This window comes from Methylosinus sp. LW3 (genome assembly GCF_000527115.1).
Taxonomy (GTDB): Bacteria; Pseudomonadota; Alphaproteobacteria; order Rhizobiales; family Beijerinckiaceae; genus Methylosinus.
The window spans coordinates 882,501-995,770 of sequence record NZ_AZUO01000001.1; the positions used below are offsets into that span (position 1 = coordinate 882,501).

At 65.8% G+C, this 113,270-nt stretch carries 95 protein-coding genes, 2 tRNA genes and 2 rRNA genes (2 of these 99 cut by a window edge); 39 read left to right on the plus strand and 60 right to left on the minus strand.

Annotation, left to right across the window (positions count from 1 at the left end; all coding sequences use genetic code 11):
* The 3 genes from METLW3_RS0104335 to METLW3_RS0104345 form a co-directional block, all read left to right on the plus strand.
* Positions 1-2,551 (plus strand): 23S ribosomal RNA (locus tag METLW3_RS0104335) (it extends 303 nt beyond the left edge of the window).
* Between the two features lie 84 nt (positions 2,552-2,635).
* Positions 2,636-2,750, plus strand: a 5S ribosomal RNA gene (rrf, locus tag METLW3_RS0104340).
* 140 nt (positions 2,751-2,890) lie between these two features.
* Positions 2,891-2,967: transfer RNA gene (locus tag METLW3_RS0104345), tRNA-Met, on the plus strand.
* 520 nt (positions 2,968-3,487) lie between these two features.
* On the opposite strand, the gene METLW3_RS0104350 is transcribed toward METLW3_RS0104345, so the two are convergent.
* The 7 genes from METLW3_RS0104350 to sppA form a co-directional block, all read right to left on the minus strand.
* The gene (locus METLW3_RS0104350; protein ID WP_198022743.1) at positions 3,488-4,936 is read right to left on the minus strand and encodes a DUF1501 domain-containing protein; all 1,449 of its coding nucleotides are present in this window, start codon (positions 4,934-4,936) and stop codon (positions 3,488-3,490) included.
* Positions 4,937-4,974: 38 nt separating this feature from the next.
* On the minus strand, positions 4,975-7,290 hold the full coding sequence (locus METLW3_RS0104355) for a DUF1549 and DUF1553 domain-containing protein (RefSeq protein WP_024878760.1): 2,316 nt from the start codon (positions 7,288-7,290) through the stop codon (positions 4,975-4,977).
* 285 nt (positions 7,291-7,575) lie between these two features.
* On the minus strand, positions 7,576-7,767 hold the full coding sequence (locus tag METLW3_RS28080; RefSeq protein WP_157096023.1) for a hypothetical protein: 192 nt from the start codon (positions 7,765-7,767) through the stop codon (positions 7,576-7,578).
* A 98-nt stretch (positions 7,768-7,865) separates the two neighbouring features.
* Positions 7,866-7,941: transfer RNA gene (locus METLW3_RS0104365), tRNA-Thr, on the minus strand.
* A gap of 83 nt (positions 7,942-8,024) precedes the next feature.
* A complete protein-coding gene (locus tag METLW3_RS0104370; RefSeq protein ID WP_024878761.1) occupies positions 8,025-8,375 on the minus strand; it encodes a LapA family protein in 351 nt (116 codons plus the stop codon).
* A gap of 36 nt (positions 8,376-8,411) precedes the next feature.
* Positions 8,412-8,699 carry an integration host factor subunit beta gene (gene ihfB / locus METLW3_RS0104375; RefSeq protein ID WP_018264144.1) on the minus strand — a complete coding sequence of 96 codons (288 nt, stop codon included), beginning with the start codon at positions 8,697-8,699 and terminating at the stop codon, positions 8,412-8,414.
* Positions 8,700-8,742: 43 nt separating this feature from the next.
* The gene (gene sppA / locus METLW3_RS0104380; protein WP_024878762.1) at positions 8,743-9,717 is read right to left on the minus strand and encodes a signal peptide peptidase SppA; all 975 of its coding nucleotides are present in this window, start codon (positions 9,715-9,717) and stop codon (positions 8,743-8,745) included.
* Between the two features lie 176 nt (positions 9,718-9,893).
* Here sppA and METLW3_RS0104390 point away from each other — a divergent pair, with 176 nt between their 5' ends.
* Positions 9,894-10,481: a hypothetical protein gene (locus METLW3_RS0104390; protein WP_024878763.1), complete on the plus strand. Its 588-nt coding sequence runs from the start codon at positions 9,894-9,896 to the stop codon at positions 10,479-10,481.
* 165 nt (positions 10,482-10,646) lie between these two features.
* On the opposite strand, the gene METLW3_RS0104395 is transcribed toward METLW3_RS0104390, so the two are convergent.
* Complete coding sequence (locus METLW3_RS0104395; protein ID WP_024878764.1) at positions 10,647-11,489, minus strand: folate-binding protein YgfZ; 843 nt, start codon at positions 11,487-11,489, stop codon at positions 10,647-10,649.
* Positions 11,490-11,655: 166 nt separating this feature from the next.
* On the opposite strand from METLW3_RS0104395, the gene METLW3_RS0104400 reads away from it, so the two are divergent.
* From METLW3_RS0104400 to METLW3_RS0104410, 3 genes are read left to right on the plus strand one after another with little or no spacing between them, the layout of a single operon-like run.
* On the plus strand, positions 11,656-12,981 hold the full coding sequence (locus METLW3_RS0104400) for a dihydroorotase (RefSeq protein WP_024878765.1): 1,326 nt from the start codon (positions 11,656-11,658) through the stop codon (positions 12,979-12,981).
* Between the two features lie 38 nt (positions 12,982-13,019).
* The gene (locus tag METLW3_RS0104405) at positions 13,020-13,262 is read left to right on the plus strand and encodes a hypothetical protein (RefSeq protein WP_024878766.1); all 243 of its coding nucleotides are present in this window, start codon (positions 13,020-13,022) and stop codon (positions 13,260-13,262) included.
* Positions 13,263-13,290: 28 nt separating this feature from the next.
* Positions 13,291-13,923 (plus strand): FMN-binding negative transcriptional regulator, encoded by a 633-nt coding sequence (locus METLW3_RS0104410; protein ID WP_024878767.1) that lies wholly within the window; start codon positions 13,291-13,293, stop codon positions 13,921-13,923.
* A 4-nt stretch (positions 13,924-13,927) separates the two neighbouring features.
* Here the strand turns inward: METLW3_RS0104410 and METLW3_RS0104415 are convergent, their stop codons facing one another.
* Entirely contained in the window at positions 13,928-15,103 is a 1,176-nt protein-coding gene (locus tag METLW3_RS0104415; protein ID WP_024878768.1) for a lytic murein transglycosylase, read from the minus strand.
* Between the two features lie 166 nt (positions 15,104-15,269).
* On the opposite strand from METLW3_RS0104415, the gene METLW3_RS0104420 reads away from it, so the two are divergent.
* Positions 15,270-15,743 (plus strand): hypothetical protein, encoded by a 474-nt coding sequence (locus METLW3_RS0104420; RefSeq protein ID WP_024878769.1) that lies wholly within the window; start codon positions 15,270-15,272, stop codon positions 15,741-15,743.
* Positions 15,744-15,961: 218 nt separating this feature from the next.
* Here the strand turns inward: METLW3_RS0104420 and dxs are convergent, their stop codons facing one another.
* On the minus strand, positions 15,962-17,893 hold the full coding sequence (gene dxs / locus METLW3_RS0104425) for a 1-deoxy-D-xylulose-5-phosphate synthase (RefSeq protein ID WP_024878770.1): 1,932 nt from the start codon (positions 17,891-17,893) through the stop codon (positions 15,962-15,964).
* A 328-nt stretch (positions 17,894-18,221) separates the two neighbouring features.
* Between dxs and METLW3_RS0104430 the strand changes: the two genes are divergently transcribed.
* Positions 18,222-19,484, plus strand: a complete 1,263-nt coding sequence (locus METLW3_RS0104430) for a GNAT family N-acetyltransferase (RefSeq protein WP_024878771.1) — start codon at positions 18,222-18,224, stop codon at positions 19,482-19,484.
* 18 nt (positions 19,485-19,502) lie between these two features.
* Here the strand turns inward: METLW3_RS0104430 and METLW3_RS0104435 are convergent, their stop codons facing one another.
* Together METLW3_RS0104435 and METLW3_RS0104440 are read right to left on the minus strand one after the other, a co-directional pair.
* Entirely contained in the window at positions 19,503-20,621 is a 1,119-nt protein-coding gene (locus METLW3_RS0104435; protein WP_024878772.1) for a M48 family metallopeptidase, read from the minus strand.
* 1 nt (position 20,622) lies between these two features.
* Positions 20,623-21,891: a DUF898 family protein gene (locus METLW3_RS0104440; protein WP_024878773.1), complete on the minus strand. Its 1,269-nt coding sequence runs from the start codon at positions 21,889-21,891 to the stop codon at positions 20,623-20,625.
* Positions 21,892-22,041: 150 nt separating this feature from the next.
* Here METLW3_RS0104440 and METLW3_RS0104445 point away from each other — a divergent pair, with 150 nt between their 5' ends.
* The gene (locus METLW3_RS0104445; protein WP_024878774.1) at positions 22,042-22,734 is read left to right on the plus strand and encodes an SDR family oxidoreductase; all 693 of its coding nucleotides are present in this window, start codon (positions 22,042-22,044) and stop codon (positions 22,732-22,734) included.
* A gap of 3 nt (positions 22,735-22,737) precedes the next feature.
* Here the strand turns inward: METLW3_RS0104445 and METLW3_RS0104450 are convergent, their stop codons facing one another.
* Complete coding sequence (locus METLW3_RS0104450) at positions 22,738-24,006, minus strand: alpha/beta hydrolase (protein ID WP_024878775.1); 1,269 nt, start codon at positions 24,004-24,006, stop codon at positions 22,738-22,740.
* A 186-nt stretch (positions 24,007-24,192) separates the two neighbouring features.
* Between METLW3_RS0104450 and METLW3_RS26710 the strand changes: the two genes are divergently transcribed.
* Entirely contained in the window at positions 24,193-26,514 is a 2,322-nt protein-coding gene (locus METLW3_RS26710; protein ID WP_024878776.1) for a transporter substrate-binding protein, read from the plus strand.
* Positions 26,515-26,629: 115 nt separating this feature from the next.
* Here the strand turns inward: METLW3_RS26710 and METLW3_RS0104460 are convergent, their stop codons facing one another.
* Complete coding sequence (locus tag METLW3_RS0104460) at positions 26,630-27,022, minus strand: HU family DNA-binding protein (protein ID WP_024878777.1); 393 nt, start codon at positions 27,020-27,022, stop codon at positions 26,630-26,632.
* A 132-nt stretch (positions 27,023-27,154) separates the two neighbouring features.
* Positions 27,155-27,694 carry a formaldehyde-activating enzyme gene (fae, locus tag METLW3_RS0104465; protein ID WP_024878778.1) on the minus strand — a complete coding sequence of 180 codons (540 nt, stop codon included), beginning with the start codon at positions 27,692-27,694 and terminating at the stop codon, positions 27,155-27,157.
* 146 nt (positions 27,695-27,840) lie between these two features.
* Here fae and METLW3_RS0104470 point away from each other — a divergent pair, with 146 nt between their 5' ends.
* From METLW3_RS0104470 to METLW3_RS0104485, 3 genes are all read left to right on the plus strand, one after another.
* Positions 27,841-29,229, plus strand: coding sequence for a sorbosone dehydrogenase family protein (locus METLW3_RS0104470; protein WP_024878779.1), 1,389 nt, complete (start codon positions 27,841-27,843; stop codon positions 29,227-29,229).
* Positions 29,230-29,715: 486 nt separating this feature from the next.
* Positions 29,716-31,809 (plus strand): carbon starvation CstA family protein, encoded by a 2,094-nt coding sequence (locus tag METLW3_RS0104480; protein ID WP_024878780.1) that lies wholly within the window; start codon positions 29,716-29,718, stop codon positions 31,807-31,809.
* Positions 31,775-32,002, plus strand: coding sequence for a YbdD/YjiX family protein (locus tag METLW3_RS0104485; protein WP_036308644.1), 228 nt, complete (start codon positions 31,775-31,777; stop codon positions 32,000-32,002). Before METLW3_RS0104480 ends, METLW3_RS0104485 begins: the two co-directional genes overlap by 35 nt.
* A gap of 36 nt (positions 32,003-32,038) precedes the next feature.
* On the opposite strand, the gene METLW3_RS0104490 is transcribed toward METLW3_RS0104485, so the two are convergent.
* Positions 32,039-32,329, minus strand: coding sequence for a hypothetical protein (locus METLW3_RS0104490; protein WP_024878782.1), 291 nt, complete (start codon positions 32,327-32,329; stop codon positions 32,039-32,041).
* 218 nt (positions 32,330-32,547) lie between these two features.
* Here METLW3_RS0104490 and METLW3_RS0104495 point away from each other — a divergent pair, with 218 nt between their 5' ends.
* Complete coding sequence (locus METLW3_RS0104495) at positions 32,548-33,390, plus strand: uracil-DNA glycosylase (protein ID WP_024878783.1); 843 nt, start codon at positions 32,548-32,550, stop codon at positions 33,388-33,390.
* On the opposite strand, the gene ispG is transcribed toward METLW3_RS0104495, so the two are convergent.
* From ispG to METLW3_RS27360, 6 genes are all read right to left on the minus strand, one after another.
* Complete coding sequence (gene ispG, locus METLW3_RS0104500; RefSeq protein ID WP_024878784.1) at positions 33,391-34,686, minus strand: flavodoxin-dependent (E)-4-hydroxy-3-methylbut-2-enyl-diphosphate synthase; 1,296 nt, start codon at positions 34,684-34,686, stop codon at positions 33,391-33,393.
* 190 nt (positions 34,687-34,876) lie between these two features.
* On the minus strand, positions 34,877-35,806 hold the full coding sequence (locus tag METLW3_RS0104505) for an SDR family oxidoreductase (protein ID WP_024878785.1): 930 nt from the start codon (positions 35,804-35,806) through the stop codon (positions 34,877-34,879).
* Positions 35,803-36,543, minus strand: a complete 741-nt coding sequence (locus METLW3_RS0104510) for an N-acetylmuramoyl-L-alanine amidase (RefSeq protein WP_024878786.1) — start codon at positions 36,541-36,543, stop codon at positions 35,803-35,805. Before METLW3_RS0104510 ends, METLW3_RS0104505 begins: the two co-directional genes overlap by 4 nt.
* A 54-nt stretch (positions 36,544-36,597) precedes the next feature.
* The gene (locus tag METLW3_RS0104515; protein WP_024878787.1) at positions 36,598-39,126 is read right to left on the minus strand and encodes a cation-translocating P-type ATPase; all 2,529 of its coding nucleotides are present in this window, start codon (positions 39,124-39,126) and stop codon (positions 36,598-36,600) included.
* A 123-nt stretch (positions 39,127-39,249) separates the two neighbouring features.
* Positions 39,250-40,632 (minus strand): M20/M25/M40 family metallo-hydrolase, encoded by a 1,383-nt coding sequence (locus METLW3_RS0104520; RefSeq protein WP_024878788.1) that lies wholly within the window; start codon positions 40,630-40,632, stop codon positions 39,250-39,252.
* A 265-nt stretch (positions 40,633-40,897) separates the two neighbouring features.
* Positions 40,898-41,542 carry a DUF2268 domain-containing putative Zn-dependent protease gene (locus METLW3_RS27360; RefSeq protein ID WP_084484782.1) on the minus strand — a complete coding sequence of 215 codons (645 nt, stop codon included), beginning with the start codon at positions 41,540-41,542 and terminating at the stop codon, positions 40,898-40,900.
* Positions 41,543-41,940: 398 nt separating this feature from the next.
* Between METLW3_RS27360 and METLW3_RS0104530 the strand changes: the two genes are divergently transcribed.
* The 5 genes from METLW3_RS0104530 (at position 41,941) to METLW3_RS0104555 (ending at position 46,178) form a co-directional block, all read left to right on the plus strand.
* The gene (locus tag METLW3_RS0104530) at positions 41,941-42,537 is read left to right on the plus strand and encodes a LemA family protein (protein WP_024878790.1); all 597 of its coding nucleotides are present in this window, start codon (positions 41,941-41,943) and stop codon (positions 42,535-42,537) included.
* A 79-nt stretch (positions 42,538-42,616) separates the two neighbouring features.
* On the plus strand, positions 42,617-43,408 hold the full coding sequence (locus tag METLW3_RS0104535) for a TPM domain-containing protein (RefSeq protein ID WP_036309264.1): 792 nt from the start codon (positions 42,617-42,619) through the stop codon (positions 43,406-43,408).
* A complete protein-coding gene (locus tag METLW3_RS0104540) occupies positions 43,408-44,013 on the plus strand; it encodes a TPM domain-containing protein (RefSeq protein ID WP_024878792.1) in 606 nt (201 codons plus the stop codon). The genes METLW3_RS0104535 and METLW3_RS0104540 overlap by 1 nt, the downstream gene beginning before the upstream one ends.
* A gap of 78 nt (positions 44,014-44,091) precedes the next feature.
* Positions 44,092-44,409: a hypothetical protein gene (locus METLW3_RS29005; protein ID WP_157516516.1), complete on the plus strand. Its 318-nt coding sequence runs from the start codon at positions 44,092-44,094 to the stop codon at positions 44,407-44,409.
* 203 nt (positions 44,410-44,612) lie between these two features.
* Positions 44,613-46,178: a L,D-transpeptidase family protein gene (locus METLW3_RS0104555; protein ID WP_245267227.1), complete on the plus strand. Its 1,566-nt coding sequence runs from the start codon at positions 44,613-44,615 to the stop codon at positions 46,176-46,178.
* A gap of 174 nt (positions 46,179-46,352) precedes the next feature.
* Here the strand turns inward: METLW3_RS0104555 and METLW3_RS0104560 are convergent, their stop codons facing one another.
* Genes METLW3_RS0104560 through METLW3_RS0104570 form a run of 3 tightly spaced genes read right to left on the minus strand, consistent with a single transcriptional unit; the run spans position 46,353 to position 51,955 of the window.
* Positions 46,353-47,681, minus strand: a complete 1,329-nt coding sequence (locus tag METLW3_RS0104560; protein WP_024878794.1) for a TolC family protein — start codon at positions 47,679-47,681, stop codon at positions 46,353-46,355.
* Positions 47,678-50,818 carry a CusA/CzcA family heavy metal efflux RND transporter gene (locus tag METLW3_RS0104565; protein WP_024878795.1) on the minus strand — a complete coding sequence of 1,047 codons (3,141 nt, stop codon included), beginning with the start codon at positions 50,816-50,818 and terminating at the stop codon, positions 47,678-47,680. Before METLW3_RS0104565 ends, METLW3_RS0104560 begins: the two co-directional genes overlap by 4 nt.
* A gap of 12 nt (positions 50,819-50,830) precedes the next feature.
* Complete coding sequence (locus METLW3_RS0104570) at positions 50,831-51,955, minus strand: efflux RND transporter periplasmic adaptor subunit (protein WP_024878796.1); 1,125 nt, start codon at positions 51,953-51,955, stop codon at positions 50,831-50,833.
* A 132-nt stretch (positions 51,956-52,087) separates the two neighbouring features.
* Here METLW3_RS0104570 and METLW3_RS0104580 point away from each other — a divergent pair, with 132 nt between their 5' ends.
* Complete coding sequence (locus METLW3_RS0104580) at positions 52,088-52,750, plus strand: response regulator transcription factor (RefSeq protein ID WP_024878797.1); 663 nt, start codon at positions 52,088-52,090, stop codon at positions 52,748-52,750.
* A complete protein-coding gene (locus tag METLW3_RS0104585) occupies positions 52,747-54,099 on the plus strand; it encodes an ATP-binding protein (RefSeq protein WP_024878798.1) in 1,353 nt (450 codons plus the stop codon). Before METLW3_RS0104580 ends, METLW3_RS0104585 begins: the two co-directional genes overlap by 4 nt.
* Before the next feature lie 7 nt (positions 54,100-54,106).
* On the opposite strand, the gene METLW3_RS0104590 is transcribed toward METLW3_RS0104585, so the two are convergent.
* The 8 genes from METLW3_RS0104590 to METLW3_RS28090 all read right to left on the minus strand — a co-directional run bounded on the left by METLW3_RS0104590 (position 54,107) and on the right by METLW3_RS28090 (position 60,184).
* Positions 54,107-55,363, minus strand: a complete 1,257-nt coding sequence (locus METLW3_RS0104590; protein WP_024878799.1) for an Hsp70 family protein — start codon at positions 55,361-55,363, stop codon at positions 54,107-54,109.
* Between the two features lie 529 nt (positions 55,364-55,892).
* Positions 55,893-56,270 (minus strand): 6-carboxytetrahydropterin synthase, encoded by a 378-nt coding sequence (locus METLW3_RS0104600; protein ID WP_024878801.1) that lies wholly within the window; start codon positions 56,268-56,270, stop codon positions 55,893-55,895.
* On the minus strand, positions 56,267-56,899 hold the full coding sequence (gene queE, locus METLW3_RS0104605) for a 7-carboxy-7-deazaguanine synthase (protein ID WP_024878802.1): 633 nt from the start codon (positions 56,897-56,899) through the stop codon (positions 56,267-56,269). The genes METLW3_RS0104600 and queE overlap by 4 nt, the downstream gene beginning before the upstream one ends.
* An 86-nt stretch (positions 56,900-56,985) precedes the next feature.
* On the minus strand, positions 56,986-57,180 hold the full coding sequence (locus METLW3_RS0104610) for a hypothetical protein (RefSeq protein WP_024878803.1): 195 nt from the start codon (positions 57,178-57,180) through the stop codon (positions 56,986-56,988).
* 60 nt (positions 57,181-57,240) lie between these two features.
* Positions 57,241-57,606 (minus strand): cytochrome c, encoded by a 366-nt coding sequence (locus tag METLW3_RS0104615; protein WP_024878804.1) that lies wholly within the window; start codon positions 57,604-57,606, stop codon positions 57,241-57,243.
* A 141-nt stretch (positions 57,607-57,747) separates the two neighbouring features.
* Positions 57,748-59,226: a HAMP domain-containing sensor histidine kinase gene (locus METLW3_RS0104620; RefSeq protein WP_024878805.1), complete on the minus strand. Its 1,479-nt coding sequence runs from the start codon at positions 59,224-59,226 to the stop codon at positions 57,748-57,750.
* Positions 59,223-59,966 carry a response regulator gene (locus METLW3_RS0104625; protein WP_051465375.1) on the minus strand — a complete coding sequence of 248 codons (744 nt, stop codon included), beginning with the start codon at positions 59,964-59,966 and terminating at the stop codon, positions 59,223-59,225. The genes METLW3_RS0104620 and METLW3_RS0104625 overlap by 4 nt, the downstream gene beginning before the upstream one ends.
* A 38-nt stretch (positions 59,967-60,004) precedes the next feature.
* On the minus strand, positions 60,005-60,184 hold the full coding sequence (locus tag METLW3_RS28090; RefSeq protein WP_024878807.1) for a hypothetical protein: 180 nt from the start codon (positions 60,182-60,184) through the stop codon (positions 60,005-60,007).
* Positions 60,185-60,221: 37 nt separating this feature from the next.
* Between METLW3_RS28090 and METLW3_RS0104635 the strand changes: the two genes are divergently transcribed.
* Together METLW3_RS0104635 and METLW3_RS0104640 are read left to right on the plus strand one after the other, a co-directional pair.
* Positions 60,222-61,598: a glycosyltransferase family 1 protein gene (locus METLW3_RS0104635; protein WP_024878808.1), complete on the plus strand. Its 1,377-nt coding sequence runs from the start codon at positions 60,222-60,224 to the stop codon at positions 61,596-61,598.
* Positions 61,599-61,717: 119 nt separating this feature from the next.
* Positions 61,718-62,980 carry an MFS transporter gene (locus METLW3_RS0104640; protein WP_084484876.1) on the plus strand — a complete coding sequence of 421 codons (1,263 nt, stop codon included), beginning with the start codon at positions 61,718-61,720 and terminating at the stop codon, positions 62,978-62,980.
* Positions 62,981-63,058: 78 nt separating this feature from the next.
* Here the strand turns inward: METLW3_RS0104640 and METLW3_RS0104645 are convergent, their stop codons facing one another.
* From METLW3_RS0104645 to METLW3_RS0104660, 4 genes are all read right to left on the minus strand, one after another.
* Positions 63,059-63,985, minus strand: coding sequence for a DUF6492 family protein (locus METLW3_RS0104645; protein ID WP_024878810.1), 927 nt, complete (start codon positions 63,983-63,985; stop codon positions 63,059-63,061).
* A 94-nt stretch (positions 63,986-64,079) separates the two neighbouring features.
* Positions 64,080-65,369 carry an O-antigen ligase gene (locus tag METLW3_RS0104650; RefSeq protein ID WP_026597826.1) on the minus strand — a complete coding sequence of 430 codons (1,290 nt, stop codon included), beginning with the start codon at positions 65,367-65,369 and terminating at the stop codon, positions 64,080-64,082.
* Entirely contained in the window at positions 65,366-66,334 is a 969-nt protein-coding gene (locus METLW3_RS25120) for a glycosyltransferase family 2 protein (protein WP_051465376.1), read from the minus strand. Before METLW3_RS25120 ends, METLW3_RS0104650 begins: the two co-directional genes overlap by 4 nt.
* A complete protein-coding gene (locus METLW3_RS0104660; RefSeq protein WP_024878812.1) occupies positions 66,331-68,130 on the minus strand; it encodes a hypothetical protein in 1,800 nt (599 codons plus the stop codon). The genes METLW3_RS25120 and METLW3_RS0104660 overlap by 4 nt, the downstream gene beginning before the upstream one ends.
* A gap of 270 nt (positions 68,131-68,400) precedes the next feature.
* Here METLW3_RS0104660 and METLW3_RS0104665 point away from each other — a divergent pair, with 270 nt between their 5' ends.
* Positions 68,401-69,846, plus strand: a complete 1,446-nt coding sequence (locus tag METLW3_RS0104665; protein WP_024878813.1) for a polysaccharide biosynthesis C-terminal domain-containing protein — start codon at positions 68,401-68,403, stop codon at positions 69,844-69,846.
* A 3-nt stretch (positions 69,847-69,849) separates the two neighbouring features.
* On the opposite strand, the gene METLW3_RS28095 is transcribed toward METLW3_RS0104665, so the two are convergent.
* Both METLW3_RS28095 and METLW3_RS0104675 read right to left on the minus strand, forming a co-directional pair.
* A complete protein-coding gene (locus METLW3_RS28095; protein ID WP_157516517.1) occupies positions 69,850-70,191 on the minus strand; it encodes a hypothetical protein in 342 nt (113 codons plus the stop codon).
* A 192-nt stretch (positions 70,192-70,383) separates the two neighbouring features.
* On the minus strand, positions 70,384-72,567 hold the full coding sequence (locus tag METLW3_RS0104675; RefSeq protein WP_024878815.1) for a TonB-dependent receptor: 2,184 nt from the start codon (positions 72,565-72,567) through the stop codon (positions 70,384-70,386).
* Between the two features lie 202 nt (positions 72,568-72,769).
* Here METLW3_RS0104675 and ykgO point away from each other — a divergent pair, with 202 nt between their 5' ends.
* Positions 72,770-72,895, plus strand: coding sequence for a type B 50S ribosomal protein L36 (ykgO, locus tag METLW3_RS0104680; RefSeq protein WP_024878816.1), 126 nt, complete (start codon positions 72,770-72,772; stop codon positions 72,893-72,895).
* Positions 72,896-72,959: 64 nt separating this feature from the next.
* Here ykgO and METLW3_RS0104685 read toward each other — a convergent pair whose 3' ends face one another.
* Positions 72,960-73,892, minus strand: a complete 933-nt coding sequence (locus METLW3_RS0104685) for a histone deacetylase family protein (protein WP_024878817.1) — start codon at positions 73,890-73,892, stop codon at positions 72,960-72,962.
* A gap of 241 nt (positions 73,893-74,133) precedes the next feature.
* Here METLW3_RS0104685 and METLW3_RS0104690 point away from each other — a divergent pair, with 241 nt between their 5' ends.
* Positions 74,134-74,748: a L,D-transpeptidase gene (locus tag METLW3_RS0104690; protein ID WP_024878818.1), complete on the plus strand. Its 615-nt coding sequence runs from the start codon at positions 74,134-74,136 to the stop codon at positions 74,746-74,748.
* A 47-nt stretch (positions 74,749-74,795) separates the two neighbouring features.
* Here the strand turns inward: METLW3_RS0104690 and ribB are convergent, their stop codons facing one another.
* The 13 genes from ribB to METLW3_RS26715 form a co-directional block, all read right to left on the minus strand.
* A complete protein-coding gene (gene ribB / locus METLW3_RS0104695; protein ID WP_024878819.1) occupies positions 74,796-75,875 on the minus strand; it encodes a 3,4-dihydroxy-2-butanone-4-phosphate synthase in 1,080 nt (359 codons plus the stop codon).
* 275 nt (positions 75,876-76,150) lie between these two features.
* Positions 76,151-77,182, minus strand: coding sequence for an aromatic/alkene monooxygenase hydroxylase FAD-binding subunit MmoC (gene mmoC / locus METLW3_RS0104700; RefSeq protein WP_024878820.1), 1,032 nt, complete (start codon positions 77,180-77,182; stop codon positions 76,151-76,153).
* 16 nt (positions 77,183-77,198) lie between these two features.
* The gene (gene mmoD, locus METLW3_RS0104705; protein ID WP_024878821.1) at positions 77,199-77,534 is read right to left on the minus strand and encodes a soluble methane monooxygenase-binding protein MmoD; all 336 of its coding nucleotides are present in this window, start codon (positions 77,532-77,534) and stop codon (positions 77,199-77,201) included.
* Between the two features lie 79 nt (positions 77,535-77,613).
* On the minus strand, positions 77,614-78,123 hold the full coding sequence (gene mmoZ, locus METLW3_RS0104710; RefSeq protein WP_024878822.1) for an aromatic/alkene monooxygenase hydroxylase subunit gamma: 510 nt from the start codon (positions 78,121-78,123) through the stop codon (positions 77,614-77,616).
* Between the two features lie 25 nt (positions 78,124-78,148).
* A complete protein-coding gene (gene mmoB / locus METLW3_RS0104715) occupies positions 78,149-78,565 on the minus strand; it encodes a methane monooxygenase regulator MmoB (RefSeq protein WP_024878823.1) in 417 nt (138 codons plus the stop codon).
* Between the two features lie 13 nt (positions 78,566-78,578).
* The gene (gene mmoY, locus METLW3_RS0104720; RefSeq protein WP_024878824.1) at positions 78,579-79,766 is read right to left on the minus strand and encodes an aromatic/alkene monooxygenase hydroxylase subunit beta; all 1,188 of its coding nucleotides are present in this window, start codon (positions 79,764-79,766) and stop codon (positions 78,579-78,581) included.
* Positions 79,767-79,902: 136 nt separating this feature from the next.
* The gene (mmoX, locus tag METLW3_RS0104725; RefSeq protein ID WP_024878825.1) at positions 79,903-81,483 is read right to left on the minus strand and encodes an aromatic/alkene monooxygenase hydroxylase subunit alpha; all 1,581 of its coding nucleotides are present in this window, start codon (positions 81,481-81,483) and stop codon (positions 79,903-79,905) included.
* A gap of 362 nt (positions 81,484-81,845) precedes the next feature.
* Positions 81,846-83,528, minus strand: coding sequence for a molecular chaperone GroEL (locus tag METLW3_RS0104740; RefSeq protein WP_024878827.1), 1,683 nt, complete (start codon positions 83,526-83,528; stop codon positions 81,846-81,848).
* 55 nt (positions 83,529-83,583) lie between these two features.
* Positions 83,584-83,919, minus strand: coding sequence for a hypothetical protein (locus METLW3_RS0104745; RefSeq protein WP_024878828.1), 336 nt, complete (start codon positions 83,917-83,919; stop codon positions 83,584-83,586).
* Positions 83,920-83,923: 4 nt separating this feature from the next.
* Entirely contained in the window at positions 83,924-85,999 is a 2,076-nt protein-coding gene (locus METLW3_RS0104750) for a sigma 54-interacting transcriptional regulator (RefSeq protein WP_245267228.1), read from the minus strand.
* Between the two features lie 143 nt (positions 86,000-86,142).
* Complete coding sequence (locus METLW3_RS0104755; protein ID WP_024878830.1) at positions 86,143-86,685, minus strand: DUF1097 domain-containing protein; 543 nt, start codon at positions 86,683-86,685, stop codon at positions 86,143-86,145.
* Between the two features lie 107 nt (positions 86,686-86,792).
* On the minus strand, positions 86,793-87,134 hold the full coding sequence (locus METLW3_RS0104760; protein WP_024878831.1) for a hypothetical protein: 342 nt from the start codon (positions 87,132-87,134) through the stop codon (positions 86,793-86,795).
* Between the two features lie 106 nt (positions 87,135-87,240).
* Positions 87,241-88,566 carry an SCO family protein gene (locus METLW3_RS26715; protein WP_024878832.1) on the minus strand — a complete coding sequence of 442 codons (1,326 nt, stop codon included), beginning with the start codon at positions 88,564-88,566 and terminating at the stop codon, positions 87,241-87,243.
* A 399-nt stretch (positions 88,567-88,965) separates the two neighbouring features.
* Here METLW3_RS26715 and METLW3_RS28715 point away from each other — a divergent pair, with 399 nt between their 5' ends.
* A complete protein-coding gene (locus tag METLW3_RS28715) occupies positions 88,966-89,421 on the plus strand; it encodes a copper chaperone PCu(A)C (RefSeq protein WP_024878833.1) in 456 nt (151 codons plus the stop codon).
* Positions 89,422-89,905: 484 nt separating this feature from the next.
* Positions 89,906-93,994: a Pls/PosA family non-ribosomal peptide synthetase gene (locus METLW3_RS0104785; protein ID WP_024878834.1), complete on the plus strand. Its 4,089-nt coding sequence runs from the start codon at positions 89,906-89,908 to the stop codon at positions 93,992-93,994.
* An 80-nt stretch (positions 93,995-94,074) separates the two neighbouring features.
* Here METLW3_RS0104785 and METLW3_RS0104790 read toward each other — a convergent pair whose 3' ends face one another.
* Positions 94,075-94,569, minus strand: a complete 495-nt coding sequence (locus tag METLW3_RS0104790; protein ID WP_024878835.1) for a DinB family protein — start codon at positions 94,567-94,569, stop codon at positions 94,075-94,077.
* Positions 94,570-94,703: 134 nt separating this feature from the next.
* Between METLW3_RS0104790 and aroC the strand changes: the two genes are divergently transcribed.
* The 3 genes from aroC to METLW3_RS0104805 all read left to right on the plus strand — a co-directional run bounded on the left by aroC (position 94,704) and on the right by METLW3_RS0104805 (position 97,311).
* Positions 94,704-95,792, plus strand: a complete 1,089-nt coding sequence (aroC, locus tag METLW3_RS0104795) for a chorismate synthase (protein WP_024878836.1) — start codon at positions 94,704-94,706, stop codon at positions 95,790-95,792.
* Positions 95,793-95,795: 3 nt separating this feature from the next.
* Entirely contained in the window at positions 95,796-96,833 is a 1,038-nt protein-coding gene (locus METLW3_RS0104800; RefSeq protein WP_024878837.1) for a histone deacetylase family protein, read from the plus strand.
* 166 nt (positions 96,834-96,999) lie between these two features.
* Positions 97,000-97,311 (plus strand): hypothetical protein, encoded by a 312-nt coding sequence (locus METLW3_RS0104805; protein WP_024878838.1) that lies wholly within the window; start codon positions 97,000-97,002, stop codon positions 97,309-97,311.
* Between the two features lie 10 nt (positions 97,312-97,321).
* Here METLW3_RS0104805 and METLW3_RS0104810 read toward each other — a convergent pair whose 3' ends face one another.
* From METLW3_RS0104810 to METLW3_RS0104820, 3 genes are read right to left on the minus strand one after another with little or no spacing between them, the layout of a single operon-like run.
* Positions 97,322-98,074: a phosphodiester glycosidase family protein gene (locus METLW3_RS0104810; protein WP_024878839.1), complete on the minus strand. Its 753-nt coding sequence runs from the start codon at positions 98,072-98,074 to the stop codon at positions 97,322-97,324.
* Between the two features lie 38 nt (positions 98,075-98,112).
* Complete coding sequence (locus METLW3_RS0104815) at positions 98,113-98,682, minus strand: GNAT family N-acetyltransferase (protein ID WP_024878840.1); 570 nt, start codon at positions 98,680-98,682, stop codon at positions 98,113-98,115.
* Complete coding sequence (locus METLW3_RS0104820; RefSeq protein WP_024878841.1) at positions 98,679-101,036, minus strand: Orn/Lys/Arg decarboxylase N-terminal domain-containing protein; 2,358 nt, start codon at positions 101,034-101,036, stop codon at positions 98,679-98,681. The genes METLW3_RS0104815 and METLW3_RS0104820 overlap by 4 nt, the downstream gene beginning before the upstream one ends.
* 216 nt (positions 101,037-101,252) lie before the next feature.
* Between METLW3_RS0104820 and METLW3_RS0104825 the strand changes: the two genes are divergently transcribed.
* Complete coding sequence (locus METLW3_RS0104825) at positions 101,253-102,233, plus strand: LLM class flavin-dependent oxidoreductase (RefSeq protein WP_024878842.1); 981 nt, start codon at positions 101,253-101,255, stop codon at positions 102,231-102,233.
* Between the two features lie 16 nt (positions 102,234-102,249).
* Here METLW3_RS0104825 and METLW3_RS26725 read toward each other — a convergent pair whose 3' ends face one another.
* The 3 genes from METLW3_RS26725 to METLW3_RS0104840 are packed head-to-tail and all read right to left on the minus strand — an operon-like array spanning position 102,250 to position 108,100.
* Positions 102,250-103,869, minus strand: coding sequence for a response regulator (locus METLW3_RS26725; RefSeq protein ID WP_024878843.1), 1,620 nt, complete (start codon positions 103,867-103,869; stop codon positions 102,250-102,252).
* The gene (locus METLW3_RS0104835) at positions 103,866-104,696 is read right to left on the minus strand and encodes a CheR family methyltransferase (RefSeq protein ID WP_026597848.1); all 831 of its coding nucleotides are present in this window, start codon (positions 104,694-104,696) and stop codon (positions 103,866-103,868) included. Before METLW3_RS0104835 ends, METLW3_RS26725 begins: the two co-directional genes overlap by 4 nt.
* On the minus strand, positions 104,693-108,100 hold the full coding sequence (locus METLW3_RS0104840; RefSeq protein ID WP_024878845.1) for a response regulator: 3,408 nt from the start codon (positions 108,098-108,100) through the stop codon (positions 104,693-104,695). The genes METLW3_RS0104835 and METLW3_RS0104840 overlap by 4 nt, the downstream gene beginning before the upstream one ends.
* 367 nt (positions 108,101-108,467) lie before the next feature.
* Here METLW3_RS0104840 and METLW3_RS0104845 point away from each other — a divergent pair, with 367 nt between their 5' ends.
* The 6 genes in view from METLW3_RS0104845 to METLW3_RS0104870 are tightly spaced (each overlapping or abutting the next) and all read left to right on the plus strand, a layout consistent with a single transcriptional unit that may run on beyond the window.
* On the plus strand, positions 108,468-109,460 hold the full coding sequence (locus METLW3_RS0104845; protein WP_024878846.1) for an AAA family ATPase: 993 nt from the start codon (positions 108,468-108,470) through the stop codon (positions 109,458-109,460).
* Positions 109,457-110,365 carry a DUF58 domain-containing protein gene (locus METLW3_RS0104850; RefSeq protein ID WP_024878847.1) on the plus strand — a complete coding sequence of 303 codons (909 nt, stop codon included), beginning with the start codon at positions 109,457-109,459 and terminating at the stop codon, positions 110,363-110,365. Before METLW3_RS0104845 ends, METLW3_RS0104850 begins: the two co-directional genes overlap by 4 nt.
* Positions 110,358-110,807 carry a DUF4381 family protein gene (locus METLW3_RS0104855; protein WP_024878848.1) on the plus strand — a complete coding sequence of 150 codons (450 nt, stop codon included), beginning with the start codon at positions 110,358-110,360 and terminating at the stop codon, positions 110,805-110,807. Before METLW3_RS0104850 ends, METLW3_RS0104855 begins: the two co-directional genes overlap by 8 nt.
* Entirely contained in the window at positions 110,804-111,763 is a 960-nt protein-coding gene (locus METLW3_RS0104860) for a VWA domain-containing protein (protein WP_024878849.1), read from the plus strand. The genes METLW3_RS0104855 and METLW3_RS0104860 overlap by 4 nt, the downstream gene beginning before the upstream one ends.
* Positions 111,760-112,671 (plus strand): vWA domain-containing protein, encoded by a 912-nt coding sequence (locus METLW3_RS0104865; RefSeq protein WP_024878850.1) that lies wholly within the window; start codon positions 111,760-111,762, stop codon positions 112,669-112,671. Before METLW3_RS0104860 ends, METLW3_RS0104865 begins: the two co-directional genes overlap by 4 nt.
* A protein-coding gene (locus METLW3_RS0104870) for a tetratricopeptide repeat protein (RefSeq protein ID WP_157516518.1) crosses the window boundary here: on the plus strand, positions 112,668-113,270 show its 5' portion. It continues 273 nt past the right edge of the window; only the first 603 of its 876 coding nucleotides appear in the window; its start codon is at positions 112,668-112,670; the stop codon falls past the right edge of the window. Before METLW3_RS0104865 ends, METLW3_RS0104870 begins: the two co-directional genes overlap by 4 nt.

The following is a 113,270-nucleotide window of genomic DNA, read 5'->3' on the forward strand; positions in this document are numbered from 1 at the left end:
TAAGTACCCGGAGGAAAGGACATCAACGAGACTCCGTTAGTAGTGGCGAGCGAACGCGGACCAGGCCAGTTCTTGTGTGTTTCTAATCAGAACCGATTGGAAAGTCGGGCCGTAGTGGGTGATAGCCCCGTATGGATTTCGAAGCACATGAGACATGAGTAGGGCGGGACACGTGCAATCCTGTCTGAAGATGGGGAGACCACTCTCCAAGCCTAAGTACTCCTCAGCGACCGATAGTGAACCAGTACCGTGAGGGAAAGGTGAAAAGCACCCCGACGAGGGGAGTGAAACAGTTCCTGAAACCGGATACCTACAAACAGTAGGAGCCCAAGGTTCGTCCTGGGTGACTGCGTACCTTTTGTATAATGGGTCAGCGACTTAAAGTAACGAGCAAGCTTAAGCCGATAGGCGTAGGCGCAGCGAAAGCGAGTCTGAACAGGGCGTTCAGTTCGTTGCTTTAGACCCGAAACCGAGTGATCTAGCCATGAGCAGGTTGAAGGTGCAGTAACATGCACTGGAGGACCGAACCGGTGTCTGTTGAAATAGACTCGGATGACTTGTGGTTAGGGGTGAAAGGCCAAACAAACTCGGAAATAGCTGGTTCTCCGCGAAAGCTATTTAGGTAGCGCCTCGCACGAATACTCCAGGGGGTAGAGCACTGGATGGGCTAGGGGGTCCCACAGACTTACCAAACCTAACCAAACTCCGAATACCTGGAAGTAGTATGCGGGAGACACACAGTGGGTGCTAACGTCCATTGTGGAGAGGGAAACAACCCAGACCAACAGCTAAGGCCCCCAATTCGTGGCTAAGTGGGAAAGGATGTAGAAATCCCAAAACAACCAGGAGGTTGGCTTAGAAGCAGCCATCCTTTAAAGAAAGCGTAACAGCTCACTGGTCTAAATAAGGGTTTCCGCGCCGAAGATGTACCGGGGCTCAAGCCACGAGCCGAAGCTTTGGGCTCACCGCAAGGTGAGCGGTAGCGGAGCGTTCCGTAAGCCCGTGAAGGGACAGCCGTGAGGCATCCTGGAGGTATCGGAAGTGCGAATGCTGACATGAGTAACGAGAAACACTGTGAAAGACAGTGTCGCCGAAAGTCCAAGGGTTCCTGCGTAAAGTTAATCTTCGCAGGGTTAGCCGGCCCCTAAGGCGAGGCCGAAAGGCGTAGTCGATGGGAACCACGTTAATAATCGTGGGCCAGCAGGTGGTGACGCGTGGGGTAAATCGTTCGGACTTACTGGATTGTCCGGGCGGTGAACCCGCGCCAGGAAATAGCCCCTGCATCAGACCGTACCCGAAACCGACACAGGTGGACAGGTAGAGTATACCAAGGCGCTTGAGAGAATGACGCTGAAGGAACTCGGCAATTTACCTCCGTAACTTCGGAATAAGGAGGCCTTCCGTTCGCGCAAGCGGGCGGGAGGGGCACAGACCAGGGGGTGGCAACTGTTTACCAAAAACACAGGGCTCTGCGAAATCGCAAGATGACGTATAGGGTCTGACGCCTGCCCGGTGCCGGAAGGTTAAGAGGAGGAGTGCAAGCTCTGAATTGAAGCCCCGGTAAACGGCGGCCGTAAATATAACGGTCCTAAGGTAGCGAAATTCCTTGTCGGGTAAGTTCCGACCTGCACGAATGGCGTAATGACTTCCCCGCTGTCTCCAGCGTCAGCTCAGTGAAATTGAATTCCCCGTGAAGATGCGGGGTTCCTGCGGTCAGACGGAAAGACCCCGTGCACCTTTACTGTAACTTTGCACTGGCATTCGTGTCGGCATGTGTAGGATAGGTGGTAGGCGTTGAAGCATGGGCGCCAGCTCGTGTGGAGCCACCCTTGAAATACCACCCTTATCGTCATGGATGTCTAACCGCGCTCCGTCATCCGGGGCCGGGACAGTGCATGGTAGGAAGTTTGACTGGGGCGGTCGCCTCCCAAAGAGTAACGGAGGCGCGCGATGGTGGGCTCAGAGCGGTCGGAAATCGCTCGTCGAGTGCAATGGCATAAGCCTGCCTGACTGCGAGACAGACAAGTCGAGCAGAGACGAAAGTCGGTCATAGTGATCCGGTGGTCCCTCGTGGAAGGGCCATCGCTCAACGGATAAAAGGTACGCCGGGGATAACAGGCTGATAACCCCCAAGAGTCCATATCGACGGGGTTGTTTGGCACCTCGATGTCGGCTCATCACATCCTGGGGCTGGAGAAGGTCCCAAGGGTTCGGCTGTTCGCCGATTAAAGTGGTACGTGAGCTGGGTTCAGAACGTCGTGAGACAGTTCGGTCCCTATCTGCCGTGGGTGTCGGAGAATTGAGAGGATTTGTCCCTAGTACGAGAGGACCGGGATGAACATACCTCTGGTGGACCTGTTGTGGCGCCAGCCGCAGTGCAGGGTAGCTATGTATGGACGGGATAACCGCTGAATGCATCTAAGCGGGAAACCCACCTCAAAACGAGTTCTCCCTCGAGAGCCGTGGAAGACGACCACGTCGATAGGCCGGGTGTGGAAGCGCGGCGACGCGCGGAGCTTACCGGTACTAATAGCTCGATCGGCTTGATCGTTCTCATTAATCCATGCCCATCTCCCCAAAGATGGCGCGATCGAAAGGCCAATCACAGTTTGCTTCAAAACTTGCCCTTTGCCGGCCTGGTGGCCTCGGCGGAGCGATCAGACCCGATCCCATCCCGAACTCGGCCGTCAAACGCTTCAGCGCCAATGGTACTATGTCTCAAGACCTGGGAGAGTAGGTCGTCGCCAGGCCTGCAAAGGGCAAAAAGTTTCCTTATCTACGATGTGCGAACGGGGAGTAGCGAAGAGCGAGTAGACGGTTTCTATTCGCCTTTCGCTACTCCCCTTTCTCGTCTTCGAGCCCTCTCCCACAAGAGGGCCGCCGTCCTTGGCGCGGGGTGGAGCAGCCCGGTAGCTCGTCAGGCTCATAACCTGAAGGTCACAGGTTCAAATCCTGTCCCCGCAACCAAGAACTCCTAAATAAGCAAAGCCGAACACGCCTTCCCGAGCGCGCCGCCGAATGCTGCGGCGCTCGATGTGGCCATGAGGCGTCCTCCCTCTCGTCTGCCGACGATCGCGTCCTCCCCTCCTCTTTCTCTGTCCGAATAGGTCGCTGCGCTCGCGAGTGCAGCAGCGTCGCGCTTGCCACGTGTTTCAAGGACAGGGCCGCTGAAGCCGTGCCACTGGGGGGCGGCGCCGGAGGCACGTGGGTTATTGCGCGAGCTCGGCCGAAGGGTCGGACGGAATCGTGAGCACTTGCCTCGATAATTCGCCGAGCGGACATTGATGTGCTTCGAATTCTCATGAAAGCGAAAAATTGAAACGCTGTTGTCGACGCCTGAGCGATCGAACGTGCCGCCGCCACAGACTTCCACGCGTTCCCCGTATCTCACGACTCGCGCCGTTCTTACGCGGGCCATTGACGCGGGAAACAAAGACGCCCGCCCCTGGTTCTGGGGCGGGCGCATTTTTCCGTCGAAGGGCGATGGTCAGGCGAGGAGATCGCCGACTACCTTGCCATAGACCACCGTCGGACGCTCGGCGCGGCCGGCGCGCAGATAGACCGTTTTCAGGTGATCGAGGCCGAGCAGCTGCAGCACGGTCGCATGCAGATCATAGGTGTCGACCGGATTCTCGACGGTCTTCAGGCCGATCTCATCGGTCGCGCCATAGGTGAGGCCGTGCTTCAAGCCGCCGCCCGCGAGCCACTGCGTATAGCCCCAGGGGTTATGATCGCGGCCGTCGCCGCTCTGGCCATAGGAGGTGCGGCCGAATTCCGACGTCCAAACGATCAGCGTCTCGTCCAGCAGCCCGCGCGACGCGAGATCGGCCAGCAGGCCGGCGATCGGCTTGTCGATCGCCCGGGTGTTGGCGCCGTGATTCTCCTCGAGCTTGCGATGCGCGTCCCAGTTCTTATTGTCGTCGCTGATGCCGTCGACGGGGCCGGAGACGACCTGGATGAAACGCACGCCGCGCTCGACCAGACGACGCGCGCGCAGCAGCGCCGTGCCGTAGTCCTTGGTGGCGTCATTATCGAGACCATAGAGCGCCTTGGTGGCCGCCGTCTCCTTGGAGAGATCGACGGCTTCCGGCGCCGAGGTCTCCATGCGATAGGCGAGCTCATAGGAGCGCGTGCGCGCCTGCAGCTCGGTGTCGGACGGCTGCTCGCCGGACTTGTGCTCATTGAGCTTGCGCAGCAGATCGAGATTGTCGCGCTGCTGAGCCGCGGCGATCAGCTCCGGCTTGTCGAGATTGAGGATCGGCGACGCGCCGGGACGGAAGGCCGTACCCTGATAGACCGCCGGCAGGAAGCCGGAGCTCCAATTCACCGAGCCGCCGCGCGGCTCGCGCTTGCCGCTATAGAGCACGACATAGGGCGGCAGATCGGGATTGGCGGAGCCGAGCGCATAGGTGATCCAGGCGCCGAGCGACGGGCGGCCGGGCGTGACGTCGCCGGTGTTGAGCTTCAGGATCGATATGTCATGCGTCGCGCCGACAGTGACGCTAGACTTGACGAAGGTGATCTTGTCGGCGTGCTGCGCGAGGTTGGGCAGCAGGTCCGAGAACCACGCGCCGCTCTGGCCATATTGCTTCCATGTGCGCTTGGAGGCGAAGAGCTTGCCGGCGCCGCCGGAGGTGGTGACCTGGAGCCCTTTCAGGAAGGACTCGGGAACCTCCTGGCCGGCGAGGCGCACCAGCTCGGGCTTATAGTCATAGAGATCGAGCGTGCTCGGCGCGCCGTCCATATGCAACCAGATGACCGATTTCACCTTGGGAGCGAAATGCGGAGCCTTCTTCGTCAGTGGATCGACGAAGGTCGCCGCCGCCTGGGCGAGCGGAACCGAGAACACGCCGCCGCCCGGCATGAAGCCGTTCAGCGCCACACCGCCGAGGCCATACCCGGCGTTGAACAGCCATTCTCGACGCGTCTTGCTCATGATGACGTTCCTTTTCTTCCAGATGATCGATGCGATTGTCAGAAGCGGTAGATGAACTCATTGGAATTCGCGACCGTATGCACGAGGTCGACGAAGGCGGACGCGCGGATCGGATTGGTCGTGCTCACGTCTTTTCCGGTCGGCACGGCGATCGAGAATTTGCCGTCGGAGGGCTTGGCTCCGATGAGCTTCTCATGCTCGTCGAGAAAGGCCTGGAGCAGCGATTTCTCGTATGCGTCGGGGCTGCGTGAGAACAGGATCTGATAGAGCCGTTCCAAGCGCGCGCCCTCGTCGGCGCCGGCCTCGCGAATGACGCGGCCGGCGAGCGCCTGCGACCATTGGAAGACGAGATCATTATTGACGAGCGTCAGCGCTTGCAGCGGCGTCGTGGTGACGTCGCGCTTGCTGTGCGCCTGCTGTGGATTGTTGAGGTCGAAGGTCTCGAGCAGCGGATAGGGAACGCTCCGCCGCGCGAAAATATAGAGGCTGCGCCGATTGATCTCGTGCGGATCATTGGACGCCTCCCAAGCCGGGCCGACATTGAGATTGGCCGGCAGCGGCGGATACACCGCGGGACCGCCGATCGCTCCCTCGAGACGGCCGGACGCCTGCAGGAAGGAATCGCGAATCTGCTCGGCGTCGAGTCGCTTGCGCGGGAAGACGGCGAGCAGCTTATTCTCCGGATCGGCGGCGGCGACATCGTCACGATGCGCGGAAGATTGCCGATAGGCGCTCGACAAGAGAATCTCGCGGTGCAGCTTTTTGATGCTCCAGCCGCCATCGACGAAGCTATTGGCGAGATAGTCGAGCAGCTCGGGATTGGTCGGCTTGTCGCCGGCCTTGCCGAAATCGCTGACCGTGCCGACGATGCCCTTGCCGAAATATTCGTTCCAGACGCGATTCACGAAAACGCGCGCGGTCAAGGGATTGCTCGGGCTGGTGAGCCAATTGGCGAGCGCCGTGCGGCGGCCGGAGGAGGCAGCCGTCGGCGTGATCGCAGGGGTCTCGCCATTGGCGAAAGCCTCGGGGAAGGCCGGCTGCACCTCGTCGAGCGGACGCTCGTGATTGCCGCCGAAATATATGTAAGTGGGCGGAGCATCGGAATGTCCGAGCTCGGTCGCCGCGGTGAATGTGTCCGCGCCGCGCGTCGGCTTGAGCTTCTCGAATTTCTTCAGCTCTTCCGTGAGCTTTTGATATTCGGCCCATTTCGCCACCGCCTCCGGCGTATGGTCGGGGCTCTGCGCATCATTGGCGATGTCGCGCAGATAATTGGCTAGCGCCGGCTGATCGGTGACGACATCCGCCCGATAATTGACCCAACGGTCGAGCGCGTTCCACTCGGATTTCGCCTTGAAGAGCGAGGCGCGCGCATCGGGATTGTAGCGCTCCTTGTAGAAGCTGGAGGCCTTGTCGCGAATCTGCGCGATGATCGCCTTCTGCTTGTCCAGAATATCCTTGGCCGCCGTCTCGTATTTGGCGAGCGCCTTCTCATAGGCGATCTCCTGCTCGCCCTTGGCGGCGGGGATTTTTTCGTCGAAGGCCGTATTGGCGAAAAAGGCCTGCAGCGAGAAATAATCTTTCTGCGTGATCTTGTCGGACTTGTGATTGTGGCAGCGCGCGCAGCCGACCGTCGTGCCGAGGATCGCCGTTCCGATCGTGTCTGTGATGTCGGTCGTGATCTGATATTTGCGGCCGATGAGGTCGCGCGCATTGGGGTTATCGGTGTAGCTCGCCAGGAAGCCGGTGGCGACCAGCGCTTTCTGATCGCCGGGTGCGATTTCGTCCGCGGCGATCTGCTCCTGAATGAAGCGCGAATAGGGCTTGTCCTCATTGAAGGACTGGACGACGTAATCGCGATAGCGGAAGAAATTGGGGCGCGTCACATCATTCTGAAAGCCCGCGCTATCCGCATAGCGCGCGAGATCGAGCCAGCGGCGCGCCTGCCGCTCGCCATAGCGCGGCGAGGCCAGCAATCGATCGATGAGCTTCTCATAAGCGTCGGGCGAGGCGTCGTTGACGAAAGCGGCGACATCCTCTGGTTCGGGAATGAGGCCCGAGACGTCCAGCGTTGCGCGGCGAATGAAAGCCGTGCGGTCTGCGTCCTGCGACGGGGAGAGCTTCGCCGCTTCGATCTTCGCGAGGAGGAAAGCGTCGATCGGCGAGCGCACCCATGCTTTGCGTTCCACCTCCGGGATCGCCGGACGCTGCACGGGCTGATAGGCCCAATGCGGACGCGACGCGCCGCTCGAACGCGCCGGACCCGCCGCAGGCGCGACATCCGCCGCGATGGCGATCGTCGCCGTGGACGCGCCGAGCATCAGCGCCAACAACACATGCTTCAGTGGTTTTTTCATCCTCGTCACCCCCAACGGCAATTCGTCTCGGCGATGTGGTCCCGACAGACGCCTCGGACCAACGGCCGGCGAGGGGATCGAGCCCTCGATTGGCCGGATACATATTCCTACTAGGATGATATGTTTTTAACAAGCGCTGAATATCAAAAATGTGCAATTACGTGACTGTCAAAATAGCCTCGTCGATAAGCTCCTATAAAACCCACCGGAAAGCACGGGTGTCTTCTGTCTGCGGCCGATGCGTCGTCATCTCGATCGAGGTGTGAGCGCGCTTCGGAGGCGATGTCATCCCTCTCGCTCGACAGCCGCCGGTGATGAGCTGCGCGCGTGATCGCCTGGAGCAGGATGCGACAGAGAAAATCCTCCGATCTCGACCAGTGTGCGGCAGGCCGGGGACGCGCGACGACCACGGATTCCCGAATCACGCGATAATGACGGCGTCGATTCGACGGCGATCGCGACGATCTTCTCGATCAAGGGAGGTCCGCGACGCGCCTGAGCCGGCTATCACGGGGCTCTCGGGCCGGGACAGGTATTTTCGAGGGGATGGCGCGAGGCTCGAAGCCTGGAAATATTGGTGCCGCAAGAGGGATTCGAACCCCCGACCCCATCATTACGAATGATGTGCTCTACCAGCTGAGCTATTGCGGCATTCCCTGGACGGGCCGTGGCTCGTCCGAGGCGTTCCTCTTAGCGGCGCCGAATGGGTTTTTCAAGCGCCTCGGGCTTGTTCGTCAAAGGTCGTTGCGCGAAGAGCGGTTAGGGGCGGGCGAAAGGCTCGCCAGCGCCTGGCCGCGCAGCTGATCCGCCTCGGAACGGGCCTTTTTGGCGTCGGCGCGCGCGGCCTTGGCGGCGCGGCGATAGCGGCCATGCGCCACCCAGGACGACAGGCCGCCCGCCAGCACGCCCAGCGCGATCGCCGCCAGAACCACGAGATAGAGCGGCGCCTCGAAAGACGGCCCGCTCTCGCCCGCGCCCGGAAACGGGTCCAGGAAAATCTTCACCGGCCCGCGATTCGCCACCGCGAAATATAAGAACACCAGCGCCAGCGGAACAAAGACGAGAATGCGCAGAACCGATCTCATGTCACCTTCCTACTTCGTCCGCTGCCCTATCGAAGGTCAGCCGTGGGCGTCGTTCAGCCGCTCGCGCATTTCCTTGCCCGTCTTGAAGAAGGGCACGGATTTCTCCTCCACCGAGACTTGCTCGCCGGTGCGCGGATTGCGACCCGTTCGGGCCTCTCGCCGTTTCACGGAAAAGGCGCCGAAGCCGCGCAGCTCGACCCGGTCGCCGCGCGCGAGCGCCAGTGTGATCTCGTCGAGAATCGTGCTGACGATCGTCTCGACGTCGCGCTGATAGAGATGTCCATTGCGGGCGGCAATTCTTTGGATGAGTTCGGATTTGATCATGCGACGTTCCAGTTCTACCGACGTGACCGCATCGATCGGAGCCTCAATCGGGCATGGGAGCGTGCCAAATCGCAACCATACCGTCAAGCAGCCCCTGCTGCGCGAGAAGGCCGGCGCGCTCCAGCGCGTCGGCGAAGGCCGAAAGTCCCAGCGTCCGCGACATGGACGCCATCGAATCGACGAGGCCGAGCTTTTCCAGCGTGCTCTTTTCTTTCCAGTCGCGCACCGGCAGCTTCTTGGCGACGCCCTTATTGGCTTCCAGCCATTCGATCGCCTCGCGCTCGCCGCCGAGCTTGTCGATGAGCTTCAGCGGCAGGCTCTGGCGGCCGGTGAAGACGCGGCCGTCCGAGACCTTGGCGAGCTCCTCGTCGGTGAGCTTGCGGCGGTCCTTCACCAGCTGCTTGAACCAGTCGTAGGAATCGGTGACGAGCGCGGCGATGGCCTCGCGCGCGGCGTCGCTGGTCGGCTCCAGCCCATTGGGCGCGGCCTTCAGCGGGGAGGATTTCACCTCCTCCACCTTCACGCCCACCGTGTCGAGCAGGCGCGAGACATTGGGGAATTGGAACAGCACGCCGATCGAGCCGACGATCGAATTGCCTTGCGCGAAAATCTCGTCGGAGGCGATGGCGGCGATATAGGCGCCGGAGGCGGCGAGCGTCCCGACGACGGCGACCATGGGCTTTTTCTCGGCGAGGCGGCGCAGCTCGTCATGGAGCTTCTCGGAGCCGGTCGTGGTGCCGCCGGGGCTGTCGATATTCAGCAGCACGGCGCTCGCATGTGATTCGCCGATCGATTTGATGAGATCGAGCGTCGCCTTGTCGCCAGTGATGAGGCCGCTGATCGACAGGCGGGCGATATGGGGCGACAGCTTGGCGGCCGGGCTCGGCCCGCCCTCGCCGAATCGCGCAAAGGCCGCGAGGCCGGCGAGGGCGACGGCGATCACGGCCAGAACGCGCCAATAGCCGAGCTTGCGGCGAAGGCGGCGACGATCGATCAGATATTCATTGGGAAGCGACATGCCGGGGCTCGGGCTCGTCAGAAAAGGGCGCGACAGGCGCGAGACTAGCCTGTTTCGCGCCGCGAGGGAATCGCCGGGAGGGAATCGGCCGCGCGCATTCGCGCCGCTCTATCGTTCGAATTGCAAAATCGCATAAAAAATTGCAGTTTCGCCGCAGATCGGAAGCCTCGGGGAGCATGGGGAAATTGGTCTCGCCTCGCCTTTGTTCGCGTCTCGCTGTCGCGCTCGCCCTCGTCGGCGCCGCTCTTTCCGCCCCTGCGGCGAAGGCGGCCGGTTGGCATTATTATGATCCCGAGTGCCCCGTGGCGCTCGGGGCCGGCAAGGCGATGAAATTCGTCGCCATGCAGCCCAAGAAGAACATAGATCGCGTCTGCGACGTGCTTCCCGACACAGGCGCGACGGTGATCGCGCTGGACGCTCCGGACGCAGAATTGCGCGAGATGAATTGGGATATTCGCGTCGTCCGCGATATCGACGGCGACGGCGAGCCGGCCGAGAGCGACACTGTGCTGCGCCTGCCATTGCAGAAGTTTCGCAATGGCATGGTCAATTTCGACGTCAATATTCAGACGGCGGGCAAATATGCGCTCTACGCCCGGCTGTCGAGCGACGATGGCGCGAAGGCGTTCGTCGGCCGCCACCATTTCACCGTGGGGCTGATCGACAATACGGAACTCTATGCCTACGTCTTTTTCGGCCTGCTGGTCGCGGGCGTCGGCGGACGCTTCGGCTATGTCGCGCTGAAGAAGCGACAGGCCGCCTGACGGCCGCGGGCGTTTCTACCTCCCCCTCGAGGGGGAGGTAGAGCGCCGAAGGCGATCGGGAGGGGGTGACGCGCCCCGAGTCTTTCGCGTGAACCCCACCCCGTCCGGCTTATCGCCGGCCGACCCTCCCCTTGAAGGGGAGGGTGGATGCGCCCCTGTCGCCGCTCAGCCTTCCACCACAGTGAATTCCAGCGGCACGCCATTGGCGAGCGGCGTGGAGCCGCCGGCCTTGGCGTCGGCCAGCCGGTCGAGACGGATCAGCGCCAGACCTTCGCCGCCGACGGCCGAGCCGGTGACGCCGATTTCCACCTCGCCGGCCTTGATCGTCGTGCCCGGCGCCGGGGCCGCGCCCTCGGCGTGGAAAGTGGCGACGCGCTTCCTCACCGGCCCGCGATGCTTCATGCGCGAGACCACCTCCTGGCCGAGGAAGCAGCCTTTCTTGAAATCGACGCCGGCGAGGCGATCCATATTCGCCTCATGGGGGAAGGCGTCGCCATAGACGAAATCGAGGCCGCCCTCGGGCGCGGCGGCGGCGATGCGCTTGGCGTCATAGGCGTCGCGCGGCGCGGTGGCGAGCGTTCCGGCGATCTCGCGCGTCACGAGGCCGCGCCAGCCGAGGCTTTCCGCGCGGGGGTCCGCCGCGAGGGCGATGGCGTCGATCGCCGGCTTGGCGGTCGCCTCCGGGAAGGCGACGCTGGCGTAATCGGCGCTGCGGTCGGTGATCGTCACGGCGGCGCGCAGCTTGTAGAATTTCAGACGGTCGAGCAGCGTCTCCACCATATTGGACGCGCAATCGAGCAGCAGCACGAGCCCTTCCTCGCCGGCGCGGGCGAAGATGAAGAAATCGACGATGATCTTGCCTTGCGGCGTGAGCAGCGCCGCAAAGCGCAGCTCGCCGGCCTCGATGGTCTTCACATTCTGCGTGAGAATGCCGTGCAGATATTTGGCGGCGTCGGGGCCTGCGACCTCGACGACGCCTCGATCCGAGAGAAGTGTGGCGCTGGTCATTGTCCGATGTGCTCCAAATGAGGTCGGCGAACCGACAGGCGCCTCTCGCTAGCGCAGCGCGGGTTCCGGCCCGCGCCAATCTGCGCTAGATCGTCTCGAGAGGGCGACGCCCCGTTCGCGTCGAAACTCCATAGTCCGGGCGACACCTGCAAGCGAGGCGCCAGCCATGCCCAAGACCTTCGACATGATTCTCGCCGGCGGCACGCTCGTCAATCAGGATGGCGTCGCGCCGCGCGATATCGGGCTGCGCGACGGCAAGATCGCCGAGATCGGCGATCTTGCGCAAGCCTCGGCCGGCGAGCGGATCGATTGCGCGGGCCTTCATATCCTGCCCGGCGTCATCGACACGCAGGTGCATTTTCGCGAGCCCGGCCCCACCCATAAGGAAGATTTGGAGACCGGAACGCGCGCCGCCGTCCTCGGCGGAGTCGTGGCGGTTTTCGAAATGCCCAACACCAAGCCGCTGACCACCGGCGCCGCCGAGCTTGCCGACAAGGTGGCGCGCGCCTCGGGCCGCGCGCATTGCGATTTCGCCTTCTGGGTCGGCGGCACGCATGAGAATGCGAAGGATATCCCCGAGCTCGAGCGCCTGCCCGGCGCGGCGGGGATAAAGGTTTTCATGGGCTCGTCCACCGGCTCGCTGCTGGTCGCCGATGACGCCGGCGTCGGCGAGATTCTCTCCAAGACGCGCCGTCGCGCTGCCTTCCACAGCGAGGACGAATATCGCCTGGAGGAGCGCAAGCCCCTGCGCATTCCGGGCGATCCGACCTCGCATCCAGTCTGGCGCGACGAGATCACCGCGCTGCGCTCCACCGAGCGGCTGCTGCGCATCGCGCGCGAAAAGGGCGCGCTGGTGCATGTGCTGCATATATCGACGGCCGAGGAGATCGAATTTCTCGCCGGCCACAAGGATATCGCCAGCGTCGAGGCGACGCCGCATCATCTCACCCTCGATGCGCAAGACTATTTGCGGCTCGGCACTCTGGTGCAGATGAATCCGCCGGTGCGCGACGCGCGCCATCGCGAGGGGATTTGGCGCGGCGTGACGCAGGGGATCGTCGATGTGCTCGGCTCCGACCACGCGCCGCATACGCTCGAGGAGAAGGCCAAGCCCTATCCGGAGAGTCCTTCGGGCATGACCGGCGTGCAGACTCTGGTGCCGACGATGCTGGACCATGTGAACGCCGGCCGGCTGACTTTGCAGCGCTTCGTGGACCTCACCAGCGCCGGGCCGGCGCGGCTGTTCGGCCTCGCCGGCAAAGGCCGCGTCGCCGTGGGCTATGACGCCGATCTGACCGTGGTCGATCTGAAGCGCCGCGAGACCATCCGCAATGACTGGATCGCCTCGCGCTGCGGCTGGACGCCCTATGACGGCGTGGAGGTCACGGGCTGGCCGGTGGGCGCGATCATTCGCGGCGCGCGGGTGATGTGGGAGGGCGAGCTGGTCTCGCCCTCGCGCGGCGCGCCGATACGGTTTCAGCAGGCGTTGTGAGCGTTGATTTGACGGCGGCGAGCGCTTAATCTTACGCCATGAGCGCGCTCACCATCGACACTCTCGCGGTTTCTCAGATATTGCGCAAACGCGGCTTCTCCGAGGAGCAAGCGACGGGCGTGGTTGAGGCATTACGCGAAATCGACGGCTCGCAGCTCACGACGAAAAGCGACCTGAAGGAAGCCGTCGCCGATTTGAAGGTTGACATTCTCCGCTGGCTGGTCGTCACGCAGCTCGCGCTCGGCGGCTTCATCTTCGCCGCGATCAAATTCACGCGCTGATTGCGGCGTCGAGCGCAGGCTCCGAGCTATGTATCTTCCCGATCTTTTCCACGAGCAGCATTTCGAGACGATCGCCGCCCTTATCGACGCGCATCCGCTCGGCGCGCTCACGCGGATCGTGAATGGCGTGATCGTCGCCGATCACATTCCGTTTCTCTTCGACGCTGAGGCCAATGTGCTGCGCGCGCATGTCGCGCGCGCCAATCCGCTGTGGCGGGATTTCGATCCCGCCAGCGAGGCGCTGGCGATCTTCACCGGCCTCGACCATTATGTGACGCCTTCCTGGTATGCGACGAAGCGCGAGACCGGAAAGGTCGTGCCGACATGGAATTACGAGGCGGTCCATGTCTATGGCCGCCTGCGCGCGATCGAGGATGCGAATTGGATTCGCGCTTTGCTGCGCGATTTGACGGCGCGTCACGAATCGGCGCGGCCCGCGCCCTGGGCGCTCGAGGATGCGCCGGATGCTTTTATCGATGCGATCATGACAGGGATCGTCGGCATAGAGCTGTCGATCACGCGCATAGAGGCGAAGCGCAAGCTCAGCCAGAATCGCAACGCCGCCGATCGCGCCGGAGTGATCGCCGGGCTCGAGGCGGAGGGCGGCGAGAGCGCCGGGCGAATGGCGAAGGCGCTCGCGGCGCTGGACCGGAAGGCCTGAGGCTTCATCGCCCCCGCAACGCGTCCAGCGTCTTCTTGCCCGCCCTGCCGTCCGCCTTCAGTCCCGCGCGGCTCTGGAAGTCGGCGAGGGCTTCCTTCGTCTTGGTTCCGATCACGCCGTCCGGCTCGCCCACGGCATAGCCCTGGCGGTTGAGCAGCGCCTGCATCTCGCGGCGCTCGGCGCGGGAGAGGCCCGGATCGTCGGTCGGCCAGGGCGCTTGAATGCCCGGGCGCCCGCGCAGCCGATCCGACAGCACGGCGATCGCCAGCGCGTAAGATTCGGCGGCATTATAGGAATAAATAGCGTCGAAGTTGCGCGTCACCAGAAAGGCCGGGCCGTTGCGGCCGGCCGGCAGCAGCAGCGCCGCCTGACCATCGCCGAGCCCGCCGCTGTCGAGCCGCGCGATCCCGCGCGACGCCCAGGCCGACATTGGCTGCCTCGTCGTGCGGCCGGAGGGACCGCCATAGCCCGCGGGAACGCTCACCTCGAAGCCCCAGCGCAGGCCCGGCCGCCAGCCGGCCTTGCGCAGGAAATTCGCCGTGCTGCCGAGCGAATCGGCCGCAGAGCTGGCGATATTGCGCCGACCGTCGCCGTCGAGATCGACCGCCGTGGAGAGGAAGGTGGAGGGCATGAATTGCGTATGGCCGAAGGCGCCGGCCCAGGAGCCGTTGAACTCCTCCGGCGCAATGTCGCCGCTCTGCAAAATCTTCAGCGCGGCGATGAATTCGCCTTTGAAATAGTCGTTGCGGCGCGGCGCCTCGCAGACGAGGGTCGCCAGCGATTGCACCACGCTGCGCTTGCCGAAATTCTTGCCGAAATCCGATTCGACGCCCCAGACTGCGACGACCGTCGCCGGATCGACGCCGTAACGCTGCTCCGCCGCATGCAGGGCGGAGGCGTGGCGCTGCATCATGGCGCGGCCTTCCTCGACGCGCTCCTCATCGACGAGGCCTGCGATATAATCCCAGATCGGCGTCTTGAACTCGGGCTGCTTGTCCATGAAGCTCGGCGCGTCATTGGGCTCGAGCCCATTGGTCGCGCTGTCGATGACGCGCTGCGACACGCCCGCGCCGGCCGCCGCATGGCGCAGGCCGGCGAGGCAGGAGGCGAAATCGGCCCGCGCCGGCGCGGCGCAAAGGAGAAGGGCGAGGACCGCCGGGAGCTTATGCGTGATCTTCATGAGCGGATGCTAGGTACCTATGGTTACTGCTTCGTTGCTGCGATCGTCCGTTTCGGTTCATTTCGGCGCGGAGATCGGCTAATTTGAGGCCCAAGCCCGCGCGGAGACGGGCGGCGACGGCGCCCGGCCCGAAAATGGCGCGACACCAGACAAAAAGAGGAACCCCATGCTTTCGAGATTGCTCGCGCTGACGCTCGCCGTCATGCCGCTCACCATCGACCACGCCGCCGCCATCTGCTGGTTCGGCTGTCCCGATCCGACCGAAGCCAATGCGCGGCAGATTTTCGATAATCTGCTGAAGCAGCGCTTCGACAAGCCCGGAAAAATTCTCTCCTTCAAGCAGACGATGACCGAGCGGCTGGAGATGCATGCGACCGGCGAGAAAGGCTTCGAGCTGTTCTTCAACGCCTCGGCGCAGTTTCCCGAGGGCGCCAATCTCGAATGCAAGCCGGATGACGCCGGCAAGTTTCCCGAGGGCTGCTCGCCGAGCAAGCATTACGTGACCGCGCCGCGCAACAGCGATCCCAAGGGCAAGCAATATGTGGCCCCCGGTGAGACGATCGTCTTCGATGAGGAATATCGCTTCTATGCCGACGGCGACGGCTGGAAGGGTCCCGACGGCGTGGTCTACAAGCAGTAGAAAAAGTGCGGAAATCTCCTTCTCCCACTCGTGGGAGAAGGAGGCCCGGCGAAGCCGGGTCGGATGAGGGTGCGTCCAGAAGGCGCGGAGGACTTCATCGACTCTGATTGCGACGAGATTTCAGGCGTCCTGATGGACCCTCATCCGACCCTTGCTTCGCAAGGGCCACCTTCGCCCGCGCACGGGAGAAGGACCGTCGCGCCGTCAGATTCGGCGGCTCAGGCGATCAGCGCGCGGGCGGCGCCGCGCTCGTCGCCGAGCGCTTCCAGCGCCTTGGCCACTATGGCGCGGGCGTCGAGGCCGGCGCGGGCGAGCATCACGTCCTGCTTGTCATGGTCGATATAGAGATCGGGCAGGATCATCGAGCGGAATTTGAACGTCCCGCGCGCGCCGTCCAGCGCGCCATGCTCCGACAGGACTTGGAACGCCTGCGAGCCGAAGCCGCCGATCGAGCCTTCCTCGATCGTGATGAGGACCTCGTGATTGGCGGCGAGACGCAGCAGCAGATCGCGGTCGATCGGCTTGGCGAAGCGGGCGTCCGCCACCGTTGTCGAAATGCCGCGGCCGGTCAGCTCCTTGGCCGCCGTCAGCGCATCGGCGAGCCGCGTGCCGAGCGAGAGGATCGCCACTTTCGAGCCTTCGCGGATCACGCGGCCGCGGCCGATCTCCAGAACTTCGCCACGCTGGGGCAGCTCGACGCCGACGCCCTCGCCGCGCGGATAGCGGAAAGCGATCGGGCCTTCGTCGAAGGCGGCGGAGGTCGCCACCATATGGACCAGCTCGGCCTCGTCCGAAGGCGACATGATCACCATGCCGGGCAGGCAGGCGAGATAGGCGATGTCGAAAGCGCCCGCGTGAGTGGGGCCGTCGGCGCCGACGAGGCCGGCGCGGTCGATTGCGAAACGCACCGGCAGATGCTGGATCGCGACATCATGCACAAGCTGGTCGTAGCCGCGCTGCAAGAAGGTGGAATAGAGCGCGCAGAAGGGCTTATAGCCCTCGCAGGCGAGGCCGGCGGCGAAGGTCACGGCATGCTGCTCGGCGATGGCCACGTCGAACATTCGGTCCGGGAAGGCCTTCTCGAACAGGTCGAGGCCGGTGCCGGCCGGCATTGCGGCGGTGATGGCGACGATCTTGTCGTCGCGCTCGGCCTCCGCCACCAGGGTCTTGGCGAAGACGCTGGTGTAGGAGGGGGCGTTGGCCTTGGGCTTGTCCTGCGCGCCGGTCAGCACGTCGAAACGATTGACGCCGTGATAGCGGTCCGCCGCGGCCTCGGCCGGGCCATAGCCCTTGCCCTTTTGGGTAACGACATGAACCAGCACCGGGCCGTCGTCCTTGTCGCGCACATTGGTCAGCACAGGCAGGAGATGCTCGAGATTATGTCCGTCGATCGGCCCGACGTAATAGAAGCCGAGCTCCTCGAACATCGTCCCGCCGCCGGTGATGAAGCTGCGGGAGAATTCCTCCGCCTTGCGCGCTTTCTCATAGAGGAAATGCGGCAGATGGCGGGCGAGCTGCTTGGCCGTCTCGCGCAAGGTGCGGAAGGCGCCGCCGGAAACGAGCCGGGCGAGATAGGCCGACATGGCGCCGGTCGGCGGCGCGATCGACATGTCATTGTCGTTGAGAATGACGATGAGGCGGGAGTCGAGCGCGCCGGCGTTGTTCATCGCCTCATAGGCCATGCCCGCCGAAATGGCGCTGTCGCCGATCACCGCGACGACGTGATTGGCGCCGCCGGAGAGATCGCGCGCCACCGCCATGCCGAGGCCGGCCGAGATAGAGGTGGAGGAATGGCCGGCGCCAAAGGCGTCATATTCGCTCTCGGCGCGCTTGGTGAAGCCGGCGAGCCCCTTGCCCTGGCGCAGCGTGCGAATGCGCTCGCGGCGGCCGGTCAGAATCTTGTGCGGATAGGTCTGATGGCCGACGTCCCAGACGATCTTGTCGTTCGGCGTATCGAAGACGTAATGCAGCGCGACGGTCAGCTCGACGACGCCGAGCCCGGCGCCCAAATGCCCACCAGTGACGGAGACCGCGTCGATCGTCTCGCGGCGCAGCTCGTCGGCCAGCTGGCGGAGCTGGCCGGGCTGCAGCTTGCGCAGATCCTGCGGCGTTTCGATCCGGTCGAGAAGGGGGGTCTTCGAAGTCGTCAAAGCGCCTACTCTGGTCTGGACGGGCCGAGGGACTCGACCGCAGGTGATCTCATATAGCGGGTCCGCCACATCCGGCAAATGCCGGACCTCGGCAGTGTCACTCTGGCACGGGAGGAAGCGCGCGCGCAACCACGCAGCAGCACGGTCTCTCTTCCGATCCCTTTGTTCCCCAAATATTTATCTCTCATGTGACAAATTTCCCACAGGCTCGGAGCGGCGGCGACCCGCTTCGGTGGCCTCGCTCTTGAAACGTCCGGCGCAGTCGACGTGATTCGTCTCGCAATGGCGTCGGACCTGGGCGAAACTGACAAGCGACGAGGGGCGAATCATGGCCACCACGCCATTTTGGATCAATAGGACGGCGTTTCTGGGCAGCCTTCCCGGCCCTTCGAGAGCCTCCGAGCAGAGCGCGGCTCGCCGCGAAGGCGTCATGACGAACGGTTCGCTGGAGACGGAGGCGCTCGGAGTCGAGCGGATGAGCGAGCATGTTCGCGATTGGGCCGAGCTCGTGTCGCGCGCCATCGAGCCCAACGGGTTTTTGGAGCCCGGCTTCGCGCTGCCGGCGGCGCGGCATTTTCCGGCGAAATCGCGTCCGGTCTTCGTCACCGTGTGGCGGCAGGCGGGCGCGCAGGGGGGGGCGCGGCGGCTGGTCGCGCTGTTTCCCATCGTCGCGCCCGGCTTCTCGCTCGGCGCGGCGACGGCGCGCGGCTGGCTGCACAAGCAGGCCGCGCTGGCGACCCCGCTGCTCGATCGCGAATGCGCGGAGGAGGCGGCCGCCGCCATTCTCGACTGGTTCGCCGGCAGCCGCTTCGGCGCGGGCGCAGTGCTCATTCCCAAGACGCCGATGAGCGGGCCGGTCTTCGCCGCCTTCACCCGCGCCGCGCGCGCCACCGGGCGCGACTGGCGCGTGCTCGATCGGCATGAGCGCGCCGCTCTGCTCGCCGGAGGCGATCCGGAGGAGGTGTGGACGCGCACCTCCTCGCGCAAGGCGCTGAGCGAGATGCGCCGCCGCCGCCGTCGGCTGGAGGAGGCCGGCGAGCTGAAGCGCGTCATCTATTCGACGCCGGCCGACATTCCCCGCGCAACGGAGGATTTTCTCGCGCTCGAGGCCAGCGGCTGGAAGGCCGAGCGCGGCGCGCTGCTCGGCCATCCCTCGCTCGCCACTTTCGTGCGCAGCGCGACCCGTCTGCTGGCGCGCGAGGGCAAGATTCGCATTCACAGCCTCGAGCTCGCCGGCAAGCCGATCGCCATGGGCGTCGTCATCGAGAGCGGCGCGCGCTCCTATTTCTGGAAGATCGCCTATGACGAGAGCCTGCGCGCCCAGGCGCCCGGCGTGCAGCTCGTCTACGCCATCACGGAGACGCAATCGGAGCGCGCCGATATGGCGATCACCGATTCTTGCGCCATCCCTGGCCATTATATGATCGAGCGCTGCTGGCCCGATCGTCTCGTCGTCTGCGATCTGATGGTGCAGGCGAAGACCGACGGCGTCACGCAATTCGCCGAGGCGCACGCCAAGGAAGTCTGGCGGCGGCGTCTGCGCGAGGCGGCGAAGACGCTCTATCACCGCGTGCTGAACCGCAAGCGGTGAGCGGCTGCGCGCCGTGTCTCACGGCGTGATCGCGTCTTTCGTCTCGCTCGCCTCTTGCTTGCAGATCGCCTTCAGCGCCGCCCAATTCTCGGCGTCGAGCAGCGGCGGCCCGCGCTCGCCTTTGTCGGCGGCGGCGAGCGCCGCGAGGCGATCGGCGGTCAGCGGATGATCGTGCAGCAGGCCGAAGGCGCCATTCTCCGAGCCGGAGATGCGCGTCAGCAGATTGCCGAGCGGCTTGGCCGGGCGTCCGAGCCGCGCCATCAGATCGGCGGCGAAGGAGTCGGCCTGCGCCTCCGCCTCGCGCGAATGGGCGGCGCCGATCAGCGCCTTGCTGGCGAAGACCAGCGCGCCGGCGCCGGTCATATCGCCGAACAGCAGGCCGATGAGATAGGAGGTTCCGCCCGTGGTGATGAGCTTGCGCATGGAGTCGCGATGTTTGAGATGGCCGATCTCATGGGCGACGACGCCGGCGACCTCGTCCGGCGTCTCCGCGCGGGTCAGCAATCCCGAGAACACATAGATCTTGCCGCCGGGCAACGCGAGCGCATTGGGAATGGCGGATCGCAGCACTTCTATGCGCGCTGGCTCCTCCAGCGCGGCGGCCGATTGCAGCCGCTCGGACAATCGCGTGAGCGCCCCGGCGCCTTTCGCGCCGCCGCAGGGCTCGGCGGAAAAGATGCTGCGCAATTGCGCCTCCGCCGCCTCGCCGATCCGCCGCTCGAAGGAATAAGGCACGAGCGGCGCGATGCGATCGGCCGCGAATGGAATGCCGAACCAGATCAGCGCGACGAAGCTCGTCGTCGCGGCCAGCGACCAATAGACGATCGCGCGATTTGCGCCGGGGCGCGTCTTGCCGCTGAGAAAGGGGCAGCGCGCGATGATCTCATCGTGGAGGCGCGGATCGTGCAATTCCAGCCGCGCCAGCTCGCCCGCCGCCGTCTCGCGCCGCAGGGCGAAGATCGGCGAGTCGATGCGGCGAATATCGTCATAGGGCCAGGACGCGAGCGTCGCGCCATTCTGGACGATCTCCAACGTCGCGCCGAAGCGCAGCGCGACGCGCCGCTTGCGGCTGCTCCAGCCGTCGAAGAATATGACGGCCTCGTCGTCCAGGGCTTCCGGCTGCGGCTCCGCGCTCATGTCAGAAGCCGACGATGTCGAGACTATCGGCGAAACCCTCGCCGATCGCGCTCGGCGCGACGCTGGCGCGCGTCGCGACATCCTCGGCGGCCTCGAGGCCGTGAACGCGCACGGAGCTCGCCACGATCTTCCAGACGCGCTGCGTGAGAAAGATGCGCGAGGCGACGCCGATCGCGAGAAAGGTCGCGACATAGACGCCGATCCAGGCGGTCATTGTCCCAATGGGAATATGCGGCGCCGCTCCCGGGGCGACGGCGCCCTGAAAGCCGGTGATCCTGGCCGCCACGATCGCGAGAACGATTGCGACGAGGGTCACGCCGACGACGATGGCGAACAGAGCGTAGTAATTCGTCAGCAGCTTTGTCGTCTCGAGCTTGCTCTCGAGGCGAATTCCGCCGAGGCGCAGCCCGCCGAGCCACCAACGCCATTGCGCGCCTTTGAAGGCGGCGTAGAGCGAGGGATACAGGAGAAAGGCGACGATGACGCCGAGGGTGACGAGCAGCCCCGTCGCATTGGAATTGTTCACCATGGTGCGGCCGCTTCCATCGCCCGCGGACACGCCGGCGTGCTGGGACGCGCGGGCGAGGAGGTAGAGGAGAATCGGATAGGCCAGCGAGACCGTCCAGATCCACCAGCCGCGCTTGAAGAAATCGCCGCCGCGTCCGACGAAGTCGCCCTCCAGCGCGCCATAATAGGTGTGGCGCATCTTATAGCGCTCGAGCGCCGCCTCGGCCCAGGGCAGAGCGAGGCCGAGCGTGAGCGCGATCAGCAGTCCCCAGCCGATGCCGCGGAACATATAGGCGAGGCCGGAGCCGCCCATGCCGAAACGCAGGCCGCGCCAGCCGCTGCGGTTGAGCCGATAGCGCCGCGCGCGATAGATGGCGAACTGGCCGAAGGCTACGAAGAACAGGCCCAGCGGCAGCGAGGCGAAAGCCTTTTGCCGCTCCGCCTCGAAGCCGACGACGATATAGGCGATATAGACGGGCGCGAGAATGGCGAGCGCGAAGAAGAAGCCGAACAAAAGCTCGCGCGCCGTGCCGACATATTCCAGCGCATCGCCGCCGATGATTGTGCTCGACCAGAGATAGCGGCGCATATTTGTGGCGAGCCAGAAGCGATAGAAGCCCGCCGTCACCAGCTCCAGCAGCGCGCCGCGCGTGACCATGCGGCGAAACGCGCCATTGTCCCCGGTGAAGAGGACCGGGACCGGCGCCGCCTCAGAAGGAGCTCGTGCGGCGACGTGATCGTCCGCGAAGGAAATGTCGCTCATGACGCGATCCGCCTTTCGCAATGTTTTCGTTATGTAACCGCCCTACAGTATAAGCTGGATGAGGCGGCGGCAAGCTTCGATCGCGGCCGATGCGCGTTATATTCGCATGTCGGCGATATTCCCATGTCGGGATGAGGAGAGGAGCGGCCGATGGCGGAGCATTGGTTTATTTCGGGCGCCAATAGGGGCATTGGCCATGGGCTGGCGACGCTGCTCGCCGCCCGCGGCGACGATGTCGACGCTTCCGTGCGCAGCGAGGAGGCGCGCGAGCGGCTGCAGCATGATGTGGCGCGCCATCGCGCGCGCTTCTCGATTCATGTCTTCGACCAGCGTGACGAGGCGGGGATTCGCGCCGCCGCGCGCGAGCTGGCGGAGCCGCTCGATGTGCTCGTCTGCAACGCCGGCGCCTATGGGCCGCAGACGCAATCGACATTGGACATGGATTTTCCTGGCGCGCTCGATCTCTTCGACATCAACACGCTGGGGCCGCTGCGGCTCGTTCAGGCCTTTCTGCCGCTGATGCTGAGCGCCGACAATCCGCGCATCGCGCTGATGTCGAGCGGGCTCGGCTCCATGGCGATGGAGGGCTCCACCAACATCGCCTATCGCGCCGCCAAAGCGGCGCTGAACAAGATCGCCCAAGGTCTCGCCCATGATCTGAAGCGCGAGAAGGTCACGGTCGTCGCGCTCAGTCCCGGCTGGGTGCGCACCGATATGGGCGGGAAGAACGCCGATCTCTCCGTAGAGGAGAGCGCGGGCGGAATCATAAGGACGCTCGATGCGCTGACCATAGCGGATACGGGCCGATTCCTCGATTATCGCGGCCTCGACGTTCCTTGGTAGCCGTCAATGCAGCGGGCGTGAGACGACATCGGCTCCGGCGGAGGCGGTGTCGCTCATCTGCTCGCCGAGACGCTGCAGCTGATCGCCGAGATTTTCGCGGGTGCGCGGATCGATGACGGCGAAGGGCGTCGAGACCGCGACGCTCGCCGCCGTCCCCACGGTCGAGGCTGCGCCGGTCGCCACCTGGCCCAGGCGCTCGCCCACGCCATTCTGATTGTCGGCGAGCGTCTGGCCCTCCGCCAGCCGCGCGCCGATGGAGCGCACGATCTCCGGCGATTGCGCGAATGTGCCATGGCCGAGCGGGTCGGCGGATTTCACTGTCGAGAGATCGACGACCTTGAAGCGCCGCTCCTCCAGAGCGTCCTTGAACGGCTCGCGCTCGGGATCGATGCCGCCGAGCCGCACCTTGTCGCCCCACACGCGGCGGGAAGCGGCCAGCGCCTCATCCTCGCGCGAGACGAAGAGCGTGAATATGGCGCGACGCTCGTCGATCTCGGCGATCTGCCGCGAGAACACGTCGTAATCGACGTCGGGCGCGGCCAGCATCACATTTTTGATCTTGGATGGGAGGCCGCGGTCGCGGATCGCCATTTGGCGCAGCGCTTCCAGCGTCACCCAATTGCCCATGGAATGCGCCAGTATCGAGATCTCGCCGACGGACGGGTCCTTGGCGAGCATATGCAGCACATGCTCCAGCGCGTCGCGCGAATAGCTCGCGCTCTCATGGTCATAGCCATAGTCGAGCAGCTTGCCGCGCGAGGGCCAGGTGAACAGCACCGGCAGCGCGCTCGTGCCGGAATCATGGACGATCTGCGCGAGGCGATAGACCGCCTCGGCGAAGAGTGTGTTGAAGCCGTGGACGAAGACCAGAGCTTGACGCTTGGGCGTCTTGACGATGCGCGCGTCGAAGCGGCGCGCCGCCTCCTGCTGGCCGAGCAGATCGGCGCGGAGGGTGACGAATTCGCGGGAGGGGTCGCCCGGCAAAGAGTCGGGCCATTGCACCTCGCCGATCTGGCGCGCGCCGTCCGGCGGAATGGAGATGGCGATATCGGCGAAGGCGAGGCCTTTGCCACGCTCGCCGGTGAAGAGATCTCCCGGCTCTGCGCCGCGATCGCTGCGCGTGGTGGCGACCAGCAATTCGACGCGGCTCGTCCCCGCCGTTTGCGGCTGCGGGGTCAGCACGCCATGGGGGCGCCCGCCGCAGCCGCCCGTCGCGAGGGCGAGGCAGAGGGCGAACGACGGAAGACGAACGCGTTTCGAAAAGCGGCTCATTCGGCAAAGCTCCCGATCCCACCCGGGAATAAACCGCCGGCCGAGGCGAGTCACGCGCTTCCATTCCCCATTCGAGGAGCGGCGGCGACGATCGATCGGGAAAGATCGGACATCGAAAGGTGTTGGTAACCGTTGTGTAGCGAGATTACGTGCAAATTTTCAAACTCATAGCGAAGTGTGCGATCCATGGCGGACAGCTCGGCCGGGAAACTTCCTTGCGCCTATCTCCTCGCGGCGACTCTCGCCGCTTGCTTCACACCCCTCGTCCTCGGCTGGGCCGGCGGCGATCCGCTGCTTTGCTGGGCCGCGGCGGCGCTCGCCGCTTTCGCGGCGGCGAGCGCGATCGAGCGCCGCCTCTCGGCGCAGATCGCAGGCTTGGAGAAAATCGCCGCGGGTGATCGCTACGCGCCTTTTCCGCCCGCGAGCGGACGTTCGGCGGCGCGGCTCCGCGGCGTCGCGGAGGAGCTGCGTCGCGCTTTGATCGCCGCCGACGCTTTCGCCGTCGCCGAGCGCAGCCGCGCGGCGGAGCAGTCGATTCGCGAGGCCGGCCGAGCCTTCTTCCTGCGGCGGCTGAGCCAAATCGCGGAGGCGACGGAAGATGCGCTCACCGTCGCCGACGCCGGCGTGCGGTCGGCGGCGGGCGACTGCGCCGCCTGCAATGGCGATATGCTCCGCCGCCGTCTCTCCGATGCGGCCGTCGCCGCCGCCACTGCGGCGGAAGATGTCGACGGACTGGCGCTGGCGGCGCGGGACGCCATCATCGGCCTCGTCGCGCGCTCCTCGCTCCAGGTGACGGCGGCGCGCCGGGCGGCCGATCGCAGCGCCGCCGATCTCACGCGCGCGGAAGAAATCGTGCGCGGTCTCGCCGCCGCCGCCGGCCGCATCGGCGCAGTGAGCAAGCTCATCCAGTCGATCGCCGGCCAGACCTCGCTGCTCGCGCTCAATGCGACCATAGAGGCGGCGCGCGCCGGCGAGAGCGGGCGCGGCTTCGCCGTGGTGGCGAGCGAGGTGAAAACGCTCGCCAATCAAACCTCGCGCGCGGCCGCCGAAATCGAGATGCAGATCGACTCCATACGTTTCGCGGTGGAGGAGACGGTCGGCGCTATCGCCGAAGTGTCGACGAGCGTCGAGGCGGTCGCCGGCGTCAATCGCGACCTCGCCGACACTCTGAGCCGGGAGGCGGCCGATCTCGAAGGCATAGGAGCGCGCGCGTCCCTCGTCGCCCGCGGCGTTGGCGAGCCGCTGCCGGATGTCGGCGGCGCCGTCGCGCAGGCGCATTCCGCCGGCCGCTCGGCGCTCGCCGCCGCCGAGACGCTGCTCGACAGCTCGAAGAGCCTCGTTTGCGCTGTCGATCGCTATTTCGCCGATCTCGACAATGGCGCGATCCGCATCGGAATATTGCATTCGCTCTCCGGCACGATGACGAGCAGCGAGCGGCCGCTGCAGGAGCTGCTGACGATGCTGGTCGAGCGCTGCAATGCGCAGGGCGGCCTCCTCGGACGCCCGCTCGAGGCGGTGATCCTCGATCCGCGCTCCGATCCCGCCCTCTACGCCGAGCAGGCGCGCCTTCTCTTGGAGGAGCGCGGCGTCGCGGCGATCTTCGGCTGCTGGACCTCCGCCTCGCGCAAAGCCGTGCTTCCGGTGGTCGAAAAGGCCAAGGGCCTGCTCTTCTATCCGAGCCAATATGAGGGCGAGGAGCGTTCGCCCAATATCGTCTACTCTGGCGGCACGCCGAGCCAGACGGCGATCCCCGCCGTGGACTTTCTGAAAGGCCTCGGCGCGCGGCGCTTTCTGCTCATCGGCAATGACGACGTCTATCCGCGCGTCACCAACGTCATTCTGCGCGCCTATCTCGCCGCGCATGGCGCGGATGCGTCCGATATCGCCGAAATCTATGCGCCGTCCGGCCTCGAGGATTGGCGCGCCATCGCCAGAGACGCGCGTCGCTTCGCCGCCCGGTCCGGCGCGGCGATCGTCTCGACGGTGAGCGGCGACGCCAATCTGCGCTTTTTCGGCGCGCTTGGCGATGTCGCTTTCGCGCCGACCTTGTCGCTGTCGATCGGCGAGGCGGAGCTGCCGGCGCTCGCTCATTGCGATATCGACGGGCTCTATGTCGCCTGGAATTACCTCCAGGCGATCGACCGCCCGGAGAATCACCGCTTCGTCGAGCAATGGCGGCGCTATAAGAACGCGCCCGACGCCACGACCAATGACGCGATGGAGGCGAGCTATCTCGGCTTCGAGCTATGGCGCGCGGCGGTCGCCGCTGCGGGCTCCGTCGATGTCGCGGCGGTGCGCCGCGCGTTGCCGCTGCATGCGCTCCGCGCGCCGAGCGGCTTCTCCCTGAGGCTGGACGCCGAGACGCAGCATCTGCACAAGCCGGCTTTCATCGGCCGGGTCGCGCGCGGAGGCATCGCTCCGGTCTTCGTCGGGGACGGGCTGATCGCGCCGCAGCCCTGGAGCCCTTGGCTCACCAAGAACCGCGCCGGAAAGGCGCGCGCCGCGTGACCGCGCGAGATCGCGCGCCGCCGGAAAACGAAACGAGCCCGAAGGCTCGCGGTGCGAGGCCGTAGCCTCGGACCGCGAGCCTTCGGGCTCGCTCTAAGAAGCCCTCGAGGAAAGATCAGGGCGTGGCGGCCGTCTTCAGCTTGGAGAGGGCGCGGATTTTCACGCGCACGCTCGCCGGCTTGGCGGCGGCCTTGACCATCTCGCCCGTGGCGGGATTGCGCACCAGAGTGCCGGCCTTGCGCGCCGGAACCTTGCGCAGCGACACTTTCAGCAGGCCGGGCAGGGTGAACTCGCCGACGCCGCGCGGATGCACGGAGCCGAGGAACACCTCCTCGAGCGTGGCGTAGACCGCAGCGGCGGTCTTGCGCGGAAGCTCGTTCTGCTCGGCGAGCAGATTGATCAGAGCGGACTTGGTCAGGCTCTCCTTCACAGGACGAACCGCAGCGGCTTCGGGCTTCTTGGCCTTCTTGGCCACCGCCGCAGGCTTCTCGCTCTTCGCCTTGGCCATCGCAAATCTCCCTCGAACCGAAAAGAGACGCGTCGCATCGGACGCGCCATGTGAGGATTCGTTTGCTAACGCTTCGAGAAGTGATTCGCAATCGGCGCGATGCTCGATTTTTGCAATGCCGGCTGCGCAAAATCACTCGTCGAACACGCCCTCCAGCGCATAATGCGTCACCGTCTTGCGGTTGGCGATGAGCTCGTCGATCGTCGGCTCGCCCTTCAAAGCGCGGGAAATCGCCAGCTTCGTCGCCTCGTAATTGGTGCGATAGAGATCGCGCCGATCGAGATTGGGATCGGTGGCGCAACGCGGATCGAGCCAGATCATGATGATCATGACCAGATCATTCACCTGATCTTTCGGAATGATTCCTTCCGAAACCGCATCGACGATGGCGTCGCCGGTCGCCGCCTGCACGACGCCGCCGAGCAGCTCGACGTAATCATTGGAGCGCACCGTCATCTTGGTCGTCATCATGGTGGCGGGGCGCACCTGCTGATTGAGATCGCGAATGACGAACATGCGCGGATGGCCCGCGACCTGTCCCGTCATGGAGGCGAAAGCCGTCCCCACCGGGCCTTTCACGCTGCCGATCATGACTTCGGGCATGGCGTCGGTATATTGCCCGTCCGCCGCCAGAACCGTCGCTTCGCCCGTGGCCAGCCAGATCTCGCTCATATGGTTTTTCCTTCTCTTTCGTCGGAGGCGGTCGAATAGCACCGGCAGTCCGCCGCAGGAAGGGGCGCGCGTCGACGCCTTTAATTCTATCTTCTAAATGTGATTATCGCGCGCTAGACTGCGGCTCTGTTTCGAGAGAGGCCGCAATGAAGAGTTTCGCCCCGTCACTTCTCCTCGCCGGCGCTGTCGCCGGCCTCGCCTTCGCCGGTCACGTCTTTGCGCAATCGGAGGCGGCGCGCCGCCTCGTCGGTCCCGCCGCCTTCAGCGATTGGCGACAGGACGCGCCGGGAAGCTGGCGCAAGATCACCGTGCAGGATTTGCCCGCGCCGCTGGCCAGCGAGCCGACCGCCGCGCGCTCGCAGGTGGTCGCGCGGCCGGACGGCGCCGCGCCCAAGACCCTCGCGGGCTTTTCGGCGGAGATATTCGCCTCCGGCCTCCAAGGCCCGCGCGTCATTCGCCATGCGCCCAATGGCGATATTTTCGTCACCGAGAGCGTCGGCGGCCGGCTCCGCGTCTTTCGCCTCCAGGATGGAAAAATCGCGCCGGCCTCGTCCCATGTCTTCGCCTCGGAACTCGAGCGTCCCTATGGGATAGCCTTCTATCCGCCGGGGCCGGAGCCGCGCTTCGTCTATGTCGGCACGCCGACGAAAGTGCTGCGCTTCCCTTATAAGAACGGCGATCTCGCCGCCTCCGGCCCCGCCGAGACGATCGCGACCCTGCCCGGCGCCGATGGCGGCCATTGGACGCGCGATCTCGTCTTCTCGCGCGACGGCAAGACGCTCTATGTCTCCGTCGGCTCCAAGACCAATGTCGCCGAAGGCCATCCGCGCCCTTCCGCGCAGGAGGTCGCGCAGCTCGAGGCGGCGCATGGGCAGGGCGCGAGCGCCGGCGCCGAATTCGAGCGCGCGACAGTGCTCGCCATAGACCCGGAAGGTAAGAGCCGGCGCAATGTCGCCAATGGGCTGCGCAATTGCTCCGGCCTGCAATTGCGGCCGGGGACCGACGATCTGTGGTGCGTCGTCAATGAGCGCGACATGCTCGGCGACGATCTGCCGCCCGATTACGCCACGCGCGTGAAGGAGGGAGCCTTCTACGGCTGGCCCTGGCACTACATCGGCGCGCATGAGGACCCCCGCCACGCCGGCGAGCGTCCCGATCTCTCGAGCAAGATCACCGTTCCCGATGTGCTGTTCCAGCCGCATTCGGCCCCGCTCGGCATCGCCTTCTACGACGGCGGCCAGTTCCCGGCGGAGTATAAGGGCGACGCTTTCGTCGCTCTGCACGGCTCCTGGAACCGCGCCAAGCGCACCGGCTACAAGATCGTGCGCCTCTCTTTCAAGGATGGCGTCCCGAACGGCGAGTATCAGGATTTTCTCACCGGCTTCGTCGTGGACGACACGCGCGTCTGGGGCCGCCCCGTCGATGTCGCCGTGGCGCGCGACGGCTCGCTGCTGGTGAGCGAGGACGGCAATGGGACGATCTGGCGCGTGTCCTATAGCGGCGCGGCCGCGCCTGTGCAGACCTCGGGAAATTGAGCCCCGAGAAGGCCGCGCCCGTTTCGACGCGTCGTCAGTGCTGGGCGCGTTCCTTGTGCTGGGGCTGGGCGCGCGCCCGCGCTTCCGCGGGCATGCTGGTCCGATCGATGTAACCGGGCTGGTATTCGCCGCACCAATCCTCCGCAGTCACGAGGGGCCATGCCGTGTCCATGGTTCCCTCATGGCCGCGCATGGGCAGTGGGGCGTTGCGGCGGCATTGGTTGTCCGGCTGGCGCCAAAAACGACAATCTCCGCAGTGCATAAGCGTCTCCTGTGCAGAATTCGTCGCCCGAGCCATTCAATCTGCGGACCTTCAAAAGGTTCCAAACGAGCGGCGTGTCCCGATGACGCGTCCCGCCGCCGAGAGAGGGCGGCGCGCGACCCTCGCGGCTGGACGCGGCGGGCGCCTTTGGCCTATTTCATGGGAAAAATGCCGGGTGACGATCTCGTCCCCAGGCTTTTCCTGGAAACGCCGAGGCTCGCGCTATGTCCCTCCCACTCGTCACGCCGGGCCGCAAGCTCGGCTCCATCGCCCTTTGGACCGCAATCGTCGCGCTCGGCGTTTTCTCGCTCTTCACTCTGGCGATGGCGCGGGGCGAGACCGTCAACGCAATGTGGCTGGTGGCGGCGGCGATCTGCGTCTATCTCGTCGCATATCGCTTCTATTCGCTGTTCATCGCGGAGCGCGTGCTCGGCCTCGATCCGCAGCGCAAGACGCCGGCGCATCGCCACAATGACGGGCTCGATTATGTGCCGACCGACAAATATGTGCTGTTCGGCCATCATTTCGCGGCCATAGCCGGGGCGGGGCCGCTGGTCGGCCCGGTGCTGGCGGCGCAAATGGGCTATCTGCCCGGCACGCTCTGGCTGCTCACCGGCGTCGTCTTCGCCGGCGCGGTGCAGGATTTCGTGGTGCTGTTCATCTCGACGCGGCGCGACGGGCGCTCGCTCGGAGATCTCATCAAGACGGAGCTCGGCCCGGCCGCCGGAATCGTCGCCATGGTCGGCATTCTCACCATCATGGTCATATTGCTCGCCGTGCTGGCGCTCATCGTCGTCAAGGCGCTGGCGGACAGCCCCTGGGGCTTCTTCACGGTCTTCGCCACTCTGCCCATCGCCGTGCTGATGGGCGTCTATGGCCGCTATTTGCGTCCCGGCCGTATTTTCGAAATGTCGGTGATCGGCTTCGTGCTGCTCATCGGCTCCATTGCGCTCGGCCGCACTGTCGCCGAGACGCCGGCGCTCGCCGCGCTCTTCACCTTCAAAGGCGAGGCGCTCGCCTTCATGCTCATCGGCTATGGTTTCGTCGCCTCTGTGCTGCCGGTGTGGTTCCTGCTCGCGCCGCGCGACTATCTCTCCACCTTTCTGAAGATCGGCACCATCGCCTCGCTCGCGCTCGGCATTTTCTATGTGGCGCCCGAGCTGAAAATGCCGGCGGTCAGCCGCTTCATCGACGGAACCGGCCCGGTCTTCGCGGGCAGCGTCTTTCCCTTCCTGTTCATCACCCTCGCCTGCGGCGCCATCTCCGGCTTTCACGCGCTGGTCTCGTCCGGCACCACGCCCAAGATGATCGGCGACGAGGCGCAGATCCGCTTCATCGGCTATGGCGCGATGCTGATGGAGTCTTTTGTGGCCATAATGGCGCTGGTCGCCGCCACCGTGCTCGATCCGGGCGTCTATTTCGCCATGAACAGCGCGCCCGCTGTCATCGGCTCCACGGTCGACACGGCGGCGCAGACCATCTCGTCCTGGGGCTTCGTCATCACGCCGGAGGCGCTGAGCCATGCGGCGGCCGAGGTCGGCGAGAAGACGGTGCTCTCGCGCGCGGGCGGCGCGCCGACGCTCGCCGTCGGCATGGCGAAAATCCTGTCGGGGGCGATCGGCGGCTCCTCGATGACCGCCTTCTGGTATCATTTCGCCATTCTGTTCGAGGCGCTGTTCATCCTCACCACTGTGGACGCCGGCACGCGGGTCGCGCGCTTCATGATTCAGGATCTCGTCGGAACCTTCTGGCCGCGCTTCAAGCATACGCGCGCCTGGATTCCCAATTTCGGCGCAACGGGGCTCGCCGTCGCCGGCTGGGGCTGGTTCCTCTATCAGGGCGTCATCGATCCTCTCGGCGGCATCAACACGCTCTGGCCCATGTTCGGCATCGCCAATCAAATGCTGGCGGCCATAGCGCTCACGCTCTGCACAGTGGTGCTGTTCCGCATGAAGCGGGAGCGTTACGCCTTCATCGCCGCGGCGCCGGCGGCCTGGCTCTATATCTGCACGCTGACGGCGGGCGCGGAGAAGATTTTCCATCCCGATCCGAAGATCGGCTTCCTCGCCCATGCGTCGCGCTATTCGGCCGCGGCGGCGGAGGGCAGACTGCTCGCGCCGGCCAAGACCGCCGCCGAGATGAGCCGCATCATCTTCAACGATTATGTGAATACGACGCTCTGCGCCATCTTCATCGCGCTCGTATTGTCGATGCTGTTCTTCGGCCTGCGGGCGATCGGCGAGGCGCGGCGCGCGACCAGCGTCACCACCAGGGAGACGAGCGATGAGCTGCACGATCTGCGGATTGCCCGCGCTTGATCTCGCCAAGTTCGGGCGGAAGCTGCGCGACGGCGCGCGGCTGATGATCGGGCAGGGGGATTATGAGGCCTATCTCGCGCATCGGCGCGCCAATCATCCGGACGAGCCGACGATGACGCACGAGGAGTTCTTCCTCGAGCGTCAGGCCAGCCGTTTCGGCGAAGGCGGCCGGCGCGCGATGCGCTGCTGCTAGAGTGTTTTTCGGTTCGGATCGAGTCGCGGAAAGATTTCAGCACTCGGCCCGGCCGAGCGCCCGAAAAGTGAGCAGCGCGGCGGCTTCCGAGGTGTTCAGCGCATAGGCCATATAGAGAAATCCGAGACGCGTGATCCGCGTCTCGCGGATTTTTTCGACCAGCTCCGCCGTCTCGACGGGCGCGAGCGAGGCGAACTCTTGCAGTATATCTTCCGCCGCATGGCGGAATCTCTCGCGCTCGCTGAGCGTAGCTCCATCCCAAAGTTTCGGATTGGACCCGAATTTCGCGAACAGCGATTTCGCGACGGTTTCGATCAGGTCGATCATGTGAGTTCTCTATGTGAGCAGTGATTTTTGAACGCTGTTTCCACCCTCGGCACATTCTTGATTTTGTTCCAGCCTATTGCGGAGCCGCTGCGTCGCGAAGCTCGATAATCTACGCATTCGCGCGCGGGGAGGGGCGAGACGCGCAGCCCCGCCTCGGGGGCGCGCCTCACGTCTCGCGCGCCTTCACCTTTTCGCGCTTCTGCTCTAATCTCCCGGCCATGTCCGCTGACGCTGATCTTTCCTTGGAGACGGGGCTCGCCGCGCTCGTCGATTGGTATGTGTCGATCGGCGTCGACATAGCGATCGACGAGACGCCGCATGACCGTTTCGCCGAGAGCGCCGCGCCGCCGCCGGCCCGCGCCGTCGCGCCTCCGTCCATAGTCGCGCCCACACCCGCGCCCGCGCGTCGGGCCGAGCCGCCGGCGCGGGAGACTCGCTCCCTGCGCTCCGCCGCTCCCGTCTTTACCGAAGAGGCCGCCCGCGCCGCCCGCGACGCTGCGGGCGCGGCGCGGACGATCGAGGAATTGCAGGAGCGGCTCGCGGGTTTCGACGGCTGCGCGCTGAAGGCGACGGCCGGGCATTTTCTCTTCGCGGCCGGCGTGGCCAGCGCGCCTCTCATGGTTCTGGATTTCTCGCCCGGCGAGGAGGAGGAGCGCGGCGGCGAGGCTTTCGTCGGGCCGGAGGCGCGGCTGCTCGACAATATGCTGCGCGCGATCCGGCGCGACCGCTCCAGCGCCTATCTCGCCTATGCGACCCCTTGGCGTCCGCCCGGCGCGCGCGAGCTCAGCCCCGTGGAGATTGCGGCGCTGCTGCCCTTCCTGCGCCGCCATGTGGAGCTGGCCGCCCCGCGCGCTCTGCTGATCCTCGGCGATTTCGCCGCCCGCGCCGCGCTCGGCTCGCCGGATGTCGCGCGCTATCGCAACGCTTGGTTCGATTATGATTGCGGCGTCGGGACTGTGCGCGCGCTGCTCGTGCCATCGCTCGCCAGCCTGCTCAGGACGCCGGCGATGAAGCGCCGCGCCTGGCGCGATCTGCGCGCGGTGGCGGCGGCGCTCGGCTGATTATTCCGCCGCTTCGCCCTTGTCGGCGCCGCCGAAACGGCCGGCGACATAATCCTCGACGATGCGGGTGAATTCTTCCGCTATGCCCTCGCCGCGCAAGGTCATCGCCTTCTTGCCGTCGATGAAGACGGGGGCCGTCGGCGCCTCGCCCGTTCCGGGAAGCGAAATGCCGATATCGGCGTGCTTCGACTCGCCCGGCCCGTTGACGATGCAGCCCATCACCGCGACATTCAGCGTCTCGACGCCCGGATAATCCTGCCGCCAGACGGCCATGCGGTCGCGAATATGCGACTGAATATCGCGCGCCAGCTCCTGAAACACGGTGGAGGTGGTGCGGCCACAGCCGGGGCAGGCGGCGACCAGCGGCACGAAGGTGCGAAAGCCCATCGTCTGCAAAATCTCTTGCGCGACGCGCACCTCATTGGCGCGGTCGCCGCCGGGCTCCGGCGTCAGCGACACGCGGATCGTGTCGCCTATGCCGTCCTGCAGCAGCACGCCCAGCGCCGCCGCCGATGCGACCACGCCCTTCGATCCCATGCCGGCCTCGGTGAGGCCGAGATGCAGCGCATAGTCGCTGCGCAGCGCCAGCATGCGATAGACGGCGATGAGGTCCTGCACGGCGGAGACCTTGGCCGAGATGACGATCTTGTCGCGCGAGAGGCCGATCTCCTCGGCGCGCTCGGCGGAGATCAGCGCCGAGCGGGCCAGCGCCTCGCGCGTCACCGCGCGCATGTCGAGCGGCGCGGCGGAATTGGCGTTGATATCCATCAAATGGGTCAGCAACTCCTGGTCGAGCGAGCCCCAATTGGCGCCGATGCGCACCGCCTTGCCATGCTTTATGGCCAGCTCGACGATCGCGCCGAATTGCCGGTCTTTCTTCTCCTTGAAGCCGACATTGCCGGGATTGATGCGATATTTTTCGAGCGCTTCGCCGCAGGCCGGATGATCGGCGAGCAGCTTGTGGCCGATGTAATGGAAATCGCCGATCAGCGGGACGTCGATATTCTTCTGCGCGAGACGATCGCGAATATGCGGCACGGCGGCGGCGGCCTCGTCGCGATCGACGGTGATGCGCACCAGCTCCGAGCCGGCGCGGACCAGCGATTCGATCTGCGCGACCGTGGAGTCGACATCGGCCGTGTCGGTATTGGTCATGGACTGGACGACGATTGGGGCGCCGCCGCCGATCGTCACCGCGCGCGGCCCCCGGCCGATCGTCACCGCCGCCGTCCTATGGCGCGGCGCCGGCTCGGCGGAGATGGGGTCGGGAAGGCGGGTCTCGATTTCGTCGGTCATCGTCGGTCTTGTCCCCTCGATGGGATTTGGCCCTTGGTGGGCCGGAACGCGTCTCGCGTCAAGCTGGCGGCAAAGCGATAGGTCGGCAGCCGACTCCTCGTGGGAGCGGGAGCTTCCACCTCCCCCTGGAGGGGGGAGGTCGAGCGCCGCAGGCGCTCGGGAGGGTGTGACGCGCCGAGTCTCGCGAGCTTCACCCCACCCCGTCCGGCTTCGCCGGCCGACCCTCCCCCTGAAGGGGAGGGTGGAACGCCTCGGCCGGCGGCAGCAGCCCCATGCGCTTGGCGAGGATGCGGTCCACCAGCCGCGCCGGCAGCAGGCGCGGCAGCAGCCAATCCAATAGATAGTTCGGCACGACGCGAATGCGCGCCGGGGGCCGCTTCTCGGTCAGCGCGCGCAGCACGGCGGTGGCGACGCGCTCCGGCGGCGGCCCGAGCCGGCCCTTCTCCACCGCCCATTTCTGCAGCCTGCGGGCGGAGGGGCCGTAGACGGTGGAATCATAGCGGCCGAAATCGGCGCTCTCGGCCTTGTCCCATATGGGCGTGGCGATCACGCCCGGCTCTATGACGACAACATCGACGCCGAAAATCATCAGCTCGCGCCGCAACGAGTCGGACAAGCCCTCGAGCGCATGTTTGGAGGCGGCATAGGCGCCGAGAAAGGGCGAGGCGAAGCTGCCCGCCACCGAGCTCATATTGACGATGCGGCCGGGCGGGCCGCGGCGCTTTTCCGGGCGCGCGCCGAGCAGAGGCGCGAAAGCCTGGGTGACGGCGATCTGGCCGATCACATTGACCTCGAGCTGAAGGCGAACCTCCTCTATCGGCTGATAGAGAAGCGGCGCCGGAAACGCCGCCCCGGCGTTGTTGACGAGGCCGGCGAGGCTCGCTCCGTCGAGCCGCCACTCGGTCTCCCGCGCCGCCTGCGCCACTGCGGCGGCGTCGGTCACGTCGAAGAGGAGCGGAGTGAAGCTCGCCGCGCCGAAGCGCGCTCGCAGCCGCGCGCTGTCGGCCGGGTTGCGCACGCTGCCGAAGACATGGAAGCCCTGCGCCGTCAGCGCCTCCACCAGCGTGTAGCCTATGCCGGTGGAGACGCCGGTGACGACGACGAATTTTTTCTCGCTCATGCGCTCGCTCCCGCCAGCGCGCGCAAGGTCGCTATGGTGGAGGAATCGGCGCGGCCGTCGACCAGGGCGGGGCGGAAATGCCGCTGAAAGGCGGCGACCACGCCGGCGCAGGCTTGGTCGTAATCGCCGGTGACGTCGATCTTATAGCCGTAATCGGCCAGCGCCTGCTGCAATCGCCTCACCGCGTCGCCGCGCGCGCCGGTCTCCAGCGCAGCGCCGCCTGTGATGGCGGCGGGCTCGACATAATGGCCGACGCCCAGCTCGGCCAGCGTCTTCCAGGGGAAGAACTCGCCGGGGTCGATCTTGCGGCCGATGGCGATGTCCGAATGGGCGAGCACGCGCCGCGGCGCTATGCCCTGCCGCGCGCAAATATCGCGGCACAGCGCCGCCACCGCCTCGATCTGGCGGTCCGGGAAGGGGCGCGGATCGTCATGGCCGGGATGGACGATCTCTATGCCGATGGAGGCGGAGTTCAGATCGGTCTCGCCGGCCCAAAAGCTGCGGCCGGCGTGCCAGGCGCGGCGCGCCTCCGGCACGAGCTGCAGAATGGTCCCGTCCTCATCGACGAAATAATGTGAGGAGACCTGCGCTTCGGCGCTGGTGAGCAGCGCCAGGGCCGAAGCCGCCGTCGGCATGCCCGTGTAATGCAGGATCAGCGCGGAGATGGGCGTCAGCCGCTCATTGTGATTGGGCGAGGGACGGAAATCGGCGGCGTGCGGCGTGTCGGGTGAGGGCATTGCGATTCCGGTGAGCTGCCGCTTCTCTGAGAGAAGCTGCGTCGGCCGCGAGGATCATCGTCCTCGGCGTCTGCGAACGGCCTTGTATACTCCCGACCAGCCGCCGGCGACCAGCGCCGTCGCGACGACATAGGCGAGCGCCTTCGGTTCCGGCGTCGCGAAGCGGAACAGTTCAGCTACCGCTGGAAGATAGACGATCAGCGCGAGCGCGAGCGTCGTGATCGTCGCTATGATCCAGAAGGCGACGCGCCGCTTGTCGAAAAGAGCGGTTCCCGGTCCGGCGGCGGAGGCGAAGGCCATGGACAGATTGCCGATGACGAGGCCGACGAAGACCAGCGCGCGCGTCTCCCCTTCGCTCTCGCCGGCCCGCATCGAGACGAAATAGACGCAGAGCAGCGCCGCGAGCAGAACCGCGCCGTCGAGAAAGCCGGCGCCGATCTGGCGCAGGCCGAACAAAGGCTCGGCGGGAGAGCGCGGCGGCTCCTCCATCATATGGCGTTCGGCTGGCTCGCCCTCGAAGACGAGCGCGCAAATCGGATCGATGATGAGCTCCAGCGCCACCACATGTACGGGATAGAACACAGGCGGCAGCAGGAACAAAATGGGCGTGAGCGCGAGGCCGGCGATGGGCACATGGATGGCGGTCACGAAGATCAGCGCCTTGCGCAGATTGGCGAAGATGCGCCGCCCGCTGCGCACGCCCGCGACGATGGAGGCAAAACGATCATCGAGCAGCACGATCGAAGCCGCCTCGCGCGCGACATCGGTTCCGCGCTGGCCCATGGCGACGCCGACATGCGCCGCGCGCAGAGCCGGGCCGTCGTTGACGCCGTCGCCGGTCATGGCGACGATATGGCCGTTGCGTTTGAATGCCTCCACCAGAGCGAGCTTCTGCTCCGGGCGGATGCGCGCGAAGACGCGCGTGGTCTCGACGGCTTCATCCAGCGCGGCCTCGTCCAGAGCGGCGATATCGGCGCCGCTCAGCGCGCCGGCCTGCGCCTCTATTCCGGCCTGACGCGCTATGGCGAGCGCCGTCGCCGGATAATCGCCGGTGATCATCACCACATGAATTCCGGCGCGCGCCGCCAGCGCGACGGCTTCGGGGACATCCTCGCGCAGCGGGTCGAGAAAGCCGACGAGCCCGTCGAGCGCGAAAACGCCCGAGCCGGGGGCGTCCTCGCGCGGCAATGGCCCTTGATGTGTGGCGACGGCGAGAACGCGCAGCCCATGCGCCGCCATTGTCGCGACCTCGGCGGTCAGAAGGCGCAGCGCATCGGCGTCCAGGCGGCAGAGGCCGGCGATCGCCTCCGGCGCGCCTTTGGCGAAGGAGGCGAGGCCTTCGTCGGCCGCGCGCCATGTCTGCACGAAGGCGAGCGTCTCCGGCCGCAGCGGAAAGCTTCGCGTGATCGCCGCGCTCGCGGGCGGATCGCTGGCGAGGCGATGCAAAGCGCGATCCATCGGATCGGAGGGATCGGCGGCGCTGGCGCGCAAAGCGGCGTCCAGCAATGGCGCGATCTCGTCGGGCATTGCGGCTTCGCCCGGCCGCCACATGTCCGCGCCGCGCAGGAAAAACGCCGCCTCCATGCGGTTTTGCGTCAGCGTGCCGGTCTTGTCGACGCAGAGCACGTCCGTCGCGCCCAGCGTCTCGATGACGGCCGAGCGGCGCGCCAGCACATTGCGCCGCGCCAGACGATAGGAGCCGAGCGCCAGAAACACCGCCAGCACCATGGGGAATTCTTCCGGCGTCAGCGATATGGCGAGTGTGATTCCCGTCAGCCCCGCTTGAATCCAGTCGCCGAAGGCGAGGCCATAGGCGAGCGCCACGAGAAGGCAGAAGCCTATGCCCAGCGCGCCGAAGATCGCGACGACGCGGCCGGTGCTCTTTTGCAGCGGCGTCTCCTCCGGCTCGATCGATTCGAGCGAGCGGCCGATGCGGCCGAGCCGCGTCGCGCGTCCGGTGCGCGTCGCCAGCATCGCGCCTTGTCCGAGCGTCACCAGCGTGCCGGCGAAGAGAAAGGGCGCCTCCTCGCCGGGCTCGGGATCGACCAGCGGGTCCACCAGCGTCGCGGGAGCTTTCCAGACCGGCGCCGATTCGCCGGTCAGCGCCGATTCGTCCACTGAGAGGACGTCGCCGCGCAGCAGCGCGCCATCGGCCGGCGCGCGCTCGCCCTCGCCGACGAGCACAATGTCGCCGGGGACGATCTCGCGCGCCGGAATGCGCCGCTCGCCTTCGGCGCGCAGCACGCGGGCGCTGGGCGCCGCGAGGCTGCGCAGAGCCGCGAGCGCATTCTCGTTGCGCGTCTCCTGCGCCACCACCAGACCGATGGAGAGAAAGGCGCCCGCTGTGAGCAGCAGGCCTTCATGAATATCGCCGAGCGCCAGATAGAGCAGCGCCGCGACGATGAGCAGCGCGAACATGGGCTCGCGCAATGCGGCGAAAGCGATCAGCAGCCAAGAGCGTTGCGCGGGCTGCTCCAGCTCATTGGCGCCGAAATGCGCGAGGCACGCCGCCGCCTCGCGATCGGAGAGCGGCGCGAAATCGCTCGCCGGCCGGGGCTCTGGTCGTGATGCGCGGAGCCCCATTCGATCCCCCTCCCTTTCATCGGGGCGCCATCGCGAGGAGCGCAGCGACGAAGCGATCCAGGGGCCGCCCTACGGCTGAAGGATCGCTTCGCGTCGCTCGCGATGACGGCCCGTCGCCGGATGTCACGCCGCCAGAGCGGCGAGGACGCGGACCCAGGAGCGGGAGCCCTTCTTGAAAGAACTATAGGCGTATTTTTCGTTTGGAGAATGAATGCGGTCGTCCTCGAGCGCAAAGCCGATCATCAGCGTGTCCATGCCGAGATCGCGCTTGAAGGCGCCGACGATCGGGATGGAGCCGCCGCAGCCGACCAGCGCCGCCTCCTTGTCCCATTCCTCCTGCAAGGCCCGCCGCGCCCGCGTGAGCGCCTCCGAGCCGAAGGGCAATTGCAAGGCGCGCGAGGCGCCATGGGGAACGAATTCCGCGCGCACGTCCACGGGCAGGCGCTCGCGCACGAAGGCGCGGAATGAACTCAGCACCTTCTCCGGGTCTTGCGTCCCGACGAGGCGGAAGGAGATTTTCGCGCTCGCCTGCGCCGGCAGCACGGTCTTGGCGCCGGGGCCGGTGTAGCCGCCGATGATTCCATTCACGTCGCAAGTGGGGCGCGACCATACTTGCTCGATGACGCTGCGCCCGCGCTCGCCGGCCGGGCGCGCGACGCCGACGCTCTTTAAAAACGCCGTCTCGTCGAACTCCAGCCCGCGCCATTGCGCGGCGATCTCCTCGGGCAGCTCGGCGACGCCGTCGTAAAAGCCCGGCAGCGTGACGCGGCCTTCGGCGTCATGGAGATCGCCGATGATCTTGGCGAGCACATGGATCGGATTGATGACCGGCCCGCCGAATATGCCCGAATGCAGATCGCGATCGGAGGCTTTGAGGATCACCTCCTCCTGCGCCAGGCCGCGCAGCATTGTGGTGATGGCGGGCGTTTTGGCGTTCCACATGCCGGTATCGCAGACGAGCGCCAGCGCCGGCTCGGACAGCTCCTCGCGATTGGCGGCGAAGAAATCCGGCAGGGAGGGGGAGCCGGTCTCCTCCTCGCCCTCGAAGAGGAAAGTAATATGGCAGGGCAGGCCGCCATTACGCTGAAAGGCGCGGCAGGCCTCGAGGAAGGTCATCAGCTGGCCTTTGTCGTCCGAGGCGCCGCGGGCGACGATCTCCTCGCCCTGCTTGCCCGGCGCGAGGCGCGGATCGAAAGGATCGCTGATCCAGAGCTCGAGCGGGTCCGGCGGCTGCACGTCGTAATGGCCGTAGAACAGCACATGCGGCGCATCCGGCCGCTTGGCCTTGGCGTGGCCGACGACGATCGGATGCCCGGGCGTGTCGCGCACGCTCGCCTCATAGCCCAGCTCGCGCAGCTGGCCGGCGAGCCAATCGGCGGCGCGGCGGCATTCGCCGGCGAAGGCGGGATCGGTCGAGACGGATTTGATGCGCAGAAAATCGAAGAGGCGATCCGTGGCCGCGGGCAGATCGGCGTCCAAGGATTGGAGAACGGTTTCCGTCGACATGAAAGGGGCTCCGCTGCGGGTCGCGCGCATTTTCGGGGCGGCGCGAGTCGCGATGAAAACTGCAAGCTGGTCTCGAAGCTAGTGCGAATGGAGCGTCATGAAAAGAGCGGCGGCTGCTCGGCTGGATTCATCGCTTCCGTAGGCGACGGCTTGGATCGAAATGCCCCGCGGTGCGCCACAGCATTAGGAGCGGATTTCATCGGGAAGAGCTGGTCGCTGCGTCGGACCGACATGCGAGCCGGACTGTGGCGACTCCCGATTCCTGTCAGATTTTCGTCAGGCTGTCGAAAAACGCTCGCGCCTCCGCTTTGGCCAAATTTGAAGCCTTGCGGTCCACCCGCTCCTCCATGAACCGGGAGACGAGTTGAAAGCCCAGTGAATATCCAAGCCACCGAGGCAATTCGCCAACACCGAAAAACCAACCACTGTGGCTATAATCTTTGCGGTCCCAATCTCGCGCCGCAAAGGGAACATGACGGCGGATTTCTCGGATATCGAGTTGTTCCCATGGTTCAGGCGCGCCAGCCCAGACTTCTCGAGCGAAATGGCCCGCCAGACCCTCTGATACCAATGCTTCCCCCAATGATGACCCGTAACCTGGTCCCTCCCAGCGAGCCGCATGATGAAGCTCATGGGCGAACATTCGCTCAAATGATCCTTCTGAGTTTGCAGAAAGGGCAGGATTATCAGGATCAACAGTGATGAAGATCACTCCCGGCCCCGGCGAATACCCGAGAATTCCTTTCTCGGGAATGACCTGCTTTCCCGTCTGCACAATAACATCGATGGGGCCAATCGGCATAAGGGCGACCGCCCTATCGTGGCTCTCTTTTAGAGAAGCCGTAAGCCAACTGCGAAGGTTTGTAAGTGCGCCGCGGGCATCAAGGAAATGGAGATTCAGTGATGACATGCTTCCGTCCTCAGCCGAGGGGATTATTCGGCCGCAATATCGGCTTCGACTATGCTCCGGAAGCGCACAACGGCGAGCGCCCGGTTTGAGGGCCGGGTGGTCTCCGTCAGCCCAACATCTACACAGATGCGCTCGAGCGAAAAAGGACCACAGAGCGACGAAGGTCACGATAGACTATGTGAATTTTCATGCAAGGCTTCATAGCGAAGGCCCTGAATTCCCGTGGCTCCGTTCGAGCGCTAGAGAAGGTCCCATAAGGGTCATCAAGCCGAAACCCAAACCGACCCACCACTCGTCCCCTTCCGGCGTCGCCCGCACTTCCCAAGCCCTCATGTGCAGCCTAAGTAATGGGCGCGCTCCGTTCGGTGGGGCGGATGACGTCATGAGGAGACTTTCGGATGAATTTTTCGCTCCGCCGGCCGTCTCTGCTGGCCGCTCTCTTTCTCGCTCTCTCGCTATCGGGTTGCGGCTACAACACGATTCCGACGCAGGAGGAGGAAGCCAAGGCCAAATGGGCCGAGGTGGAGGCGCAATATCAGCGCCGCGCCGATCTCATCCCCAATCTCGTCGCCACCGTGCAGGGCTACGCCAAGCATGAGAAGGACGTGCTCATCGCGGTGACGGAGGCGCGCGCTCACGCCTCGCAGGCCAAGGTCGATGTCTCGCAGCTCACCGATCCGGAAAAATTGAAGCAGTTCCAGGAGGCGCAGGCGCAGCTCTCCGGCGCGCTGGGGCGTCTGCTCGCCGTCAGCGAGGCCTATCCGGATTTGAAATCCAACACCAATTTCCTCGCCTTGCAGTCACAGCTCGAGGGCACTGAGAACCGCATCAATGTGGCGCGGCGCGATTACATTCAGGCGGCGCGGGAGTTCAACACATCGCTGCGCACCTTCCCGACCCTGCTCTGGGCCAAGACCGTCTTCGCCGGAACCAAGCCGCTCGCCGAATTCACCGCCAACGCCGGCGCGGAGCAGGCGCCCACGGTGAAGTTCTAGAATTGTTTTTCACGGGAGATCGCCGCACATGCAGTCGCTTCCTTCGTGGCCTTCGCGTCGCCGCGGCTTTTTCGCCACGATGCGAGGGACACGAAGCCTCGCTCTGCTGGTCTTTCTCCTCCTGCCGGCTCTCGCTTTCGCTGCGCTCGATTTTCCTGCGCTCACCGGCCGCGTCGTCGACGACGCCCATATCATTCCGCCGGCCGCGCGGCAGACGGTCGAGACGAAATCGAAAGAGCTGGAGGAGAAGTCCGGCATTCAGCTCGTCGTCGCCACAGTTCCGTCGCTGCAGGACACGGATATAGAAACTTTCGCCAATGGCCTGTTCCGCTTCTGGAAGCTCGGCGAGGCGAAGGTCAATAATGGCGTGCTGTTCCTCATCGCGCCCAATGAGCGCAAGATGCGGATAGAGGTCGGCTATGGGCTCGAGGGGACGCTTACCGACGCGCTCTCCAAGGTCATCATCGCGACGGCGGTGACGCCCAAGTTCAAGACCGGCGATTTCGGCGCCGGAATCGAGCGCGGCGTCGATGGAATCGTCGAGGTGCTGAGCGGTGATTCCGCTGAATGGGAGAAGCGCGTGAAAGTGCGCGCCGAGCATCAGGAGCCCGGCTTCGACGAGATCGTGCCCTTCATTATCTTCCTGCTCTTCATGTTCGTCTTCTTCTCCATGCTCGCCAACGCCCGCGGCGGCGGGCGGCGCATCTATCGCGGCGGGCGCGGGCCGATCATCTATTTCCCGCCGTCGAACGACAGCTGGTCCGGCGGCTCCTCCTGGGGCGGCGGCGGCTCCTCTTGGGGCGATGGCGGCGGCGGATTTTCAGGCGGCGGCGGCTCGTCGGGCGGCGGCGGCGCCTCGGGGGATTGGTGATGCCGATTTCAGATGCGGATAAAGAGCGCATAGCGGAGGCGATCGCCGCCGCCGAGCGGCGCACGGCGGGGGAGATCGTCTGCGTCTTGGCGCGCCGCTCCTCCGATTACGCCTATGTGCCGCCGCTGCTGGCGGCGCTCATCGCGCTCATCGCGCCCTGGCCGCTCGTTTTTTTTACCGAGCTCGGCGTGCGGCTCATTCTGGCCATTCAGATTCTCGTCTTCATCGGCGCGGCGCTGCTGTTCTCGCTGCCGCCCTTGCGGCTCGCGCTGACGCCGCGCTTCGTCAAGCGCGAGCGCGCCCATCGCGCGGCGATCGAGCAATTTTTCACGCGCGGCGTTTCGGCGACCAGGGACCGCACCGGCGTGCTGATCTTCGTCTCGCTCGGCGAGCGTTATGCGCGCATCGTCGCGGATGAGGGGATAGCGGCGAAAATTCCTCAGGAGGATTGGCGCGCGGCGCTCGATCTCCTGCTCGCGCGCGTGCGCGAGGGGCGCGTCGCCGATGGTTTCGTCGATGCGATCGGCGAATGCGCGCGGCTCTTGTCGAAACATGTGCCGCCCGGCGGCCATGAGGAGCTGCCGGACAGGATCTACGTGATTTGAAAAATCCCGGAGACGCCGGGGGGCGCTCCGGGAAGTCGCGCGAGGAGAAGGCTCTCAGCCGATCAGCCGGGTGAGCTGGTGAAGGACGACGATGAAGAAGGCGAGCGCGCCGACGATGCCGGCGACGGCTTTGAAGAGCTCCGCATTGCTGTGCATGACGATTCTCCCTCAGTGCAATTTTTTTTTGTGACGACGACGCAGCGCATCGTCGTGGAGAAAATTGCGCCGCGCTTTCATCGCCGACAATTGCGCGCGCCTGCGGCAGAATGGCGCGAAGCGCTCGAGCAAATTGAATTTGCGGCGGAAAGCGCGGCGGCTACAAAAGGTCGCGCCCAGCTAATTGCGAGACGGGCGCGCGATAGCCGCAACTCGACTCCGTCGCCGCCGCGTCGTTAATGGAACGGCAATCTTTGTGGCGGCGGGGCGCGGAAGCTTATTCCAAGCATTAACCCGTTTACGTTAATATACGTAAAGCGCGAGTCGAGAGCGGCGCGCGTGAGCATTGGTGAGCGGATCGCCCGCGTGAAAGCGTGGCGCCGCCCGGTGGCGTGAGGCAGAAGAGCATGGTGTTCCGCGGCAGTTTCGCGCGTGCGTCCGTTTTGGCGTTCGCAGTCGGGCTCGGTTCGTCCTCCGGCGCCGCCGCCGAGCCGCGCGCGCCTTTCCGCGCGCCGCTCACCGTCGCGCCGCCGCCGCTGGTGCGGCAGCTCGAGGTCTCCTGGCTGCGCATGGAAGAGCCGCCGGCCGACATCTTCGCGCCGCCGACGACATCGGCGCTGCTTCCTATCGTCAACTCCACTGCGCTCGCCGTGCTTCCCGTCGTTGGCGGCTTCGATGTCGCCGAGGCGCTGCTCAGCGAGGAGCAGCGGGCTTTCGCGCTCGCGCTCGACTCATGGGCCGGCGCCGCACGCGGACTAGAGCAGCGCGCGCGTCGCAAGGCGGTCGCCGCCTTTTATGCGCAGCGCGCCTATAAGCCGCTGTGGCGCGAGGGCGGCGCCTGGCGCGTCTCAGCGCCGGCCGCGATAGAGCGGCTGAGCCGCGCGCGCGACGATGGTCTCGATCTGCGCGGCCTGGCCTATCCTTCGGAGACGAAGCTCGGCGGCGATGCGGATGAGCTCGCATTGTCGGAGGCCGTCGTCGCCTATGCGGCTCAGGCCTCCGGCGGGCGCATCGATCCGCGGCGTCTGTCGCGTCTCATCGGCGCGCATCCCGCTCTGCCGGACGCCGGCGCCGTGATCGCGACGATCGCCGCCGCAGGATCGCGCGCGGGCGATTTGCTGCAAGACTATAATCCGCCGCATGAAGGCTATCGCGCGCTGCGGGGAAAGCTCGTGGAGCTGCGCAGCGCCGGCCTGCCGGAGCTCGACAGGCGTTTCGCCGAGGCCGCGCATTCGGTCGCGCATGACGCCGCCCCGGGCCGCGAGGCGCCGAGCGCGCCGCCGCGCCGCTCCAATGCGCAGGTGGAGGCGGAGATCATCGCCAATATGGAGCGCTGGCGCTGGCTGCCGCGCGAGCTCGGCGAGAGCCGCATAGAGGTGAACATCCCCGATTTCGAGCTGGCTCTCGTCCGCGACGGACATGTCACGCATCGCGCCCGCGTCATCGTCGGCAAGGAGGGGACGCCGACGCCGCTGTTCTCCGACAAAATGCAGTTCATCATCGTCAATCCCTATTGGAACGTGCCGCCGTCGATTCTGACGAAGGAGATGCTGCCCAAATTCGGCGGCGACCTCGGCGCCATCGCCGCGCGCGGCTATGAGGTGATCACGCGCAAGGGGCAGACTTTCGTGCGGCAGAAGCCCGGCGAATCCAACGCGCTCGGGCGCATCAAATTCATGTTCCCGAACGACTTCTCCGTCTATCTGCACGACACGCCCAATCATGCGCTGTTCGCTTCGGCGCATCGCGCTCTGAGCCATGGCTGCGTGCGCGTCGATCAGCCCTTCCGCCTCGCCGAGGCGGTGCTTGGGCCAAATAGCGGCTGGCCGGAGGAGCGCGTGCGCAAGCTCGTCGGCTCCAGCGAGCGCTACATAAATCTCGCGCGGCCGCTGCCGATCCACATCGAATATTTCACCGCTTTCGTGGACGAGTCGGGACGCCTGCAATTGCGCGGCGATCTCTACGGCTATTCCGCCAAAGTGCGTCAGGCGCTGGGGCTCGAGGGGTAATCTCTCGGAGGGAAGCGGCTCGCGCCCCCTCCCTCACCCTCCCCCGCTTACGCGGGAGAGGGGAGCGGCGAGCGTTACGCGAAATAGCGATGAAGCGCGGAGCCTGCTCCCTCTCCCGCGTAGCGGGGGAGGGCTGGGGGAGGGGGGGCGCGCTTCGCAGAAGGGCGAAACGCGTCACAGAGTCGGCGCGTAGCCGAAGGCTTGATTCAAGCGTGACAATGCGACGCCGAGATCGATGGCCGCGCTCGCCCGCGCGCGCTGCGCGTCGAGCTGCAATTGGCGCACGCGATAGAGATCGAAAGCGTTGATCTCGCCGAGCCGGAAGGAGCGCCGCGCGAGATCGAACTGCTCGCTGGCGACCGAAAGGCGCTTGGCCGAGAGGCCGTCCGCGCGTCGCGCTGCGGCGACGGCGGCGCGGGCGGCGTTGATCTCCGCGGCGACGAACCTCTGCGCGCGGCCGAATTCGGCGTTGGCGCGATCGAATTCCGCCTGCGCCTCGGCGATGCGCGGAATATTGCGGCCGGGCGTCGGCAGCGGAATGCGAAAGCGCACGCCGACCGTATTATTGTTGGAGCGGATCGGATCTTCGGTGGCGGGCTCTGTGCCTTGCTCATTGCGGCCGAAGATGGCGATCTCCGGATTGTCGATGAAGCCCGTCTCGATCAGTCGCATCTGCGCCTGCGCCTTGGCGAGCGCGGCGATCGGCGCGCGCAGCGCGGGATGATCCTCCGGCGGGCGCGCCGGCAATGGCGCCTCCAGCGTTCCATCCGGCGTGGAGCCGTCGGTCAGCACCTCATAGGCGGCGCGCGCGGCCTTGGCGGCGGCGTCGGTCTGCGCGACTTCCGTCTCGGCGGCGAGCGTCTCATTGCGCGCGAGCAATTCGTCCTGCGCGGCGTTTTCGCCCAGCTCGACGCGCCGCTTCATGTCATTGCCGATATCGCGCGCCGTCGCCAGACGATCGCGCGCGATGGCTGCGTCTTTCGCCGTGCGCTGCGCCGTCCACCAGGCGTCGCGCACCAGCGCCGCGACATCGAGCCGGCGCAGCGCCAGACGCTCGACGATCTCGGCGACGCCGGCGGTGACATTGAGCTCATAGGCCTCGCGTTCGCCCGGCAGCCAGATCGGCATGCCGATCTCGAGCTCGGATTCGCGATAGCCCTGCACATTGCCTTTGACGCGCTCCTGTCGCGAGCCGCCGAAATAGGGCGAGCCGGGCGTGAAGGAATTGGCCTGGGCGTAGCGTGAGGCCACGGCGCGGCGTTGCGCTTCCAGCGCGGCGCTCTGCGCATCTATGCCGATCGCCTGATCGAGATGACGCGTGAGCACGAGGCCGAAGGGCTTGCCCGGCGGCTTCTGCTTTGGTTTCTGCTTCGCCTTCGCTTCTATGCCCGGCGGCAGCGGCGAGACGGTGAGCTTGGGCTGCGTCTGCGCGGCCGCGCTCGCGGCGAGGAGAAGGACGAGCGTGGTCGAAAGAAGCGGAGGAATGCAGCGCATGGTTTTCATCGACGCTGAATCCGCCAGCGGGAGTCCGGCGCCGTGGTCGTGGCGGGCTGCGTCGCGGCGCGCTTGCGCAGCAGACGCTTGAAGTCGAAGCGATCGTAGAGAATGGGCAAGAGCAGCAGCGTGAGCGCGGTGGCGGTGACGAGGCCGCCGATGACGACGATGGCGAGCGGCCGTTGGATTTCCGCGCCCGGACCCTTGGCGAAGAGGAAGGGCGCGAGGCCGAGCGCGGCGATGGTTGCGGTGAGCAGCACCGGGCGCATGCGGCGCCGGGCGCCTTCGCGCACCGCGTCATGCACGGCGCGGCCCTCGGCGACCAGCTTGTTGATATAGGAGATCAGCACGACGCCATTGAGCACGGCGATGCCGATGAGCGCGATGAAGCCGACGGAAGCGGGCACGGAGAGGAACTCGCCGGAGAGCCAAAGGCCGATGACGCCGCCGATCGCCGCGAAAGGCACGTTGCAGAAGACCAGCGCCGCCTGCGACATGGAGCCGAAGGTGAGATAGAGCAGCAGGAAGATGAGCCCCAGCGCCAGCGGCACGACGATGGCGAGCCGCGCCGAGGCGCGCTGCTGATTCTCGAACTGCCCGCCCCAGACCAGCTCATAGCCCGGCGGCGTATGCACCTCCTTGGCGACTGCGGCCTTGGCCTCGTCGACGAAGCCGACGAGATCGCGTCCCGTGACATTGGAGAGCACGGTGGCGTAGCGCCGCGCCTCCTCGCGAATAACCTGTATAGGGCCGTTCTCTGCGCGTATGTCGGCGAGCTGCGACAATTCCACCACCTTGCCGTCGCCGGAGACCACCGGCACGCGTGCGAAATCCACCGGCGAGCGGCGCGACACCGGATCGCCGCGAATGACGAGCGGCGTGCGGACCGGGCCTTCGAGCACGAGGCCGACCTGCGTGCCGTCCACCCATACGCGCAATCCGTCCTGAATTTCGCTGGCGTTGAGGCCGAGGCGGCCGGCGGCCAGGCGATCGATGCGCGCGGTGAGATAGCGCATTCCGTCATTCTGCAGCGCGAAGACGTCGCGCGAGCCGTCGATCTTGCGCAATGTTCCGGCGATCTCACGCGCGAGGCGGTTCAGCTCGTCTATGTCGTCGCCGAAGACTTTCACCACCACATCGCCGCGCGCGCCGATGATCATCTCCTGCACGCGCATGTCGATCGGCTGCGAGAAGGCGTAGGAAATGCCGGGGAAGCTGTCGAGCACCTGGCGCATCTCGCCGAGCAGCCAGGCCATGTTCGGCTCGCGCCATTTGTCCATCGGCGCGAGCGTCAGGAACATGTCGGTCTCATTGAGGCCGACGGGGTCGATGCCGAGCTCGTCGGCGCCGGCTCGCGCCATCACGCCCTTGATCTCCGGCACGCGCGCCATCAGCGCGCGCTCTATGCGCATATCGGTCTCGGCGGTCATGTCGACGCTGATGGTCGGATGCTTGCGCACGGTGATGACGGGCGTGCCCTCGTCCATCACCGGCATGAAGGTCTGGCCGATGTGGTTGGAGGCGAGCAGCGCCAGAGCGAGGCCGATGGTCACGGCCGCGCCGACGACCATGGGCCGGCGCAGCGCACGCTCCAGCAGCGGATCGTAGAAGGCGGAGATTTTGCGCACCAGCCAGGGCTCGTCGCTGCCGCCGGCGCGCAGCAGAGTGGCGGCGAGCGCCGGCACCACTGTGAGCGAGAGTATGAGCGCCGAGCCCATGGCGAAGGCGATGGTGAGCGCGACCGGCGCGAACAGCCGCCCCTCGAGCCCCTCGAGCGAGAGCAGCGGCAAAAAGACGGTGATGATGATGACCGCGCCGGAGACGAGCGGGCCGGCGACCTCGCGCGTCGACTCATAGGTGATGCGGACGCGGTCTTGCAGATCGGCCTTTTCCATTCCGGCGAGGCGATGCTCGACATTCTCGACGACGACGACGGCGCAATCGACCAATATGCCGATGGCGATGGCGAGGCCGCCGAGCGACATGATGTTGGCCGAGAGCCCATAGAGCCGCATGATGGCGAAGGTGGAGAGCGCGGCGAGCGGCAGGATCAGCGAGACGACCAGCGCCGCGCGCAGATTGCCGAGGAAGAGGAACAGCAGAATGACGACGAGGACGATGGCCTCGATCAGCACCTTCTGCACCGTCCACACGGCTTTGGAGATGAGCTCGCTGCGATCGTAGAAGATATCGACCTTCACGCCTTCCGGCAGGCGCGGCTTCAGCTCCTCGAGCTTGGCCTTGACGCCGGAGACGACGGTGCTGGCGTCGGCGCCGCGCAGGCCCAGCACCAGCGCCCATACGGCCTCGTCCTCGCCATTGCGCGTGGTGACGCCATTGCGGGCCAGCGCGCCATTGCGCACCTCCGCCACATCGCCGACGCGCACGATTCCGGTCGACCGCGCGGCGACGACCACCGAGCGTATGTCGTCGAGCGTGCGCAGCCGTCCCTCGGCGCGCACCAGCAGCGCCTCCTCGCCATCGCGCACGCGGCCGGCGCCGTCGTTGCGGTTGTTCTCCTCGAGCGCGTCCTTCAGCATCTTCACGGTGATGCCGCGCGCCGCCATGGCGGAGGGCGAAGGCGCGACCTCGAAAGTGCGCACGAAGCCGCCGAGCACATTGACGTCGGCGACGCCGAGCAGGCCGCGCAATGCGGGGCGAATGGTCCAATCGACGAGGCTGCGCTGCTCTGTCGGCGTGAGGCCGCCGCCGACGAGGGTGAACATCAGCATTTCGGCGAGCGGGGTGACAATGGGCGCGAGCCCGCCCGAGGCGCCCGCCGGCAGCTGATCGGCGACCGAGGCGAGGCGCTCGTTCACTTGCGTGCGCGCCCAGAAAATATCCGTGCCCTCGCCGAACTCGAAAGTGAGCAGCGCCACGGAATAGCGCGTCGTCGAGCGCATGCGCACGAGATTGGGAATGCCGCGCGCGGCGATCTCGATCGGCGCGGTGACGCGGTTCTCCAGCTCCTCCGGCGTCAGGCCGGGCGCGCGCATGGAGACCAGCACCTGCACCGGCGCGACGTCCGGAAAAGCGTCGATCGGCAGCTTGGAATAGGCGTGCGCGCCCCAGGCGGCGAGAGCGATCGCCGCGAGAAAGACCAGGAGCCGCTGGCCCAGCGCCGCTTGGATGAGTTTATCGAGCATGTCGCGTTTCGCTCACTTAGCGCTCGGGTCTTTCGCCGCAAGCTCGGCGAGCAGCGTCAGCATGCCTCGCGTGGCCACCTGATCGGCGACGGCGAGCGGTCCTTGGATCGACGCATATTGCGGCGTCTCCGAGACGAGATTGACCGGCACGGCGCGGAAACCATCCGCAGAGCGCAGAAATACCCAGTCTTTGTCGCGGAAATGGACCACGGCGTCGGCCGGCACGCGCCAGAGCGTCCCGCCGGTTCCTTTGATGCGCAGAATAGCCTGCACCGCCTGTCCGGGGCGAACCGGCGATTTGCCGGGCGAGAATTCCGCGACCGCGGTGATGGATTGCGTCGCCGGATCGGCGGTCCGGCCGATGCGGATCAGCTTTCCCTCGACGCCATGGCTCGGCAGCACGACCTTATCCGTGCGGTCGAGCCCGGCGGCGCGGCCGATGGGAACTTGCAGATTGACCCAAATGGGATCGAGCCGCGCGATGGTGACGAGCGGCGCCGAGGCCATCAGGCGATCGCCGACCGTCGCATGCCGCGCCAGAATGACGCCGGACATGGGCGCGCGCACGGTGAGCGCCGCGCCCATCTTGCGCTCCTTGCGCAGCGATTCGATCGCCTGCTCGCTCATGCCGTCCAGCGCCAGCAATTGGCCGCGCTCGTCCAGCACGGAGCGCGCCTGCGCGGCTTCCGCGCGCGTGACCAGAAGGCGGCGCTCGGCGATGATGCGCTCTTTGTGCAGCTGCTCGTCGCGGCGCAGCTTCTCACTGGCGAGCGCGGCGTCGGCGGCGGCCTGCAGAAAGGCGCGCTGCGCCTCGATCAGCTCGGAGCTTTTGAGGGTCGCGATCGGATCGCCGGCTTTCACCTCCTCGTCCGGCGAGACCAGCAGAGTCTCGACGAGGCCGGCGGCGGGCGTCGCCACCATGCGCAATTGCTGCGGCGGAACCGTCACTGTTCCGGGAACGACGAGCTCGTCGGAGCCGGAGCTTTTCTCCACCGGCTTCGTTTCTATGCCGGCGGCTTGAATGTCCTGCTCGCGAAGCGGGATGGAGACCTCGTCGGCGGCGCGGGCCACGCTCGCGAGGAGCGCGCCGGCCATTCCGACGATGACGGCAAGATGCTGAAACTTTTGTATGTTCATTCCGCCTGGAACCGGTCTTTGCGTCGGCGCGCAATTTCGCTTATCGAAGCTGACGAAAAGCTGACGAGCTCGAACTCGACGCTGACGCGACGATCGAAGTTCGAGCGGAGCATAGCACCGCAGCCCCTGCTCATGCGAATTTTGCTGGTGGAAGACGACGAGCGCATTTCCCGCGACGTAGCGAAAGCTCTGCGCGCGGCGGGCTATGTCGTGGATATCGTGGCCAATGGCGAGGAGGCTTGGTTTCTCGGCGATACGGAAAATTTCGCCGCCGTCATTCTCGATCTCGGCCTGCCGGGGCTCGACGGGCTCGCCGTGCTGGAGCGCTGGCGCGAGCAGGGCCGCCGCATGCCGGTCCTGGCCTTGAGCGCGCGCGGCTCCTGGAGCGAGCGCGTCGCCGGCATAGACGCAGGCGCCGATGATTATCTGCCCAAGCCTTTCCAGCCGGAGGAATTGCTGGCGCGGCTGCGCTCCGTCATTCGCCGCTCGGCCGGCCACGCCTCCTCGGTGACGCGCAATGGCGCGCTCTCGCTCGACGAGCGTAGCATGACCATCAAGATCGACGACGCCGCGGTCGAGCTGACGGCGATCGAATATCGTCTCGTCGCCTATCTTCTGCATCGGCGCGGGCAGGTGGTTCCGCAATCGGACCTCGCCGAGCATGTCTATGGCCATGACCAGCAGAGCTCCAACGCCGTGGAAGTGCTGATCGGCCGCGTGCGCAAGAAGCTCGGCGCGCAGGCGATCGAGACCAAGCGCGGCTTCGGCTATCTGATGCCCGATCTCGACCGATGAGAACGCGCTCGCTGCGCCTGCGGCTGTTTCTCTTCGGAGCCGCCGCCATCGCCGGCGCGCTGGCGCTCGCCGGCTTCGTGCTGGTGCTGCTGTTCGAGCATCATGTCGAGCGCACGATGGACGACGACATAGAGACCTATGTCCGTCAGCTCGTCTCCGATCTCGCGGTCGATTCCGATGGACGTCTGCGCGTCATCACCGCGACGCCGGACCCGCGTTTCGCGCGCTTTCGCTCGGGCTTCTATTGGCAGGTGGCGGGCGGCGACAGCCGCGATGTCGAGCGCTCCGCCTCGCTCGGCGAGGAGGCGCTGGAAATCTCCGGCCGCTGCGAGAGCGGCGAGCGCATCGCCTATCATCGTCTGCGCGGGCCTTGGGGCAATGCGCTGCTCGGCGGCGAGCGTTGCGTCGCGCTCGGCGGGGCGGCGGCGTCGCGCCTGCGCGTGCTGGTGGCGCTCGATCTCTCCGGCGTCGCCCGCGCGCGGGACGCTTTTGCGGCGGAGCTGTTCGCCGCGCTCCTTCTCATCGCGATCGGCCTTGCCTTCGCCACCTGGATTCAGGTCGGGCTCGGCCTCGCGCCGCTCGCGGGCCTCGGCGTTGCGGTGAGCGAGATCGCCAAGGGGCGTCGTCGCCGGCTCGATTCGCCGGCGCCGCCGGAGGTGTGGCCGCTCATCGACGAGGTGAACGGATTGCTCGACGAGCGCGACAAGGAAATAGAGCGGGCGCGCAATCGCGCCTCCGATCTCGCCCATGGCTTGAAGACGCCGCTCACCGCGCTCGCCGCCGATGCGCGGCTCTTGCGGGAGAAGGGCGAGACCGAGATCGCTCGCTCGCTCGATCGCATCGGCGACGCCATGCATCGCCATGTCGCGCGCGAGCTGGCGCGGGCGCGCAGCCGCGGCGTCGCGCGCGGCGGCGCGCCGACGCCGGTCGCCGAAGTGGTGGACGCGCTGGCGCGCACGCTCGCCTCGGCGGGGACCGAGGCGCGTTTCGAAATGCGCATCGCGCCCAAGGCGCGCATCGCCGTCGATCGCGTCGATCTGATGGAGATTCTCGGCAATCTCATGGAGAACGCCGCCCGCCACGCACGCGAGCGCATTCGCATCTCTTTCGGGGGCGGGCTTTTTATCGTCGAGGATGACGGGCCGGGCCTGCCGGAGGGCAGCGAGGCGCTGATCCGCCGTCGCGGCGGCCGTCTCGACGAGACCGGCGGCGCCGGCCTCGGCCTCGCCATCGTGCAGGACGTTCTCGACGCCTATGGCGCCGATATGCGCTTCTCGCGCTCGGCGCTCGGCGGCCTGCGCGTGGAGGTGGATTTATCCGGCGCCGCCGAATCTCCTGCGGCGGGTTGAGCGCGGCTCAGCCGAATTTCAATCCCGAATCGATCGTCAGCCCGACGCCGACGCTGGCGAATTTGTCGCCGCGCACGATCTTGGCCTGCGGCGTATGCACGAGACAGGCGCGCTCGATCGCCGGAATGAAGGTGCTGCCGCCGGTGAAGAACACCGTATCGACCTCCTCCGCCTTTATGCCTGCCGCTTTCAGGCAGCGCGCGACACAATCGGTGAGCTTGCGGCATTCATTGGCGATCGTCTCCTCGAACAGCGCGCGCGACGTCTCGATCAGCAGCGCGTCGTCCAGATAGGCGAGGTCGATCGCCGCGGTCGCCGCCTCGGAGAGCACGATCTTCGCCTCCTCCACATCGCCGGCGACGCGATGGCCGGCGCGATCGTCGATCGCCTTGATGAATCGCTCGACCTTCTCCGGCTCGGCGGCGATGGCGCGCAGCTGCTTTAATTCCTCGAGGCTCTTATTATTGTAGAGGAAGGCGATGCGATGCCATTGCGCGAGATCGTGGAAATAGCCATTGGGCAGATCGAGCTCGGGGCGTTTCCTCTGCCGCGTCTGATAGCCGAACAAGGGCATGACCTGCTTGAGGCTCAGCCGATAGTCGAGATCGGTGCCGCCGACATGGACGCCGGCATTGGCGAGAATATCGTCCTTGCGGTCGATCTTGCGCCGATTCTTCGGCGAGACCTTCACAATGGAGAAATCGGAGGTGCCGCCGCCAATGTCGGCGATCAGCGCGATCTCCTCCCGCTCGATGCGCCGCTCGTAATCGAGCGCAGCGGCGATGGGCTCATATTGGAAGAGCACGTCCTTGAAGCCCTGCGCGCGGGCGGCCGCGGCGAGCTGCTCCTGCGCGGTGCGATCGGCGGCTTCGTCATCGTCGACGAAGAAGACCGGGCGGCCGAGCACCGCGTTCTCGATCGGCGCTCCGGCGTTCAGCTCGGTCTTGTCCTTCAAATGGCGCAGAAAGCTGCCCAATATCGCCGTGAAGGCGACGCGCTTGCCGCCGGCGGCGGTGGTTTCGTGAATGAGCGAGCCGCCCAAAATGCTCTTGATGGCGCGAAACAGACGGCCGTTCTCGCGGTCGATATAGAGCGAGATGGCGGAGCGGCCGAAGCCGAGCTTGCCGCCATAGGCGGGGTAGAAGATCGCGCTCGGCAGCGAGACGCTGTCGCCCTCGAGCGGAACGAGCCTCGGCTCGCCCTCGGCCATATAGCCGACGGAGGAGTTGGAGGTTCCAAAATCGATCCCGCAAGCGAGGCTCACGCGATTGTCTCCTTTATAGTCGCCGCGCCAGCGCAGAGCGAAAAACGCGCCGCCGCGCCGACGAAGGTCGGTCGGATGACGGAGCTATGGGGGTTGTCGGCTTTGAGGCGCGGCCGCGGGGAGGGCGGCCGTCCAAATCTGGCGCGGAAACTGCAATTTTTCGCGCGGATTTGCAAATGGGCGGGGCGAGATCCGATCCCCCGGCGTCTTGGCCGGGCTTGTCCCCGGCCACCCACGCCAGGACGCCGCGGCGGCTTGAAAATTCGGCGTGACGCGGAAGCAGCTGCCAGGGACGAATCCGTCGATGGCAGGCGCTTTCATTTGGCTTTGTCAACCGCTTGGCGTGGATGGCCGGGACAAGCCCGGCCAAGACGGCTGCACCGTTTCGCGATGCATGAATCCGATAGTCCTCGAAGGGGGGCGCGCGAATGCGCTCGGGAGGGGGTGACGCCCCGAGTCTTTGCCGTTGCACCCCACCCCGGACCGCTTCGCGATCGGACCCTCCCCCTGAAGGGAAGGGTGGGCGCCCTCACTGCTTCTTCAGCACGCAGCCTTCATTGCAGGTGTCGCGGAAAATGCCGACCTCGTGGATCGCCGGCAGCGAGGGCTCGAGGTCCTTCCATATATAGACGCAGAGATTTTCGAGCGTCGGCTTGCCGAGGCCTTCCAGCTCATTGAGGAAGGAATGGTCCAGACGCTCGCGCAGCTGCTGCAGCCGCGCGCCGAGCTTGCCGAGATCCATGACCCATTCGTCGCCGTCCTGGCGCGGGCCGCGCAAAGTCACCCGCACGCGGAAGGAATGCCCGTGCAGATTGCGGTATTTCCCGCCGGTCGGGTGATCCGGATCGTAGAGGGCGTGCGCCGCCTCGAAGCAGAACTCCCGATAGACTTCGAACAGAACCGTCATTTCACCCCGATGGCCTTATGCGTCTGATGCGAGAACCGCCAGCGCGGATGCGCGAGGCAATAGTCGATCGCCGCTTTCGTATTGCGCAAACTCTCCGGCCCGTCCATGGGCTGGAGCAGGAAATGGTCGAAGGCGAGCCCTTCGAACAGCTCCGGCTCGGCGCCTTTTTGCGGATAGACGAGCTTGAGCTCGTCGCCCCTGGTCTGGACCAGCGGCGCGCCCGCCTTGGGGCTGACGCAGATCCAGTCGACCGCTGGCGGGACGGGAATCGTCCCATTGGTCTCGATCGCGATCTCGAAACCCTCGGCGTGGAGCGCATCGAGCAGCGCGGGGTCGATTTGCAACATCGGCTCGCCGCCGGTCAAGACGACGAAACGCCGCTCGCGGTTTTCGCCCCAGAGACTCGCCAAATGGGCGGCGAGAGCCTCGGCATCTACGAATTTGCCGCCATTCTCGCCATCGACGCCGACGAAATCCGTGTCGCAGAAGCGGCAGTCGGCGGCGTTCCGGTCGGCCTCGCGGCCGCTCCAGAGGTTGCAGCCGGCAAAACGGCAGAAGACGGCGGCCCGCCCGGAATGGCGGCCCTCCCCCTGCAGCGTCTTGAAGGCTTCCTTGACCGCATAGGCCATGGTTTCGGGTCCCGTGGAGCGATCGGGACTGATTAGGGCCTCGCGCGGCGGGGGTCCAGCGGGGCGAAATTTTTCAAGCGTCGGGATCAGAGGGCGAAGCGCTTCACCTCGTCGGCGTCGATGGCTCCGCCTTCCGCCTCGGCCGCGGCCAGTTCGGCGCGCAGCTCGGATAGCTTGATGCGATCGACGGCGTAACGGATCGCCTCTTCCGCGCTCGCGAAGCGGCCGGCCGCCAGCGCGGCTTCCACCTGGGCGGCGTCGGGAGTCAATTCGACCTTCATGAGCGGCTCCGGCCGAGGATCATGGCGCAGAGCCTATCATGGAAGGCGCGCTCTGTCGCTTCACCCGTTCTTCGGCCGCTCATAGCGGTCTATGCCCGGCTCGGGCGCGCGCGGGCGTGGGCCGAGGCTGCGGATATAGGAGACGATATCGTCGATCTCCCGCCGCGACAGATGCATGTCCGGCATTTTGGGATGCGGATCGACGAGGAAATTGGCCAGAGCCTTTGCGTCTGTCCGGCGCTGGGCGACGTCGGCGAACGAGGGCGCGTCGGCGTTGGCGGTCTTTTGGGCGCTCGTCACCACATGGCAGGCGGAGCACCAGCGCTCGGCGATGCGCTTGCCATGGGCGGCGTCGGCGGCGTCGGCCGGCGCGCAAAAAACCGCGAGCAGGGCCAGCGACGGAAAGAGGTGGCGCGAGAGTTTCATGCGGGGCTCCTCCTCGGCTCGTCGCGAGAGCGGGCGCGTCGCCCGACTCGCAGAAGAACCATGAGACCACGAATCCGCGCCGCCGAGAATCGCGGGTCGCGCCGAGGGGCCGCGACCAGACAGCGCAGGCGCAGGCGCCGATCAGGCCGCCCCGGCCTCGGCTTTCTCGGCCGGCCGCAGCGTCACCCTGGCGACGAGGCCATGCGGCTCGCGATCGAGCAGCCGCAGGGAGCCGCCGGCCTCCTCGACCAGGGCGCGCACGATGGAGAGACCGAGGCCGAAGCCGGCGTGCTCGTTGAGATTGCGCCCTGGCCGGCCGCGCACGAAGGGCTCGACGACCTCGGCCTTTTCCGCGTCGGGAATGCCCGGACCATCGTCGGAGACGTCGATCTGGACGCCGTCATCGGCGGCGCGCGCGACGGCGATCACGACGCGCCGTCCATGGGTGACGGCGTTCTCGACGAGATTGGCGAAGACGCGTTGCAGATCGACGAGCGAGCCGATCACCATGCGCCGCCCGTCGCCCTCATAGGCGACCTCATGGCCGAGATCGGCGAATTGATCGGCCACCGTTTGCAGAACGCTGTCGAGATCGACGATCTCCTGCGTATGGCGATAGCGCTCCTCGCGCAGGAAGAGGAGGTTTTTGTAGAGCATCGAATCCATGAGATCGACGTCGTGCAGCATTTTGGCGCGCAAGGTCTCGTCGTCGATGAATTCGGCGCGCAGCCGCATGCGGGTGATGATGGTGCGCAGATCATGGCTGATCGCCGCCAGGACGCGCGAGCGCGCCGCGATCATCGAATAGATGCGCGCCTGCATGCGGTTGAGCGAGCGCGTGAGGTCGCGCACCTCCTGCGGGCCTTTTTCCACCAGCAGCTCGCTCTCGCCCGACTCGCTCGGGAATTTCTCGGCCCGGCGGGCGAGCTCGACGAGCGGCGCGACGACGGCGCTCGACGTCCAAAGCGTCAATATGGCGGCGCAGATGAGGAAGAAGAACGCCGAGCCCAGCCATATGCCCATGGGGGGCGGCAGATCGGGCGTGGACGTCGGACCGCCCTGCGGCTGCGGAGGCGGCGGGCCTCCCGGCTGCGCGCGTGAAAAATCGCCCGGCGGCGGTCCGCGCGGGCCGCCGTCGCCGAAATTCTCCCGTCGCGATTCGCGCGAAATCGGGGTGAGCGTCAGATAGCCGCCCTTGCGTAGCGCTATGGCGAGGCGACGGCCGTCGGGCGCGATCCCGAAGATCTCCGCGTCGGGCCACAGCCGCCCGCGCAGCGAAATCGGCGACGGATCGCTGCGGGCGGCCTGCGCCGCGGGCGGACGCTCGGCCGTGAGGCTCGGTCGCATTCCGTGGGAGAAATCGTCGAAAACGGCGATGAGCCGCTCGCGGTCGGCGACGGTCGCGAGATCGAAGGCCCAGGCGAGCGCGGCGGCCGTCTCTACGGAAGCGACATGCGATCGCGGCGGCGCCCGTTCCTCGCGAGCGCCGCCGCGCTCATCGTGGAAGAAATGCACCGCGATCGTCACGCAGGCGTGAAACAGCACGATGGAGGCGAGCACCAGAATGGCGATCTGCCCGGCGAGATGATCGGGCCGCAGCGCGCGCCAAAATCGTCTCACGCGCGCACCACCTGCGGCGTGAACAAATAGCCTTCCGAGCGGATGGTCTGAATATAGCGCGGGTTCTTCGGGTCGCTCTCCATCTTCTGCCGCAGCCGGCTGATGAGCACGTCTATGCTGCGCTGGAAGGGACCGGCGGTCGGACCATGCGTCAGATCGATGAGCTGGTCGCGCGTCAGCACGCGATTGGGCCGCTCGCACAGCGCATAGAGCAGATCGAATTCGGCGCTGGTGAGCGCCACCTTGGTGCCCGCGGGCGTCGTCACCTGATGCGCCATTATGTCGACGCGCCAACCCTCGAAGAGATAATAGCGCGAGCTCGTCTCGTCGCGGCTGGCGAAGGCGGCGCGCGCGCGGCGCAGCACGGAGCGGATGCGCGCGAGCAACTCCCGCGGGTTGAAGGGCTTCACCAGATAATCGTCGGCGCCCATCTCGAGCCCGAGAATGCGGTCGACATCCTCGCCCTGCGCGGTGACGATGACGATCGGCAGATTGCGGTCGGCGCGCAGCCGGCGGCAGATGGAGAGGCCGTTCTCGCCCGGCAGATTGAGATCGAGGATCACGAGATCGAACTCGCGCTTGGCGAGCGCCGTGTCCATCGTCGCGCCATCGGCGACGACGGCGACGTCGATCTGATGGGTCTGCAGATAGCGAGAGATCAATTCGCCGATTTCGGCGTCGTCCTCGACAAGGAGGATCGCGTCTGTCTTCGTCACGTCGAGCGCACCAGCGGGAATCATGCGGCGGCGTTTCCGTCGCGGAGTCGAGACCTATCCCGTCAATGTGTCTCGATCGTTTCCAGGTCGACGAGATTGCGGACGCGAGCAAGGCGTTTTTTCGCCCTTTTCGAGACGCCGCGCGCCTCCGTTCGGACACCCGCCGCGAAAAACCGGAAAAACTGCGGAAAAGCCGGCGCGCGACAGTGTGGATCGCGCCGCGCCCCTGCTGCGTCTTCCATGCGGGGCTCCGGCGAGCGTGGAGTCGAGGAGGGTCGAATGGATCAGGCGTCTCGCATCGCCGCTTATCTGGCGAGGGAAGCTCTCGAGGATTTTCGAGACCGCGCGACCTATGAGCTCGATCCGGTGAGCCGCTTTCTCTATGTCAGAGCCAAGGAGTTCTATTGGACGCTCACGCGGCTCGCAGGCCTCGCGCATCTGCATGACGGCGCGTATCGGCGCCCTGCGCGGAGAGCGGAGCCGAGAGCCCCTCTCACGGATTTCGCCGCGCCGATGAAACGGCCGCGCGTGCTCGTCGATATGACGGCGACGCACCGCTACGGGCTCGAGACGGGCATACAGCGCGTGGTGCGGGAGATCGCGCGCTGGGCGGTCGCCAGCGGCGCCGGCCTTCCCGTCGTCATAGAGGAGGGACGGCTCGTCTCCTATTACAGCCATGCCGCTCTGCCGCCGCAGGTGGAGATCGCGCCGGGCGACAAGCTTCTGATGCTCGACGCGAGCTTTCACGACGTCGACGAATATGCGCCGATCATGCGCCGCGTCTCGGCCGAGGGCGGGCAGAACGTGCTCGGCCTCTATGATCTCATTCCGCTGCTTTATCCCGGCGCGATCAGCCCGGGACTCTATCTCGATTTTCGGCGCTGGTTCGACACGATGGTTCCGAGCTGCGACGCGATCGTCTGCATCTCGCAGAGCACGGCGCAATCGCTCGTCGGCTATTTGCGCGCCCATTCCTATCCCGCGGATGCGCTGCGGCGCGTCGGCTGGTGGCGGCTCGGCGCGGATTTCGCCGCGACGGAGGCCGCGCCCGGCCGCAAGGCGGCGTCCATTGCGGCGACCCGTGCGCCGCTCTTTCTGAGCGTCGGCACGCTGGAGCCGCGCAAAGCCTATCCAATCGCGCTCGAAGCCTTCGAGCGGCTGTGGCGCTCTGGAGTCGATGCGCGCTATGTCATCGTCGGCCGCGTCGGCTGGCAGGGGCGGATGCTCGCGCGCCGCATTCGCGACCATGAGGAATATGGTCGACGGCTCTTCTGGCTCGATGACGCCGACGACGCCTCTCTGCGTCATCTCTATGCGCAGGCGCATGGGCTGGTCTCGGCCTCGATCGCGGAAGGCTTCGGACTGCCGCTGGCGGAGGCGGCCTTTCACGGGCTCCCAGTCATCGCCAGCGACATTCCCGCGCATCGCGAGATCGCCGACCAAGGCGCGACCTTCTTCCCGCCGCTCGACGCAGCTGCGCTCTCCATGCGGCTTCGCGAGGCGCTGATGCGGAACTGGTCGACGCAGAACCACGAGGCGCGGATCGTCACCTGGCGCGAGTCGACGCAGGAGCTGTTGGGCATGATCCGCGCCGACGCCTTTCAATGGCGCTTCGAGCGCGGCGGCTTCCGCGCCGATGCGCGGATTTGCGTCTGAGCCGGCGCCGGCCCATAGTCTCTCGCGACGTGTCGTGAGAGGCGAGGGCGGTTTTGCCGGAGACGAGCGAGGGGCCGACGGGGGGCGAAGACGAGAGCCTCGCCGGGGCCGCGCGCCGACTGAAGGCGATCATCATCGGCTCGCTCGGCAATCTCGTCGAATGGTATGATTTCTACGTCTATTCCGCTTTCTCGCTCTATTTCGCCAATTCCTTCTTTCCGGGCGACGATCCGGTCGCGCAAATGCTGTCGAGCGCCGGCGTCTTCGCCCTCGGCTTCTTCATGCGGCCGATCGGCGGCGCATTGTTCGGCGAGATCGGCGATCGTTTCGGGCGCCGGCGCGCGCTGACGCTATCCGTTCTCTTGATGTGCCTCGGCTCGCTCATCGTCGCCGCCACGCCCGGCTATGCGACCATAGGCGCGGCGGCGCCGGCGCTGCTCCTCTTCGCGCGGCTGCTGCAAGGCCTCAGCCTCGGCGGTGAATATGGGTCGTCGGCCACTTATCTCTGCGAGATGGCCGCCTCGCGCCATCGCGGATTCTATTCGAGCTTTCAATATGTCACGCTCATCGGCGGGCAGCTGACGGCGCTGCTGGTGCTGCTCGTCCTGCAAAATCTCGTCTTCACGCCGGAGGAATTGCGCGCCTATGGCTGGCGCATTCCTTTCGCGATCGGCGCAGGGCTGGCGCTGTTCGCGCTGCTCATGCGGCGCGATCTCGAGGAGACGCAGGCGTTCACTTCCGAGGCGTCGCCGCGGCGCCGCAGTTCCTTGCGCGCGCTCGCCTCTTATCCGCGCGAGGCGGCGACCGTGGTCGGGCTGACCATGGGCGGCACGCTCGCCTTCTATGTCTACACCACCTACATTCAGAAATTCCTGAAGCTTTCTGCAGGTTTGAGCGATGCGCAGACGACGTGGATCAGCGCCGGCTCGCTCGTCTTCGCCATGGCGCTGCAGCCGGCCTATGGCGCTTTGTCCGATCGCGTGGGACGGCGTCCGCTGCTCATCGCCTTCGGCGTGCTGGGGACGCTCTTCACTGTGCCGCTGATGACGGCGATCCAGACCGCGCGCGATCCATGGACGGCCTTCGCGCTGGTGCTGGCGGGTTGGCTCATCGTCGGCGCCTATACGTCGATCAATGCGCTGGTGAAGGCGGAGCTGTTTCCGGCCTCGGTGCGGGTGACGGGCGTCGCCGTGCCTTATGCGATCGCGGTCTCGCTGTTCGGCGGCACGGCCGAATATGTCGCGCTCTGGTTCAAGAGCGAGGGGCGCGAGAGCTGGTTTTATTATTATATCAGCGCGGCGATCTTCTGCTCGCTGATCGTCTATGCGCTGATGCCGGAGACGCGCTCCGCCTCGCGTATCGACGCGGAGCGCGCCCGCTGACAATCTCCTTCTCCCCGCCTTGCGGGGAGAAGGAAGGCGGCGAAGGCTGCGCGAAGCGATAATCCGACCGATCGCCTATCAGGCGGCGGCGCCGCCGGCGAGCCGCGGCGCGAAGGGCGAAGCGGCCGCGGGTAGGGCGAGGCCGGCCGCCTCGCGTATGGCCTGCACTGGCGTGCGCGAGAAGGATTCGACGCAGAGCGCGATCTTCGATGTCGAGGCGCCGTCGAGCAGTGTGGCGAGGCCGGCGCGATCGAGCGGCTCCTCGTCCCAATAGGCGACGGCGAGGCTCTGCGGCACGATCTCATGCGCCGCCATCAGCCGCGGCGAATGGCGCACGAACTGCCCATAGAGCAGATATTCGGAGAAGGCGCGCGTGCGGCACAGCGCTAAGAACCAATCGACGCCGGTGGCGTCCTCGATCGCGCGCGTCATCGCGCGCACGGCGTCCTTGTCCCAGACGATGAGATTGCCGATGTGATCGTCGGCCGGAAAGCTGCTCGGCGGCAGGCCCAGAAGCCGGTCGCCATTGGCGATCCATTTGGCGTGCAGCGGCGCATCGGCGGAGATCGCCCCGCGCGCGATATAGAGCGGCGAGCGCGCGCCGCCGGCATAGGCGCCGATATCGAAACGGCGGATAATGACATTGTCGGAATCGACGATGCAGAAGCGTTGTTCCGGCAATTGCAGCACGGCGGCGATCTTCAGCATCTGCTGAATGTGCCAGCCATGCACAGGCCGCGAGCGGAAGGACCACCACACGCGGCGCCCGTTGCGCATCAGGAAGGGCGGAACCAGCCGCAGCCAGCGCGGCAGAAAGCGCGAGCAGGGCAGAATGACGCGGCGCGGGCCGGCGAACTCCGCGAACAGCTCCATATCGTCGTCATTGACGATGACATAGTGCCGCTCATAGCCGGTGAGGCGGCGGTCTATGCTCTCGCAGAGCAGCGCGAAGCGCTCGCGGTCGGCGCGATGGGTGGGCGTGATGAGCGCGATCGGTCGTTCCATAGGCATTCCCCCGATGACATTGGAGCAGGCCGCCGCCGTGCCAGATTGGGACAGTCGTCCGGTTTCTCGCATGAGGTCGCAAAGCCCGGGCCGGTCAGCCGCGAATCTTGAATTCGGCGAGAAAGCGAATGCCGAAGAGGGCGAAGAGCATGCCGATCCAGCCAGGATTGGCGCGATCGAACAGAAAGCTCTCGAGCGAATTGAGATAGAGGCTGAACATCCAAATCTGCAGGAAAAGCAATGACACCGCCGGCTCGTCGCCGCGCGCGCAGACGCGACGAACGTCGCGCGCCGGCTGCACGATCAGCGCCGCGAAGGCGAAGGCCAGTCCCGGCAGGCCCATGGCCAGCACTGTGTCGAGATAGCCATTATGGGCATGGGCCGCGTTGCCGGCCCAGATCGTCGTGTCCTCGCCGCCGAAGCGCAGCGCCGCAGTGGCCCAGAATCCGCCGAGCCCATGTCCGAAGATCGGCGTCTCGCCGGCCTTGGGAATGGCGAAGGTCCAAATATCGGTGCGGCCGGTGAAGGAGGCGTCGAGCGGCAGCGCCGCGGCGATCGCGCCGAGCTGCGGGAAGAGAATTGAGCCTATGCCGAAGAAATTCAGCAGCGCCAGCGGCGAGAAGACGATGATCGACCACAGGACGACATTGCGCGTGCGCTCGGCGAGCAGCGAGAGCAAGATCGTCGTGATGCAGATCGCGGTCGAGCTCTTGCCGCCCGAGCAGAGCACGAAGACGAGCGAGAGGACGAAGATCGCCCAGCCCTCGGCCGTGCGGCCGGCGCGCAGCACGAAAATGCCGATGAAGGTCAGCATGGAGAAAACGGCGCTGGCGACATTCTTATGGCCGAACACGCCGCGCCAATCGCCGGCGAGCTGCGGCTCGCCGATGTCGGTCGCCTGATGGATCGTGTAATGCGGCAGGAAGACGAGGCCGAAATAGGAGAGGCCGACGATGATGAGCGCTACGATGCTCAATAGCTTGGCGAGATCGTCGCGGCCGCGCGGCAATAGGAAGAGCGAGAGGCAGCAGGTCCCGACGCAGCCGAACATCACCACGCGCTTCAGCGAGTTGGATATCTCGTGTGAGGTGACGAGCGTCACGCCGATCCAGCCGGCCAGCGCAATATTTGTGGGCGTGGCGAGGGCGGCGAGCGCCGGCCGATCGGTCCGCCAAATATAGAAGAAGGACGCCGCAGCCATCAGGCCGAAGGCGGCGTAGAGCTGAAAGTCGCGGCCTTCCGCCAGCTCCAGCGTCTCGGGCGAAGCGAGATCGGCGAAAGGCGAGAAGGTGATCCAGCCGACGAGCAGAATGGCGCAGAACAGGATTCCGCGGCCGTCGATCTCATCCAGCCCCCCGGCCGAGGAGGCGCTCATATCCGTCATGAGGAATAGCGATAGGGCTGCGGCATCGCGCCGACCGAGGCCAGCAGCCGGCCGACGGCAATGCCGATCGGATGCGTGGCGGCGAGCGGATGCTTGGACTCTCGCAGCATGCGCAGCGCGCGTTGCAGCGAGACCGGGCCGAGCGCGAGATTCTTGGCGATGAGCAGCAGACGCTGGCGCAGGCTGCGCGCCGCGAGGCGATCGATGCTGTAATTGATCGCGCCCGTGGCGAGGCTACGGCGCAGCACCCAGCCGAGCGCGAGCCGGCCCGGCGTCACCTGCTCATAGATCTGCGCCTCCTGGCGCCAGAAGAAGGTGAAGCCGGCGCGGCGGCAGCGCGTGAAGAATTCCGTGTCGCCGCCGCCGAGAAAATTGAATCTCGTATCGAGCGTTGGCTCGGCGAGCCCGTCGAACACCTCGCGCCGCAGCAGGCAATTGCCGGTGCCATAGATGATCGGCACCGGGCCGGTCTCGCCGAAGGCGGGCCAGAACACCGGATGATCGCGGTAGGCGGGCTTCGCCTCCTCCGGGAAGATGGGCGTCACCGGGCCGCCGACGATATCGGCGCCCTGGCGCGCGCTGGCGACCATCTCCTCCAGCCATTGCGGCTCGGCGCGTTCGTCATCGTCGATCATCAAGAAATATTTGGCCGCGGGATAGCGCTCCCGCGCGAGGCGAAAGGCCGCGTTGATCGCATGGACATTGCCTTGGCGCGGCTCCACCGCGGCGAGACCGGAGAGGCGGCCGTCGCGAAAGAAGGATTGCGCCACATCGAGGCCGACTGGCGCGGCCGCGTCATTGTCCACGACGACGACGGCGAAGGCGACTTGCGTCGTCTGCGCTTCGATCGACTCCAGCGTCGTCCGAAGCATTTCGGGACGGCGGAAGGTCGGAATGCAGACGACTGCCTCGACGTGAGAGGCGTCGCCGATGGATTCGAGGAGAGGTCGAGAAATTTGTGTCATTCCAGATTCGTCATCAGGGTGAAGGCGCCGAGCGTCGCCATGGTCAGAGCGCTCGCCATCGCTCTGTGATTGTCGCGGCCGGGATCCGCGTCGCGGGCGGCCGCCTGGAGAAAAAAACTCATCTTCTCCAGCAGCGCCTCTCGCGAGAGCGCGGAAGAGAGCGCGTGATCGGCGCCGTCGATGACGTCGATCTCGACATTGGGGAGATGTCTCAGGAAACGCGCGTCCGGCCCGAAGCAGACGTCCATCACCTCTCTGCCGACGTCATGGTCGCCATGCAGCATGAGGATGCGAACGCCGCGCGCCGCCAGCTTCGAGAAATTGGCTCGCGCCTCGCGCGCCTTGCCATGCGCGAGGCCGAGGCGTTGCGCGAGCGCTCCAGCCAGGGCCGAAGCCTTGCGGCGGAGCAGAGCGGAAGCGATATCGACGAGCTTGCCGAGCGACACCTCGCCATTGGCGACGCGCGCCCAAGCGCGGGCGCTCATCGCCTTGCTGACGTATGTGTGTGTCGCCGCAAAGCCCATCTCGAGCAGCTTCTCGCGCTCTTCGCCCTCGACCTTGCCGAAGACCTGGAGATTGGCGAGCGCGAGGGTCTTCACGCGCGCATCGGCGAGGGCGGCGTAGAGCGCGAGCGCCGCGCCGCTGCACACGCCATAGAGCGTCACATTCTCGAGCCCGCGCATTTCGAGAAAGTCCAGCGCGGCCGAGACATCCTCCGCGCGCGCCGCGTCATAGAGAGCGGCGCGCGGCCCGTTTTCGACGACGGCGGAATCGCCTATGCCGAGCGTGTCCATGCGCAGCGAGGCGAAGCCGAGACGCGTCAGAGCGCGGGCGAAATCGACAGTAGAGCGGCCGCAGCCGATATGGTGATTGGCGCCGGTGTCGAGCATCAGCACCGTCATCTTGGGCTTGCCGCGCGGCAGGCACAGCACGCCGGCGAGCTGTCGATGCTCGCCGAACACGACGCCCCGTTCGATGAAATGCTCTGTGGCGAGCGCGCCTTGCGGCGGCCGAGCGGTCAGCGCCGCGCCCGCGCCCTCGCTGGCGAAGGCGACGACGGCGTCGAGATCCTCGAGCGGCGGCGGCGCCGGCATGGGCGCCGGCGTCAGCGCGCGATAGTCGAGCAGCGCGCGCGTCTCGACAGCGGCGCCGAGCGATTGGAGCCGCTGCAGATAGTCCGGCGCCGGCTTCGCCGCCGGATCGTGCAGCACCAGCACGCGCTGGGCCGGCGCTGCCTCGAGCCGCGTCAGATCGATGCGCTTCACCGCCGCCGCCATGGGCTGGTTGATTGTGAATCCTTCGAGATGAATATCGTCGCCGCTCGTCGCCGCGGCGATGCTCGCCTCCGGCGTCGCGCCGCTCGCCGCCAGAACGCGCGCCATCATCTTGAGCTCGCGCAGATAGGAGGAGCCCTTCACCACGGGCGCGATCTGCGCCAGGCGCTCGACGCCGCCGACCTCGGCCGCGAGCGTCGCGCCGAGACGCAGGCCGACTAGCGCCACCTCGCGCACGCCGATCACCTCGCGCATCCAGCGCACAGCTAAGCGAATCTGCTCGCGCCAGGCGTCGACGATCGCCGGATCGGCAGGATCGCCGAGGGAATCGCCCTCGCCCGGATAATCGAAGCGCAGAGTGGGGAGGCCCGCCGCCGCCAGACGATCGGCGAGCAAACGCCAGGACTGATGCGCGCAGAGACCTTCATAGCCGATGGAGGCGCACATGACGACGCCGCGGTCGCCGTCCGCGTGATGCAGCCAGCCGAAGCTCTCGCCGATCGTCACCGGAGTGGAATTCATATCCTCGACTCGCTCACGCTCACGCATAATCACACCACGCTCAGTTTAAGGCTTTGTTCCGGGGGCCGCGATCTCTTCTCGAGCTCAGGCTTTCGACTCGGTTTCAAATCGGCGCAAAAAACGCCAGCCCGCCGTAAAGAAGAAGAAACCATGCCAGCGTGCATCCCGCCGCCCGCTGGCATGAATCTTCGAGATTTTTGCACGCCGGCCGAATGTGCGTCCCAGAATGGCGCAGCGGCTCCCCGCTAAAGGACAAGGACAGCAGCGCCCATGCTCGCCAGGCAGACCGTCGTCTATTTCGCGGCCAATGTGTTCTCCGCAATCTTCGGCCTGCTCAACACGATCGTGTTCACGCGCGTCTTCGCCGTCGCGGCCTATGGCGATTATCTGCTGGGCTTCGCCTTCGCCACGCTTCTCGCCACTCTGCTCTCGAGCGCGTTGAAGCTCGCCATATTGCGCGAGCAGGCGAAGGGCGACGGCGCCGATATTCGCGGCGCGATCCTCGCGGCAATGGCGTTGCTCGCGCCGGCCGCTCCTTTGTTCTTTTCCGTGGCGCGGATGACGGGCCTCGCCGCGCCGGTCTCGGCGGCCGCCGTTATGCTGGCCTTCGCCGTCACTCTCTATGAGACGAGCCAGGAATCTCTGCGCGCGGCGCAGAAGGCGGTCGATTATCTGCGCGGCACGGTCTATCGCGCGCTGCTGGTCTCGGCGCTCGGCGTCGCTGTCGCTTTCGCGAGCGCCAGCGGAGCGGCGCTGCTGGTCTCATCTTCCATTGCGCTGGTCGCGGCGACGGCGCTGTTCTGGCGCGCTTCCTGGGGCGACGCCCGGCCGAAGCTCGATCGCGCGCGCCTCGTCGAGATCGCCAAGGCCGGCCTGCCTTTCACCTTCTCCATGTCGCTGATGGCGCTGGCGAGCGTCGCCGATCGCTTTCTGCTCGCCGAGCTTTCCGGCGTCGCCGACGCCGGCCGGTACGGCGCCAGCGTCGATCTCGTGCGGCAGGCGCTCATCATTCCGGCGATCAGCGTCTCCACCGCCTTCGTCCCCATGGCCGTGCGGCTGCTGGCCGAGCGTGGCGAGGCGGAGGCGCGCCGCCATCTGGAAAAATCAATGGAGCTGCTGCTCGCCGTGGCGCTGCCGGCCTGCGTCGGCTTCGCGCTCGTCTCGCCGCAGATCGCCGATCTCGTGCTCGGGCCGGAGTTTCGCGAGACCGGGAGCTGGGCTATGCCCATTCTGGCGATGGCGGTGGTGTTCCAGATTCTGACGCAGCAATATCTGCACACGAGCTTTCTGCTCTCCAACCGCAACAGCTTCTATCTGATCAATACGGGCTCGATCCTCGCCTTCAATCTCATCGTCTCGGCGCTGCTGATCTATCGCTTCGGCCTCGCCGGCGCGGTGTGGGGGCGGCTCGCAGCCGAAATGTTCGGCTGCGCGCAAGCCTATGCGCTGAGCCGCGCCGCTTTCGCCATGCCGCTGCCGTTCGGCCGGCTCGCGCTCGTCGGCGCTGCGACGGCGGTGATGGCGGCCACAGTCCACATGCTTTCGGCGAAGGTCTCGGCGCTGCCGCCGGCGCTCGCGCTCATCCTATTGGTGGGCGCTGGCGTCGCCGCCTATGCGCCGATCGCTCTCGCCTTCGATCTCGCGGAAGCGCGCGCGCTCATCGGCGGCGTGGCGCGGCGCCTCGGCGCGCGCGCCTGTCGAAGCGAAGCCGCTTAGCCCTCACCAATTATAATAGGGGCGGGCGCAGACATTCACCCAGCCGCCACGGCGCGGCGACCATCGATAGCAACGGCTATAGCTGCTGCGGCCGCTGTAGTAGCGCGGTTGTCCCCAGCCGCCCCCGCCGCCATGAGCCCAGCCTCCTCCGCCATGGCCCCCGCCGCCGTGGCCCCAGCCACCGCCGCCGTGTCCGCCCCCTCCTCCGCCGTGTCCAAAGCCGCCCCCGCCATGTCCTCCACCGCCGTGTCCGTTGAAGCCATGCGCGGCGTCTGAAAAGAGAAGAGCCGGGCTCGCCGCGAGCGCCATCGTCGTCGCCAGAGCGAGAATGTTCCGCTTGTTCATGGCTGTCTCCTTTCGCTCGGGCATTCGCTTTCGTCGACGCCGAGGTCCGAGCGAGCGCAAGAGTGAAGAGACGGCTTACAGTAGGAAGGCCGTATCGGCTGGGAAGATGGAAAGCGAAAAATTTGTCCGCGAGGTCGCGTAGCTCTCGCCTCCGCGCCGAGACCTCGCGAGCAGAGCTCGAGAGAGCGCCGGCTAGAACACGAAATTCGCGAACAGCCGCACATTGGCGCCGGGCATCGGAACCTCGTCCTTCTTATAGGAGACGCTGTTGCGTATGTCGGCGTTCAGAAGATTGTCGCCGACGATTCCGACGCTCATCTCGCGCGCGGGGAACTCGCCCTTGGGCAGCGTGACCTTATAGCTGATCTCGGCTTTCAGCAGATTATAGCCCTTGGTCGGCGTCTCTGCGATTTGCGCGATATTGTTCTGCCCGAAAGCGTGCAGATAGCTGACGCGCGCCAGCCAATTGGAGTCGCGCCAGAACAATCCGCCGCCGACGCGCACGGGCGGAATGCGCGGCACATTGGTCCCATCCGAGAAAGTCGCGCGCACCACGTCGAATTTATTTTCGACGCCGAGGATTCCGCCGGCGATCTGCAGCGCGTCCCATTGGCTCTGGAATTCGCCGCCGCGGAAATTGGCGTCGCGCTGCGAATAGAGCGCCTGATTGAGAGGGCCGCCGGCGCCGGCCGGCGAGCAGCTGTCGAAATCATCCGCGCAAGTCTCGCCGGAGAGGCGGCGATAGATGAAGCCGTCGAAATGCGTGTAGAAAAACGTCGCCTCGAAGCGGAAAGGCCCTTTGGCGCGGCGCAGGCCGACCTCCACCGTGTTCGCCGCTTCTATTCCGAGCAGCGGATTGCCGATGTCGAAAGTTCCCGTCGCGTCATGGACGCCGTGCGAGAACAATTCCGGCCCCCGCGGCGCGCGCTCGACATGCTGCGCCGTCACGCTCCCGACTGTGTCGAAAGGCAGATCGTGCAGCAGGCCGACGGCGATGCTCTTGGGCGTGAAATGCCGATCATATTGGAAGGAGGTCGTCGGATCGAGGAAGAGATCGGGCGTCTGGCCCGTCGCCTCGACGCTCTCGATGCGGCCGGCGACCTGCAGGCGCAGCGCTTGGGTGAGCTGGAATTCGTTGAACAGATAGAAGGCGATGCTGTGCGAGTCGGTGGGATCGAAGAGATTGCCGCCGGCGCCGGGCGCGGTGAGCCGCTGATGCGCGCCCTGCACGCCGAATGCGGTGGTGAGCTTGGCGAAGCGCAGATCGAAGGGCGCGAGCTGCGCCTCGATCCGCGCCTCCTGCTCCTGATTGGTGAAGGTCTGCTGTATGCCCTCGGCGCCGCCCTCGAGGCCGATTTCGTGATGATTGTAATCACTCGCGCCGGCCCAGAGGCGAATGGCCTCGATGAAGGACGCGGGCGGCCGATATTCGCCTTTCACCGCCACTTTCGTCTGGCGCAGCTGGATGCGCGTGCGGCTCTCCGTCGAATCCATGCCGGGGATGCGATAGACGCTCTCGAATTGCGTGACCGAGGCGCCGAAAAAGCCGCGATCGAAGATGTAGGAGCCGCCGGCCGACCAGCCGCCGGAGCGCATGAAGGAATTGGGCTGGCGTCCGAAGACGAGCGGCGCCGGATCGGTCGGCGCGAGATAAGGGTAGGAGGGAATTGCGTAATTGCTCGTGCGGCGGCCGTGAGCGTCGGCGTGCAGAGCAAAATTGCCCTGGCCGACGTCGACCAGCGCCGCCTGCTCCAGCCCGGCGTCGACCGTCGAGACCGCGCTGCGCGTCTCCAGCCGTGTGCAGGGGCCGGGGAGAGTCTCGTCGCCGCGGCAGGGCAGGGCCTCGGGAATGCGGTTGTTGGTGGCGTTGACCACGCCGCCGATCGCCTGCGAGCCCCAGCGCAATGTGGCCGGGCCGCGCACCACCTCGACGCGATCGGCGCCGAGCGGATCGAGCGGCACGCCATGATCCTCGCCGAGCTCGGAGACACCGCTGGAGCCGAGGCCGTTCTCTTGAATGCGGACGCGATGCGCGTCGAGGCCGCGCATGATCGGCCGGCTGGCGGCGCCGGGCGCGAAGCTGGAGCCGGTGATTCCCGGCTTGTCGAAGAGGAGATCGCCGAGCGTCGCGCCGCCGGAGCGGCGAATCTCGTCCGAATCGACGACTGTCACAGTGGCGAATTGATCCGCGACTATGGGGAGAACGCCGCGCGTCTCTGGCGCGGCGGGCTGGGCCGTCGCCGGCGCGCGTCGAATCGGGCTCGGCGCGGCGATGTCGATCTCGGGCAGCGCCTCCTGCGCGCCCGCCGGGCCGGAGCCGAGCGCCGCCAAGAGAATTCCGCCCGATAGAGTGAGGCGGATAGAAGAGTTTTCCATGAATCTCGTCCCCGAGAGCATATGTTATAACATAACGTCGATAATGCGCCGGGAGCTCGGCCATTGTCAATCTGCTGCGCTGCGGCGCGCGACGAATAGGCGCAGAGGGCTTGATCGCGGAGCCGAAATCGGGCATAGGCTGCGCCCACGAGGCGCTGGGCGGTGATCCCGGCTACATGTAATTTTGCCCGGGGATCGACCGATGAAAGTCCGCAATTCGCTGAAGTCTCTACGTGCGCGTCACCGCGACAACCAGCTCGTGCGCCGCAAAGGCCGCGTCTATGTCATCAATAAGGTGCAGAAGCGCTTCAAGGCCCGCCAGGGCTGACGAACCGCCCGCTTCGCCCTGAATTTACCGACGCGTCGCCCTCGAGCGGCGCGTTTTTCGTTTCTCAGGCGCCCATCAGCGCCAGAATATGCGCCGCGGCCGAGCGGCCGAGAGCCGTGAGGTCGTAGCCGCCCTCGAGCAGAGAGACGACGCGCCCATCGGCGCTACGTAGCGAGGCGTCGATGATGCGCTTGGTCGCCTCGCTATAGTCGCGCTCGGTAAAGCGCAGGCCGCCGAGCGGATCGTCCCTGTGGCCGTCGAAGCCGGCCGAGATCAGCACCAGATCGGGCGCGAAATCTTTGAGCCGCGGCAGGATGCGCGTCGTCAGCGCCTCGACGAAATCATCGCCCGTCGCCCCCGCGAAGAGCGGGGCGTTGACGATCTGGTCGAACTCGCCGGTCTCGCTCGTCGCCCCCGTGCCGGGATAATAAGGCGCCTGATGGGTGGAGCAGAACAGAACCTGCCGATCCGCCCAGAACACTTCCTGCGTCCCATTGCCGTGATGAACGTCGAAATCGACGATGGCGACGCGCTCCGCGGCATGGGCGGCGATCGCATGGCGCGCGGCGATGGCGACATTGTTGAAAATGCAGAAGCCCATGGGCGTGGTCGGCCCGGCGTGATGGCCGGGCGGGCGCACGCAGACGAAGGCGCTGTCCGCCGCCCCTTTCATCACCTCGTCCACGGCCGCGGTCGCGCCGCCGGCCGCATGAAACGCCGCCTCGAGCGAATCGGGACACATCAGCGTGTCGGGATCGAGCGCGACGAGCCCCTCGCGCGGCGCGGCTTTCTCGATCGCGCGCAAATGGCTCTCGGGATGGACGCGCAGCAGGGCGGCGCGCTGAGCGGCGGGCGCCGAGACGCGGATGAGATGCTGGAACCGCTCGGCCTCGAGCTCGCGCTCTATGGCGCGCAGCCGCTCGGGCTGCTCGGGATGGCCCGCGCCCATATTATGCGCGAGGCCGCTCTCATGTGTGAAGAACAGGGTCCTCGTCATGGCCAGCCGCTCTCGACTCTCGCTAAAGAAGTCGCCCTGCCAAAGAAGTCGAGGCCCTTGTAGCACGCCGCCGCGCCGGGAGGGCGCCGGAAAAATTCTCAAAAAAGCGCATCGGACCGTCCGCCGCCGTTGCGTTGCGGCAACAGGTCGGGAATTATTGCGAACCGATGTTTCCGTTCAGTAAGTTTATGGTAAGCAAATTCCTAAATAGATGCTTCGGGCGTTGAGAAAGGGCGCGTTCATGGATTCGAGGCAGGGTTTCGTCGCGGTCGTTCTCGCTGTCTCGCTCGCTGGCTGTAACGCCGCGTTCGGGCCGCGCTTGCCGGATCCGCAGCTCAGCGGACGCGACGCACAATTCATGGCTCTGGTGCCCACGGCGGATGTCGGCGCGGCCTATGAGCGATATCTCGTGGACTTCAAGACGAGCGAGGCGCCGGGGTCCATCGTCGTCGATACGAAGAATAAATTCCTCTATCTCGTGGAGGCGAACGGCAAGGCGATCCGCTATGGCGTCGCCACCGGGCAGGAAGCCTATGGCTGGACCGGCCGCGCTGTGATCGGCGGCATGCAGGAATGGCCGCGCTGGATTCCGCCCAAGGACATGCTGGAGCGCTGGCCGCATCTGCAGCCGACGGCGGACGCCGGCGGCCTGCCCGGCGGCCCGGACAATCCGCTCGGAGCCCGCGCTCTCTATCTCTTCGAGAATGGCAAGGACACGCTCTACCGCATTCACGGCACCAATGAGCCGGAGAAGATCGGCCAGAGCGTCTCCTCCGGCTGCATCCGCATGCGCGACATAGACGCGATCGACCTCTACAGCCGCGTCAAGGTCGGCGCGAATGTCGTGGTGATCTGAGGGCTTTCTTCTCCCTCTCCCCGCGAGCGGGGAGAGGGGTTTTTCCGTCAGTCCAACGGCTCCACCGCCACGATCTCTATTCCAAAGCCCGAGAGGCCCACATAGGTGCGCGGCTTGGGCTTAGAGGTGCGCAAGCGGATCGAGGTGACGCCCAGATCCTTCAAAATCTGCGCGCCGAGGCCGACGTCCAGCCATTGCGCCGTGCGCGCCTCCTCCGAGCTGCTGTCCGAGACGACCGGATTGACCGGAACGCCGGCGGCGCCGTCGCGCAGATAGACCAGCACGCCGCGTCCTTCCGCCGCGAAACGCTCCATGGTGCGGCGGATCGCATCCGCGCCGCCGAACACGTCGGCGATGATATCGGCGCGATGCAGCCGCGCCGGCACGCCTTTGCCGTCGCCGATCTGCCCGACGACGAAGGCGAAATGCTGCACCGGATCGAAGGCGCTGACATAGGCGTAGCAGGTGGCCTCGCCGGCGAAGGTTTTGACCGGAAAGCTGGCGACGCGCTCCACCAGCTTCTCGCGCGCCTGTCGATGGGCGATGAGATCGGCGGTGGAGATCATCTTCAGCCCATGGGCCGCGGCGAAATCGACGATCTGCTTGCCGGCCATCACCGTGCCGTCGTCATTGGCGAGCTCGCAAATGACGCCCACTGGCGGCAGGCCGGCGAGACGGCAGAGATCGACGGCCGCCTCCGTATGGCCGGAGCGCATCAGCACGCCGCCGTCCTTGGCGATGAGCGGGAAGACATGGCCGGGCCGCACGAAATCATGCGGGCCGCGATTGCCATTGGCGAGCGCGCGCACCGTATTGCAGCGCTGCTCGGCGGAAATGCCGGTGGTGAGCCCCTCGCGCGCGTCCACGCTGACGGTGAAGGCGGTGCCGAGCGGCGCGTCATTGGCGGCGACCATGGGCGCGAGATGCAGCCGCCGCGCCTCCTCCAGCGTTAGCGGCGCGCAGACGATGCCGCAGCAATGGCGGATGATGAAGGCCATTTTTTCAGGCGTGCAGAGCGAGGCGGCGATGATGAGGTCGCCCTCGTTCTCGCGATCGTCGTCATCGGTGACGACGACGATCTCGCCGCGCCCGATCGCCTCTATGGCCTCGGTGACGGAATGGGACAAGACGGGCTCCGCTGTTCCCGGCGCATTGGGCCGGCGCGGCTGTTCTACTCCCGCGCCCCAGCGGATTCAAACTCTAGCGCGCTTTCCGATCGAACGATTTCGTTCGATCGATCAGAATTCGCGCCCAACGAGAGAAGCTAGAGCGCTATCCGATCCAATTGGATCGGATGGCGCTCTGGCGAGCGCGAACAAAAAACTGCCCGAGTCGCCCCGGGCAGAAAAGTCGGGAGCCCCGCCCGGCGAGCGCGGCCGAGCGAAGATCGTTCGGCGGCGGCTCAGCCGCTCGCCAGGAATTTCTCGAGATAGACCTGCTCCTTGGGCACGCCCGCCGTCGCCGCGGCGTCGAAGGCCGCCTCGATCATGCCGGGCGGGCCGCACAGATAAATGTCCGGCTTGCCGCGCAGCTTCTCGAGCTCGGCGCGCATGAGATCGATGACCGTTCCCTTGGCGACGCCATTCGCCTCGCTCGCATTGACGACCGCGACCTGCACATCGAGGCTCGGCATGGCGTTCTGCAGCGCCTTCAGCTCCTCGACATAGAAGAGCTCCTCATAATTGGTGACGCCGAAGAACAAAGTCGCCCGTTGCTGGTCGCTCTCCTTCTTCAGCTGCCGGATCATCGACAGCACCGGCGACAGTCCCGTGCCGCCGGCGACGAAGAAGCGCGGCCGCTCGCTCTTGTGCAGCATGAAGGAGCCCGCCGGTCCGCGCAGCGCGACGCGCAGGCCGACCTTGGCCTGCGTCTGCAGGAATTTCGAGAAGGCGCCGTCCGGCAGCAGGCGAATGAAGAATTCGAGCCGACCATCTTCCGCGACCGAAGCCATGGAATAGGAGCGGCGCGTGTGCGTGCCCGGAATTTCTATGTCGACGAATTGCCCGGGCGCAAAGTTCAGCGCGATCGGCGCCGCGCCATCGGCGGTCAAAGGCTGCAGCACGAGCCGCACGACATTTGACGACACGCGATCGCATTCGACGATCTCGGCCAGCCAATTGGTCTGGATCGCCTCGAAGGAGATGCGATCATAGGTGTAAGGCACGATCAGATGCAGATCGCTGCGCGGGAAGGTGCGGCACAAAAGAACCTTGCCGTCCTCCTCCTCGTCCGGCGGCAGCGCCTGCACCTTGACGTCGATGAGCTCGTAATCGCCATCCGTGCAATCGGCCTTGCAGGTCGCGCAGCCGCCGGCGCGGCAGGAAGAAAGAAGAATCACGCTTTGACGAAGCCCTGCCGAAATGACGTCCTCGCTCGGTCCGCATTCGAAGGAGCAGGTTTCTCCGTCCTCTGTCTCGATGACGATCTGATACATACGTCTTCCGCCCTTGCTACTCTGGCTGCGCCAGCTCGTTTTTCGTTGTCTCGTTGCGATCATCGATCGGGATCGGCGTGCCGAGCGACTGCAGCAGACGCTTGATCTCCGCGCTATTGTCGCCGGGCCGCGCCGCCGCCTCGTCCTGCCGCTGGAAGAAGCGGAGCACATGGGAGACCGCCTCACGCGCCGAATCCAACGACAGCGAGCAGCCTTCCTGGACGAACTCGCCGTCGCGCAAAATCTCCCAGCGCCACATGTAATCGAGGTCCATCGTATAGGCGGCGTAGCGTGAATCTGCGTGAATCAGAATCCGCTGCTCTTCCGCCGCTTGTTCCGCGCACTGCGCCATGGCCTTCTCTCCATTGTCGCGAAGGCGTTCGGGCGGAGGGCCGCCCGAACGTTCGATCTCTGCTTTGTGAAGGAAGCCGTCAGGCCTGCAGATGCAGGACCTTGACGCCGCGCTCCTTGCGCAGACCCTCGAGAGGAGTCGCGTAATAGTCGGTGTTGCGCAGCTCCATGAGAATGGTGCCGAGCGCCGCATCGGTGCGCAGGAACACATTCACCGGCAGAACCGGCGGCTTGTAGAGCTGGCGGAACTCGACATGAATGCGCTCCGCCGCATATTTGCTCTCGGCGGCCTTCATCTTGGCGATCCAGGTCGCTTCCACCGCAGCGGCGTCCTCGCCGGTCGTCGCCTTGGTGACGAGATCCGCGACGGAGAGCTTCTCGGTCTTGAGCACCGAGAGACGCTCCTCGATCTTGCGCTCGATATATTGATAATCGACGTCGAGATCGTAGCTCTTGCGGAACGGCGAGGAATTGGCGACGCGGAAGTCCTGAATGAACTTCGTCGCCTGGTCCACACTGTTCAGCTTGGCGATCTTTCCTTCCCACTCGGTGCGAGTGGAGTTCTCGTGGATCGGTTCTCTCTTCGCCATTGTGGCAATCCTTATCGTCAGCCGATCAAATATCGGTCAGGGCGCGATCGAGGCCCATGAGCTCCGAGGTGATGGTGAATTTCGTGCCGAGCGTGTAGGCGCGGCCGACGGTCGACGACACATTGATGAGAAGGTCGTAGACCGAGAATGGCTTGCCGAGCAGATCGGCGGCTTCGGCGGCGTCGATCTCGATCGCGCCATCGGCCTTGATCCACCAGAAGCCCGCCTTGTCCTCGACGACGATCGACGGATTCTTCGCCTTGCCGCCTTTGAGGATGATATCCTCGATGATGGCGTCGATCTCGTCGCTCTTCATCAGCACCAGAACCACGGCGTTGGACTCGTGGACGACCTGATTCTCCTCGGCGAAGAACTCGTCCGCGAAGGCCTTGCCGGACTTCTGCATGATGCCGGCGTTGTAATTGTTATGTGCGCTGGACATAGGTGCGTTTCCTTTAGTTCTTGTAGCCGGCGAGAACGGCGTCGACCTTCTGGTCCACGTCGATCTTGAAGCCGATCTTGTCGGCGTAATCGACCTTCCAATCGCCGAAGACGCGCTGCAGCGCTTCCGAGACGCCCGCGCGATCCGTCGCGCCCGCGACCTTCTCGACCTTGGCGTAGATGCCGACGAAATCCTTCAGCGCCGTGACGGAACGCGCGAGATAATGCTCGGTCCAGGCGTTGAGGAAGGTGCGGTTATGCGCGCCGAACTCCGGATCATTCGCCAGGCTGTAGACGAAGAGATCTTCGATCGCTCCGCGCGTGATCTGGAAATAGGTCTGCGACTGCGCCGTGAAGAAGGGCGTCAGCGTGTCGCCATAGACCGTCGCCAGTCGCTGGAAGAACTCGCGACGGGCGAACTGGCCGAAGGTCGCGTCATAGACGGCGTGACCCGCCCAGAGGATCTCGTTCCAATCCTGAATGCCCTGCCAGATCTCTTCCACCGCGCCGCGCGCGCCGGCGTAGATCGGATCGGTGGTCCAGATCTTCTTCGGCACGTCCGTCGAAGCGTCGAAGCCGGGCACGAGCTTGGCGATGAACAGACGCTCCATCTGGATCATCTGCGCATTGTCCACCTTGTCGAGAGCCGCGAAGATGGCCGACTGGCGGATCGTGTCCGAGAGCGAGTCGCGGCCGACCGACGAATGGGCGTTGAACAGGCCATATTCGTTGTAGAGCAGCGCGCCGTAATATTTGTTGAGGATCTCATCGCGCCAATAAGCGTCGACGGTGCGGATCGAGCCCTCGGAAGAATAAGCCGCCAGGAAGCGCTGCGTGTAGCGCGCCTCTTCCGACTTGTCCTTCACATAAGGAGCGTGCCAGCGACGGGCCGGATCGCGATGGCGATACCAGTCGGTCGTGCGCAGCTCGGTGCTCTCATTGCCCCAGGACGGACGGCCGCCGTGGAACTTCTGAGTCCAATCGCCCCAATCGAGGCCGCCGGCGATCCAGTCAGGATTGGGCTGCGCATAGCAGGACAGCTGCTCATATTCCGACAGGCGCTTCCAGCGCGGCTGGATGAAGTAGTGATATTTGCGCTGCGTGTCGAGCGCGTGATCCGGAATCGCGGCGGCGATGATCGCGGCGCGTTCCGGGTCGGTGAGACCTCGCTTCGTAACCTGAGAGCTCTGAGGCTGTGACATTTCAGACGTCCTCCACCTAAGGGATTTTTCGTGGTTCGTGCTTGTCGACGGACGCACGTCGCCCGCCGAGGACCCGGCGCGCGCGAAGCGCGCCGGGAGCCCGTTACAATTCGACGCGAGAGGCGCCGATTGCAGATCAGAATTTGGCGAGCGGATCGGGGAAGACGCAGCCCGCGCGCTTGATGTCCTCGAGCGTCCAGAGGTTGTCGCCGCGCACGTGAGGCTGGGCGATCAGCGTCTTGCCGTCGGAGCGAACGCCATGACCCTCGGCGATCACCTCGGACAATTCGCGGCCCTCATACTGCTCGAAGATGCTGTGGCACTCGTAGCGCTCCGGCTCCGACAGCCACATACGCTCACCCCAATCATCCGTGAGCGAATGCTTCTTGCCGTTGTACTCGTGCACGCGCAGCGAGCCGGAGCCCTTGGCGAGCGACGGAATGAACGGCACCTGCGAGACGCGGTCGATGTAGACGTCGTGACCGTTCTGCAGCAGCCAGGCGTAGGGGATGAACCCGCTCTTGGGATCCTCGTAGCCGAGCTTCTTCCACTCATTGTAGATCTTGCCGTAGTGATCGGCCCAACCCGGGTAGTTCGCCTCGAACCACTCCTGATCCTCCTCGTCCGGCAGAGCCAGACGCGCGAAGCCGAGCGGCCACAGCGCGTAAGCAGCGAGGGCGAGATCGTGATGGGCCCAATAGGCGTCCGTCTTGGCGTCGCGCAGCGAGCGGGGGCTCTCCACGCCATACTTGCCGAGGCGACCGATCCAGATTCCACCCCAATCCTCGTAGACCCAACGGTTCCAGGTCTTCACCCACGGCTCGACCTTGAACTTGGAGCCATACTCGAACAGATAGCCGAGAGCAGGCGTGAAATACTTCTGCTGCGTCCAGAAGGCGTTGTTCAGATCGGTGTTGAGATATTTCGCCGCCGCCGGATCATTGGCGATGGACACCACCGTCTGATAGCCGTTCGCCATATGGCGCAGCTCGTCGGTCTCCACCGACAGGAAGACCGTCGGCGTGATCTCGTCGCCATTGGCCGAGGCCCATTCGGTGACGGCGACGATCAGCGGATTGGTGAAGCAGGCTTCGCCGACCAGCTGCAGATTGACCGAGCATTCCACGGCGTCGCCGGAGATGAAGCCGTCGGCGAAGACGCGCTTCATGCCCTTCCACAGCGGGCCGATCGCGCGGGTGCGACGGGCGTCATTGTGGCCGGCCGGATCGTGATAATGCTTGGAGTAATAGTGGTTGATGAAAGCGCACTGATGCGTGTGACGAATTTCGTCGAGCACCTGAGCGAGATAGCCGTTCTTCTGCTCGGCGGCGGTGGCGCTGTCCCACAGCATGGCCGAAGCGGCGATGGCGTTATACTCGCCGACCTCGAGGAAGTTCGAGATCACCTTCATGGTCTCGCCCCAGCGGGGATGCACCTTGTTGCCGGCGCCGAGACGGGTCAGACCATCGAGCAGAGTGCCGAACTGGCGCTCGTCCTTGGCCGCCTCCATGCGGGCGTATTCCTTGGCGATGACCTTGAACTGCTCCTTGGTCTGGTTCGCCATGTGATATTTGGTGGCGTATTTGGTGCGGTTTTCCTTGAAGTCCCAGTTGAAGCTCTGCAGCCACTTGTGAACCTCCTGCGGCTCGACGCCGACCGGAGCGCGGTTGACCTTCAGAGCATCGGTCGCCGCTTTTGTCGCGAGACTGATCGCCATGCTTTTCCTCCTCACAGACTTTTTGTTTCTCGGATTCGCCGCCTTATTGACGGTCGACAAATCCGAATGTGTGCGCCGCTTTCCAAACTTTCGAAGTGGAAAATGTCGATGTCGTCGGCAATTCATCTATTGCGAAAGCGACGACATTTATTGTTATGGCAAGCCCTGTGCCACTGATGGTGATTTTGCTGAATCGTAGCGTTTGCAAGGGATTCGAAAGGATCGTGAAAGTCATATGACGTGAGCGCGGCGATATTCGAAGGCGTCGCTCGATACAGCTGTCAAATTAGCATACGCACGAATTTCATCGCCTGTTTCGATCGCCGCGATCGTTAAAGAGATCGCGGCGATCGAGCGCGCATTCAGGCGCGCGGATCTTCGCGCGTTTCGGCTGCGCGGCGCGCATCGAATCCGAATGTCGGATCGCTCACCGGAATATGAGTCACAGCGCATTCCACCGTCATCAGCGACGCCGCTGTCGCGACTGCATTGCGCAATGCGAGACGCGTGACGCGCACGGGATCGATGACGCCTGCGGCGAAGAGATCGCCGCAGGCGCCGCTGCGCATATCCATTCCCCAGAAATCATCATTGGATCGCCGCAGCTCGAACAAGAATTCATCGGCGTCGACGCCGGCGTTCGCCGCTATGCGCCTGATCGGCTCGTCGAGCGCCGCGCGTACGATGGCGACGCCGTGGCTCTGATCGAGATTTTCACCACGCAGCTCTGCGAGAGCGGCGCGCGCGCGATAGAGCCCGACGCCGCCGCCGGCGACGACGCCATCGCTTTGCGCGGCGCGCGCGGAATTGAGCGCGTTCTCGATTCTCTGCATGCGCTCCTTGATGAGAACGTCGGACAAGCCGCCGGCGCGTATCGTCGCCATCCTGCCCGACAAGGCTTTTATGCGCGTCTGCAGATTTTCCAGCTCATGACGCTTGCCGCTCGGCGAGCCTTTGGAGGCGTCGCCTTCGACGATCCAATCGGCCTGACGTTTCGCCGAGGCGAGACGATCGGCGATGACGTTCGGATCGCCTTCGCCGCCGATGACGAGCGTGTCGTCCTCGCGCACGACGACGCGTCGCGCGCGGCCGAGATGCTCCATCGTGACATTGGAAATATCTTCGCCGAAGGCTTCCATGATCGCGCGGCCGCCGGTGATCGCGGCGAGATCGAGAAGATATTCATAGCGGCTGTCGCCATAGCCCGGCCCCTTCACGGCGATGGAGCAGAGATTCTTGCGAATGTGATTGAGCAAGAGTCCGGGAAGCGCTTCCTCCATTATGTTTTCGGCGACGACGAGCAGGCTGCCGCCGCTTCGACGCACCAGCTCCAGCGCAGGCACCAGCTCGGAAAATTCGTTGATGACGCGATCATAGACGAGAATGTAAGGGTTCTCGAGCTCGGCGACTTTGCGCGCGCTGTCGGTCATGAAATAGGGCGAGCGATAGCCCTGTTCCCAACGCATGCCTTCGACGGATTCGATGTCGTCGGCGACGCCATGGCCGAGCTCGACATCGACGACGCCGCCTTCGCCCGCGAGCGATAGCGCCTGCGCGACGATCGCGCCTATGCCTTCATCGCCGCCGGCGGCGAGCGTCGCGACATGGGCGAGCGAACGCTGATCGTTGCAACGCCGCGCGCGGCGCAGGAGATCGGCCTCGACAGCGCGCGCGGCGCGCTCCATGCCAATGGCGATATCACGCGGATTCATGCCGGCGGCGAGCGCTTTGCGCGTTTCGGCGGCGACGCGGCGCGTCAGCACGACAGAGGTCGTCGTTCCATCGCCGGCCTCTTTGGCGACAGTCGTCGCCATTTGACGCACGAGATTTATGCCGACGCTCTCCGTGCGTCCGGCGGCTTCCACCGCTTGCGCCACAGTGGCGCCGTCCTTGGTCGCGACCGGCGGCAGGCCGGAGGCGCGATGCTCGATGACGACATTGCGGCCGCAGGGGCCGAGCGTCACGCCGACAGCGTCGGCGAGAAAGTCGACTCCATCGAGCAGGCGCTTGCGAACGGGGTCGCCGAAGCGAATATTTCTGGCCACGACTCTGATCCTCCACTGGTGCGGCGCTCCGCCGCGGCGCCGCGCGCGTTTCCTTTTATTTTTTGTTCGGCTTGTCGAAAACCGTTATGTCTATGTCCTCGCGCCCGGCGTTGAGCGTCATGGCGCTGCGTCCCGCCGCCACGCGGCGCGCGCGATTGCGCTCGATGCGTATCCACACGGAGATCAAGCGGCGATCGTCGAAATCGAGCGTGCGCCGTATTTCCTCTATGTCGACAGGCTCGAACTCACGGCGCAGATAGGCTTGCAGCTCCTGCGCGCGCTCGTCGCCGACGACCTCCTGCAGACGCTCGGCCTCCTGCTCGAGCTCGCGCATGGAAGCGTCGAGCGCGCGCGCCGTTTCTTCTAAAAATGCGCGATCTTCCGGTTTCATCGCGTCACCTCTTGCAGACGATTCGCCGATCGCTTCGCAGGCCGTAGCGCGCCATCTTGTGGTAGAGCGTCGCTCTCGTGATGCCGAGGCTGCGCGCGGCTTTGGCGATATTGCCCTTTGCGGAGGCGAGCGCGTGCCGCACGGCGCGCGCCTCCCAATCGGAGAGGTCGAATCCCGCCTCGCTTTCGACGGCTTCGTCGATGATCGCGGCGGGCGGCGGCGCGCCGCCGACGTTGCGATTGTCGAAGTCGAGCTCTTGAATGAAGTCGATCGGAAGATCGTCGATCTCTATGAGCGGTCCCTTGGCGACGGCGATGCTGGAGCGCAGCACATTGCGCGCCTCGCGTATGTTTCCGGGCCATGGATGCTTGAAGAAAATGCGCCACACCTCATCGCAGAAGCGCAGCTCCTCGGGGGCGGCCAGCGCCTCGCGCTCGAGACGGAACAGCTGCGCCAATAGCCCGAGCCGATCGGGCCGCTCGCGCAGTGGCGGCAGCCACAGCTGCACGCCATTGAGCCGATAATAGAGATCGCGACGAAACGTCCCCTTCTGCACCATCTCCTGCAGGCTGCGATTGGTGGCGGCGACGACGCGCACATCGACGCGGATCGGCTTGCTGGAGCCGATCGGCACCACCTCGCTCGAATCGAGGACGCGCAGCAGCGTCGCTTGCAGATCGGCGGCCATGTCGCCGATCTCGTCGAGGAACAATATGCCCTTGTCCGCCTCGACGAATTTGCCGGCCTTGCCCTTGGCGCGCGCGCCGGTGAAGCTGCCGCCCTCATAGCCGAACAATTCGCTCTCGATCAGCTCGCGCGGAATGGCGGCGCAATTTATGGCGACGAGCGGGCGCTCCTTGCGCGGACCGCCGGCGTGCAGGCGGCGCACGAGATGATCCTTGCCGACGCCGGACTCGCCGGTGATGAGGATCGGGATATTGCGTTCCTGCAAGCCGGAGGCTTTGCGCAGCGCCGCCTCCAGCACATTGTCGCTCCAATCGGCTCGAGCCTCCGGCGCGCGCGGCGCGGCGTCGGCGCGGTCGGGCGCGCGGCGCGGCGATGTCGAATAGCTCTCACGCTTGGGACAGCGATGCGCTTCGGCGAAGACTGAAAATTGGTTGCGCGGATCGGCGAGCGGAATGAGGCGCGCGCTCTCATGCGCTGCGACCAGCGCGGGCAGATCGACGCCGAGCGCGGTCGCCGCGTGTTGGCCGATGAGCGCGGGATGGTCGGAGCGAAGCGTCTCGACGCCGGCGCGATCGACGCCGCGAACGAGTCCGTCGGCGCCGATGAAGATGCGGCCCTCGTCGGCGAAGCGCGGCTCCGCGTCGCGGGTCGCGCGCAGGCGCAGCAAATAGCCGTCGGAGGCGATGCGGTCGAAGAGGCTCGCCTCCAGCAGAAGGCGGGCGATCTCGAGAAAGCCGAGGGCGAGCTTGGCGGCGTCGCGACGGTCGGAGACCATGCCGAGGATCGCGCAGAGGCTGCCGTCGGGCGCCGTGATGGGGCAGCCGGCGGTGGCGAAGCGATGCAGCGCGCCGTTGAAATGCTCCTTGCCGTCGAAGGCGATCGGCGTGCGCAAGAGGCTCGCCGTGCCGACGCCGTTATTGCCGAGGCTGGCCTCGCTCCAATCGGCGCCGATGCGCGCCATTTGCGCGGCGCCGGACGTTATGCGCGAGCCCGAGTCGAGCAGCTGCACGAGGGCGCCGGCGGGATCGGCGAGCAGCAGCGCGACATTGGTCTCGGCGAGCAGCGCGCGCAGCTCGTAGACGAGCGCCGAAAGCCGGCCGGCGACGCCGCCGACCGAATTGCGCCAAGCGTCGAGCTCCGTCGCGTCGCGATCGTCGCGGCGTTGGCGCGGGGCGAATTCTGCGCCGGGGGGCAAAGCGTGGTCGTCCACGCAGCGCGCCCAGGCCTCGGCGACCTGTGGGCGCACCCAATCGGCGCCGGCGGGGGCTTGCCCCGTCTGCTTCATCCAATCCCAGGCGACGCCGGGACGGTCGACTCCATAGAAGCCGGTCTCCTCGGCGCTGCGCATCTCTATGACAGAGGCGGCGGCATGGCCGAGCAAGGGGGATCTCATCGCCATATCGCTCAAAAGCGATCCTCCCGAATTTTTTTGCGTGTCAGGGCATGGCGCGTCGTGCCGACGTGTCCGCTCATGCGAGGGCGCTCGCTCGCGCTGCGCGCGGGCGAGCATTCGACGTCGCGCTTCTGGCGGCGTGGTCAGCCGCGCGCGGCGGAGGGCGCTTTCTGGCCGGGCAGAGGCAGCTTCGACAGCGCTTCGGCGAGCTGCTCCGCCGCATAGCCGAGGATCGCGCCGGCGATCAGCGACAGGGCCGCCAGCAGAGCGGGATTGGTCGGAGCGAGCGCGGCGAGCTCGTCGGCGCGCGTCGTCGCCAGCAGCGTCGCATAGGCGGCGAGCGAGACGGGCCATTCGGCGAGCGCCGGCAGCTTGGCGGAGAGCACGAGAGCAACGAGCGTGACCGCCACAGCGATCGCCGTCCATGCCGGGGCGCCGATCGCCTCGCCATAGGGAAGATGGTTGGCGGCGAGAAGCGCCACAGCGGCGAGAGCGACGCCGAGCAGATTATACGGGACCGATTTTTTCAGCCCTTCGAGCTTGCCGCCCAAATGCGCGTAGCCGACCCAGCCGATGAGCGCGGCGAAGAGCTGCGCGCCATAGGGAGCGGCGGGACCGAGAGCCAGAAAAGCGGCGATACCGCCGAGAGCGCCGACGCTCACGGCCCTGAAATATGCGATGCTCATGACAATAGCCTCCAGCTGCGCGCGCGATCGTATGATCGGCGCAGTTCGCGTGAATCCCTCGACGGCGCTTTGCCGCCATCGATCTTCAAAAAGGAGAGTGGGGGAGTTCAGGCGAGAGGCGCTGGAGGCGCGCGTGGAAACAGAGGCCGCAGCTCGGGCGCGGCGGCGACCGCGTCGATGACATAGATCGGCGCCGGCGTGTCGGAAGATATTTCGAGCGGGAGGATAACGACGAGGACGATCTCGCGCTCGACATCTATCGCCGAGCTGCAATGAAGAATGCAGCAAGGGCCGATATGATGATTCTCGCTCGGAGCGGTATCGCTTTTGGCTGCGTCGGCCTTGAAGGACGCGCAGACCACGCCGGAGGATTGCGCGCTATTGGCGGTCGCTCCCGAGGCGAAGCCGACGCCGACGGTCTGCAGTAGGAACAGCAGCGCCGCGACCATGCCGAGGGTCGCTCGCTCGACTCTGGAATGTGTCCGGCCCGGGATTTTCAAGGCAAAGTGCTCTGCAGCGTTCGGAACGCGAAGGTACGAGCGGCGCAGGAAAGCGTCAAGCGACGCTCCTTGTCGCGCATGCGGCATGTTGTCGCGAGCCTCGCGCAAGCTTTCGTTCACGCGGAATGATGCGGCGGGAGCGGCCGCGCCGCTGCGGAGCGCTCTGGCGGCGAATGAAATCTTTCAGCGTTTTCGCGGCTTCGTCGCCACGTTCGGTGAAGGAGGCGACGCTGGACATGAGGCCGTCGCGATCGACGAGATAGACGAGCGTCGTGTGATCGATCGTGTAATCGCCGCCCTCCAGCGGCGCCTTGCGGCGATAGACGCGAAACGCCTGCGCCGCGCGGTCTGTCTCCTCCGGTCCGCCGCGCAAGGCGGTGATGCGTCGCGGGAAGGAGGAGACGAAATCAGCGAGAGTCTCGCGTGTGTCGCGTTCGGGATCGAGCGTCGCGAAGAGAATGTCGAAGCCGGCGCCGGAAGGGTCCGCCTCATTGGCCGCGCGCGCGACCTCGAGCATGGTGGTCGGGCAGACTTCTGGACATCGCGTGAAGCCGAAGAAAATGGCGTAGGGCCGTCCGAGCAACGTCTTTTCATCGACGATATCGCCATTCGTCGCGGTGAGACGGAAGGACGGCGCATAGGCGCGCGCCGGGGCTTCGTTGCGATGCGGGGCGACGCGCGGCGCCGCGGCGCTCGCGAGAACGATGACGGCTGCCGTCGCGATCCACCATCGCCGCGAGCGCAGAGCGGCGGGAATGCGCCTTTCGCCGCCCGGCGCGGCGCGGACGCTCGCCGGGCGGCTGGGACGAGCGGAGCTCTCGGGCGGGATGGAGACCGAGACGCCGCTCGAGCGGCGCGAGCCGCGTCGGCGAATGAAACGACGAAAGCGCGCCGCGAGCCGCATGCCGGCGCCGGGCGCGCGGCGCAGCGCCTCTGCGAATGTGGTGCGGATGCGTGGCTCGACCGCCATGCCGCGCAGACCGGCGGCGAGGCTCTCGACGGCGCTCTCCTTTTCCGCCGGCGTCGAATGACGCCCGATCTCGAGCCGGCGTCCCGCCGTGGTGATCTCGACATGCGTGCAGCGACGCGCGCGATCGAGGCGCCGCTCTATGACCAGCTCCTCCGCTTTGATGCGTCGCTGATCGACGAGCCGGCCGCGACTGTAATGCGCGACGCGGACGACGCCATTCTCGATCGTCACGCGCTCGATGATCTCGCCGCGCTCGGCCGGCGCGCTTCCGAGGACGAGGCGGCAAAAAGCCGCGAGGCCGTTCGCCGCGTCGATCGCGAGCCGAGCGAGCCTGTGCGGCGCGACGACGGTCGTCGCGGCTTCGACGTCGGGAGAGGCGGATCGCGGCGTCATCGGCGCGTTCTTCGTCACGCAAGGCGCTCCATCTCGCGGCTGCGGGCGCCGCGTCGTCTTATCGAAAACAGCAATTGCGCATATAGGTCAACGTGAAGGCGAATGTTGCGCATGCGACCGGACGTCGCGTGCAGAAAGTGAACGGACATGCGTTCGATCGTGATCGTCGCGATGCGCGCGAAATCGATACGACTGTGCAGCGGTCATTTCGCGGATTCGCGCGCAGACTCGCCGCGCGCGCGTATTTCGCGCTATGTGTGTCGGCTCTGGTGTCTCTCGCAGCGCTGGCGCAAAAGTTGCGCACGGGGCGCCGAGGGGCAAGTTCAACGATCGGCTCGAGACATGATCATCGGCTCGCCGCGGCGGCGCGACCTTTCGACCTCCAAGCGATTCCGGACGTTCAAGCGATTCCGGACGTTGCGGAGGCATTGCGCTCTATGGGCGCTCTCGCTTCCGCTGGCTCTTTTCGCGACGGCCACGCTGGCGGCGCCGGCCGCGGCCGCGATAGAGGTGGAGCGCGCCTGGTGCGCGACGCCGCCCAAAGGGGTGAAGATCGGCGCCTGCTATCTGGCCTTGCGCAATGAGGGCAAGACGGAGGACCGGCTGCTGGGCGTGGAGGCGGACGCCGCCGCTCGCGTCGAGATGCATGTGACGAAGATCGCCGATGGCGTCGGGCGCATGCGCCCGCTCGCGGACGGCGTCGCTCTGCCGGCCGAGTCGGTCGTCGATTTCCACGAGAAGGGCTATCACCTTATGCTGGTGGATCTGCGCGGTCCGCTCGCGGAAGGCGAGACCGTGCGCGGCACGCTGCGTTTTGAGCGCGCCGGCGCGCAGCCCGTCCTCTTTCATGTCGAGCGGCCGGGCGCGCCTTGATTTCGCCGGGGCGGCGTAGGATTGCGACGCACCGTCCGGCGGAGGCCGGGATGGTCGAATCGCGAGGCGCCCCTATTTCCACTCATGGTGAGGATCGCGGGGCGAGGACCCGGCGGAGGCGGCCGGCCGAAGCGGCCGGCTTTGCCGCGCCCAGTCCCCGCGCTGATCGAGGCCGCCGGTTTGCTCGAGAGCCGTCTGCATGGAAATTGATGAAAATCGAAGTTCTCGCCGTCGTGGCGCGCGGAGGAGGGGCTCAGCCCATTTCTCGCCGAGACGTAAATGGCTGTTCGCCGAGGCGATCTCTTATTGTAACCAGTCCGTCATGAATATGACGCAGAAAGGCCCGTCGTTCGCTCGGCCGGTCTTTTCGGCAACAAATTCCCTCCCATAGTGGGTTCATCCCGCATTCAGCCTGGATGCGGGATAGGATCGTCCTTCGCTCTCATGCTAGATGAGCGCGGATTTCCCGCGGATATGTCACGCGATGAATGAGTTGAACCCCAGTTTCGCCAATAGCGCGCCCCTCGACGGCGCGCCGATCGCCGAGGAAGCGGCCCGGACCGGGGCCGTGCTGCGCGGTCCGGCCATGCCGCATCTGCAGCGCGATGAGCTGCTCTGCGAGATTTTCGCCGCCCGCGTCGTCGCCAGCCCCAATGCGCTGGCCATGGCGACCTTGGAGCGGCGCTTCACCTATCGAGAGGTCGATGCGGAAGCCGCGGCCATCGCCTGTGGCCTCGCAGCGCGCGAGATCGGGCCGGGCGACGTCGTCGGCCTGTGGGGCGCGCGTGGGCCGGAGCTGCTGATCGCGCAGATCGCCATCGCCAAGACGGGCGCCGCCTGGCTGCCCTTCGACGCCGACGCTCCGGTCGACCGCATCGCCGTCTGCCTCGCCGACGCCGGCGCCAAGGCGCTCCTGACCTCCGCCGCTTTCGCCGGCAAGGCCGCCCCCGTGGTTTCGGTGGAGACGCTGATCGACGCCGAGATCGCGGTCGCCGGGGGCGTCTGCCCCGATCCGCGCGCCCTCGGCGCCACGGGCGATCATCCGGCCTATCTCATCTACACCTCCGGCTCGACGGGAACGCCCAAGGGCATTGTCGTCACGGCGCGCAACATCTGCCATTATCTGCGCTCGGCCAATGAGATCTACCAAATCTCGGCCTCCGATGTGGTGTTCCAGGGCGCGTCTGTCGCCTTCGACCTCTCCATGGAGGAGATCTGGATTCCCTATCTCGCCGGCGCGTCGCTCTTCGTCGCCACGCCGCAGATCATCGGCGAGACCGAGGCGCTGCCCGATATTCTGGAGGAAGCCGGCGTCACCGTGCTCGACACTGTGCCGACGCTGCTCGCCGCCATGCCGCGCGATGTCGCGACGCTGAAGAAGATCGTGCTCGGCGGCGAGGCCTGCCCGCCTTCGGTGGCGGAACGCTGGACGCGCATCGGCCGCACCATCTTCAACAGCTACGGCCCCACGGAGGCGACCGTGGTCGCCACCGTCTCCGAGGTCTGGCCCAATGAGACGGTGACGATCGGCAAGCCGATCCCCAATTACAGCTGCTATGTCGTCGATGAAAATCTGGCGCTGCTGTCGCCGGGCGTCGAGGGCGAGCTGCTGATCGGCGGGCCGGGCGTCGCCAAGGGCTATTTGCGCCGCGACGAGCTGACCGCCGAGAAGTTCATCGCCAATCCTTTCCCCTCGGACGGCTCCGATCCGATCCTCTATCGCTCCGGCGACGCCGTGATTCTGGACGAGAATGGCGATCTGCATTTTCGCGGCCGTATCGACGATCAGGTGAAGATCAGAGGCTTCCGCGTCGAGCTGGGCGAGATCGAATCCGCGCTCACGCGCCTCGACCATATACGTCAGGCGGCCGTCGTTCTGCGCAATGAGAATGGGCTGGACGAGCTCGTCGCCTTTCTTGTCGGCGCGACGGCCGTGTCGCCGGACCCGCGCGACCTGCGCGCCAAGCTGCGCGAGTTTCTGCCTTCCTATATGGTTCCGGGCCGATTTGAAGTCGTGACCTCGCTGCCGCGGCTTTCCTCCGGCAAGGTGGACCGCAAGGCGCTGAAGCGGGCGCCGCTGACCGCCCCGCTGATCGACACAGAGGCGCAGGAGGAGCCGCGCACTCAGACCGAGGCCGCGCTGCTCGACGCCGCCAAGCGCGTGCTGCCGCCCGGCGCCATTCCCTTCGACGCGGATTTCTTCACCGATCTCGGCGGCCATTCGCTGCTCGCCGCGCGTTTCGTTTCCGTGGTGCGCGAGACGGCGCATCTCGCCTCGATCACGCTGCAGGACCTCTATTCCGAGCGCAATCTTCGCGCCCTCGCCGCGCATCTCGACGGCAAGGCGGCGCTCGCCGGGCCGCCGCGTGATCTTTCCTTCACGCCGCCGCCGCTGCTGCGGCGCTTCCTCTGCGGCCTCGCCCAGGCCGCGGCGCTGCCCTTCATCCTCGCCTTCGTCACCTCGCAGTGGCTCGGCGTCTTCGTCTCCTATCAGCTGCTCACCTCGCCGGACGCGAATATCCTCGAGGAGGTGGCGGCGCTGCTCGGCGTCTATATGTGCGTCAACATCGCCACTGTGGCGGTGTCGATCCTCGGCAAATGGCTGGTCATCGGCCGCACCAAGCCGGGGCGCTACCCGCTATGGGGCGTCTATTATTATCGCTGGTGGCTGGCGCAGCGGCTCATGGGCCTCACCCACGCCAAATGGTTCCAGTGCTCGCCCTTGATGCGCCTCTATCTTTCCGCGCTCGGCGCCAAGATCGGCGAGGACGCCATCATCGGCGAATTGGACGTCGGCGCGATCGATCTCGTCAGCATTGGCGATGGCGCGAGCCTCGGCTCCAAGCTGAAGCTCGCCAACGCCCGCGTCGTCGGCAATGAGCTGATCATCGGGACGATCGACATTGGCGCCGACGCCTATGTCGGCACTTCCTGCGTCATCGAGGAGAATGTCGTCATCGGCGAGGGCGGCGCGCTCGAGGATTTGACCTCGGTTCCCGCCGGCTCGCATATCGGCGCCTATGAGATTTGGGACGGCTCGCCGGCGCGCTACAAGGGCGATGTCGACGCCCGCACGCTCGATCCGCAATCGACGGCCTCCACGCCGCAACGGCTCGCCATGGGCTTTATGTTCACCGTGCTGGTGCTGGCGCTGCCGCCGCTCGGCCTGCTGCCGATCTTCCCGGCCTTCTGGGTGTTCGACCGTTTCGACAATTGGCTCGGCATAACGGATGTCGATCACGCCCTCTATCTCGCCGCCATCCCGCTCTTCGCCTGGCCGACGGCTTTCGTGCTGGTGCTCGTCACCGTGGCCTTCATCGTGGCCTTCCGCTGGATCGTGCTGCCGCGGGTCTCGGAGGGGACCTATTCGGTGTGGTCGGGCTTCTATCTGCGCAAATGGGCGGTGGCGCTCGCGACCGAGGTGACGCTGGAGACGCTGTCCTCGCTGTTCGCCACGCTCTATATGCGGACCTGGTACCGGCTGATGGGCGCCAAGATCGGCAAGGATTCGGAGATTTCGACCAATCTCTCCGGCCGCTATGATCTCGTCGAGATCGGCGAGAAATGCTTCATCGCCGATGAGGTGGTGCTCGGCGACGAGGATATGCGTCGCGGCTGGATGTATCTGAAGAAAGTGAAGACCGGCGCGCGCGTCTTCGTCGGCAATGACGCCGTGGTGCCGCCGGGCTCCGAAATTCCCAGTGGCGCGCTGATCGGCATCAAATCCAAGCCGCCGGCCAATAGCGAGCTCTCCGAGGGCGACACCTGGTTCGGCTCGCCGCCGATGAAGCTGCCGGTGCGCCAGACCTTCGACGGCGGCGGCGCCGCCTGGACCTATCAGCCGCCCTTCTGGAAAAAGGCGGCGCGCGCGGTCTATGAGGCGATCAACGTCTCGCTGCCGACCATGCTGTTCATCACCTTTGGCACATGGGCGGTGGAGAGCTTCGGCCAAAAGCTCATCGACGGCGATTATTGGTCGGTGTTCTGGCTGTTCGTGCTCTCCTCGACGCTCATCTCGCTGGGCATGACGCTCGTCGTGGTGGCGGTGAAATGGCTGACCATGGGGCGCTACGAGCCGCAGGTGAAGCCCATGTGGTCCTTCTGGGCCATGCGCACCGAGGCCTGCGCCGTGCTCTATTGGGGCCTCGCCGGCAAAATATTGCTCGAGCATTTGCGCGGCACGCCCTTCCTGCCGTGGATGCTGCGCCTGTTCGGCTCGAAATTCGGCAAGGGGGTGTTCATGGACATGACCGACATCACCGAATTCGACTGCGTGAGCGTCGGCGATTATGCGGCGCTCAATCAGGTCGCGGCGCTGCAGACGCATCTCTATGAGGACCGGGTGATGAAGGTCGGCCGCGTCGAGATCGGCCGCGGCGTGACCGTCGGCGCCGGCTCCACCGTGCTCTACGACACCCATGTCGGCGATTTCGCGCGGCTCGGCCCGCTGACCGTGGTGATGAAGGGCGAGAAGATTCCGGCGCATTCTGAGTGGATCGGCGCGCCGGCCGAGCCGGCCGAGACGGCGCAAGTCGTCGCCGCGCCGGAGCGCGCGGCCAGCAAAGCGGCGTGATGCTCATAAAGCGAGCCTGAAGGCTCGCGGTCCAATACGCTCCCTGGACCGCGAGCCTTCAGGCTCGCATCAAACCGGCCTCACATGAAGATCAGATCCGTGTCCTGTGGACGCGCGCCGGCCGCCGTCAGCATCGCATGGACCTGTCCGCGATGATGGGTCTGATGGTTGAAGATATGGGCGACGACGAGCTTGCGCGGCTTGATGATGTCCGTCTGCTTGGCGCCCGAATACCAGGAAAAATCGCCCTCGAGCGCCGCCGCGTCGAAGGCGTCCGCAAAGGCGATCAGTCGCGCGTCCATCGCTGCGCGCTCCGATTTCATGATCGTCCAATCGGCGCGGAAAGAGGCCGAGTCTTCTATCGTTACATTCGGGTTCGGGTCGCCGGCGAGGCGGCTCATCCACATGGCGTCCGCCCAGAGCAGATGATTCAGCGTGCCATGGATCGATTTGAAGAAGGCCCCGCGATCGGCGCGCCGCGCCTCGTCGGAGAGCGTATCGGCCGCGGCGTAGAGACTCTCGTTCTGCCAGGCGTTGTAGCGCGCCATTTTCTGCGCGAAGGCGGGAGAAATCATTTTTCGGGCGGGCCCTTTTCGGCGCTGACGTCGGCTGCAGTGTAGGCCATGATCCGACGGCCCGCCATTCGCGTTTGACCCCGCGGCGGCCGGCGCCTAAAACCGGCCCTCGGCAAATTTGTGATCGGCGCTCCATGTCCCACAACAGTTTCGGCCATCTCTTCCGCATCACCACTTTCGGCGAGAGCCATGGGCCGGCGCTCGGCGTCGTCGTCGACGGCTGTCCGCCAGGGCTGGAGCTGACCGAGGCCGAGATTCAGGTCTTTCTCGACAAGCGCAAGCCCGGCCAGTCGCGCTTCACCACGCAGCGGCAGGAGGCCGATGCGGTGAAAATCCTGTCCGGCGTCTTCGCCGATTCCGCCGGCCGGCAGGTCACGACCGGAACGCCGATCGCGCTGCTGATCGAGAACACCGACCAGCGCTCCAAGGATTATGGCGATATCGCCGAGAAATACCGCCCCGGTCACGCCGATTACGCCTATGACGCGAAATATGGAATTCGCGACTATCGCGGCGGCGGGCGCTCCTCGGCGCGCGAGACGGCGGCGCGCGTCGCCGCCGGCGCTGTGGCGCGCAAAGTGCTCGCCGGCGTCACCATACGCGGCGCTCTGGTGCAGATCGGCCCGCATAAAATCGACCGCGCCCGCTTCGACTGGGCGGAGGCAGAGAACAACCAGCTGTTCTGCCCCGACGCCGAAACCGCGAAGCTCTGGGCCGATTATCTCGACGGCGTGCGCAAATCCGGCTCGTCGATCGGCGCAGTGATCGAGGTGGTCGCCGAAGGCGTTCCCGCCGGTTGGGGCGCGCCCATCTATGGCAAGCTCGACTCCGATCTCGCTTCGGCCTTCATGTCGATCAATGCGGTCAAGGGAGTCGAGATCGGCGCCGGCTTCGCCGCGGCCGAGCTCTCCGGCGAGGCCAACGCCGATGAGATGCGCGCCGGCCCGGACGGCAAGCCCGAGTTTCTCTCCAATCAGGCCGGCGGCGTGCTCGGCGGCATATCGACCGGCCAGCCGATCGTCGCGCGTTTCGCGGTGAAGCCGACCTCCTCGATCCTGACGCCGCGCCGCACCATCGACCGCAACGGCCAGGAGACAGAGATCGTCACCAAGGGCCGCCACGACCCTTGCGTCGGCATACGCGCCGTGCCGGTGGGCGAGGCGATGATGGCGATTGTCTTGGCTGACCATTTCCTGCGGCACAGGGGGCAGGTGGGCGGGTAGCCGATGGTCGGACGAGCGCCGGCGTCATCCACTTTCACCCGTCGGCAGACGCTTGCGCTAGCGGCAGGGCTGGCGCTTTCGCCCGATTTCGTTGCGGCGGGCGGCGCCGAGCCGACGACTCTCCTCGTCACCCACGCATCCGGCCTCGCGCATGAGGTCGGCGCAGGCCGTCCCGATCAGCCGCAGCGGCTGCGCGCCATCGTCGCCGCCCTGAATGGCGACGCCTTCGCCGCGCTGCGCCGCGCCGAGGCGCCGCAAGCCTCGCGCGAGGCGATCCTCGCCGTTCATGCGCCCTCTCTGCTCGAGCGTCTCGAGAAAGCCGCGCCGCAAAGCGGGCTCGCGACGCTCGGTCCAGATATCGTCATGAGTCCCGGCTCGCTCGAGGCCGCGCTGCGCGCCGCAGGCGCCGCGAGCTTCGCCGTCGACGCGGTGATGCGCAAGGCCGCTCGCAACGCTTTCGTCGCTATGCGCCCGCCCGGCCATCATGCGACGCGCGAGGCCGCAATGGGCTTCTGCTTCTTCAACAATGCCGCCATCGCGGCGCGTCACGCCATCGCCGCCCATGGCGCCGAGCGCGTCGCCATCGTCGATTTCGACGTGCATCACGGCAATGGATTGCAGGAGATTTTCTGGTCGGACAGACACATCCTCTATTGCTCCTCGCATCAATCGCCGCACTATCCCTTCACCGGCGCCGCGAGCGAGCGCGGCGCCTATGACAACATCGTCAACGCCCCGCTCGCCAAAGGCTCCGGCGGTGAGCAATTCGCGCAGGCTTGGACGCAGGCGATTCTCCCGCGCCTCGACGATTTTGCGCCGGACATCCTCCTCATTTGCGCCGGTTTCGACGGGCATTTGCACGATCCTCTCGGCGGGTTGCGCCTGCAAAGACAGGACTTCGCCGAGCTTACGCTGCGCCTCGCAGAGATCGCCGCGCGCCGCTGTGACGGGCGCGTCGTCTCAATGCTCGAGGGCGGCTATCGGCCGGACGATCTCGCCGCCTGCGTCGCCGCTCATGTCGGCGCGCTGATGGGGGCGTGAGGCGTCCCTGAGCGTTTCCAACCGAAGTGGACGCCGGTTCGGCGTTGGAAACGCGTCGAAACAAGAGCCCGCCCGGCGCGTGCGCGGGCGCACATCAAGGACGATCTCGATCATGGCATCTCCGCACATAGAGACGTCGTGCAACGATTGGTGATGGGAGAGAACAATGGAATTCGGCAGGAGCGAATGGAGCGAGGCTCGCGCGCAAATGATCGGCAAGCGCGCGCTCATCGGCCTCACCCGCGTGACGCCCCATGGCAAGGTGCTGCGTCAGATGTTCGGCACGATCGCCGCGATCGACGGAACCGGCGTCGACATAGAGCTCGAGGGCAAGGACGCCGGCCGCAAGGTCCGCCTGCCGCCGGACCTCGGCCGCTTCCGCATCGCCGGCCCCGGCGATTATCTGCTGTGGGAGACGGGCGAGATTCTCGCGGACCCGGATTTCGTCGGCGCCTTCACCGTCAACGAAGCGGCGTGAGCGGCGCGCGTCAGCGCGCCCGTTCGACGACGCCGACGATCGGCCCCATGGGGCGGAAGCGATCGTGTCGCGACAGCGTCGGCGCATAGAGCGCCGAGATCGAGCCGTCGAGGAAGAGCGCGTCCGGACATTTCAAACGCTCGCGAAAGAGAGTCGCGAAAGCGTGGAACGTCACCGGCTGGTTGGAGATGGCGAAAGCGACGATGTGGCCGTCGCGCACGCCGACTCCATTGCGGATCTTCATCGACGTTCCAGTGTCGTGGATGCGCGGATTGACGCGTCCGCCGAGGACGAGCATCGGCCCCGATTGCGTCGCATAGGCGGGATGCTGCCGCTCTTTGAGAAAACGCTGCGTCTCGGTGACGCCGGCGCGGGCGCCCTCCACCCAGAAAATCCCATTGGGCTTCATATGGAAATTGCCGGCGCCCGAATGGGTGTTGGCGCTTTTCTCCATATGGCCGCCTTCGACATAGAGCCCGATCGGCAGGCGCCGCTCGTCATACATTCCTGCGTTCATCGCGAAGAGGAGCTTTTCGCCCTTCTGCGCGAGCGCGGCGTCGAGCGCCGAGAAGGAGCCATAGACCTCGCCTTTCGCATCGGCGAGGAAGAGGCGAATGGAATCGCCGCGCGTGTCGAAGACGCAGATGGTGTAGCTCGCGCCCGCATCCTCCACATCCTGGCAAGGATTGCGCGCCGCCGCGGTCGCGGGCGAGACGAAGAAGAGCAAGAGGGCGAAGGGCAGGAGGCGGCGAAGCGGAATCATGCGCCGATCATAGCATGACCGCCGCGCCGCCCGCAGCGTCAGCTGCGCGCATCGGGCGGCGTCGCCGCGCCGGGGCCGAGCGAGCGCTGCAAGATCACCGAATCTGTCCAACGGCCGAATTTAAATCCGACGCCGGAAAGATATCCGGCCTGCCGAAAGCCGATCGCCTCATGCAGCTTCAGCGACGCCTCGTTGGAGGCGTCGACATAGCCGATCATTTGCCGAAATCCCGCCGCCGCGCAGGAATCGACCAGCGCTTGCAGCAACAGCCGGCCGACGCCGCGATGCAAATGGCGCGGATCGACATAGATCGAATGCTTGACGACATAGCGATAGGCCGGCCGCTTGCGAAACGGCACGACATAGGCGTAGCCGAGGACGGCGTGCTCATGCTCGGCGACGAGATGCGGCAGCCGATGATTGCCCATATTCTTGCGCCGGCGCTTCAAATCCTCCTTCTGCGGCGGCTCGTAGAGCGGCGCCTCGGACGGATCGAGCCCTTTGCGCACATGCTGAAGATAGATCGCCAGCATGGCGTCGACATCATCGTCGCGCGAGGGGCGCACGAGGATCGTCGCGCGTTCGGCACTCGCTTCGATCATGCTCATTCCTGCACCACATAGGTGTAGAGCCGCATCTTCGCCTCGCCGTTCCACTGCTTGTAGAGTCCCTGAATCTCATAATCGAAGCCGGGGAAGAGATTGGCGCTGCGCTCGAACATGCGCAGATAGTCGAGCATGGGCCGCGCCTGAACGCCGAGCCGCTCGCCTGGAACGATCGTCGCAATGCCCGGCGGATAGATGACGAAGAGCGTCGTCGCTATGCGGCCGTCGATCTCGTCGATCGGCAGGAAATCCACCTCATTGCGCACGAGGCGCAGATAGGCCTCGCGCGGCGTCATCGCCATTTCGGGGAGATGCTCCTGCCGGAATTGCGCCTGCTGCAGCGAGCTGGCGTTCGCCTCTTTGAAGAAGCGATGCATATCGCCGCAAAGATCGCGCAGCCGCACGCCCCTGTAGCGCGCGGAGCGGCGCGCGACAAATTCGGGGATCACATCCTGCAGCAGCGCATTGTCGTCATGCAGGCGCTTGAAGGCGACGAGCGAGGAGACGAGCGTTCCCGCCTTGCTCGATTCGACGCCCGGCGTCAGCAGAAACAGCAGAGAGTTGAGGTCGTTCTTCTCCGGCACGATGCGGTTCTCGCGCAAATATTGCGCGACGATCGGCGCCGGGATTCCATGATCGGCATAGGCGCCGGTCTCGCGATCGAAGCCTGGCGTCAGCAGAGTGAGCTTGGCCGGATCGGTGATCGCAAAGCCCGGCGCCATATTGGAGAATCCATGCCAGCGCGCATCCGGCGCCAGCGCCCAGAAGTCGGGATTGCGCGCGAGCTGATCGGTGGAGACGCTCTCCCAGGGAACGCGATGCGCGCCGGATTCGCGCGCCGCGTCTGGAATGGAGACCCAATCGGGCGCGAAAGGATCGAAGAACCAGCGCCGCGCCGGGTCCTGCTCCTTGGCCTCGAACTCGCGCCGCACCGCGCGCAGCTTCTTGCGCAGCTCTATGCCGAGCCGGATGGTGTCGTCCCACAAAAGCTCGCCGGAGCGGCCCTTCATCATTTGCGCGCCGACATCCAATGATGCGAACAGCGGATAGAAGGGCGAGGTGGAGGCGTGCTGCATGAAGCCTTCATTGAAACGGCGATGCTCCACGCGCCGCCGCTGGCCCTTTATATGGCGATCGCGCACATGGATTTGCGAGGCCTGCGAGAAGCTGGCGAGCTGCTTATGCGTCGATTGCGTCGCGACGATTCCGGGCGAGGCCTCCGTGAGATTCTTGAGCCCCATCGCATAGCGTCGCTCATAGAGCGGATGAAACTTCATGAAGCCGGCCCAGGCTTCGTCGAAGAGAATGTAATCGCACAAATGGCCGATCTTGCTGACGATCCATTCGGCGCTATGGATGGTGCCGTCATAAGTGCATTGCTCGATGACGGCGGCGCGGAAAGGCCGCTCCTTGCGCCAAGCGTCCTTGTCCTTCACCAGAGGATTGGCGCGAATGCGCTCGCGCAATTTGTCCTCGTCGAAGGCCTCGTGATCGATCGGCCCGATGAGGCCATGGGCGTTGCGCGTCGTCGGCAGAAAGATCGGCACGCCGCCGCCGAGCAGCAAGGCGCCATGATGCGCGGCCTTGTGATTATTGCGATCGAACAGCACGAGATCGCCCTCGGCGACCAGATTGGTGAGCACGACCTTATTGGAGGAGGATGTGCCGTTGAGCACGAAATAGGTCTTCTCGGCGCCGAAGATTTCCGCCGCCGCCTTTTGCGCGGCGAGCGCCGGCCCTTCATGCGTCAACAGATCGCCGAGCTCGACGACGGAATTGTCGAGATCGTCACGGAACACGGCCTCGCCCAAATGCTCCATGAAGATGCGGCCGATCGGGCTTCGGCTATAAAAAATGCCGCCATTATGGCCGGGGCAGGTCCATAGCTGATTGCCTTCCTCGGCGTAATCGACGAGCGCGCCGAAGAAGGGCGTCTTCAGCGTCTCCGCATATTGCTTCAGCCGCGAGACGAGATTTTTGGCGATGAATTCCGGCGTCTCCTCGGCGAGGAAGACATAGCCGTCGATGAAATCCAGCACCTCGACCGGAATATCCTCGAAGCGCTTGCGACGAATGAGCAGCACGATCGGCATTTCGAGGCCGCGCTTGCGCATGAGATCGATGAGCGAGGCGGTCTTGCCCTCGAGGCCTTTCTTGCCCCAATCGACGACGAGGCAGCCGATGGCGGCGTCGGTCTGCACGACGATCTCGGCGTCCTCCACGCGGCGCGCGCGCACGACCTGAAAGCCCATGCTCTCGATCGCGGCGATGATCTGACTGACGCGCAGCCCCTCGAGGTCATCGGCCTCGAAATTGGGAGCGGAGAAGAGGAATGTGAAGCGACGGGAGAAGTCCATTCGAATCGGCCTGTGGCGCTGACGAGGAAGAGGAGGAGCCCCGCACTCACAGCCTTGTTCGATGACACAATCGTGACAGCGCTTTGCGGCGCCGCAGAGCAGGCCTCCGCTTCGGCTGGAAACGCCGCGGAATTGCGTATCCGCCGCTTGCCGCCGGCGTGACCGCGGACTAAGCTATATAACAGACCTATATAGCGTGTCGGGGAGAGTTCGGCCATGCGCATCGGCGTGTTCTGCACCTATGAAAACCCTGTTCGCGACTATAAGGCCTGCTTCGACGCGCAGACGCGCCTCGTGCGCCGCGCGGAGGAGGTCGGCTTCGAGGAGGCCTGGGTCGCCGAGCATCATTTCGACGATGACGCCGTCAGCCCATCCATATTGACGCTGCTTTCCTATCTCGCCGGCGTCACCTCGCGCGTGCGGCTCGGCTCGGCGGCGGTGCTGCTCGCTTTCCGCAATCCGATCCAGGTGGCGGAGGATGTCGCGACCATCGACGTTCTCTCCAATGGCCGTTTCGATTTCGGCGTCGCCAAGGGCGGCCCCTTTCCAGCGCAGAACAAGCATTTTCACGCGGCGAAGGAGGAGTCGCGCGACATGACTCTCGAGGCGCTCGAGCTGATCGAGCGTCTGCTCTATGAGGATCGCGTCACTTTCTCCGGCGCGCATTTTCATGTCGATGATCTCGCGCTCTACCCCAAGCCCTTGCAAAAGCCGATTCCGACCTGGATCGCCACATCGACGCCGTCAGCGATCGAATATGCGGCGCGCAAGGGCTTCGGCCTAATGGCGGCCTCGCTTGTGCCGATCGCCAAGATCGAGCAGGCGGCCGCCGCCTATCGCGCGACGGGGCCAGCCGCCGATCCGCGTCTTGCTCTGGCGCGCTTCTATTATGCCGCCGAGACGCGTGAGAAGGCGCTGGCGGAGGCGCTGCCCTTCATCGCGCGTTTCGCCGATCGCATGCGCGGCATTTTTCTCGCGCAAAATGCGCTGGCCTCTTTCGATCCGGAGGAGATCGTCGAGCGCTCGCTCATCGGAAGCTATGAGGAGCTCGCTGAGAATATCGTCGGCATTCATCGGCGGCTCGGCGTGGGCTCGCTGCTGCTGAAGCCGGCGACGGCGAACGAGTCTCTCGCGCTTGCGAGCCTCGATGATTTCGCGGCGAAGATTCGCCCGCGCATAGAGGCCGCGCTCGCCTGAGCGGAGCGCGCTCGGCTCAGGGCGCGGCGTTCTCGGCGAGCAATCTCTGTATCGTCTCCAGCAGCCGCTCGACGTCGGCCGGCTTGCCGAGCTGCGCGCTGTTTTGCAGCGGGATGCGGACGGCGTCCTCATCCGCTGTGGCGCCGCTCAGGACGAGCGCCGGAAGGTCGCGATTGAGCAGCTCGCGCAGGCGCCGCACGACGAGCGGCCCCACCACGCCATTGGGCAGATGATAATCGATGATCACCATGTCCGGCCGGGCGCGGTCGCCGACGACGATCTTGGTCGCAGCGTCGCCGTCTGCGGCGGCCAGCACCTCATGGCCCTCTGTCGTCAGCAGCAGCTCGAGCGAGTCGAGCACATCGGCGTCGTCGTCGACGACGAGAATGACGCCTCTGCGCGACGGCCGCGCGCCGACGCCGAAGAGCGCGTCGCCGCAGCGTAGCGGTTCCGATCGCCCGTCGACGCCGCGCGAATCGTGGAGCGGCGCCTCGATCGCGCAGCGACGCGGCAGCCGAATGTGAAAGCATGTGCCGCGCGAATCATCCGATTCGAATTCGATCGCGCCGCCATGCGCCAGCACGATCTGCCGACAGATGAACAGGCCGAGGCCGAGGCCACGCATGCGGTCGCTGCTGGCGAAGGGTTCGAACAGCGCGTCGCGCAGCGCGCTCGGCACGCCGCGTCCGCCATTGCAGACGTGGATCACGACAAAGTCCGCCGCGCCGCCGTCGATCCGCAGCGAGACCGGCGCGCCGGGCGGGCTGTGCTCGACGGCGTTGCCGAGGAGATTGGAGAGAAGCTGCAGAATGCGGTCGACATCCCAGGCGCCGTCCATGTCGCCGTCGAAATCGAGCCGCAGGGCGCGCCCGCGTCCGCTGAACTCATCGGCGATCTGCTCGACGACGCGCCGGAAATTCGCCGCGGCGGGACGGATGGCGAGGCCGCCGCCCATTCTGATGCGCGTCAGATCGAGAATCTGCTCGATCATCCGCGCCATGCGCTGGCCGCTCTGGCGAATGAGCTGCAGCGCCTTGCGCAGATCGTCGTCCTGCGCAACGCTCAGCGAGCGCTCGGCGGAGGTGAGTATGCTCTGCAGCGGATTGCGCAGATCATGCCCGAGAATGCCGACGAACATCTCGCGCATGCGTTCCACTTGCAGAAGCTGCTGGCGCTGCCGCTCCAGCGTCACGAAGACGTCGACCTTGCTGCGCAGCACCTGCTCGTCGATCGGCTTGAACAGATAGTCGACGGCGCCGACCTCATATCCCTTGAACATGCGCGAGACGTCCGGCGAATGCGCGGTGACGAAGACGATCGGCACATAGCGCGTCTTCTCCACGCCGCGCATCAGCGTCGCCAGCTCGAATCCGTCCATCTCCGGCATGTTCACATCGACGATGGCGAGCGCGATGCTGCGATCGAGGAGAATGTCGAGCGCGGTGCGGCCCGATTGCGCGGTGACGATGTCGAACGCGTCGCAACGCAGCAGCGCCTCCATCGCGATCAGATTCTCCGCGAAATCATCGACGATGAGAACGACCGGGAGCTTGGACGTGCGGCCCGAGTCGAAATCGGGCGTCGACGACCGCCGACGCCCGGACGGGTTCGAGGAGTTTTCGATCGCTCTCATCATTTCACCCGATAGATGTGCTCGTCAGCCGAAAGAATCTCTAGAGAAGACGCATGACGTGAGAAGGCGAGCGATTCATTCGGCCCGAGGCCGATGAAGCCGCGCGCGCAGAGCGACTCGCGAAACAGGCCGATCGCGCGATCCTGCAGCGTTCGGTCGAAATAGATGAGCACGTTCCTGCACGAGATGAGGTGCATTTCGGCGAAGGCGGCGTCGGTCGCGAGGCTGTGGTCGCAGAACAGGATGCGCTGCTTCAGAAAGGGCGCGATGGTCGCATAGGCGCCGCGCGCGACGAAATAGTCGGAGAGCGCCGCGCGTCCGCCGGAGCCGTGGTAATTCTCGGCGAAACCGCCCATGCGGAAGAGCTCATAGGCGCCGGCCTGCGCGATCGCCATGCTCTCCTTGTCTATGTCGGTCGCATAGACGAGCGAGCGCTCGAGCAGCCCTTCCTCGTGCAGGAGAATGGCGATGGAATAGGCCTCCTCGCCGGTTCCGCAGCCCGCCACCCAGAAGCGCAGCGAAGGATAGGTGGCGAGATGCGGCGCGACCGTCTCGCGCAGCCCGCGGAAATAGCAAGGATCGCGGAAGAGATCGCTCACCTGTATGGTGAGATGGCGCAACGCTTCCGTGAAAGCGCCCCTGTCGTGGACGATGCGGTCGAGAAGATCGGTGATCGTCGCGCATCGCAGCGCGATCTGAGCGCGGGCGACGCTGCGGCGCAGAGAGGAGCGCGCATAGCCGCGAAAATCATGCTGATAGAGCCGGAATATGGCCTCCAGCAGGAGGTCCAGCTCGATCTCGGCTTTCTCATCGGAGTCGAGAAGGATCATTTCGGCATCCATACGCGGATCAGCGACAAGAGCTTCTCGACGTCGATCGGCTTGGAGATATAATCATTGGCGCCGGCCGAAAGACATTGCGCGCGATCGTCGGGCATGGCCTTGGCGGTGAGCGCGATGATCGGCAGAGCGGCCTTGTCCTCGCGCTCGCGGATCGCGCGCATGGCGGCGAGCCCGTCCATCTCCGGCATCATCAGATCCATCAGCACCAGATCGATCGTCGGATCGCGATCGATGCGCTCCAGCGCTTCTTTGCCATTGCGGGCGATCTGCACCGTCATGCCTTCACGCTCGAGCACGGCCGTCAGCGAGAATATATTGCGCACATCGTCCTCGACCAGCAGCACGTGGCGGCCGTCGAGAACGCTGTCGCGGCTGCGCGCGATCTCGAGCATATGCTGCTGCTCGGGCGACAGCTTCGATTCCGCCTGATGCAGGAAAAGAGTGGTCTCCTCTATGAGCCGCTCCGGCGAGCGCGCGCCTTTGATGATGATGGATTTCGACAGGCGCCGAAGCTTCTGCTCCTCGTCCATGCTGAGCGAGCGCGCGGTGTAGATGATCACCGGCGGCGCGACGCGCGTCTCGTCGCGGCTCATGCGCTCCAGAAACTCGAAGCCGCTGACGCCGGGCAGCATGAGGTCGAGAACCACGCAGTCGAAGGGGCGCGCGTCGATCTCGCGCGAGGCGTCCTCGGCCGTCGCGACCGCGACGATCTCCACGCCGGCGGAAGACAAGAGCTCCATGAGAGCGGTGCGCTGCACGCCCTCGTCCTCGACGATCAGGATCGACTTGTCGCGATCGAGCCGGTCCTCCAGCAGGCGGAAGGCGGAGACGAGCTGCTCGCGCTTGGCCGGCTTCAATATGTATCCGACGGCGCCCATCTCGCGCGCCACTTTCTGATAATCATGCATCGAGACCACATGGATCGGCGCATGGCGGACCGCGGGGTCGCGCTTCAGCAGCTCGAGCACGGTGAGGCCCGACTGGTCCGGCAGGCCGATGTCGAGCAGCACGGCTTGCGGACGGAAGCGTCGCGCCAGCGTCAGCGCGTCGCCGGCCGAGCCTGCGACGATGCATTTGAAGCCGAGCTCACGCGCGAGATCGCGCAATATTTCTGCAAAGGCGGGATCATCCTCGACGATCAGCGCCACGCGGCGTGAATCCGTGATCTCGTCGCGATCGTCCGATATCGGCGCCGGCGCGGGCGCCACAGGCGACGGCGGCGGCTCCTCGCGTCGCACGGCGAGAGCCGCCGCGCCATCGGCGCGCAGCGGCAGCAGCAGGGAGAATGTGCTGCCCTGTCCCGGCGTGCTGCGCACGCTGAGCGCGCCGCCCAGCAGCTCGGCGAACTCGCGTGAGATGGAGAGGCCGAGGCCGGCGCCGCCGAACTTGCGGTTGATGCCGCCATTGGCTTGGCGAAATACCTGGAAGATCGTCTCCTGCTGATCGACCGCTATGCCGATCCCCGTGTCCTCGACGACGAAGGCGACGCGCTGCGCGCTCTCGCGCCGCACGATGAGGCGCACGCCGCCGCGCTCGGTGAACTTCACGGCGTTGGCAAGAAGATTGGAGAGAATCTGCTGCAGGCGCTGGCGATCGGTTTCGATCATGTCCGGCGCGCCGGGCTCGACGGAGATGGAGAATTGCAGCCGCCGCTCGGCCGCGAGCGGCTCGAAGCGCCGCTCGAGATCGGCGAGCAATGTCGAGATCGCCGTCGTCTCCATGTCGAGCTCGATCTTGCCGGCCTCTATCTTGGAGAGATCGAGAATATCATTGATGAGCACCAGCAGATCATTGCCGGCGGAATAGATGCTCTGCGCATATTTGATCTGCTCGGGCGCGAGATTGCCGTCGCGATTGTCGACGAGCAGCTTGGCGAGAATGAGCGAGCTGTTGAGCGGCGTGCGCAGCTCATGCGACATATTAGCGAGAAATTCGGATTTGTAGCGGCTGGCGCGCTCCAGCTCCACGGCCTTCTGCCGCAAGGCGGATTCTGTCGCCAGCAGATTCTCCTTCTGCAGCTCCAACGCCCGCGTGTGCTCTTCGAGCGTGTCGTTGACCTGACGCAGTTCCTCCTGCTGCGCGGTGAGCTCCTCGCCTTGCGCGCGCGATTCCTCCAGCAATTGCTCTATGCGGCCGCGCGCCTCGGCGGAGCTGATCGCCTGTCCGACGCCGCTCGAGACGAAGTCGAGAATAGCGAGACGCTTCTCGCAAAAAGGCTTGATCGCGCCGAGCTCGATGACGCCGCGCGTCTCCCCTTCGTGCAGCAGCGGAAAGATCAGCAGATGGCGGGGCGGCGTCTGCCCGAGCCCCCAATGAATGGCGAGGCCGTCCTCTGGAATGTCGGTCACGACGATGCGTCGCTTGTCCAGCGCGACTTGGCCCACCAGCCCCTCGCCGAGCCGCCAATGCTCGCGCATGCCGGAGGCGCCGGCATAGGCTCCGGCGAGCCGCAGCGTCGCGCCGCCATCCTCGGCGACATATTGCGCGCCGACCTGCGCGCTCAATGCGCGGCACAGCAGAGCGAGCACGCGCTGCGCCAGCTCGCGCATCGTCGGATTGCCGCTCATCGCCTGGGACAGCGCGGTCTCCTGCTCGGCGAGCCACATTTGCCGGTCATTGCGCTCGGCGGCCTCCCGCAGCGCGCGCGTCATCGCCTGCAGCGATTTGCCGAGCTGATCCTTGTCGCTGCGCGGCGAAGGCTGCGCGGAATAATCGCCGCCGGCGATCGTCTCCATCTCGCGGGCGACTCCGCGCAGGCTGTCGACGAGATCATTGAGCGATAGGCCGAGAATGTCGCTGGGGCCGGCGAGATCGATATGGCGCTCGAGATCGCCCTCCGTCACCGCGCGCATGACGCTGGCGACATGATGCAGGCGCTCGCGATGATCCTCGAGATTTTGCGCGGTGAGCGCGCCATAGGTGTCGACGACGACGGCCGAGTCGAAGGCGATGAGCTTGCGCACGGAGAGAGCGGCGGTCGCACGCGCGCGCAGCCGCTCGTCGTTCTCGATCGCGCGGCGCAGCCAGGCGGAGACGAATTCCATGGCCAAAAGATAGATGAGCAGGCCGAGCTCGATGCGCGCATGCGTGCGTCCGATGACGCGTCGGCGCTCCACATAGGCGTCATCGACATTGGCGGCGAGAAAATCGGTCCAATATTCGTTTTGCTGCGCCTTCACGCGCTGCAGCATGCGCGGGTCGGCGAAGAAGCGCGCGAAATCCGAGAAGCCGCGGAGCCAGGCGTAGAAGTCCTCGATCAGCTCCGGCACGCGCGCGGAGAGCGTCTCGCCGACGAAGCGGATATCCGCGAATGTGGACTCGTCGAGCCCATGCGAGGCGCGCAGCGAGTCGTGATCCACGAGGAAGGCGGCGCTGGTCTCGCCCGGCGACATCAGCGTTCCCCTCGCGTGAAGGCGCCGGCCGAGGCGCGCCAGAGTCTTTCGAGATCGTCGCGCATCGGCAGTGTCCGCATAGGGTTGATAAAGAGTTAATGTCTCAAATGAATCGGCCGAGCGAGCGCCGAGGCCGCCGCGCGGGAACGATTGGTATAAACGTGACGTGGCGCCGTCAATAGGCCGGCGAGGCGCGTCTTTCCCCGGCGGAGAACGGGCCGACCGCGCATCATAGAATGAATTCTATGACATTTCGGGAAAAATGCCCGATTTTTTTAGACGATTGTCCCTCGACAGCGCGAGCCGCAGAGGCGAAAGTTCAGCGCCGCCGCGTGATCGCCGGTATTGGACCAATCGCATGAACCCGATGGAACCGCTTCGCTTTCTCTCCCCCGACCGCGCCTTCGATGTGGGCGCGCGGCTCGGCGAGATCAGGACATTCTTGCAGGAGCGCCTCATCGGCGCCGATGCGCTGGTCGAGCGCCTGCTGATCGGCCTCGTCGCCGATGGCCATGTGCTGCTCGAGGGCGCGCCGGGCCTCGCCAAGACGCGCGCGGTCAAGCTGCTCGCCAGCGCCTCCAATCTCACCTTCGCGCGCATTCAATGCACGCCCGATCTCATGCCCGCGGACATCACCGGCACGTCGATCTGGCGTCAGGACAAGAGCGTCTTTGAATTTTCCGCGGGGCCGATCTTTCATTCGCTGCTGCTCGTCGATGAGATCAATCGCGCGCCGCCCAAGGTGCAATCGGCGCTGCTCGAGGCCATGGCCGAGCGTCAGGCGACAATCGCCGGCGCGACCCACGCGCTGCCCGACCCTTTCATGACCGTGGCGACGCAGAACCCGATAGAGCATGAAGGCACGTTTCCGCTGCCGGAGGCGCAGCTCGATCGCTTCATGCTGCATGTCGAGCTGGCGCTGCCGGACGCGGCCACCGAGCGGCTCATTCTCGATCTCGTCGAGCGCGAGGATCAGGGCGCGGCCGTCGCGCCGCCCGAGGCGCTGCAGCCGGAGGAGATCGCCGGCGCGCGCCAGGCGGCGCGATCGGTCTTTCTCTCCGCCGCAATCAAGGATTATATCGTGCGGCTCGTCACCGCGCCGCGCGACGCGAGCATTGCGCCGGAGCTGGCGGCGAAGATCGCGCATCCGTCCTCGCCGCGCGGCACATTGGCGCTCGCTGCGGGCGCCAAGGCGCGCGCCTTTCTCGATGGGCGCGATTATGTCGCGCCGCAGGATGTGACCGAGCTCGCCGTCGATGTCCTCTCGCATCGCACGATTCTCGGCTGGCGCGCGCTCGCCGAGGGCGAGACTCCGCGCGGCGTCATTCGCGCCTATCTCGATGCGGTTCCGCCTGCATGAGCGCGGCGGAAGCGCCTGTCCTCGGCGTCGATCTCGATGTCGACTCCTTGATGCGTCTGCGGCTGCTTTCGACGCGCAGCAGCGCGCGCAGAGCCGCTGCGACTGCGCCGCTCGGCGGCGTGGCGCGGCGTCGGCGCGGGCGCGGCGCCGAGACCTATGACGTCCGCCCTTGGTCGGACGGCGACGATATGCGCAGCCTCGATCGCAATGTCACCGCCCGCACCGGCGCGCCGCATGTGCGCACCTTTCACGACGAGCGCGAGCGCTCCGTGCTTTTTGTCGTCGATTTTCGCACGCCCATGCTGTTCGGCACGCGCCGCGCCTTTCGTTCGGTCGCGGCGGCGGAGGCCGCGGTCGCCTCCGCCTGGCGCGTCATCGACTCGCAGGGCCGCGTCGGCCTCGCGGCGATCGGCTCGGCGGGCGCGCGCTGCTTCGGCTGGGCTGTGGGCGCGCGCAGCTTTCCGCCTCTGCTCGTCGCGCTCGCCGAAGCGCATCGCTCCGCTCTCGCGGAAAGCGCCGAAACAGCCGAGCCGCCGCTCGCAGCCGCGCTCGAGGAGATGGAGAGCGTCGGCGGAACATCGGCGCTCACTCTCGCCAGCGCGCTGGATTCGCCGGGCGAAGCTTTCGACGTAATTGCAACGCGCATCGCGCGTCGGCGCGACCTCTCCGTGCTGCTCGTCGCCGATCGTTTCGAGCTGGCGCCTTCGCCGGGTCTCTATCCGTTTCGCACGCGCGTGGAAGACGGCTTGCTACGCATCGCGCATGGAGCGCGGACTGCGCCCGACGAGCGGCTGGCGCGCTTGCGCCGGCTCGGCGCGCGCACGCTCGAGATCGACGCCGGCCTCGATGCGGAGACGATCGCGCGCCTGCTCGAGCGCTTGGATATGGAGCGGTTCGATGGCTGATCCTTCTGAGCTGCTCCAGCAATTGCGGCCGCTGCGCGCGCCGCCGCCGGATGGAACGGCGGAGGTTCTGCTCATGGCGCTCGTCGGTTGCGGCGCCGGCGCTTTGTTGACGCTCGCCGTCTTGTTCTGGCGCGCGCGCCGCCGTCCTCTGCGTCGCGCCGCGCTTTCCGCGCTGGCGTCGGCGCGCGCGTTGCCGGCGACCGAACGGCTCGCCGCACAGGCGCGGATGTTGCGCGATCTCGTTGGAGCGCTCGACGGCGGGGTCGCGCATTTGCACGGCGAATCCTGGCTGACGCGGCTCGACGCGATTTTCACGACGACTTTGTTCAGCGAAGGCGAGGGCCGCGCTTTCGGCGATGCGCTCTATCGCCCGCGCGCCGATGATCCGAGCGAGACGCTCGATCGTTCATTGCAAAAGCTGCTGTCGAGGCTCGATCGATGAACGGCCTCGAATTGGCGACGCCTCTCGCGCTCGCGCTCTTGCCCGCGCCCTTGCTGCTGCGCTTGTTGCGCGGGCGCGCGGCGGGCGGCGGATTGCCATTGCCGGAGACCATTCGTCATCGGCTCGGCGCCGGCGCGGCATCCGGCGGCCTGCGTCTTTCCTGGCGCGCCATCGTCTCGACGCTCGCCTGGATCGGACTGGTGCTGGCGCTCGCCGGGCCGCGCGTCGCCGGCGCCGTCGCGGCGCTGCCGGCGACCGGGCGCGACATTATGTTGGCGCTCGATCTCTCCGGCAGCATGACGAAGACGGATTTCGAGATCGACGGCGTCGCCGCGAGCCGTCTCGCAGTGTTGAAACATTTTGGCGCGGAGCTGATCCGCCGTCGCGCCGGCGATCGCATCGGCCTCGTCGTCTTCGCCGAGACGGCTTTCGCCGCGGCGCCGTTGAGCTTCGATCTGCGCGCGGCGAGCGCGACGCTCGAGGAAATGGAGATCGGCCTCGTCGGCCGCTCCACCGCGATCGGCGAAGGGCTCGGCCTCGCGGTGAAGCGTCTTTCGGATTCCACCGCGCCGTCGCGTCTCGTGATACTGCTCTCCGACGGCGCCAATAACGCCGGCGTCAGCGAGCCCGGCGCCGTCGCCGAGCTGGCGCGCAACATGGGCGTGAAAATCTTCACCATCGGCCTCGGCGTGAATGACACGGTCGCCAATCCCGACGATACGGATGCGGTGGATTTCGTCGCGCTTCAGCACATAGCGGAGATCGGCGGCGGCGTGGCGTTTCGCGCACGCACGGGCGCCGAGCTCGACGCTGCGACGCGCGCGATAGAGTCGCTGATCGCCGGGCCGGCGCCGGCTCCGCCGACGATCATCTTTCATGAGCTGTGGATTTATCCGGGCGCGCTCGCTTTTTTGGCGGCGGCGGCGCTCGCGCTCTCGACCAGAGAAAGACGATGATCGAGCTCGGCGATTTCGCTCTGCTGCGACCGCTCTGGCTGCTGGTTCCGCCAGCGCTGGCGCTGGTAGTCTTGGCGACGCGGCGGCGCGATGCGCTCGGCGATTGGCGCCGCATCGTCGATCCGGCTCTGCTCGCTGTCATGCTGCGCCGAAGCGCGAGCGTCGGCGCCTCCCGCAGCGACGCGCCGCTTTTTCTCGGCGTCGCGCTCATCGCTCTCGCGCTCTGCGGGCCGGCGATGAAAATGCGCGGCGCCGAGCAGTTTCGCAATCTCGACGCCACATTGATCCTGCTGGACGTCTCGCGCGCCGAGCGCTTGCCGCGAGCCGTCGCGGCGGCGCAATTTCTGCTCGAGCGCTCGGGCGCGCGGCAGATCGGGCTGGCGCTCTACGCCGGCGACGCCTATCTCGCGAGCCCGCTGACAGACGACGCGAATGCGCTCGAATCTCTGCTCTTCGCCATAGACGAGCGCACCGTGCCCGATGGCGGAACCAAGCCGGATCGCGCGCTCGCCTTCGCTCGCCGGCTGCTGCGCGAGGCGGAGATCGCATCGGCGGATATTGCGGTGATCTCCGATGGCGAGGGTCTCGATCCGCGCGCCGAGCGGCTCGCCGCCTCGCTCGCGCGCGAAGGGCGCCGTGTGCATAGTCTCTTTGTCTCGGCGCGCGCCGGCGCCGATGCGCTCGAGCCCGCGCGCCGCGCCGCTATGACGGCGCTCGCGGCGGCTGGGGGCGGGCGCGCCGGCGACGCCGCCGATCCTCGCGATATCGCGCGCGAGATAGAAATGCGCGGCGTCGCTCATATCGCAGAAGGCGAGCTGCGCGCGCTCGAGTGGCGCGACTATGGACGCTTTGTCCTGCTGCTCGCGGCGGCGCCGCTGCTGCTCGCGCTGCGGGGGAGGGGCGCATGATCCCGTATCATCGCATGAGAGGCGAGCCAGGAGGCTCGCGGTCCATCGCACGCCTCGGACCGCGCGCCTTCAGGCTCGCTCTCTTCTTCCTCTCTCTCGCGCTCGTGAGCGCTCTATGGACTCTCGGACCGCAGCTCGGCGGACGCGCATTGCTGGCGCTCGGCCTGCCATCCCTTGCGGCGCAAGTCTTCGCCGATCCCGTCTGGAAAGGCGCCGCCTTCTATTCGGCCGGGCGCTGGGAGGAGGCCGCCGCCGCTTTCGCGCGCGATAGCGACAGCCTCTATGATCTCGGCAATGCGCTGGCGCTCGCCGGTCGTTACCGGGAGGCGGTCGCCGCCTATGATCGCACGCTGCGCGCTGATCCGGACGATGAGGACGCGGCCTATAATAAAACTCTGCTGCTCGGTCTGCTCGAGCGCGAGAGCGCCGGCGGCGACGCCAAGGCCAATTCGGCCGCGACTGGCCAGCAGCGCGTGCTCGGCAGTCTCGACGATGACAAAGGCGGCGGCGGGGAGGGCGCGGCGGGCGAGCGCGAGACGAGCTCGCGGCCGGGCGACCGCGGCGGCGCCAAAGCCTCCAAGCAGGGCAAGGGCAAGGAG

What these genes read in the sequence shown, in the direction of transcription:
- METLW3_RS0104350 (WP_198022743.1), bottom strand. Translation starts at nt 4,936, where the DNA reads ATGAGCAAGACGCGTCGAGAATGGCTGTTCAACGCCGGGTATGGCCTC.
- METLW3_RS0104355 (WP_024878760.1), bottom strand. Translation starts at nt 7,290, where the DNA reads ATGAAAAAACCACTGAAGCATGTGTTGTTGGCGCTGATGCTCGGCGCG.
- METLW3_RS0104370 (WP_024878761.1), bottom strand. Translation starts at nt 8,375, where the DNA reads ATGAGATCGGTTCTGCGCATTCTCGTCTTTGTTCCGCTGGCGCTGGTG.
- ihfB (WP_018264144.1), bottom strand. Translation starts at nt 8,699, where the DNA reads ATGATCAAATCCGAACTCATCCAAAGAATTGCCGCCCGCAATGGACAT.
- sppA (WP_024878762.1), bottom strand. Translation starts at nt 9,717, where the DNA reads ATGTCGCTTCCCAATGAATATCTGATCGATCGTCGCCGCCTTCGCCGC.
- METLW3_RS0104390 (WP_024878763.1), top strand. Translation starts at nt 9,894, where the DNA reads ATGGGGAAATTGGTCTCGCCTCGCCTTTGTTCGCGTCTCGCTGTCGCG.
- METLW3_RS0104395 (WP_024878764.1), bottom strand. Translation starts at nt 11,489, where the DNA reads ATGACCAGCGCCACACTTCTCTCGGATCGAGGCGTCGTCGAGGTCGCA.
- METLW3_RS0104400 (WP_024878765.1), top strand. Translation starts at nt 11,656, where the DNA reads ATGCCCAAGACCTTCGACATGATTCTCGCCGGCGGCACGCTCGTCAAT.
- METLW3_RS0104405 (WP_024878766.1), top strand. Translation starts at nt 13,020, where the DNA reads ATGAGCGCGCTCACCATCGACACTCTCGCGGTTTCTCAGATATTGCGC.
- METLW3_RS0104410 (WP_024878767.1), top strand. Translation starts at nt 13,291, where the DNA reads ATGTATCTTCCCGATCTTTTCCACGAGCAGCATTTCGAGACGATCGCC.
- METLW3_RS0104415 (WP_024878768.1), bottom strand. Translation starts at nt 15,103, where the DNA reads ATGAAGATCACGCATAAGCTCCCGGCGGTCCTCGCCCTTCTCCTTTGC.
- METLW3_RS0104420 (WP_024878769.1), top strand. Translation starts at nt 15,270, where the DNA reads ATGCTTTCGAGATTGCTCGCGCTGACGCTCGCCGTCATGCCGCTCACC.
- METLW3_RS0104430 (WP_024878771.1), top strand. Translation starts at nt 18,222, where the DNA reads ATGGCCACCACGCCATTTTGGATCAATAGGACGGCGTTTCTGGGCAGC.
- METLW3_RS0104435 (WP_024878772.1), bottom strand. Translation starts at nt 20,621, where the DNA reads ATGAGCGCGGAGCCGCAGCCGGAAGCCCTGGACGACGAGGCCGTCATA.
- METLW3_RS0104440 (WP_024878773.1), bottom strand. Translation starts at nt 21,891, where the DNA reads ATGAGCGACATTTCCTTCGCGGACGATCACGTCGCCGCACGAGCTCCT.
- METLW3_RS0104445 (WP_024878774.1), top strand. Translation starts at nt 22,042, where the DNA reads ATGGCGGAGCATTGGTTTATTTCGGGCGCCAATAGGGGCATTGGCCAT.
- METLW3_RS0104450 (WP_024878775.1), bottom strand. Translation starts at nt 24,006, where the DNA reads ATGAGCCGCTTTTCGAAACGCGTTCGTCTTCCGTCGTTCGCCCTCTGC.
- METLW3_RS26710 (WP_024878776.1), top strand. Translation starts at nt 24,193, where the DNA reads ATGGCGGACAGCTCGGCCGGGAAACTTCCTTGCGCCTATCTCCTCGCG.
- METLW3_RS0104460 (WP_024878777.1), bottom strand. Translation starts at nt 27,022, where the DNA reads ATGGCCAAGGCGAAGAGCGAGAAGCCTGCGGCGGTGGCCAAGAAGGCC.
- fae (WP_024878778.1), bottom strand. Translation starts at nt 27,694, where the DNA reads ATGAGCGAGATCTGGCTGGCCACGGGCGAAGCGACGGTTCTGGCGGCG.
- METLW3_RS0104470 (WP_024878779.1), top strand. Translation starts at nt 27,841, where the DNA reads ATGAAGAGTTTCGCCCCGTCACTTCTCCTCGCCGGCGCTGTCGCCGGC.
- METLW3_RS0104480 (WP_024878780.1), top strand. Translation starts at nt 29,716, where the DNA reads ATGTCCCTCCCACTCGTCACGCCGGGCCGCAAGCTCGGCTCCATCGCC.
- METLW3_RS0104485 (WP_036308644.1), top strand. Translation starts at nt 31,775, where the DNA reads ATGAGCTGCACGATCTGCGGATTGCCCGCGCTTGATCTCGCCAAGTTC.
- METLW3_RS0104490 (WP_024878782.1), bottom strand. Translation starts at nt 32,329, where the DNA reads ATGATCGACCTGATCGAAACCGTCGCGAAATCGCTGTTCGCGAAATTC.
- METLW3_RS0104495 (WP_024878783.1), top strand. Translation starts at nt 32,548, where the DNA reads ATGTCCGCTGACGCTGATCTTTCCTTGGAGACGGGGCTCGCCGCGCTC.
- ispG (WP_024878784.1), bottom strand. Translation starts at nt 34,686, where the DNA reads ATGACCGACGAAATCGAGACCCGCCTTCCCGACCCCATCTCCGCCGAG.
- METLW3_RS0104505 (WP_024878785.1), bottom strand. Translation starts at nt 35,806, where the DNA reads ATGAGCGAGAAAAAATTCGTCGTCGTCACCGGCGTCTCCACCGGCATA.
- METLW3_RS0104510 (WP_024878786.1), bottom strand. Translation starts at nt 36,543, where the DNA reads ATGCCCTCACCCGACACGCCGCACGCCGCCGATTTCCGTCCCTCGCCC.
- METLW3_RS0104515 (WP_024878787.1), bottom strand. Translation starts at nt 39,126, where the DNA reads ATGGGGCTCCGCGCATCACGACCAGAGCCCCGGCCGGCGAGCGATTTC.
- METLW3_RS0104520 (WP_024878788.1), bottom strand. Translation starts at nt 40,632, where the DNA reads ATGTCGACGGAAACCGTTCTCCAATCCTTGGACGCCGATCTGCCCGCG.
- METLW3_RS27360 (WP_084484782.1), bottom strand. Translation starts at nt 41,542, where the DNA reads ATGTCATCACTGAATCTCCATTTCCTTGATGCCCGCGGCGCACTTACA.
- METLW3_RS0104530 (WP_024878790.1), top strand. Translation starts at nt 41,941, where the DNA reads ATGAATTTTTCGCTCCGCCGGCCGTCTCTGCTGGCCGCTCTCTTTCTC.
- METLW3_RS0104535 (WP_036309264.1), top strand. Translation starts at nt 42,617, where the DNA reads ATGCGAGGGACACGAAGCCTCGCTCTGCTGGTCTTTCTCCTCCTGCCG.
- METLW3_RS0104540 (WP_024878792.1), top strand. Translation starts at nt 43,408, where the DNA reads ATGCCGATTTCAGATGCGGATAAAGAGCGCATAGCGGAGGCGATCGCC.
- METLW3_RS0104560 (WP_024878794.1), bottom strand. Translation starts at nt 47,681, where the DNA reads ATGAAAACCATGCGCTGCATTCCTCCGCTTCTTTCGACCACGCTCGTC.
- METLW3_RS0104565 (WP_024878795.1), bottom strand. Translation starts at nt 50,818, where the DNA reads ATGCTCGATAAACTCATCCAAGCGGCGCTGGGCCAGCGGCTCCTGGTC.
- METLW3_RS0104570 (WP_024878796.1), bottom strand. Translation starts at nt 51,955, where the DNA reads ATGAACATACAAAAGTTTCAGCATCTTGCCGTCATCGTCGGAATGGCC.
- METLW3_RS0104580 (WP_024878797.1), top strand. Translation starts at nt 52,088, where the DNA reads ATGCGAATTTTGCTGGTGGAAGACGACGAGCGCATTTCCCGCGACGTA.
- METLW3_RS0104585 (WP_024878798.1), top strand. Translation starts at nt 52,747, where the DNA reads ATGAGAACGCGCTCGCTGCGCCTGCGGCTGTTTCTCTTCGGAGCCGCC.
- METLW3_RS0104600 (WP_024878801.1), bottom strand. Translation starts at nt 56,270, where the DNA reads ATGACGGTTCTGTTCGAAGTCTATCGGGAGTTCTGCTTCGAGGCGGCG.
- queE (WP_024878802.1), bottom strand. Translation starts at nt 56,899, where the DNA reads ATGGCCTATGCGGTCAAGGAAGCCTTCAAGACGCTGCAGGGGGAGGGC.
- METLW3_RS0104610 (WP_024878803.1), bottom strand. Translation starts at nt 57,180, where the DNA reads ATGAAGGTCGAATTGACTCCCGACGCCGCCCAGGTGGAAGCCGCGCTG.
- METLW3_RS0104615 (WP_024878804.1), bottom strand. Translation starts at nt 57,606, where the DNA reads ATGAAACTCTCGCGCCACCTCTTTCCGTCGCTGGCCCTGCTCGCGGTT.
- METLW3_RS0104625 (WP_051465375.1), bottom strand. Translation starts at nt 59,966, where the DNA reads ATGATTCCCGCTGGTGCGCTCGACGTGACGAAGACAGACGCGATCCTC.
- METLW3_RS28090 (WP_024878807.1), bottom strand. Translation starts at nt 60,184, where the DNA reads ATGGAAGACGCAGCAGGGGCGCGGCGCGATCCACACTGTCGCGCGCCG.
- METLW3_RS0104635 (WP_024878808.1), top strand. Translation starts at nt 60,222, where the DNA reads ATGGATCAGGCGTCTCGCATCGCCGCTTATCTGGCGAGGGAAGCTCTC.
- METLW3_RS0104645 (WP_024878810.1), bottom strand. Translation starts at nt 63,985, where the DNA reads ATGGAACGACCGATCGCGCTCATCACGCCCACCCATCGCGCCGACCGC.
- METLW3_RS0104650 (WP_026597826.1), bottom strand. Translation starts at nt 65,369, where the DNA reads ATGACGGATATGAGCGCCTCCTCGGCCGGGGGGCTGGATGAGATCGAC.
- METLW3_RS25120 (WP_051465376.1), bottom strand. Translation starts at nt 66,334, where the DNA reads ATGACACAAATTTCTCGACCTCTCCTCGAATCCATCGGCGACGCCTCT.
- METLW3_RS0104660 (WP_024878812.1), bottom strand. Translation starts at nt 68,130, where the DNA reads ATGAATTCCACTCCGGTGACGATCGGCGAGAGCTTCGGCTGGCTGCAT.
- METLW3_RS0104665 (WP_024878813.1), top strand. Translation starts at nt 68,401, where the DNA reads ATGCTCGCCAGGCAGACCGTCGTCTATTTCGCGGCCAATGTGTTCTCC.
- METLW3_RS28095 (WP_157516517.1), bottom strand. Translation starts at nt 70,191, where the DNA reads ATGAACAAGCGGAACATTCTCGCTCTGGCGACGACGATGGCGCTCGCG.
- METLW3_RS0104675 (WP_024878815.1), bottom strand. Translation starts at nt 72,567, where the DNA reads ATGGAAAACTCTTCTATCCGCCTCACTCTATCGGGCGGAATTCTCTTG.
- ykgO (WP_024878816.1), top strand. Translation starts at nt 72,770, where the DNA reads ATGAAAGTCCGCAATTCGCTGAAGTCTCTACGTGCGCGTCACCGCGAC.
- METLW3_RS0104685 (WP_024878817.1), bottom strand. Translation starts at nt 73,892, where the DNA reads ATGACGAGGACCCTGTTCTTCACACATGAGAGCGGCCTCGCGCATAAT.
- METLW3_RS0104690 (WP_024878818.1), top strand. Translation starts at nt 74,134, where the DNA reads ATGGATTCGAGGCAGGGTTTCGTCGCGGTCGTTCTCGCTGTCTCGCTC.
- mmoC (WP_024878820.1), bottom strand. Translation starts at nt 77,182, where the DNA reads ATGTATCAGATCGTCATCGAGACAGAGGACGGAGAAACCTGCTCCTTC.
- mmoD (WP_024878821.1), bottom strand. Translation starts at nt 77,534, where the DNA reads ATGGCGCAGTGCGCGGAACAAGCGGCGGAAGAGCAGCGGATTCTGATT.
- mmoZ (WP_024878822.1), bottom strand. Translation starts at nt 78,123, where the DNA reads ATGGCGAAGAGAGAACCGATCCACGAGAACTCCACTCGCACCGAGTGG.
- mmoB (WP_024878823.1), bottom strand. Translation starts at nt 78,565, where the DNA reads ATGTCCAGCGCACATAACAATTACAACGCCGGCATCATGCAGAAGTCC.
- mmoY (WP_024878824.1), bottom strand. Translation starts at nt 79,766, where the DNA reads ATGTCACAGCCTCAGAGCTCTCAGGTTACGAAGCGAGGTCTCACCGAC.
- mmoX (WP_024878825.1), bottom strand. Translation starts at nt 81,483, where the DNA reads ATGGCGATCAGTCTCGCGACAAAAGCGGCGACCGATGCTCTGAAGGTC.
- METLW3_RS0104745 (WP_024878828.1), bottom strand. Translation starts at nt 83,919, where the DNA reads ATGAAACCGGAAGATCGCGCATTTTTAGAAGAAACGGCGCGCGCGCTC.
- METLW3_RS0104750 (WP_245267228.1), bottom strand. Translation starts at nt 85,999, where the DNA reads ATGAGATCCCCCTTGCTCGGCCATGCCGCCGCCTCTGTCATAGAGATG.
- METLW3_RS0104755 (WP_024878830.1), bottom strand. Translation starts at nt 86,685, where the DNA reads ATGAGCATCGCATATTTCAGGGCCGTGAGCGTCGGCGCTCTCGGCGGT.
- METLW3_RS0104760 (WP_024878831.1), bottom strand. Translation starts at nt 87,134, where the DNA reads ATGGTCGCGGCGCTGCTGTTCCTACTGCAGACCGTCGGCGTCGGCTTC.
- METLW3_RS0104785 (WP_024878834.1), top strand. Translation starts at nt 89,906, where the DNA reads ATGAATGAGTTGAACCCCAGTTTCGCCAATAGCGCGCCCCTCGACGGC.
- METLW3_RS0104790 (WP_024878835.1), bottom strand. Translation starts at nt 94,569, where the DNA reads ATGATTTCTCCCGCCTTCGCGCAGAAAATGGCGCGCTACAACGCCTGG.
- aroC (WP_024878836.1), top strand. Translation starts at nt 94,704, where the DNA reads ATGTCCCACAACAGTTTCGGCCATCTCTTCCGCATCACCACTTTCGGC.
- METLW3_RS0104800 (WP_024878837.1), top strand. Translation starts at nt 95,796, where the DNA reads ATGGTCGGACGAGCGCCGGCGTCATCCACTTTCACCCGTCGGCAGACG.
- METLW3_RS0104805 (WP_024878838.1), top strand. Translation starts at nt 97,000, where the DNA reads ATGGAATTCGGCAGGAGCGAATGGAGCGAGGCTCGCGCGCAAATGATC.
- METLW3_RS0104810 (WP_024878839.1), bottom strand. Translation starts at nt 98,074, where the DNA reads ATGATTCCGCTTCGCCGCCTCCTGCCCTTCGCCCTCTTGCTCTTCTTC.
- METLW3_RS0104815 (WP_024878840.1), bottom strand. Translation starts at nt 98,682, where the DNA reads ATGAGCATGATCGAAGCGAGTGCCGAACGCGCGACGATCCTCGTGCGC.
- METLW3_RS0104820 (WP_024878841.1), bottom strand. Translation starts at nt 101,036, where the DNA reads ATGGACTTCTCCCGTCGCTTCACATTCCTCTTCTCCGCTCCCAATTTC.
- METLW3_RS0104825 (WP_024878842.1), top strand. Translation starts at nt 101,253, where the DNA reads ATGCGCATCGGCGTGTTCTGCACCTATGAAAACCCTGTTCGCGACTAT.
- METLW3_RS26725 (WP_024878843.1), bottom strand. Translation starts at nt 103,869, where the DNA reads ATGATGAGAGCGATCGAAAACTCCTCGAACCCGTCCGGGCGTCGGCGG.
- METLW3_RS0104835 (WP_026597848.1), bottom strand. Translation starts at nt 104,696, where the DNA reads ATGATCCTTCTCGACTCCGATGAGAAAGCCGAGATCGAGCTGGACCTC.
- METLW3_RS0104840 (WP_024878845.1), bottom strand. Translation starts at nt 108,100, where the DNA reads ATGTCGCCGGGCGAGACCAGCGCCGCCTTCCTCGTGGATCACGACTCG.
- METLW3_RS0104845 (WP_024878846.1), top strand. Translation starts at nt 108,468, where the DNA reads ATGGAACCGCTTCGCTTTCTCTCCCCCGACCGCGCCTTCGATGTGGGC.
- METLW3_RS0104850 (WP_024878847.1), top strand. Translation starts at nt 109,457, where the DNA reads ATGAGCGCGGCGGAAGCGCCTGTCCTCGGCGTCGATCTCGATGTCGAC.
- METLW3_RS0104855 (WP_024878848.1), top strand. Translation starts at nt 110,358, where the DNA reads ATGGCTGATCCTTCTGAGCTGCTCCAGCAATTGCGGCCGCTGCGCGCG.
- METLW3_RS0104860 (WP_024878849.1), top strand. Translation starts at nt 110,804, where the DNA reads ATGAACGGCCTCGAATTGGCGACGCCTCTCGCGCTCGCGCTCTTGCCC.
- METLW3_RS0104865 (WP_024878850.1), top strand. Translation starts at nt 111,760, where the DNA reads ATGATCGAGCTCGGCGATTTCGCTCTGCTGCGACCGCTCTGGCTGCTG.